Below are 110,190 nucleotides of genomic sequence, written 5' to 3'. Positions count from 1 at the left end.
AGCCTATGACCCGGCCCTTGCCCGCGCGATCAAGATCGCAGGCCCGCTGCCGCTGCGTCGTCGCCCGGACGGGTTTGCGGCACTCTTCAATGCGATCATCGGACAGCAGGTCAGCACCGCATCCGCGGCGGCGATCTGGGCGCGGCTTGAGGCGGGCGGGCTGACGTCTCCGGCCCCGGTGATCGCTGCCGGAGAGGATGGTTTGCGCGCTGCGGGCCTCAGCCGCCAAAAGATCGCCTATGCGCTGGCGCTGGCCGGGGCGGGCATTGATTATGACGCCCTGCGCGCAGCACCCGATGCTGACGTTATTAAGACCCTCACAGCCGTGAAGGGGATCGGGGTCTGGACGGCGGAGATCTATGCGATGTTCGCCCTCGGGCGCGCGGATGTGTTCGCACCGGGTGATCTGGCCCTGCAAGAGGCCGCGCGCCTGATCTATGATTTGCCCGCACGCCCCACCGAAAAGGCCTTGCGCGCCATGGCCGCCGACTGGAGCCCGTGGCGGGCGGTTGCCGCGCGCCTGTTCTTTACCTATTACCGGGTGGCCAAGGGCCGGGAAGGGATCGCATGACACGGGTGTTGCAAGCAGGGCGGGTCGAACCGCAATCGGGCGATCTGCGCTCGATCGTCGTATTTCTGCATGGCTACGGGGCCAACGGGGCCGATCTGCTCGGGCTAGCCGAGCCGCTGAAAGATCATCTGCCCGACACGCTTTTTGTGGCCCCCGACGCGCCCGAACAGATTCCGGGCTATGCGGGTGGGTATCAGTGGTTTCCGATCCCGTGGATTGACGGCAGCAGCGAGGAAGAGGCCGAGCGCGGGTTGAATGCGGCCAGCGAAGACCTGAACGCATTTCTGGACGCGCTGATGGTGGACGAGGATGTGCTGCCCGAACAGGTCGTGCTGTTCGGCTTTTCCCAAGGCACGATGATGTCACTGCATGTGGCTCCGCGCCGCGAAGACCCGGTGGCGGGGATCGTGGCCTTTTCAGGCCGCCTGCTGAATCCCGAGGTGCTGGCCGATGAGGTGGTGAGCCGCCCGCCGATCCTGCTGGTGCACGGCGATCAGGACGATGTGGTGCCGCCCCAATCACTGCCCCAGGCAGCCGAGGCCCTGCAAGAGGCGGGGTGGAAGGATGTCTATGCCCACGTCATGGAAGGCACCGCACACGGGATCGCGCAGGACGGCTTGAGCGTTGCGCTCGCCTTTATGCGTGACAAGCTGGGGCTGTGAGGATGGCAAACTTGCGCAAGGTGGCGTGGGTTCTGGCGTTGGCAGGGCTTGGTGCGACGGCGGGTCCGCACTGGATGGGCACGCCCGTATCCGCCCAGGACACCACCCAGGAACAGACGACACCCGAAACGCCCGCCACCCCCATGGTGCCGCTGGAAACCACGCTTGAGCGCCAATTCGTGTTGCTGCTGGAAGGGGTGCAATCGCCGCTGATCCTGCCCAACATGCTGCAACTTGATGCGGCAACAGGCGGGTGGAACTTTGCCGCAGCGCCGCAAAGCCTGCTGGATGTTGATGCCTATGTGCTGATGGCCGACAACTGGGATGCGGTGCGGGCCATGTCCTCGCACGTGCTGCACAACGTGATGGTGGCCAACCTTGAAGGGGTGAGCAACGATGTCGGCATGCGCTGGTTCTCGGTGACGCTGAACCTGTCGGACGGGTCGGGGCACCCGGTGCAGGTGGTGCTGGGCAACCGGTCCGGGTTGACCCAGATCACGCCGTTCTGCCTGTCGATGATGCTGCACGATATCGCACGGTTTTCGCACAATCAGGACCAGTTTTCGACCGCAACGAGGGGGCCGGGGACCGACTGGCGGTCCTGTGGGACACAAGGCTGGACCAGCGTGGCCGACATGACGGCGCGCCCGGTCGAATAAATCCGCGACCGCGTTAGCAGACTGCTCCGAAGGGAACACGGCGGGTGCTGCCCTCTTGCGATACCTGCGTCCGTTTCCACACCGCATAGATCACAAAACCGATCTGCGGTTCGGCGCGCATCAACCGCGCTGCCGTCTTGCCCGATATCCGTTTCAGCCCGAACAGCCCGGCCGAGGTCATCACTGCGCGAAACCCAAGCGGGCACATGGGGGCGTGGCGTGCATCCTCAAGGGTGACGTCAAACGCCTGCCGGCCCGCCAGCAAATCACGGGCGATGGCCTGAACCGAGTGCCACTGATCCATCAACTGGCGCTGCGCGCACTGCGCTTCGGAGGCTTGGGTCATCGCAACATAGGGATCATCGCATTGGGCGTGATAGACCGACGCCCCGTTTTCAAACACCACATGCCACAGCAAATCACCCCCCGTGGTGATCGCGCGGTAGGCGGTCATGGTGCCGAAATTGGACCGGATCGCATTGGCTGGATCATACCACAGGGTCACTGCATGTGTTCTGTCATGGACAAACTTGGTGCGGGCCGCACCCCGCTTGTCCGGCATGGGGCGTGCGGCGTGCAAGCGTTTGAACAGGCGGGCCGTGCGCTTGGCAGAGGCAGGCAATGACATGTGTGGGCTCCAGATCTGTGGCGGCGGTGGATCGATCACATTGACGATAATGACGTCGAAAGGGCATCCACCTTGAATTGCGCCTATCTTGCGCCGTGATGGCGTCGCAGGCGAGTGGTGTATTCCTTACCTTTGATACATGCGGCGCTTTTTCTTGGCCCAGGCCGCCAGAGGTCATGCGTCACTTGCCTGTTACGCAAGCGCCCTATCCAACATGCGACATGTCGTGGTGGACTGCGCTCTTGCAGATCGGTTTCCACAAGATATAGTCGCGATATAAGGCTGGGGCGGCTCCCCGCTCTGGTGTCAGTTTTGGCGGACCGGGCAAGGATGGAGTCACGCGAGATGGACGGCGATTTCAGAACAGATTTTGTGCGCAGTTCTGGCGCGCTCAGGCATCACCCGGCGCTGGTGCTGAATGCGGATTATCGACCGCTCAGTTACTACCCGCTGTCGCTATGGCCCTGGCAGGAGGCGATCAAGGCGGCCTGGCTCGACAGGGTGGATATCGTCGCCGAATATGATGAAGTGGTGCGAAGCCCGAGTACCGAAATCAGGATACCGTCGGTTGTCGTCCTCAAAGACTATGTCAAACCTCAAAAGCGCGTGGCCTTCACGCGCTTTAATTTATTTCTGAGGGACGAATTTCGCTGCCAGTATTGCGGGGCGCGGGGCGATCTGACCTTTGACCATGTGGTGCCGCGCGCCAGCGGGGGCGTGACAAGCTGGCAAAACGTGGTGGCGGCCTGTTCGCCCTGCAACTTGCGCAAAGGGTCCAAACCGCTGCATCGCACCGGCATGGGGCTGCGCAAGCCACCCCGCCAGCCCGCCGCCGAAGAGTTGCGCAATATGGGCCGCAAGTTCCCGCCCAACCACCTGCACGAAAGCTGGATGGATTTCCTCTATTGGGACGCTGAACTGGAGGCTTAGGCCGCCAGATCAATCCAGACCGGCACGTGATCGGAGGGTTTTTCCTCGGCGCGGACCTGTTTGTCGATCTGGCAGTCGGTCATCATGTCCGCGCAAGCAGGGGACATCAGGAAATGGTCGATACGGATGCCGTCATCGCGGTTCCAAGCGCCCGCCTGATAGTCCCAGAATGAATAGTGACCCGGCCCGAGGCTGCGTGCGCGAAAGGCTTCGGTCAGCCCGAGGTTGATCAGGCGACGATAGGCGGTGCGGCTCTCCAGCCGGAACAATGCGTCCTCGCGCCAGGCGTCGGGCCGTTTGGCATCTTCGGCTTGCGGGATGATGTTGTAATCGCCCGCCATCAGAAACGGTGTTTCTTCGGCCAGCAATTCCAGCGCGCGCAGGCGCAACCGCTCCATCCAGGCCAGTTTGTAGTCGTATTTTGGCCCCGGTGCCGGATTGCCGTTGGGCAGGTAGAGACCGCACAGGCGGACCGCTTGGCTTTCACCCATCACCGTGGCCTCTATATAGCGGGCCTGTTCGTCGCTCTCATCGCCGGGCAGGCCGCGGCTCATGTCTTCCAGCGGCAGTTTGGACAGAATGCCGACCCCGTTGAACGACTTTTGCCCATGGGTTTCGACGTTATATCCCCGGTCTTCGAACAACTCTCGGGGGAAATTTTCGTCTACGGATTTGATCTCCTGCATCAGCACCACGTCGGGCTGTGCCGCATCGAGCCAGCGCGGCAGCGCCTCGGCACGCGCTTTGATCCCGTTGATGTTGAACGTCGCGATTTTCATGGAGAGCCTCCGCTGCCTGATAATCCAGATGTGACCGATCCGTTCGGGGATCGCAAGCAGGCTGCGCCGCGCGGTCTGTGAACGCTTTTTCAAGGATCTGATTCGGGGTGCCTTGAGGCTGATTCTGGTCGAGCCGTTCTAGATCCATGAGAAATCGGGGCTGTGGGCAAATTTTTTTTGCCCCCAGTCGGCTGGCAACATCCGGCCTGACCTCAGCAACTTCCGAGGCGATCTTAATGTGGATAAGCTGCGGTAAAACACGCCTAAGGCGAATTTGTGTTTCGCAACACACTTTTAACGAGCAATGGTTGAAGGGTCACAACCAAGAGATGAAAAGGACCTCAACATGACTGCTCAACGTAAAGTTTCTTTCTCCACCATTATCACTGAAATCGACGGCCTGCACTGCGGCGATGCGACTGAAATGTTTTCCTCCGGTTCTGCGCCCACGGCGAGTGATGTGCTGATGGGGGATGCGATCTCGATGTTCTCTTCGGGGTCTGCGCCGATGGCCAGCGACGCCAGCTCAGGGGATGCGGTCGAGATGTTCTCTTCCGGCTCGACGGCGACAACGGCGCACACTGCCGCGGGCGACGCCGTGCACATGTTCTCGTCCGGTTCGGCCCCCATGGCCAGCGATGCCACGGCGGGGGATGCCACTGAAATGTTCTCCTCCGGGTCTGCGCCGACCGCTTCGGATGCGACGACGGGTGATGCGACGCACATGTTCTCGTCCGGCTCCGCCCCGACCACGTCGGATGCCAGTGCTGGGGATGCGACCGAGATGTTTTCCTCCGGCTCGGCCCCTGTCACGGGCACTGTAACGGACGGTGCGGTGACCGGTCTCTTCTCGTCGGGCTCGTAAACGTCGCTGCCGCGGCGGGACGCAATATTGCAAAGAAAAGGACAACCTACATGTCAAATGTCATTGCCCTCAACGTCCCGCCGCGCCGCCAGCGTCTGGCCGAGCGAACTGATGCCCTTATCGACGGGTTCGCGCGCCATCGCCGTATTCAGGATGATGTGTTCTGGCTGAAAGAGAACGCCGAACTGCTCAATATTCTGGAATGCACCGGCACGCGCGTGTCCCCAGAGGCGCTGACCCCGCATCTGGCCTTTTACGCCAGTCTGAGCGAGCGGCTGCAATTCTTTCCTCAATATTACCGCTTCCTGTTGTCTATTGGTCTCGACCTCGAAGACCTTGGCGTTGCCGGCGCGCAGATGGAACGGCTGTGTGGGTGGGTGGCCAAACAGGGCCTGCCCGAAGCCGAGCTGAGCGATCTGCAACGCGCCGAAGCGCGCCGCCTGCTGGCGCGGCGCGGCGTGCGCACGGCGGCGGCCGATCCGGCGCTGGATGAGCGTCTGCACGCCTTTATCAATCGCCCGGCCACCTTTGCACTGCCCAACAAAAAGGCGGCCTATGAGTTGACCCATATCGTGTTCTATCTGTCCGAATACGGGCGCAAGGACCCTGGCCTTGATGCCCGGGCGCTGGTCAGCCTGGAATATGCGGGCATTCTTGCGCATCTGGATCAGAACATGGATTTGCTGGCCGAAGTCTGTGTGGCCATGCGTCAGGCTGGCCAGGCCGCAAACCCGGTATGGGAAGCGGCGGTGCGCCAGACCGTTGATGGGTTTGACGTCAGGCAAGACGGCGATGCGCCGCTGTCAGATGATTATCACGAATATCTGGTGGCCAACTGGGCCTGCGCCACGGCGGGTCAGGACCAGATGGCCCGCGCCGTGCCCGGAGGGCGGACCTTGTTTCAACGCCCGGTTCCGGCGGCAGGGGCGCTGCGCCCGATGTCGGCCGCACTGCTGAGTTTCGCGGATGCACGAAGTGCCGATTGGGGTCAGATGCAGGCGGGCCTATATGACATGCTGGACCCGGATGCAGGAGCCACATTGCGGATCAGCGAGGCGTCCTCGCCCCATTTTGCCGCCTTCTTTGAACAATTCGCGCGGGCCGTGCCCGCCTGAGGCGTTACATCGAAAAGGATGTGCCACAGCCACATGAACTGGTCGCGTTGGGGTTTTCGATTACAAAACGCGCGCCGATCAGCTCTTCGGAAAAGTCGATAGTGGCGTTGGACAGGAAGGGTAGGCTGATCGCGTCCACCACGACCTTCTGGCCGGAGCCTTCGAGGATCAGATCATCCTCTTTGGGCTGATCCAGCGCAATCTCGTACTGAAAGCCGGAACATCCGCCCCCCTCAACCGCGATGCGCAGGGCCTGACCCTGATCTGCGGCCCCGATTTCAGCCAATCGTTCAAACGCACGGGATGTGACGGTGGGGGGCAATTGCATCTGTCGGCTCCGATCACTGATTGCAGGTGCGGCGGTTTCAATCGCGCTGCACGTGCAATATATGGATCATTGGAACAGGCGACAAGGATCAGCAACATGACTGCGCCCTTTGCCTCTGATCCTGCGCGTGCCCGGGGACGGCGTGTGCCGGAGACAGAGTTGCCCTTTCGCTCGTGTTTTCAGCGCGACCGGGACAGGATCATTCATGCCTCGGCCTTCCGGCGGCTCAAGCACAAGACGCAGGTCTTTGTCGAACATGAGGGCGATTATTATCGCACGCGCCTGACCCACTCGATCGAGGTGGCGCAGGTGGCGCGCACGATTGCAGGGGCGTTGGGGCTGCACGATTGCCTGACCGAAGCCATCGCACTGGCCCACGATCTGGGCCACCCGCCGTTCGGGCACACCGGCGAGGATGCGTTGCAGGCGTTGATGACCCCCTATGGCGGCTTTGACCACAACGCCCAGGCCATCAAGATCGTCACACAGCTTGAGTGTCACTATGCCGACTTTGACGGGCTGAACCTGACGTGGGAATGCCTTGAGGGCATCGCCAAACACAATGGCCCCGTCACCGGTGAACTGCCTTTTGCGCTGGCCGAATATAACGCGCTGTATGATCTGGAACTGGACACCCATGCCAGTGCCGAGGCGCAGGTGGCGGCCTTGTCCGACGATATCGCCTATAACAACCACGATCTGCATGACGGGCTGCGGGCTGGCCTGTTTGATGAGGATGATATCCTGCACCTGCCAATGATTGGCACGGCCTACGCCGAGGTGGATGCGCAATATGGGACCCTCGACCCCATGCGACGCCGCCACGAAGCCTTGCGCCGGGTCTTTGGGCAGATGGTCAGCGATGTGGTCGCAACCTCGGGCGATTTGCTGGCCACAAGCGGGGCGCAATCGGTCGAGGATATCCGCCATCTCGGTCGCCCCGTGATCCGGTTTTCCGACCGCCTTTGGGCGGACCTGCAAGACATCCGCGCATTCCTGTTCACCAATATGTACCGCGCCCCAAGCGTCATGGAAAAACGCGCCGAGGTCACCCAGGTGGTCGAAGATCTGTTCCCGTTGTTCATGGGGCAACCCGACCTGCTGCCCCCGGAATGGCGCCGCCACGCCACGGGGGGCGACAAAACGGCGCTCGCGCGGGCGGTGTCGGACTATATCTCGGGCATGACGGACCGCTACGCCTTGCAGGAACATGCGCGATTGATGGCCGATACAAGTTGAATTTTGTCAGTTTTTCATCATATATTAAGCAACAGTATGATCCGATATCCCAAAAGCTCGAAAGAGTTTTAAAGAGGTGCCATGAACAGAAAAACCACTGCATCACTGAGCACGGATGAACGTGTAGCGTCGAATGTGCGCAACTGGGCTATCTCCATGGACAAGAACGCATTTCGCATCCTTGCCATACTGATCGTTCTGGGTACCGTGACGGCTCTGGTCGGCTAGGGATCGGGTTCGACCCTCAGTGTCGCAAATGCGGCCGCTGCGAACAGCGCCAGATGAACATTGCCAAGAATTGCGCCAAACGAGGCGACGAACCGCGATTGACCCTCTTGAGGCTTGATATCGCCGAAGCCCAGGGTCGAAAACGTCACGGCAGAGAAATACATCGCCTCGTCACTGTAAACAGGACCTTCTTCAAACAGGACCTTCTTCGCGCGTGTGCACCAGTCCAAACACCACGAACATGCAGGCCGATCCCAGGATTATCAGGATCGCCGAAAGTGACACATGGCCGATATAGGCGGCCAGTGAAATCCTGCGCCGCCACCGCCCGAGCATCAAAAGGGCGACGAATGCCGCATAGCCGATCGACAGCATATAAAGGAACTGCGCGAAATATGTGTTTGTGTTCCAGTCATTCTTGAACTGAAAGCCCAGATACACCGACTGGACCAAAGCCGCACTCAGCCCAATCAGGAAGACACCCGCGAATTTCAGGCTCTGTTCGGCCTGTACTTCTTCGACGGGTAGTGAGCCGGGCGTACCCCGGGTTACATTCAGCGCCGACAGAATGCCGATACAGAACCCGAGCGAAACAAGCAGAATTGCGGTGAATGCGACTTCATAAGACATTTGTGACCGTAAATCTTGGCGTTGACCTTGCACTTATAGTTGATACACGCACTTCAACACCGTTCAAGATAAGAAGACTATGAACCTTTTCGCCGATATCCGCGCCCTTGTGCTGTCCGACCTTGCCGCCATGGTGGCAGAGGGCGTGCTGCCCGAGGGACTGTCGACTGACAACGTCGCAGTGGAGCCGCCGCGGGATGCGGCCCACGGCGATATGGCAACGAACGCGGCGATGGTTTTGGCCAAACCTGCGGGGATGAAGCCGCGCGATATTGCCGAAACCCTTGCCGCCCGGTTGGCAAATGATCCGCGCATCACCAGCGCCGAGGTGGCCGGGCCGGGGTTCCTGAATCTGCGGCTGGCACCAAGCGTCTGGCAGGGGGTCGTGGGGGCCATTTTGGCGAAGGGCACTGATTTTGGCCGCTCTGACATGGGCGCGGGCAAACGGGTGAATGTCGAATATGTCTCGGCCAACCCCACCGGGCCGCTGCATGTGGGGCATACGCGCGGTGCTGTGTTCGGCGATGCACTGGCCTCGCTGCTGGATTTTGCCGGCCACGATGTGACACGCGAATACTATATCAATGATGGCGGCGCTCAGGTCGATGTGCTCGCACGCTCCGTGTACCTGCGCTATCTTGAGGCGCACGGGCAGGAGGTCGCCTTTCCCGATGGCACCTACCCGGGTGACTACCTGATCGAGGTCGGCCAAGCACTGAAAGAGAAGGTCGGCGACAAGTTTGTCGACAAGGGTGAACAATTCTGGCTGGACGAGGTGCGCGACTACGCGACCGAAGCGATGATGGACCTGATCCGCGCCGACCTCAAAGCGCTTGGCGTCGAGATGGACGTGTTCTATTCCGAAAAGTCGCTCTATGGCACGGGCCGGATCGAAGCGGCGCTGGATGATCTGCGCGCCAAAGGGCTGATCTATGAAGGTGTGCTGGAACCGCCCAAGGGCAAGAAGCCCGAGGATTGGGAGCCACGCGAGCAGACGCTGTTCAAATCGACCGATCACGGCGACGATGTGGACCGGCCAGTGATGAAATCCGATGGGGCGTGGACCTATTTCGCGCCCGACATCGCCTACCACTATGACAAGATCACGCGGAAGAACCCGGATGGCACGACGGGCTTTGATGCGCTGATTGACGTGTTCGGGGCCGATCATGGCGGCTATGTCAAACGGATGAAGGCGGCTGTCAGCGCACTGTCGGGGGGCACGGTCCCGCTCGACATCAAGCTGACCCAACTGGTCAAGCTGTTCAAGAACGGCCAACCCTTCAAGATGTCCAAACGGGCAGGGACCTTTGTGACCCTGCGCGATGTGGTCGATCAGGTGGGGCCGGGCGTGACCCGCTTCCATATGCTGACCCGCAAGAACGACGCACCGTTGGATTTCGATTTCGACAAGGTGCTGGAACAAAGCCGCGAAAACCCGGTGTTCTACGTCCAATACGCCTTTGCCCGGGTGACGTCCGTTCTGGGCAAGGCCGAGGCTGCGGGGGTCGCGGTGGATGATGAAACGCTTGCGCAGGCCGACCTGTCCAAACTCGATCACGATGCGGAACTGGCGCTGGCGGCCAAGCTCGCCGAATGGCCCCGGCTGGTCGAAACGGCGGCGCGCAGCAATGAACCGCACCGGGTTGCCTTCTACCTTTATGACCTGGCGGGCACCTTCCACGGGCTGTGGAACCGGGGCAACGACGTGGCTTCGTTACGCTTCCTGCAGGAGGACGCGGCCACCTCGCAGGCAAAAATCGCCCTTGCGCGTGCCTGCGCCGTTGTAATTGCGGCTGGCCTTGATATTCTTGGCGTAGAACCAGCCAAAGAGCTGCGTTAGCCCCGCCAAAAGGGGCACAACAGGCACCGACTTCCCCTTGCGCCTCTTTCGGGCGCACCCACAATCAGATGATCTGCGCGGGCACGTATCGGCGCGGACAACGAGGCACAGATGGCAGATATGCAGTTCACCCACCATGTGGGTCACGTGGGATATACATCCCCCAATACAGCTTCAGAAACGCCCTCCAATCCACTGAAGAACCTGACTAATCTGGCCGGGGCCGCCGTGTCTCTGGCGCTGATCGCGGGCGTATCGGTCTGGGGGTACAAGCTGGTGATGCGCGATGTCTCGGGTATTCCGGTGGTGCGTGCGGCCGAGGGTGAAATGCGTATCCGTCCCAGTGAGCCGGGTGGACAACTGGCCCAGAACACCGGCCTTGCCGTGAATGAAGTGGCTGCTGTCGGTGAAGCATCCGGCCCCGTGGATCGGCTTGTTCTGGCACCGCGCCCCATGGATCTGAGCGACGAAGACTTGCCAATGACGGCTGAAACGGTGGCCCCTGTGCAACAGCCCGAACCGTTGAATGTGTCTGCCAGCCTTGAGGCCGCGCCAAGTGACGTTCTGGCGACGGACAGTGTTGAGGACCTGGTGAACCAGCTTACCGCCGGGGTCGATGCGATCGATACCGACCCGATTGAGGCGGACCCCATCGCGGCGGACCCGGCACGTGTTGCCGCCGCCGACATACCCGTTCCCACCGTGACAGCGCCCGCGCCGACCGTCACAGGCCCCGGGCCGTCCCAATCCAGACGTCCCCAATTGCGCCCCAAAACTGCCCCCGCCGTGGTTGTGCCTGTCGCGGCTATTGCCGAAGCGCAAGGCACGCAAGACCTTGATGCGACGACGATTCCCACGGGCACCCGTCTGGTCCAGCTTGGCGCGTTCGACAGCCCCGAGATTGCGCGCGAACAGTGGGACAAGATGCAAGGCCGCTTTGGCGACTACCTCAAGGGCAAGGACCGGATCGTGCAGCAGGCTCAATCGGGCGGGCGCACCTTTTACCGCCTGCGCGCCCATGGCTTTGCCGACCTCAGCGACGCGCGTCGGTTCTGTTCGGCACTTGTCGCCGAAGGCGCGGATTGCATCCCGGTCGTCACACGATGAATTTTGGCGCGACCATTCTCGACGCGGATGGGCTGACGCTCAGCATCGATGAAAAGGCGTTCTTTCGTGAAGCGGATCCGTTTGGGTTCATCCTGTTTGCCCGCAATATCGACACGCCTGATCAGGTCTATGGGTTGTGCTGTGAGATGCGCGATGCTGTGGGCCGTGACGCCCCGATCACCATTGATCAGGAAGGGGGGCGCGTACAGCGCCTGCGTGGACCCACCTGGACAGAACATCTGCCACCGCTCGACTTTGTGCAGCGGGCCGGAGACAACGCTGAACGCGCAATGTACTTGCGCCACAGACATATAGCGTACGAACTTAAAGCACTCAGCATCGACAGCAATTGCGCGCCAATGGTCGATATCATCGTCAAACAGACCCATGATTTCCTGCGCAACCGCTGCTATGGCACTTCGCCTGCTGACATTGCGCTTCTTGGGCGGGCCGCGGCCAACGGCATGCTGGATGGGGGCGTATTGCCGGTGCTCAAGCACATCCCGGGCCATGGACGTACCGATCTCGACAGCCACTATGATCTGCCGCGTGTGGATGTAAGCCTTGATACCCTGCGCGAGACTGATTTTGCCCCTTTCCGTGCACTCAACGACCTGCCGATGGGGATGACTGCCCATGTGGTCTACGAGGCCGTGGACGAGGTGCCCGCCACCCTGTCGCGCGACACGATGACCCTGATCCGCGACGAGATCGGCTTTGACGGGCTGATAATGACGGATGATATCGGGATGAAGGCGCTGCGTGGCACGGTTGATCAAATTGCGCGCCGGTCGTTGGAGGCGGGCTGCGATGTGATCCTGCATTGCAATGCGCCGCTTGCCAGCCGAATCACCTCTGCCAACGCAGCAGGGCCCATGAGTGACACCGCGCAACGCCGTGCCGAGGCCGCATTGGCCGCCCGGCGCACCCCTGATGACATTGACATTGTCGACCTGAACGCCGAACTTGAGGCGCTTTTGGGCGGGGACGTGTGACGATGAGCAGGCATGGCTGAAGACAGCTTTGAAGAAGACAGCGTGTCGGTTGCCGACCGCCTTGCTGCCGAGGCGCTGATCATTGACGTGGACGGGTACGAGGGGCCGCTGGACCTGCTCTTGACCCTATCGCGAACCCAAAAGGTCGATCTGCGCAAGATTTCGGTGCTGCAACTCGCCCATCAATACCTCGCCTTTGTCGAAAAAGCGAAGCAGTTGCGGCTCGAACTGGCCGCCGACTATCTGGTGATGGCGGCCTGGCTCGCCTTCCTCAAATCCCGCCTGCTTCTGCCGCCCGATCCGACCGAAGAGGGGCCATCGGGCGAAGAACTGGCCGCCCATCTGGCATTCCAACTTGAACGCTTGCAGGCGATGCGGGACGCCGCTGCGCGACTGATGGCGCGCGACCAATTGGGCCGTGATTTCTTTGCGCGCGGCCAGTCCGAGATGGTCACGCGGGTGCGCAAGGTGACCTATTCCGCGACTCTGCTTGATCTGATGCAAGGCTATGCGCGTATCCGCACCCGCGACGAATTCCGCCCCTTCGTGATGGACCGCGACGCGGTGTTCACGATGGAACAGGCGCTGGATCGGATGCGCGGTCTGATCGGCTATGCGGGGGAGTGGACTGATATCCTGTCCTATCTGCCCGAGGGCTGGGAGATAGACCCGGTCAAACGCCGTTCTGCTACTGCGGCCACTTTTGCCGCGTCGCTGGAGCTGGTCAAGGAAGGTCACCTTGAAATCCGCCAAACCGAGACCTTTGCCCCGATCCAATTGCGTAAAAGAGATGAGCCTCGTGACAGAAGCACTTGAAGAAAAAGAAGAAAGCCTGTTTGAAGCCCCCCCGATGGCGGAACAGGAACGCATGATCGAGGCGATCCTGTTTGCCACGGCGGAACCCATCACCGTGCGCGAACTTGAGGCGCGGATGCCTCATGGCTGCGACCCGGCGGAGGCGCTGGTTTACTTGCGCAAACGCTATGAGGGGCGCGGCGTGCAGGTGATGAAGATCGGTGATGCCTGGGCGATCCGCACGGCCGCCGACCTTGGGTTTCTGATGCAAAAGGAAACGGTCGAGACGCGCAAGTTGTCCCGTGCGGCCATCGAAACCCTTGCGATCATCGCCTACCACCAACCCGTTACCCGCGCCGAGATCGAGGAGATCCGCGGCGTGTCCGTCAGCCGCGGCACGGTGGACCAACTGCTTGAACTGGAATGGATCCGGTTTGGGCGGCGCAAGATGACCCCAGGGCGGCCTGTGACCTTTGTGGTCACGCAATCTTTCCTTGATCACTTTGGCCTTGAGAACGCGCGCGATTTGCCGGGCCTAAAGGAGTTGCGCGCCGCCGGATTGCTGGAAAACCGCCCACCACCCGGCACGATCCCCGGCCCCGAGACCGAAGAAGAGACCGAAGACACCGAAGGCCAATCCGAGCTTTTTGAGGATTAGAGCCCCCACGGGCCTGAAATTCGCCGCATTTGATGCTATATTGAATGCACAGGACGCCGAACAGGGCAGGAGCAGTGCCATGAATGCCAATCAGATCATCAACATGGTCATGCGCATCATCATGCGCAAAGCGATCAATTCAGGGATCAATGCGGGCGTGAACCGCATCGGACGGGGCCGGAAATCGGGACACCCCCCTGCACAAAACCGCGTCCGCCAGCCGCAAAACCAGATGGCTGAAAGCTTTGATATCGAGGATGATGCGCCGCCGACCCAAGCGGAAATCCGGCAGGTGCGCGCGGCCCGACGGGCTGCCAAACAGGCCCGTGCCCAGAACAATCGGAGCTGACCCGATCTCAACACGGTCAGGAAAACCCCCGTTGATCCACCACAGGTCGTGCCCTAGCGTAACCCCGTTGCTATAAAGTGGGGGATTTAAGCTATGGGCGATGACACGACAGGAAACCGTGTAGGCTCTCTTTCTTTGGGGGTGACGGTCGTTACCCTTTATGTGTTGTTTGTGATGCTCGTCACGCTTGGCTTTGGCAGCTATATTTATCGCACTGCATGGCAGAGCGAACCGATGCGCACCCAGATCGAAGGCGATACCGCGGCCGCCGGACAGGATGCGGATATCGACAACATGATCTTTATCCTGCGCCGCGAGCAGAACCTCGAATATGCCAAGCTGCAACTGGCCGGCAGCCTGCGCGACCTGCGCGAACAGGTGGCCGATTACGAGGCGCGGATCCTGTTGTCATACGGCCCGATCAACCGAGACCGCGAGACGCTGCGGGTGCAGGCGGACCTGATCGTGGCGGACCTGACCGAGTATCAATACGCCCTGCAAGCCCCGGCGCGCAGCAAATACGAGCTTGTGTTCAACCAGACCGGCCTTGGCCCGCATACCCGTGTCACCTCGTTGATCAGTGTGGTCGAGGAGGGGATCGGGGACGCCGACCTTGATGCGGACAGCCGCGATGCCTTCACCACGCTGGCCAATGCGTCACGGCTCAAGCTGGATGACTTGCTTGCCGCCCTTGAGCGCACGAACAAGGCCTCGCATGATCTGCAACAAGAACGCGATGTCGTCAAAAACCAGATTACGGCGCTTGAGGCGCAGCGGGGGCAGCATGACGAGCGCATCATGGCGCTGCGCCAGGTGCTGCCGATCGGGTCCGTGACCCGCGCCCGGCTGGCGGCTCTGTCGATGAACATCCCTCTGATCCCGGACGTGTTGATGCGGCTGGTCAGCTTTCCCACCATCTTCCTTACCCTGATTGTGACGATTGCGGCAGGGGGGCTGGGCACCGTGGTCGCGTTCTCGCGCCGATACTATTCTTCGGTGCACGCCGATACCCTGACCCTGTCGCGCCTGTTCGTGAATGTGGGCGAAGGGATTGCCGCCGCCATCGCGATCTTTCTGTTTTCGGGGGCGGGCATGCTGGCCCTGACCCAAGGCGGGGGAACAGCCAATGACGTTGAACTCAGCCCCTATACGGTTGCCTTTATCGCATTCCTGTCCGGGTTCATGGCCGAAGATGCCTTTGCCTCGATCCAGTCGGCGGGCAAGCGTATCTTCAAGCGGGACACGCCCAACGAAAGCGAGGTCAACGTGCCCCCCCCCGAGGCAGGCGACCCGGCCTAGCGCGGCGTGGCAAAGTGCTTGGAGAGCTTCAGGCCCTGACCCTGATAGTTTGAGGCGATCCCTGCACCATACATCTGGGCCGGGCGCGCCTTCATACGCTCGTAGATCAGCCGACCCACGATCTGGCCATGTTCCAGCACGAACGGGGCCTCATGGCAGCGCACCTCAAGCACACCGCGCGACCCGGCCCCACCCGCAGGGTCGTGCCCAAAGCCGGGGTCGAAAAAGCCTGCGTAATGGACCCGGAATTCACCCACCATGGCAAGGTAGGGGGCCATTTCAGCGGCATAATCGGGCGGGATGTGGACCGCCTCGCGGCTCACCAGAATATAGAAGGCACCGGGGTCCAGAATGATGTGACCATCGCCGCTGTGGACCTCTTCCCAGAATTCGGTGGGGTCATAATGTCCGATCCTGTCCAGATCGATGACGCCCGTGTGCGGCTTGGCGCGGTAACCAACCAGCGTGGTGTCGGGCAGACGCAGATCGACGGAAAAGCCGAGCCCCTCGTCGATCACCGCCGTGCCATCGACCAGCGGCATCTCGGCGTGCAGGACGTTCAGTTCGTCGTCACCCAACACCGCTTGGCCCGCGCGAAACCGGATCTGGTTCAGGCGCATGCCGGGCCGCACCAGCACAGAGAACGAGCGCGGGCAGATTTCAGCATAAAGCGGCCCCTGATAGCCCGGCGCAATCCGATCAAATTCGGCCCCGCCATCGGTGATCAGCCGGGTCAGCAGATCCAGCCGCCCGGTCGAGCTTTTGGCGTTGGCGACCGCCTGGATGCCGTCGGGCAGGTCCAGCCGCTCCATCAACGGGACGACATAGACACACCCTTTTTCAAGGACGGCCCCGTCTGACAGATCGACCCGGTGCATTTCGAATTCGGCCAGACGATCCGTGACGGTGCGCCCATGCCCGGCCAGAAACGAGGCGCGCACGCGATAGGCCACGTGGCCAAGGCGCAGATCAAGGCTCGCGGGCTGCACCTGTGCATCGGTGACCGCCACATCCGCCGTAATTTCGTCGTGCGCGATCATGGTCTTCAGATGTGTGTCTGCAAGTACGCCAGTCATCCCGTCCCCTCGATATCGTTGGCTTTCAGGGCGGTGATGCGTGGCCCCGTAGCGCGGAAGCCGTTGTAAATGGTCGGGCTAGCAGGACTCGAACCTGCGACCTTCCGTCCCCCAGACGGACGCGCTACCAGGCTGCGCCATAGCCCGACTTTGCCCGTGTCATAACCGAATTTTGGCCGGGGGCAAGGGGGAATTGGCACGGATGGGCGTTCTTGGCTTAGGGGGCGTCGGTGCGGGTGCCCACCATCTGATCGCGCAGTGCGGACAGCTGGGCGACAAGGGGGCGGATCGCGCTGATCTGATCGGGGCTGAGCCGATCAATCTGGCTCACACGGGTCAGCGCAGAGGGCGCAACCTCATAGCTGGCCGGGTCCGCATCGTCGGGCACATCCACGACACGCGCGAGCGGGCTTGTGGGCACGGGCGCAAGCGGTTCAGTCAGGAAAGAGGGCAGGGTGTGCGTTTCAGCAGGGGCAGGTCCGGAGGGAGCCTCTGGTGCCATCTGAGGGTCTGGCGCGGGCTCGGGGTCAACCTCGGGGACGACCACTGGGGCAGGTTCGGGTGCACTGGCCGCGATCGGTTCCGGCTGCGGGTCAAGCGGTACTGCTGGTGCCTCCGGTTCCATATCTGCGGGGATCGGGGTTGGCGGTACCGGGTCCATATCAGCGTCAGGGGCGGCGGGCTCGGGTGTTGGGTCCTCGGGCGGCGTGACAGGATCGGGCTGCGCAGGTGGCGCGACATCCGCTGCTGGTGCCGGATCGGCACGTGGGGTCGGCGCGGCCGGTGGCACGGGTTCGGCCAACACGTCGGGCATGGTTGGGGGCGGTGGCGTGTCCACTTTGGGTGGCTCCACCGGCGCGGGGGACAGCACGGTTTCGGACAGAAAGGCCGCGTTGGCCTCGGTCGGTTCGCGCGAGATCGGCGGCGGTGCGCTTGGGGCCGGGGCAGGGGGGATATCATCCTCCGCACGGGCCACAAGATCGCTGTCGAGCTGCGCCTCGGTTTCCTCGTCCAGGGCCTTGGACATGTCCGAGACATGGGCCATGCCCTCTTCGCGCAGGATTTTCTGGACGCCTTTGATGGTCAGCCCGTCATCATGCAGCAATTTGCGGATGCCGCCCAGAAGAAGCATATCGGCGGGGCGGTAATACCGCCGCCCACCAGCGCGTTTGACGGGTTTGACCTGGGTAAACTTGCTTTCCCAGAACCGCAGCACGTGGGTTTGCACACCCAACCAGTCAGCCACTTCAGAGATGGTGCGAAAGGCGTCTGCGGATTTTGACATCAGCTCAGGACTTGTTGCCGCTGGCCACACGATCTTTCATCAGATGCGAGGGGCGGAAGGTCAGAACCCGGCGGGGATTGATCGGCACCTCTTCGCCCGTTTTGGGGTTGCGACCGATACGGGCCGACTTGTCGCGTACCGAGAATGTGCCAAAGGATGAAATCTTGACCTGCTCGCCCTTCACCAGCGAATCAGACATGTGATCCAGCACGCTTTCAACCAATTGCGCGCTTTCGTTCCGCGACAAACCCACCTCGCGAAATACCGCTTCGCTCAGGTCCATTCGCGTCAAAGTCTTGTCAGTCATGTGAACTCCCCTTTGCTGAAGCATAAGTGGAGGGGAAATTCCGAGTCAATATCAATGGCTTGGGCAATCGACGAAATATGCAATCTCGGCGGGAATTTTGCGGAGATGCAGCATAATGCGCACCCCCCGGCTACCAGCGCAGGACCACCGCACCCCAGGCCAACCCCCCTCCGATCGCTTCGGTCACGATCAGATCGCCGTCCTTGATCTGTCCGCGTGCGCGCCCCACCGACAGCGCCAACGGGATCGAAGCCGCCGAGGTGTTGCCGTGATCCTGAACGGTGACCACGACGCGCTCCATCGGCACCTTCATCTTTTTGGCAGTGCCCTGGATGATGCGGATATTGGCTTGATGGGGCACGATCCATGTGACGTCATCTGCTGTAACGCCTGCGCGGTCCATGGCCGTATGGGCGGTGCTGGCCAATTTTTCGACCGCATGGCGGAACACCTGATTGCCCTGCATCCGCAGATAGCCGCTGGTGCCGGTGCTGACGCCCCCATCCACATATAAAAGGTCGCGGTGACGCCCGTCCGAATTGAGGTCGGTGGCCAGAATACCGCGATCCTGCGCGGTTCCGGCACCCTCTTGTGCCTCAAGCACCAGCGCGCCCGCGCCGTCGCCAAACAGCACGCAGGTGGCGCGGTCCGTCCAGTCCATGATTTTGGAGAATGTCTCGGCCCCGATGACCAACACCCGTTTGGCCTGACCGGACACGATCAGCGCGTTGGCATTGGTCAGCGCATAGACAAACCCGGCACAGACCGCCTGAATGTCAAAGGCAAAGCCGTGCGTCATGCCCAGTTGGGCCTGCACCATCGTGGCCGCCGAGGGGAATGTCAGATCGGGGGTCGAGGTTGCCAGAACGATGGCGTCAATATGATCCACATCCATGCCTGCATCGGCCAACGCGGCCTGAGCGGCGGCGGTTGCCATCGACGATGTGGTGTCGGTGTCAGTGGCGAAATGGCGCCGCTCAATGCCCGAGCGCGCCCGAATCCATTCATCCGTGGTCTCAAGCGTGGCCTCAAATTCGGAGTTTTCGACCACGCGCGCAGGCAGATAATGCCCGACACCGCGCACAACAGCACGCAAGGTCATGTTTCGCTCTCCTCGGTCTGCGGGGTCACTTTGGCGACGCGCGCGGCCAGTTTATCGTTAAAGCCGAGTTCGGCCAATTGGGCCGCAAGCTTGATGGCGGCCGACACACCCGTAGCATCTGCGCCCCCGTGCGATTTGACAACCGTGCCATTGAGGCCAAGGAACACGCCCCCATTGACCCGGCGCGGATCGATCCGCTTTTTGAGGCGGCGCAGCGAGGTAAAGGCCAGCAGTGAGGCGAGGCGCGACAGGGGCGAGAATTTGAAGGCTTCGCGCAACCGTTCGCCAATCAGGGTCGCGGTGCCTTCGCCGGTCTTGATGGCCACATTGCCGGTAAATCCGTCGGTGATGACAACATCCGCCATATCACCCGATATATCGCCGCCCTCGACAAAGCCGACAAACTCGAAATCGGCTGCGTCCGCGTGATCCTTGATCAGCTCGTATGCCTCTTTCAGCTCGGCGCGGCCCTTGTGTTCTTCGGTGCCCACATTCAGCAGCCCGATGCGGGGGCGCGGCAGGTCAAGGCCGTTGCGGGCATAGGACGCGCCCATGAGCGCGAACCGCAGCAGATCATCGGCATCGGCGCGCACGTCCGCACCCACATCCAGCATCACGTTGAAGCCTTGAGGGTTCGAGCTGGGGTACAAAACCGCGATGGCAGGGCGGTTCACGCCGGGCAGTTTACGCAGGCGGATCATCGACAAGGCCATCAGGGCCCCGGTGTTGCCGCAACTGACGGCCACGGTGGCCTCGCCTGCGCGCACCGATTCGATGGCCGACCACATGGAGGTGTCCTTGCCATTGCGCACAACGTGGCTGGGCTTGTCTTCCATGGTGACGACGTCTGTGGTGTCGCGAATCTCGCAACGATCGGCCAGACCCTTGCGGCGCGCCACCAGCCGTTCAAGCTCGACTTTGGGGCCGTGCAGGATAAAGCCGAGTTTAGGGTTGATCTGTGCAGATGTCGCACAGCCAGACACAACAACGGCGGGGCCCGCGTCCCCGCCCATTGCGTCAACAGAAAGTATGATCGGAAAAGCGAGCGCTGACCTCGTGTCGGCCGTATCGGATGGGGGGGCCGTCATTGAGCTGTGTTTTGCTGTGTCGCTTTCAATCCACTCAGGCCGCGTCGTCTTCCAGATCGATCTCTTCGGTCAGGGCGACGACTTCGTTATCGTCATAGTGACCGCAGGCAGCACAGATGTGGTGGGGGCGTTTCAGCTCGCCACAATTGGTGCATTCGTTGGGGTTTGCGGCGGTCAAGCTGTCGTGGGCGCGGCGGTTGTTGCGGCGCGATTTCGACACTTTATTCTGTTGCACAGCCATTGGAATGGGCCTTTGGATTTGGGCAGAGCCGCATCGCAAAGCGATGGGGATGCGAGATTGTCAGGTCGCCCGGCAAAGGGGCGCGGTTTAAATTGCCCGGCAAAGGGGCGCGGTTTGGGTTGCCCGGCAAAGGGGCGCGGTTTCGATCATCCTGATCAGGTGTGACGTGCGTTTAGGCAAGTGCCTAGCTTATGTCCAACCGAAAATTGCGTGAAGGGCGCAAAATACCCGATCCGTCCTTACGTGCAAGGGCAAATCAGTCCTCTGCGTCGTCCTCCATCTGCGCCTTGAGGCCCGCAAGCCCCGCAAAGGGGCGAATGGCCTCGTCCGTGAGGGGGGCCACACCCGGCTCGCTCAGAATCGTTTCGCCCAATGCAGCATCCGGCGCGCGCGGATATTCAGGCACCGAAAGGCTGAGCGCTTCGATCAGGATCGCCTCGGGGTCAATCCACTGGCCAAGGGGTTCGATGGTGTCATCCTCGGGTATTTCGACCTCGTCGCCCTCGGCCACATCCTCATCCGGGCGAAAGTCATGCACGAACAGGCGGCGCACGGGCACATCGAGCCGGGTGGTGACAGGCACCAGTGTCACGCCGCAGGGTTGGGTCACGGTGGCCCCCAATGTGCCGTCAAGTTGCCAGTCGCGCGCGCCGTGCCCCGAGATCGCCCCGCCAAAGCGCACCTTGCGCAGCCCGCTGAGCCCGAGCGCGTCAGCGATGGCGGCCATCGCGGCGGCGTCAGGGGTCACTTCGAAGGTGGTATCGCTGTTCTGGGACAGGTCGGCCACACGCAGGGCCGCCCGTGACGGAGGGGTCTTTGACATGCTGGACGCTTTCGTTTCTTGAACCGGGGGAAACCTTTTAGTAAGTCGGGATAAAAGCACTCCGCCTCCTGAGCAAGGGGCGGCGCAACAAAGGGGGGTCACGATGCGGACCTTTACACCACTTCTGGCCGCAGTTCTGGCCCTTTCGCTGGCGGGCTGTTCCTCCACCTTTCGCAACCATGGCTATGTTCCCAACGAAGAGGAGCTTCAGGAACTGGTGGTCGGGATCGATACCCGCGCCTCGGTCGAGGACCTGGTCGGACCCCCGACTGCGGGCGGCGTGCTCGAGGGTGGCAACTATTTCTATGTGCGCAGCCGGGTCAGGACTTTTGCCTTCACCCGCCCCCAGATTGTTGAACGTCAGGTGCTGGCCGTCAGCTTTGACAACGAGGGCGTGTTGTCCAACATCGAACGGTTCGGGCTTGAAGACGGGCGCGTCGTATCCCTGTCGCGCCGTGTGACCGAAAGTGGCGTGACCGATACCAACATCGTTCGCCAGCTCTTTGGCAATATCGGGCGCATCGGGGCAGGCGGCGTCTTTGGCGACAACTGATCTGGCCTGTCACCTTGGTGTCACGCGCGGTGTGGCATACGTCATGTGTCACCGCCCATGGCAGGAGATGTGAGACATGATCGGGCTGTCCAAGGGCCGTTATCTGGCAGAGCGGGCCTGTTCTGCGCATGACATGGCTGCCGCCCGGGCCCTGCGCGCCCGTTGCTTTGGGGTCGATCTGGATGGAGACGTCTTTGATGCCCGCTGCGTCCATATTCTGATCCGACGGGTGATGGACGGTGCGGTTGTGTGCTGTTTTCGGATGATGCCATTGACGGCCGGTGACATCTCTCAAAGCTATTCCGCGCAGTATTACGAACTGACAGCCTTGGAAGGGTATGCGGGCAATCTGGTTGAAATGGGCCGCTTTTGCGTGGCCCCCGAGGTGAGCGATCCTGACATCCTGCGCGTCGCGTGGGGGGCGATGGCAGCCTATGTCGATGCCAATGATGTGACGTTACTGTTTGGCTGTTCGTCCTTTGCAGGTACCGAGACGGCGGACTATCTGGACGCATTTGCGATGCTCAAGGCGCGCCATCTGGCCCCCAAGCACTGGCTGCCCCGCGTCAAGGCTCCCCATGTTTTCAGATACGCGGCCCACCTGCGCCGCAAGCCGGATGAAAAAAAGGCGATGCTGCGCATGCCACCCCTGTTGCGCACATATTTGATGATGGGCGGGTGGGTTAGCGATCACGCGGTTGTGGATGATCAACTCAACACCTTGCATGTGTTTACGGGCGTTGAAATTGGCGCGATCCCACCCGCGCGCAAACGGCTTTTGCGGGCTGTGCTTGGATAGGGCGGGACCGAGGGGCCAGCCCCTCGGGCTCCCCGCGGTATTTTTGGTCAAAAGAAGAGGCAAGGGCGGGCTGTGGTTGACCCTGAGGTCTTGACCCACTAGCTGCGCGTCATGGCACGTGTACCCCTTCTTCAGCTTTCCGATATCTCCCTCACATTTGGAGGTGACCCGGTGTTTGACGACCTGTCTCTGGTCGTTCAGCCCGGCGATCGTGTGGCCCTTGTGGGCCGTAATGGGTCGGGCAAGTCGACGCTGATGAAGGTGATGGGCGGTCTGGTCGAGCCCGACAAGGGCGAGATTGTCGCCGGTCCCGGCATCACCGTTGGCTATATGGAGCAGGACCCGGATATGTCCGGCTTTACCACTCTTGGTGATTTTGCGATGCACGGGCTGCATGCGTCGGATCTATACAAGGTGGAACGGGCCGGGGCGGGTTTGAAATTTGACCCCGCCCGCCCTGTGTCCACCGCCTCCGGGGGGGAGCGTCGCCGCGCGGCCCTGGCCCGGCTGATGGCCGAAGAGCCGGGCTTGATGCTGCTGGATGAGCCGACCAACCATCTGGATATCGAGGCGATTGCCTGGCTTGAAGGTGAGCTGAAAACCACCCGCGCCGGTTTCGTGCTGATCAGCCACGACCGCGCCTTTCTGCGTGCACTGACCCGCGCAACCCTTTGGATCGACAGAGGAATGGTGCGTCGTCAAGAGAAGGGTTTTGATGCGTTTGAGGCGTGGCGCGACACCACGTGGGAAGAGGAAGACACCCAACGTCACAAGCTCAACCGCAAGATCAAGGCCGAGGCCCGGTGGGCGGTCGAGGGCATCAGCGCGCGGCGCAAACGCAATCAGGGCCGGGTGCGCGCCTTGCAGGAATTGCGCGCCGAACGCGCCAGCCAGATCAAGCGGCAGGGCACGGCTGCGATGGCCTTTGGCGCGGGCCAAAAGTCGGGGCGCAAGGTGATCGAGGCCAAGGATATATCGAAAGCCTTTGGTGAAAAGGTGATCGCTGCGCCGTTTTCCCTGACCGTGCAGCGCGGCGACCGGATTGCCTTTGTTGGCCCCAACGGCGTGGGCAAAACCACCATTCTGAACATTCTGACGGGTCAGATGGAGCCGGATACGGGCACTGTGACCCTTGGCACGAACCTTGATATCGCGCTGTTTGATCAGGCGCGTGCAAAACTTGATGGCGACATGACCCTGTGGGACAGCCTGACGGGCGATCCGGACATGCGCGTCAGCGGCAAGGCCGATCAGGTCATGGTGCGCGGCACGCCCAAGCATGTGGTGGGCTATCTCAAGGAGTTTTTGTTTGACGATGCGCAGGCCCGCGCACCTGTCCGCTCGCTGTCGGGGGGCGAAAAGGCTCGGTTGCTGCTGGCCAAGATCATGGCGAAACCGTCGAACCTGCTGGTGCTCGACGAGCCGACCAATGATCTGGATGTGGAAACGCTCGACCTGTTGCAGGACTTGATTGATCAGTATGATGGCACCGTGATGCTGGTCAGCCACGACCGCGATTTTCTGGATCGGGTGGCTGTCACAACCATCGCGATGGAGGGGGACGGCAAGGCGGTTGTCTATGCGGGCGGCTGGTCGGATTATCGCAGCCAGCGCGGCGCAGATGAGCAGGTTGAAAACCATGCGAAATCAAAGACGTCCGGGGCGAGGTCAAAGCCGGAAAACGCACCCGCATCCGGTCTGACCTTTACCGAAAAGCACCGCCTTGAGAGCCTGCCTGCCGAGTTGGAGCGCCTTGAGGCGGAGATCAATAAAATTCAGGAATTGATGAGCGATCCCAACCTGTTCACTGAAAACCCGGTGAAGTTCCAGAAGGCCACAGATGCGCTGATCGAACGTCAGTCCAAACTTGATGCGGCAGAGGAGGAATGGCTGGCGCTTGAGGAGAAGGCGCAAGCCTAGCGGGTGCGGGCCGCGACCCCGATCACGGTTTCGTCTGCGCCGACATCCTTTGTCACCACGCTGCCTGCGCCGATGATTGCACGCGGCCCGACCGTGATACCCGGCAGGACAAGTGCGCCTGCGCCGATCCAGACGTCCGCCCCGATCCGCACAGGGCGTGCGATTTCGATACCTGCCCGCCGCTTCACCGGATCGCGGTGATGATCTGCACACAGGATATGCGCACCCGGCCCGATCATCGTTCCATCCCCGATATGCACGGGGGCGCTGTCGAGGATGACGCAGCCCACATTGATAAACACGTCGGCCCCCAGATGGATGTTGCGCCCGTAGGAACAGTGAAACTGCGCCTCGATCAGGCAGTTTGGTCCGTGGGCTCCGAACAGCTTGGACAGGGGCGCGCTGAGCGTACGCCGCTGCGAGGGGGGCAGCATGTTATGTGCATGCACCGCGTCAAGCGCAACCCGCCGCAGTTCTTCGAGTTCGTCATCAAGGCAGCTGTACCAGGCCCCCGCCTCCATCTTGTTCCGCTCGGATTGCATCACCGCATCCGCAATGCCCCGTCGAGCCGGATCACCTCGCCGTTGAGATAGCCCATTTCGACGATAAAGGCGGCGAGCCGCGCGTATTCGCTCGGATCACCCAAACGGGGCGGGTTGGGCACATCTGCGGCCAGTCCCGCCTGCACGTCCTCAGGCAGTCCGGCCAGCATGGGGGTCTTGAAGATACCCGGCGCGATGGCCATCACCCGCACGCCGCTGCTTGCCAGATCCCGCGCCATGGGCAGGGTCAGCCCGACAATCCCCCCTTTGGAGGCCGCATAGGCCGCTTGCCCCTTTTGCCCGTCAAAGGCCGCGATAGAGGCCGTGTTGATGATCACACCCCGCGCGCCGTCGGGTTCGGGTGTGTTGTCTGCCATCGCCGCCGCCGCCAGGCGGGCCACATTGAAGCTGCCCACCAGATTGATGTCGATGGTCTTTTGAAAGGCGGGCAGGGGGTGCGGACCGTCACGACCCACCGTCTTGATCCCAAGCGCGATGCCGGCACAATTTACCGCCGCTGTAATCCCGCCCATCTTGTCGCGCGCCAGATCGATGGCCGCCTGAACCGACGCCTCATCCGTGACATCGGTCTGTGCAAAGTGCCCGCCAATCTCGGCTGCGACCACCGGGCCCCGATTCGAATCGCGATCCAGCAGGGTGACTCGCGCACCCAAAGACGCAAAATGGCGCGCTGTTGCTTCGCCAAGCCCTGACGCGCCGCCCGTTACTACCGCTTGAGTTGTGTTGAGTTGCATCGACAGGACCTCCGGACAGATTTGAACACACGTTCAGTTAGCCGCATAGAGACGGGCGACGCAACCGCGCCGCCTAGCCTTTGTGGATCCACCCGCCGCCAAAGATCCGACTGCTGTCGCGGTCGTAAAACACGCAGGCTTGCCCGGGGGACACGCCTGCTTCGGCGGCGACCAGTTCGACGGTGGCTTCGGTCGTGCTGATGGGGCGAATCACGGCGTCTGTCGGGGGGCGGGTCGAGCGGACTTTGACCGCCACATGCCATTCCGATTGACTGTCGAGCGGAACATCGCCGAGCCAGTTGATCTCGCGCACAGGCACGGTGCGGGTCGCGAGCATCTCCTTGGGGCCGACGATGACCTGACGCGCATCCGCATCTAGCTTCACCACATAAAGCGGGTCCGAAAGGCCCCCGATCCCAAGGCCGCGCCGCTGCCCGATCGTATAGTTGATCACCCCGTCATGGGCCGCCAGAACGCGCCCATCGGTGTCCACGATATCGCCCGGTGCCGCCGCCTCGGGGCGCAGTTTGCGGATGACGGACGCATAGTCGCCATTGGGCACGAAACAGATGTCCTGACTGTCGGGTTTGTCGGCCACGCTCAGCCCGTATTTGGCCGCCAATGCGCGGGTGTCATCCTTGGACGGCAGGTGCCCGAGCGGGAAGCGCAAGTAGTCAAGCTGCTCGGGCGTGGTCGAAAACAGGAAGTAGCTTTGGTCGCGTGCGGCATCTGCGGCACTGTGCAATTCGGCACCGAAATCGCCCATTTTGCGCTGTATATAGTGACCTGTGGCCATGCAATCGGCCTCAAGATCCTTGGCCGTTTCCAGCAGGTCCTTGAATTTCACCCGCTCGTTGCAGCGGATGCAGGGCACCGGAGTGGCCCCGCCCAGATAACTGTCGGCAAACTCGTCTATCACCGCGTCCTTGAAGACGTTTTCGTAGTCGAGCACATAGTGGGGAAAGCCCATTTCCTCGGCCACGCGGCGCGCATCATGGATGTCACGGCCCGCACAGCAGGCCCCCTTTTTGGCCAACGCCGCCCCGTGATCATAAAGCTGCAAAGTGACGCCCACGACGTCATAGCCCTGCGTCTTGAGTTCGGCCGCCACGACCGAACTGTCCACGCCGCCCGACATCGCGACAACCACGCGGGTGTCGGCAGGGGACTTGGCAAAACCAAGCGAGTTGAGCGGACCGGATTGGTCAAGCATGGGGCATCTCCGGGAGGGGTTCGGCGCATATATATGAAAATGCGAAATAGTCTCAAGGGGCCGTTTAACGCTGCATTAAATGCCAGCGCCGATTGTGGGCAAAACCAAGACAAGAGCGGTGCAATGTATTTGAAAAAAGTCGATGGCCCACGGGCGGTCTCTCTGCCGGATGGCACGGTGTTAACACAGGCGGATTTGCCGCCCAAAACGACGCGGCGATGGGTCGCCTCGCGCAAGGCGGCTGTGGTGCGCGGTGTGGCCTTTGGACTGATCAGCCAAGAGGTCGCGCTTGAACGCTATGGCATCTCCGAAGAGGAGTTTGTGGAGTGGGTGCGCGCAGTCTCCGAACATGGCGAGGAGGCGTTGAAGGCGACTGCCCTTCAAAAGTATAGACAACCTTAGGTTGTTGTGCTATCTCTGCCTCAAGGGTAACGTGTGGTTAACCTTTTCAGTTCACGTTTAGTTCAACCCAAGACACCCCAAGTTTGGAGAGCCTAGAATGCGTGTGCTGCTTGTTGAAGATGATCCGACGACGTCCAAAAGCATTGAGTTGATGCTGACCCATGCCAACCTGAACGTCTATGCGACGGATCTGGGCGAAGAGGGGATCGATCTGGCCAAGCTTTATGATTATGACCTGATCCTGTTGGACCTCGATCTGCCCGACATGAACGGGCACGAGGTTTTGCGTCAATTGCGGCTGGCCCGTGTCGAAACGCCGATCCTGATCCTCTCAGGCGCGGACGATACCGAAAACAAGATCAAGGGCTTTGGCTTTGGTGCGGACGACTACCTGACCAAACCGTTCCACCGCGAAGAGCTGGTCGCCCGCATTCACGCCATCATCCGCCGCTCCAAAGGGCATTCGCAATCCGTGATCAATACGGGTGATGTGTCGGTGAACCTGGACGCCAAGACCGTCAGCGTTGACAGCAAGACGGTGCACCTGACCGGCAAAGAATACCAGATGCTTGAGCTGCTCTCGCTGCGCAAGGGCACGACGCTCACCAAGGAAATGTTCCTCAACCACCTGTATGGCGGCATGGATGAGCCTGAGTTGAAGATCATCGACGTCTTTATCTGCAAGCTGCGCAAGAAACTCAGCACCGCAACGGGCGGGCAGAATTATATCGAAACGGTTTGGGGCCGGGGCTATGTGCTGCGGGACCCGGAACCGGTGCAGGACACCGGGGATGAACGGCTCGCCATCGGCGCCTGATCCTATTTGGGTTTCTCTCGGCAGGCGGTCAGCGCAGTTCATGGGGGCGCTGGCCGTTTTCTTTTGCAGCTCCGAGGTGCAGGTCATCAATGACTGGACGCAGGGGCCCCACGCTTCTATCTCTTGGCCTGAACCGGGCGAGGGACACCGTGACAGCGCAGACCCCAGTAACAGATTTGGACGAGCAGACGGCCAGGGACGAACTTGCCCGTTTGGCAAAGGTGTTGGGCGGCGCGAATGCCGCGTACCATACGAGCGATGATCCGGTTATCTCGGACGCGGATTATGATGCGCTGAAACGGCGCAACTCTGAAATAGAGGCGCAATTTCCGGGGCTCAAACGCAAGGACAGCCCCTCCGAGCAAGTCGGCGCGACCCCGTCTGAGGGGTTTTCAAAAGTCACCCATGCCGTGCCGATGCTGTCATTGGCCAACGCATTTGATGACACTGATGTGGTCGAATTTGACGGGCGCATTCGCAAATACCTTGGGTTGGATGGTGCGGCAGCCCTGTCTTACACCGCCGAGCCAAAGATTGATGGGCTGTCGCTGTCACTGCGCTATGAAAAGGGCGAACTGGTACAGGCCGCGACCCGCGGCGATGGCACAGTGGGTGAAAACGTAACGGCCAACGCCCGCACAATTCATAATGTGCCACAGTCCTTGAATGGTGCGCCGGATGTTCTTGAGGTGCGCGGCGAAGTCTACATGTCTCATCCCGACTTTGAGGCGCTGAATGCACGCCAGGCGGAGGCGGGCCAAAAGCAGTTTGCAAACCCGCGCAATGCCGCCGCGGGATCGTTGCGCCAGCTTGATGCCACGATCACCCGCGCACGACCGCTGGAATTTTTCGCCTATGCGTGGGGGGCCTTGTCAGAGCCGTTGGCGGAAACACAAATGGGGGCGATTGAGCGACTGAATGCGCTTGGGTTTCAAACGAACCCGTTGACGATCATATGCGACAGTCCCGAAGCCATGGTCGCCCATTACCGGGATATCGAACAACAGCGCGCCAGCCTTGGCTATGATATCGACGGTGTTGTTTACAAAGTGAATGATCTTGGGTTGCAGGGCCGTCTCGGGTTCCGCTCCACCACGCCGCGATGGGCAATTGCGCATAAATTCCCCGCCGAATTGGCGTGGACGCGGTTGGACTCCATTGACATTCAAGTCGGACGGACGGGTGCGCTGTCGCCCGTCGCACGGCTTGCGCCGGTAACGGTGGGCGGCGTTGTCGTTTCGAACGCGACACTGCACAACGAAGATTACATCGCCGGGCGTGACAACAAGGGGGACGAAATCCGCGAGGGCAAGGACATCCGCGTGGGTGATTGGGTGCAAGTCTACCGGGCCGGCGACGTCATCCCGAAGGTCGCGGATGTCGACCTTTCAAAACGCTCCAAGGACGCCCCTGTTTTTGAGATGCCGCACAGCTGTCCTCAGTGCGGCAGCGATGCGGTGCGCGAGCCCGGTGATGCGGTCCGACGCTGTACGGGTGGGTTGATTTGTCCCGCGCAAGCTGTTGAAAAATTGAAACACTTTGTGAGCCGCTCCGCCTTTGACATCGACGGTCTGGGGGCCAAACAGGTCGAACAATTCTATGCTGATGGTTGGATCGCCGAACCCGCAGACATTTTTGAGTTGCGCGCGAAATACGGCTCCGGGGTCCAGCAGCTCAAGAACCGGGAAGGATGGGGCGACAAATCGGCATCCAACCTCTTTGATGCCATCGACGACCGCCGCAATATCCCTCTCAACCGGGTGATTTTTGCGCTTGGAATCCGACATGTGGGCGATGCAGCCGCGAACCTTCTGGCGCTGCATTACGCCACGTGGGATGCGTTCAGTGCTGCGATGCGCACCGCACAAGAGGGCAATCCGGCATGGAATGATCTGCTCAGCATCGACGGCGTTGGTGCGGTCATGGCGACATCGCTTGCAACCACCTTCAACCAGGCGGCCGAAATTGCCAGCATTGACCGGCTGGTCGCACATCTGGACATCCAGACCGCTGCGCGCCCTGATACGGCTGGCAGCCCCGTGGCAGGCAAAACCGTCGTGTTCACCGGCACGCTCGAAAAAATGACCCGCGCCGAGGCAAAGGCGCGCGCCGAGGCGTTGGGGGCCAAGGTGTCCGGCTCTGTCAGCGCCAAAACCGACATTCTGGTGGCTGGCCCGGGGGCCGGATCCAAGGCCAAGAAGGCCGTGGAATTGGGCATCGAAACGCTGGATGAAGACGCGTGGCTGGAGCTGATTGCCCCGTTATGAGCCGCCCCGAAGTCCTGTTTCCGCTGTTTGCCAATCTTGAAACACTCGACGGGGTGGGGCCGAAAACGGCGCAAAACCTGGGGCACATGGGCATTCTGGCCCCCCGCGATGTGCTGTTCACACTGCCCCATACCGGCATTGATCGCACCTTGCGCGACAGCGTTGAGGGTGCGCCGCTGCCCGGCACCTTCACGGTCAGGATCACGGTTGGCGCGCATCACCCGTCGCGCAATCGGGGCGGTGCGTACCGCATCCATGTGGAGGATGCGCAAACCAGCTTTCAATTGGTGTTTTTCCACGGGCGCAGCGACTACCTGAACAAAGTGTTGCCTGTTGGCAGTGAAAGGATCGTGTCGGGCAAGGTCGAGATGTTCGATGGCGTCGCCAATATGGTGCATCCGGACCACATCCTGCCGCCCGAGGATGCAGTGCAAATTCCGCAATTTGAACCGGTCTATCCCCTGACGGCGGGGGTGACGCAAAAGACGATGTTCAAGGCGTCACGTGCTGCGCTGACGCGGTTGCCGGACGTTGCCGAATGGGTTGATCCCGGCCAGATCGCGCATGCCAAATGGCCGGATTTCGCAAGCGCAATGCACGCCGCACACAGCCCCGAGGCGCAAGGTGATCTGTCGGCCACGTCGGCACCGCGCACCCGTCTGGCATATGATGAATTGTTTGCCCACCAACTGACACTCGCCCTGGCCCGGGCGTCTGAACGACAGGTTGCCGGGCGACCATCCGCGGGGACGCAAGTGCTGCAACAAAAGGTGCGCGCCGACTTGCCCTTTGCGCCAACCGGTGCGCAGGAACGGGCAATCGCGGGCATTGCGGATGACATGGCCAGTCCCTCCCGGATGAACCGGTTGCTGCAAGGTGACGTCGGTGCGGGCAAGACGCTGGTGGCGTTCATGGCGCTGTTGATCGCGGTCGAGGCGGGCGGGCAGGGCGTTATGATGGCCCCGACAGAAATCCTTGCGCGTCAACATCTTGAGGGGTTGCAACCCTTGGCCGAAAGCGCGGGTGTCGTGCTGGAAATCCTGACCGGACGGGACAAGGGCAGCGAACGGCGCGCCAAGCTGGCGGCCCTTGCGCGGGGCGACATACATATTCTGGTGGGCACGCATGCGGTGTTTCAGGATGATGTCCAGTTCGACGACTTGCGCCTTGCCATCGTGGACGAACAGCATCGGTTCGGGGTGCGCCAGCGGTTGGCCTTGGGCAAAAAGGGCGGCACGGCGGACGTTCTGGTGATGACTGCGACACCGATCCCACGGTCATTGGCGTTGGCGCAATACGGTGACATGGATGTTTCGGTGTTGGATGAAAAACCGCCCGGTCGCAAGCCGATCAAGACCGCACTGGTCAGCACGGGCCGCATCGACGAGGTGATCGCGCGCTTGCAGGCGGTCATGGCCGAAGGGCGGCAGTGTTACTGGGTGTGTCCCTTGGTCGAGGAAAGCGAAGCGCTGGATCTGACGGCCGCCGAGGAGCGGTTCAAAAGGTTGCGCGCGGTTTTGGGCGAGGGGCGTGTGGGGCTGGTACATGGACAAATGCCGCCCGCCGAAAAGGACGCGGCCATGGCGCGCTTTCAAGCGGGCGAAACCGGCGTTCTGGTCGCCACGACCGTGATCGAGGTTGGGGTGAACGTGCCAAATGCCACGATCATGGTGATCGAACGGGCGGAGACATTCGGTCTGGCCCAACTTCACCAATTGCGCGGCAGGGTCGGGCGGGGTGAGGCGGCGTCGACCTGCTTGCTGATGTATCAGGCACCGCTGTCGGAGGCGGGGCGCAAGCGGCTGGAAGTGTTGCGCGAAACCGAAGATGGGTTTCGCATCTCGGAAACCGACTTGCAGATGCGCGGATACGGAGACTTGATCGGAACCGCGCAATCGGGCGTCCCCCGGTTTCGGATTGCCGATCTGGAACGGCAGAGTGCGTTGATGGCGGTTGCCCAAAGCGATGCACGCAAATTGCTTGCCGATGATCCGACATTGCAAAGCGCGCGCGGACAGGCTGCGCGTGTTCTGTTGTGGTTGATGCGGCAGGACGAAGCGATCCGTTTAATATCAGTGGGTTAGCGCGTTTGTTCTAAAAAGTTCACAAATGTTCTTAAAAAGTTCTTTACGGATTGTTAAGAATATGAGAACAAAGAGGCAACTTCAGGAACGGAGACGCTGATATGACCACGCTGCACCACATCAAACAGATTGCCACCCGGGCCGAAGCGACATTGCTTCAGGATGCGCTTGGGGCGGCGGCATTGATGGTGATGCTGGTGGTGGGTCTGCATCTGCCTTCTTTGATCTGATTACTGCCTGCGTACTTGCCTTGATCCTCTTTGCGCCCGTCCCAAATTGGCGCTCTCCTTCGTAACCGGCTCTGCCTGTCGTTTACGGATCCCCCCAATTGCCTCGGGGGGTGACGGATCTGCCCCCCGCAAGACACGCTTTCCTTGCGCCGCCATCCTTACAGGATGTGCGGCGTTTTTTTTTGGGTAAAGAGGGCAACAGGTTAAAACATATAGGCTAGTCGCAAGCCCCCCCAATGCTGTCCCCGTACGGTGATCGGGGCCGATAGGTCCTTCATCATCATATATTGGCCGCCGCCCATATCGCGCCGATACACTTGCAACAGGAACGGTGCGGTGCTGCGCCCGGCCTTCAGGCCCACCCGATCATTGAAAATGCGCCGATTGCGGCAATGGGCGGTATTCCAGATGATATCGTCGCGCGGAGGTTGTGAGAATTTGCGATTGTGCGTCGGCAGATATCCATTCACATCGACCGCCGCACAAAACACCACCCTTGGATCGAAGGTGAGTGCCGGTTCCTGAATTGCGGGCAACACAGTATCGAGCAGGTCGACATAGGCAGTACGCACCTGTTCGGGGGCCGTGCCCGGAATGGGCACATAGGTGCGGTCAAACAGGGCCTGAACGCTGATTTTGCCCTGATCGATGGCACCTTCAAACACCTTTGTGATAGCTGCGGCCTGCGCGCGCACATGCTCAACAAAGGGCGCATCATCCGTCAGCCCACCAAGGTCAGCGGTGGATTGCACAATTTCTTCGGACGTGTCGATCAGCCGTTCAATCCGGGCATGGGCCTGTTTGATCCCATCGGTGGTGGCCACGATACTGCTGCCGATCTCTTTCATGTCGGGTGCGAATAATTCGACGGCGGCGCGCACTTTCCTTGTCTCAATATCGATGCGGTCGGCTTGAGATTTTGTGTCGCCAACGGATTGCTCCATCCGGCTGAGCGCCTGGTCGGTCTGGGTGCTGTGTTCCATCAGTTTTGAAGCACTTTCGGCCACATCCCGCGCTTCGATCCCAAGGGCCGAAATCCACCCGGTCAGTGTTTCGATATTGGTGGAAATTTGTGCGGCGGCCGCTTTGGTCTTTTGCGACAGCTCATTGATGGCCTCGGCGACCACGGCAAAGCCGCGCCCGCTTTTGCCCGCGCGGGCCGCTTCGATCTTGGCGTTGATAGCGAGGGTGTTCACCTGCATCGAGATCGCTGCAATTTGCGAGTTGTTGGATTTCACGGCCTTTAATGTCTCAGCCACTTCACCGCTGCGGTCGGACAGCCCCTGGACCCATGTCGCGACTTCGCGCGATTGGGTGCCAAACGCGCGGACTAAAGCGGCGGAGTGGCTGACATCTTCGGATGTGCGCGCCACGCTGTGCCCAAGATCGCTTGCCGCCTCTTGCGCGGCATCATTGGCGGTTTCGATCGCGCCGCTTTCCCGCTCAAGCGCGGAAAGGGCGGCGCGCTGATCGCGGGCCTGCGCCTCGACCATGTCGAGAAAGCCCGCGATATCAACAATTTCATACCCGAGTGCAGAAGCCGCCTGTGCAAGTGCATTCAATTGCGGCATATCGGGAAACTCAGGGTGGGCCGTCATCCAAGGTCTTTCGCAGTATAAAGGTTGACCACCCCTAGGCGCTAATCGTTCAGATTTGACTAAGATGGGTGTTCAGGCGCAGTCCGATTGCAACGCCTGTTCCATGGCTTCGACGGTGGCCTCGATGCTGAGGAGGATGGAGGCGTGGCGATTCTTGTACTCGCGGGCCGGTTCCAGCACCTCAAACCCTTCAAACGGCGCGGATGGGGCCGGGCCGCCCGACTTCAGCATCGCACGCAGACTGTCGCGCGCCACGATCAACTCGTCCAGGGTCCGCCCGATGATGGCGTCGCCGGCCACGGCCGCGGCCGCCTGACCCAACGCGCAGGCTTTGACGTCCTGACCAAAGTCCACGATCTTGTTGTCCGCCACATTCACATCCACCGTCACGGTCGATCCGCACAGGGGCGAGCGTTTCTTGACGCTGGCATCCGGGTCGGGCAGGCGGGTGTGATGCGGAATGTCGGCCGCCAGCGCGAGGATCCGGTTCGAGTAGAGTTTGATCAGGTCGGTATCGGCGGGCATATGCGTGGCGTCTCTGGTGTCGGTTGTGCTTTGTCCCTACATAAGCGGGTCTGATCCAGATGCAAAAAGGTTTTGCCATGAGTGATGTTTTTGACCCCGCCACGGTGCAGTTCGATGCACAAGGGTTGGTGCCTGCGATTGCGCAGGATGTGGGCAGTGGCGAGGTGCTGATGATGGCGTGGATGAATGTCGAAGCACTGCGCCGCACGCTTGAGACCCGGCGGGTGACCTATTGGTCGCGCTCGCGTCAGGCATTCTGGATCAAGGGCGAAACATCGGGCCATGTGCAGGAGCTTGTGTCACTGCGTATTGATTGTGACCGGGACTGTATCCTGATGCAGGTGAGGCAGGTCGGACCGGCCTGCCACACCGGGCGGCGCACTTGTTTTTATACAGATGTGACAAAAGGTTCCGAGGTGGAGCTGATGTCGCCGATGGTGTGACTGGGGCTGCGCGCCTGATTGGCCTTCACCCTGTCAGGTCTGAAGGAGACAACCCGATCATGGCGCGGATACCGTCGGGTGTTCTGCCCTCGGCGCGGTAGGTCGCAAGGCTGCGCGCATCATCGCGCTTGGCCAGTCGTTTGCCCGCCTCATCCCGGATCAATGCGTGGTGGTGATAGCGCGGCGTGGGCAACTCCAACAGCTGTTGCAAGATGACGTGGATCGCTGTGGCCGCGGCAAGATCGACGCCGCGCACCACATCCGTGATCTGTTGGGCTGCATCATCCACAACCACCGAAAGGTGATAGGACGTGCCCATGTCCCGGCGCGCCAAAACGATATCCCCGATGGTGCGCACGGGGTCGTCCGGGGCTATCTCGCCCGGTTTCAGCCCGGTTTCGACATAGGGTCTGAGTGTCATGGCAGACGTAGCCTCGCCCATATCGAGCCGCAGCGCGTGGTCCTGTGGACGGGGCCCGGTGCGGGGATGTTTGGTACGGCAGGTCCCAGGATAGATCAGCCCATCGGGGCCGTGCAACGGTGCCCCCTCCTGCGGCGCGCTGAGCGTTTCGGCAATATCGCGTCGATTGCAGTCACAGCGATAGAGCAACCCCGCCGCCCACAGGTGATCCAGCGCGTCGTGGTATGTCGCGAGTCGGTCTGATTGGCGCATCACTGGCATTGGCCAGGTCAGCCCCAGCCACCTCAGATCGTCGTAAATCTGCGCCTCCCAGGCGCGGCGGGCGCGGCTTTGATCAATGTCCTCAACCCGCAGCAGGAATTCACCACCGTGCCGTGCCGCCATCTGCTGCGCGAGCAAAGCGGAATAGGCGTGCCCCAAATGCAGTGGCCCGGTCGGAGACGGTGCAAAACGGGTTCGAAATGTCACGCTTTCTCAAGGATATAGACGGTGGAGTTGAGGTCGATTCCGGGCAGATGTGCGCCGGCCTCCTTGAACAGCAAACGGGCGGCACCGCAGTCGGTCCATTCCGACACGCCGGCCATGTTTGCCGGGTCTTCCAGAGCGTGATCGTTGAAGGAAAAGACCAGTTTGCCATCGTGTGGCAGGGCGCGCATCAATTGGTGCAGCACGCTGATCGGGGCTGCGCCTGCGCCGATGACGCCGATGGCGGCCATGGCTGTGTAGTCCGTGCGTGGCAGGTCTTGCCCGGCTTCGATCTGGTCCAGATGACGGTAAACACCTTTGTCGCGTGCACCGTTCAGCATTTCCTCGGACAGATCCACGCCGTCAATGGTGCTGAACCCGGCATGTTTGAGGGCAAGGCCGGAGAGCCCGGTGCCACATCCGAAATCGAGGACAGGGGCGGCCAGATCATCGACCCGCCGCGCCAGCGCATCCGCACAGCGCCCCGGTGTCGCATAGCCGTTTTCACAGACTTCCGCCTCATAGCTTGCGGCCCAGTCATCATAGAGCGTGCGGGTGGAGGCGGCATCGCGGGCCTTGTACGCTTTGTTCAGAAATTTTGTCATGGCGACAGTTTAGGCGGTGAGGCGTCCGGTGGCTAGGGTCAGCCTCAAAACCGGGACCTGGGGGCCAGCCCCCAGACCCCCGCGGTATTTTTGGTCAAAAGAAGTCAGGCCGCCTTGGCTTGGGGGGCGAGCCAGTCTTGCCAGTCGATTTTGGCGCGATCTGTATAGGCTTTGTAGCGGTCCTTGCGTCCTCTGCGCCCGCCTTTCAGGCCTTCGGCTGGCGGGAACAGTCCGAAATTGACGTTCATTGGCTGAAACGTCTTTGCATCCGCGCCGCCGGTGATGTGGGTGATCAATGCGCCCATGGCGGTTGTGTTGGGTGGGGTGGCAAGTGTGCCGCCCAGGATTTCGGTCGCGGCCATGCGCCCCGCCAGCAGACCCATTGCGGCGGATTCCACATAACCCTCTACGCCGGTGATCTGGCCGGCAAAGCGGATATTGGGGCGGGACTTGAGGCACATGTCCGCGCTCAGCAGCGTGGGGGCGTTCAGGAAGGTGTTGCGATGGATCCCGCCAAGGCGGGCAAAGCGCGCACTTTCGAGGCCCGGAATTTGTGTAAGAACATCAGTTTGCGCGCCGTACTTCATTTTGGTCTGGAACCCGACAATATTGTAGAGCGTGCCCAGTTTGTTGTCGCGGCGCAATTGGACAACGGCATAGGGTTTGATGTCGGGCGCGTGCGGATTGGTAAGACCAACAGGCTTCATCGGGCCAAAGCGCAAGGTCTCGCGGCCCCGTTCGGCCATCACTTCGATGGGCAGGCAGCCGTCAAAATACCCGGCCGTTTCGCCCTCGTGAAACTCGGTCTTGTCGGCGGCCAGCAGCGCGTCGATGAAGGCTTCGTATTGGTCACGATCCATTGGGCAGTTGAGGTAAGCGGTGCGCTCTTCCTCGGTTTCGCCCTTGTCATAGCGCGACTGCATCCACGCTTTGCTCATGTCGATGCTGTCATGGTAGATGATCGGGGCAATGGCGTCGAAAAACGCGAGTGCTTCGGTGCCCGTCTCGGCAGCGATGGCCTGACCCAGGGCAGAGGACGTCAGAGGCCCGGTCGCGATGATCCAGTGGCCGTCTTCGGGCAGGGTGGTGATTTCTTCATATTCAACGCGGATATTGGGATGCACCATCAACGCGTCTGTTACGGATTGGGCAAAGGGCTCGCGGTCCACCGCCAATGCACCACCCGCAGGCAGACGATGTTTGTCAGCTGTTTGCATGATCAACCCGTTGGCCGCCCGCATTTCCCAGTGCAGCAGGCCGACGGCATTTTGCTCACTGTCATCGGAGCGGAACGAATTTGAACACACCATTTCTCCAAGCAATCCGGTCTGGTGCGCAAAGGTGCCGACGGTGGGGCGCATTTCGTGGATCACCACGGAAATTCCCATATGCGCGGCCTGCCAGGCGGCTTCGGACCCGGCCATGCCGCCGCCAACGATATGCAATGTGTCTGTCATGGCGGGGATGTAGGGCATGGATCGCACACGCGCAACCGCGGGGTGGGTTCAGGTGCATGCTTATGTGGGGTGGTTTTGGGGTCGCCGCTGCGGGAATGGTCGATCAGTGAGAGGCTGATCTGGAGGGACCTTCCGCCGACGGCGACCCAAAAGTATGTCAGTTCCGATGAACTGTGTCCTATTTGTGCCGCATTTGTGCCCAAATTACTACGCTTGATTTGGAAATAATCCGGGCTTGATTTGGAAACAACCCTAAAGCGTGCGTAATTTCATTCAAATTCAATGGGTTATTGGTTCCATTCTGGCGTGCGCTTGGCGATGAAGGCGGCGATCCCTTCCTGCGTGTCGCCATCAGCAAGGTTTTTGACCATGACATCGCCCGTGTAGGCATAGGCATCTGCCGTGCTCATCTGGGCCTGAGCATAGAATGCCTCTTTGCCGATCTTGACGGCGCTGCCCAATTTGTCGGCGATTTTCCGGGCGAGGGTGGTTGTGGCGGTTTCCAGATCGTCGGGCGCAACAGCGTGGTTGATCAGGCCCAGCTCAGCTGCGCGCGCGGCCTCGACAAAGTCGCCGGTCGTAAGCATTTCAAACGCATGCTTGCGCGGGATGTTGCGTGACAGTGCGACCATCGGGGTTGAGCAGAACAGGCCGATATTGACCCCGTTGACCCCAAACCGGGTCCCATGGGCGGCGACGGCCAGGTCGCAGGTTGCAACCAACTGGCATCCGGCAGCAGTGGCGATGCCGTGGACCTGGGCGATCACGGGTTGGGGCAGGGACTGGATACGGGCCATCATCGCCGCACATCGATCAAACAGGTCCGCGAAATAGGCTGTGCCCCCATCCTCGGCCTGCCGCCCGGCTGTCATCTGTTTCAGGTCGTGGCCCGCGCAAAACGCCTTGCCCGCCCCCGACAGAACCACCGCGCGAATGCTGCGATCTTCGGCGATATCGTCCAGCGTGGTGTGCACCGCCGCTATCATCTCATCCGAGAGTGCGTTCAACCGCTCGGGCGCGTTCATGCGCAGATGCGCCACCGCACCGGTGACCTCACGTTCCAGAATTGCCATCTTGCCCTCCTCCCGGTTTCGGGCAAACCCTACGTCACGCCAGCAGTGAGGAAAAGTATGCAACCCGTGATGACCGCAACCGAGATGAACGCGTTTCTGCAAAAGGTGTTTCTGGAAGTGGCGGGCGAGTTCAATGTCGAAGAGGTGACGGAGACGGGCGTGACCTTGCGATTGTTGGTACAAGATCACCATTTGCGCCCCGGAGGGACAGTCTCGGGGCCTGCGATGTTCGGGCTGGCGGATGTGACCGCCTATATGGTGACGCTGGCCCAGATCGGGCCGCGCGCGCTGGCGGTCACCACGAACTGTTCGATTGATTTCATGCGCAAGCCCGCTGCGGGCGTGGATCTGATCGCGCAAGGTCGTCTGCTGAAACTTGGCAGGCAATTATCGGTGTCGGATGTGCTTATCTTTTCTCAAGGCATGGTCCAGCCCGTCGCGCGTGCCAGTCTGACCTATGCGATCCCGCCGCAAGGTGTCGACCTGCCTCAATAAAGTGCTCTTGGCATCTGTTAAATAATGAAAAGACGGCCGGGAGAAACCCGGCCGCAAGGAAGAGGTCTGGCGGGTGCCACGGGGATGTCACGCCCGCCAGAACACACGCTGTGCTTCGATTGAGGCGGCAGCGGGTGTCAGTCCCACATCGCGCAACTGCGCTGGCGTCAGCTGCGCCAAGGCCAGTCGTGACCGGCGGCGTGTGGCCCATTTCGACAGCACCACCGCACATTTGAGCGCGACAACCGAAGCCGCAGGAATGCGGGTTTGCGCCGTCAGATAGGTGAGGCTCGGATCGGCGTTCATCATGTGGTGTGTCATGGGAAATCTCCTGTAATTGTATTGACACAATATGGCAAGGCTGCCATAAATAAAGGTACAATAACGGCGCGTACTGAATCCACGGAAATATTGTAATGGATACAATTTGGCGACCTGACCTGCTTGAGACATCGGGGCCGAAATACAAGGCGGTGATGGAGGCCATTCGCGCCCGGATCGCCTCAAATCACTTGAAAAACGGTGAAAAGCTGCCTCCGGTGCGTGATCTGGCGTGGAAATTGGGCATAACACCGGGCACGGTGGCGCGCGCCTACACGCTGCTCACCGATGATGGCACGCTGCGCGCCGAGGTGGGGCGGGGCACGTTTGTGGCCACGCCTGATCCCAAAACGCCGCTGTGGACGGACATTCCGCTTGAGGTGGATTCGGCCACGCACAATTCGGAATACCAGCCCTATCAGGTCAATCTGTTCTCACCGCATTTACCGAGTGTGGGGCAGGCGACGCTCATCCGCGCCCTGTTGGGCGAGGTTGCCGCCGATCCGCCATCGGGGATGATGCACTACCCGACCCGCAGCGGGGCCGCGCCTGCGCGCGAGGCCGCAAAGGCGTGGTTGTCCTCCGCCCCTCTGGGATCTTTCAGCACGGATGACATCGTGTTGGCCCATGGGGGGCAAAACGCCATCATGTTGATCTTTCAGGCGCTTTTGCGGGGTCGCCGCCCTGCGGTGCTGGTCGAGGATCTGGCCTATCCCGGCTTTCGACGGGCCGCAGAGTTGCTGCGCGCGGATGTGATCCCGGTGGCCATGGACGAACACGGGGTGCTGCCCGACGCGCTTGAGGCGGCGATCAAGGCCCATGACGCGCAGGTTTTTTGTACATCGCCCGAGGTGCATAACCCGACCTGCGGCTTTACCCCGGAGGTGCGGCGTGCCGAGTTGGTCGAGGTGATCCGCCGCCATGACCTGAGCATTCTCGAGGACGACTGTTATCGCCTTGGGGCCGCGCAGGCCCCGAGTTACCGGATGCTTGCCCCCGAGCGCAGTTGGTACATTTCGTCGATCTCGAAATCGGTGACCCCGGCCTTGCGCCTTGGCATTGCGGTTGCGCCCAAAGGGCAGGCGGCGGTGTTGCGGCGCACGGCGGAGTATTCCTTTTTCGGGTTGGCCACGCCGATGACGGATCTGGCGGCAAAATTGCTGGTGCATCCCGAGCTTGCGCCGATGATGCAGCGCGCGCGCGATGAAATCGGGGCTTATGTTCACTGCGCGGTCAATGTGTTGGGCAGTTACGATCTGGAATGGCGCAGCGACGTGCCATTTTTGTGGCTGCGCCTGCCCGAAGGGTGGCGCGCGGGGGCCTTTGTGCAGGCGGCCGAGGCGCAGGGCGTGCGCATCCGCGCGGCCGAGGAATATGCCTGCCGCGATGCGCGCGCGCCCCATGCGGTGCGTTTTGCGGTCAACGCAGGCGTGGGCATCGAAAGCTACGAGCGTGCCTTGGTGCGCATGCGCGACCTGCTCGACAATCCGCCCGAATCCATCGGGGTCTAAAGCAGCCCCGCCGCCCCCCAGAACAACCCGAAGCCGACGGTGAGCGCCGACAGCGCCGCCGCATACCCCGCCAGTTTCCACGTTGAAAAGGGGCGCTCGCCAAAGGTGCGCCCTTGCATTCCGCACACGACCACCTTCTTGGCGTGCCCTTTGTAGGTATAGTGCAGGATCCAGACCGGCAGCAGGATACGCCGATAGTGGATGCCGGTTGTGGCCGTTTGATAGCCGATATTATGGACGCCGGATTTGTTGATATCGTCCTTGATGTGATTGCGGATCAGCAGGGCCTTGTCGCGCGCGTTCGCAGCCAGTCCTTCATGGACGGTCTGGTGGTGCTGTTCGGCGGCGAATCCGGCCAAATAGCCCGCACGGTAAGGGCGCAGCCGCGACGGGTAAAAGTCATGCAATATCCCGTCGCGGATCAGCGGCGTCACATGGGGCGAGGCAGGCACGAGCAGATCGTCAAAGCGGATGTTCATGCCGCCTTTGATCTTGTGGGTGCGTGTCTTCTTGTTGTGGCGCGTGGTGTACATCGCCCAATAAAGCACCGCTTCTTCGCTGTCGAAGGTCCAGAACGGAACATAGATGCCTGCCACGCGACCCTGCGCGACGATGTCCTTAAGATCATTGGGGGCGGCAAGCCGCTTCTTGACCCAGTCTTGCGCGAAAACCTGTGCATCGTGTTCGGGCACCCGAAATGGGATCAGCGCCATCGGGGCATAGCCAAGGTCCGCATGCTTGAGTACGACAGGCCCGTCGCAATAGGAACAGGCGGCGCTGAGCCCACGGGCAACAAAGGTGACAGTGCCGCCGCAGGTCTGGCAGGATTCCACGTAGCCGTTGAATGTGATCGGGGTCTCGGGCGGCGCAGTGTCGGGATCAAACGGGAACTCCATAGCCGCATTCGCGTCTTCGCCCGCATCAAACCTTTGCACGTTACCGCAACTGGAACAGACGAGCGCCTGCTGTGCCGGATCGTAAAGGCACTGCCCGGCGCAGGACGGGCATTGCAGTTCTGACTGAATGGCAACTGTATCGCTCATCCGTCAGACTCCATCAGCGCGACGGCAATCTCCAGCAAGATGCGCAGGCGCAACCACGAGCGATCAATGGCACCTTCAAGGTCTCCGCTGACGCCCCAATCACCAATGATGGTGGCGATGAACCAGGTGCTCATCAGCCAAAAGGCGATGATGGACCAGCCCCCGATGCTGCGGAACCACCCGGCAGAGCCTTGGCGCAACTCATGCTTGGCCTCGTAAACGGTGATCAGCTTGCGGACCGTTGGAATGCCCACGAGGGTGGCCACGGCGATCAAGGCCAGAGCGGCCAGCGCCGGAACAATCACGAGGTCGGATATCACGTCGAAAGGGGCCTTTGGGTTGTCAAAACCGTCATGGTCCCTTGTTGCAGATGTGGGGTGTGTTGCAAGGGTTGAAAATCGTCAAATATATGGGGTACTATAGTACCGTATTTGTAAGGCATTGATTATACGTAATTTTAACTGACTTCACGTCATTGACGCGCCTTGTCACCCCCCATATAACGCCCCAATCTGAAATTCGACCCTTTAGGGATGCGACACATGAAAACCTTTACCGCAACACCTGCGGACATCGACAAAAAGTGGATCATCATTGATGCCGAAGGTATCGTGCTGGGCCGCCTTGCCTCGATCGTCGCCATGCGCCTGCGTGGCAAGCACAAACCGTCCTTCACGCCTCACATGGATTGTGGTGACAATGTCATCATCATCAATGCCGAGAAAATCCAGCTGACCGGCAACAAGCGTCAGGAAAGCCACTACTGGCACACCGGCCATCCCGGCGGGATCAAATCGCGCACCAAAGAGCAGATGCTTGAGGGCAAGTACCCCGAGCGCGTCGTGACCCTGGCCGTCAAGCGGATGCTGCCCGGCAACCGCCTGAGCCGTCAGATCATGACCAACCTGCGCGTCTATGCCGGGGCGGATCACCCCCACGAGGCGCAAAGCCCCGAAGTTCTGGATGTTGCATCCATGAACGCCAAAAACACGCGGAGCGCATGAGCATGGCTGACGAAATCAACACACTCGAAGACCTGCAAGCCGTCGCAGGCGACGCCGCCCCCGAAGCGGTTGAGGTCATCCACCGTGAGCCCGTTCGCGACGAGCTGGGTCGCTCTTATGCCACAGGCAAGCGCAAGGACGCGGTCGCCCGTGTCTGGATCAAGCCCGGTTCGGGCAAGGTCACCGTCAATGGCAAGGAAATGAACACCTATTTTGCACGCCCCGTGCTGCAAATGATCCTCGCCCAGCCCTTCACGGTTGCAGGCGTGGAAGGTCAGTTCGACGTGGTTGCCACGGTCAAAGGTGGCGGGCTCTCTGGTCAGGCCGGTGCGGTCAAGCACGGCGTGTCCAAAGCGTTGCAGCTTTATGACCCCTCATTGCGTGGCGCACTGAAAGCCGCAGGCTTCCTGACCCGCGACAGCCGCGTTGTGGAACGTAAGAAATACGGTAAGGCCAAAGCGCGTAAGAGCTTCCAGTTCTCCAAGCGCTAAACCCTTCGATATCACGATCAAAAGCCCGCTTTTCAGTGGGCTTTTTTTCTGGCCGTTGCCTGTTGCGGCCCTTAATTTTGCCCTTGAGGGGCAGGGCGGGCAAGAACACCGGGATGGGGCCATGGACGCGACCGATATCATTGATCTGGATCAGGCAGAGCTGATCGCCCAAGGCGAGAACAGGTTGGTGTATCAGCATCCCGGTCAAGATAACGTGCTGATCAAACTGCCAAAATCAACCAGCAAGGACTTGCGCAAGCTGAAAACCCGCTGGATCAACCGACCCGCTTTGATCCGCTTTGGCAGTCTGCGCACCATGCAACGCGAACAGGACGAATATGTCGCGCTGTTGTGGCGCAACGGTGCGTTGCCCTCGTTCCTGCCGCGTCTGATGGGGTATTGCGAAACCAGCCGAGGACCTGGTGCGTTGGTTGAAAAGATCGTGGATGTGGACGGTGCGCTGGCCCCCACGGTCAAGGCGTTTTGCCAGGGTGGTCACGCCACGACGGCCTTTGCCGACAAACTGGCGGCATTTTTCGATGACATGGCCGATCAGGGCTGCATCGCCAGTGGGATCCACTGGGGCAACATTGTCGTCATTGATGGCGGCGCGCGGTTTTATCTGGTCGATGGACTGGGCGAGATCGTGTTGATCAAGACCCAGTGGCTGTCAGAGCGGCTGCGCCGCCGCAATCTGGAAAAGCAGAAACAGGCGATGCTGGTGCAGGTCCGCAAACGTCTCCCCTAGGTCGGGGGTCAGTCGTCGGGCCGGATCAGCCCCAAGCCCCGCAAATAAATCCCGATGCCCGACTCCAGCAGGTCTTCGGGCGGAAAGGGCGAGGCGCGGCCCGGTGAATTGCGCGCAAACAGCTCGACCACACCGTGGCTCATCGCCCAGATATGGGCCGAAAACATGGAGGCCGGGGGGCGTTTGTCTGCGGGGATGTGCTGGCTCAGATCACCGGCGGCCTTTTCCAGCACCCCATTGGCCCGCGCGGCCACATCCGCCAGTTCGGGGGTGCGGTTGACCGAAATGCCCGCCTCGAACATCGCGATATAGTGGCCGGGAAAGCGACGGGCGAAGGCGAGATAGGCGCGCCCCGTTGCCTCGAACGCAGCCAGCGCCGAGGGCTGACCGGATTGATAGGCATGCTCCATGAGGTCGGCAAAGATACCATAACCCTGCCGCGCGCACTCGGCGATCAGATCCGCGCGTCCTTCGTAGTGGCGATAGACGGCTGCCGGGGTCACGCCGGCCTTCTTGGCGGCCTCGGACAGGGTAAACCCGGTTGGTCCTTTCTCCTCGATCAGAACGAGGGCGGCATCAATCAGGGCTTGCCGCAGATTGCCGTGGTGGTAGCCGCGTTTAGGCATCCCAAATGTCCGGGGCACCGCAAATGCCTTTGTCAACCTTTCCAATGGCTTGGGAGTCTTTATTCGTGTAATCAAGCCCATGCAGAACGGTGCGGATCGCTGCGAGGCGGGCCCGTTTCTTGTCGTCTGAACGCACGATGGTCCAGGGCGCGGTTTCGGTGTGGGTCAAATCCAGCGTTTCGCGGATGGCTGCCGAATAGGCATCCCATTTCTTGAGACCCTCGACATCGATCCAGCTGAGCTTCCACTGCTTGAGCCGATCCCGTTCGCGCGCGCGGATGCGGCGCAGCTGCTCGGCGCGGCCCACGTTCAGCCAGAACTTGAACAGGTGGATGCCGTCCTCGACCATCATCTGCTCAACCGGGTTTACCTGCTTGAAGAACTGCGCGCGCTGTTCGGACGTGCAAAAGCCAAAGACCCGTTCGACCACGCCCCGATTGTACCAGCTGCGATCAAAAAAGCTGATCTGCCCACCTGCGGGTAACTGTTTGATATAGCGTTGGAAATACCACTGGCTCGCTTCGGTTTCGGTCGGTTTGGACAAGGCAACGACACGCGCACCACGCGGGTTGAGGTTCTCGCGGAACCGCTTGATCGTGCCGCCTTTGCCCGCCGCATCGCGCCCCTCAAACACGCAGGCTACCCGCGCACCGCTGGCCGAGGCCCACGCCTGCATCTTGACCAGCTCGATCTGCAATGTCTCCATTTCGGCCTCATAGGCCTTGCGCTTCATGCGCCGAGGATGGGGGTAGGAGGGGGCGAGGATATCATCCTCGTCCGCGTCCTTGATCGCCGCGCGAATGTCGTCCGGCGCGCCATTTTCGTAAAAATCGGAGATCGCCCCGTCAAAGGGAAGGGTCATGGCATGGTCCAAGTTACTGCTCTTAACATGCAATATGGGGGAGGGCGGCGGTTAACGCAAACCCGCACGCGCAGCGACCCGGTCGATGGCCTCGATCACGGCCTCGGGGTGGGTGTGCTGGGGCATGTGGCCAGCCCCTTCAAGGACGGTAACATTGGCACCCTTAATCTGGGCGGGCAGCTTGGCGGAGTGTACCTCAAGCGGCACGATGGTGTCCGCGTCGCCGTGCACCACCTCGACAGGGATGTCGATCCCACCATATTCTGATGACATCTCAACCACATAAGGGCGCAGCCAATTCACCTGCCGCGCATTGGCCCGCATCGAATGGCGCCGCAGGATCAGGGTGGGGCCGACATGGTCCACATAGCCCTCGGGCGCGCTGTGCGGCGTAAAGATATTGGCCACGGTGGCATCCACGTAAGCCTGTGGGACAAAGGCTGACAGGACCGGCACCACCAGGGCGCTGCCCCATGCCGAACCGTTGACCGTATATGTCCACCCCAGATCGCCGGGCCATGGGTTTGCGACCCCGGCCACGGATACGACCCCCGCCAGATCATCAAATTCGAGCGCCCATGCCAGCGCCACGATCCCGCCAAACGAGTGGCCAAGCACGATCGGGTTTTCGACTCCAAGCTGGTCGGTTGCCGCCTTGAGCAGTCGCGCCTGATCGCGCGGGTTGGCATGAGCGGTGGACCATGCGCGCTTGTGTTCGGGTTCGATCTGGTCAGTCCAGCCCAGACCGGGACGATCCAGGATGGTGATGCGATAGCGGTCCTGCAACCCTTGGGCAAAGCCAAGCGTGAAGTCGCGTGTGTTGCCCGACGCCCCATGGATCAGCACCAGATCCGGGCCCGTTCCCATCTGTTCGGCATGTACGGTGACCCCGTTTACATCCAGAAGCTGGCCTGCGGGGGGATAGGCGGCAGCCGCGTCGCGGTCGCGCTTGAACGCGAAGAACTGCACCAGACCGACGCACAGGACGACAACCGCCAAAAGCAGCCAGAACGCTGTTTTCATGTGCTTATCCTCGCAAATCCGTGCGATCCTGTCCGATCCGTTCCATCTCGTATGGAGTGGTTAGATAGATCTCGGACAGCCAGTTGCCATAAAGTAGATGCGCATGGCTGCGCCAGCGGTTCGCGGGGGCCTGCGCGGGGTCGTTTTCGGGGAAATAGCCCACCGGCAGCGCGATATCCGCGCCTTCGACCTGTACCGAGTCCAGATCGCGGTCATATTCCTGTTTCAGCGTGTCGCTGTCATATTCAAAGTGGTTCAGGATATAGAGCGCGCGGTGCGCCGGATCTTCGATCAGGCAGGGCCCGGTTACGTCGGAACCCAACAGGATCGGCAGGCCTGCGGCTTCGACCTCGGGGCGGCGCACTTCGGTCCAACGGCTGACGGGGATCACGCAATCATCCGAGAATCCGCGCAAATAGGGTGAGGCGGGTGCCAGGTTGGCATGCCGATAGGTCCCGAACAGCTTTGAGCCAAGCAGGTGTTTGGGCACCTTGTGGAAGTGGTGCAGCATCGCCATCCCACCCCAGCACACCCCAAAGGTCGAGTGCACGTTGGTCTGGGTCCAGTCCATGATCTGTTCCAACTCGCCCCAGTAATCCACATCCTCAAAGTCGAGATGTTCGATGGGTGCGCCGGTGATGATCAGCCCGTCAAATTTCTGGTCGCGGATGTCCGAGAAGGGTTTGTAGAAACTCTCCATATGTTCGGCGGCGGTATGTTTGCTTTCGCGGTCGGACATGCGGATCAGCGTCAACTCGATTTGCAGCGGGGTTGCCCCGATCAGGCGCGCAAACTGGGTTTCGGTCTGGATCTTCTTGGGCATCAGGTTGAGCAGCCCGATCTTGAGGGGTCGGATGTCCTGATGGGCCGCCAGCTCTTCGTCCATCACCATCACGCCCTCGTTCGTCAGAACGTCATAGGCGGGCAGGGTGGAGGGGAGCTTTATGGGCATGAGTGTGGTCCTGATGGCGCACGGGGAGAGGTGCATATTTATGGAACAATGAAGCGAAAGGTGCAGATAGCCCTAGGGCGCACGCCGCTCAAGGGCATCCGCGACCAGATCGACAAAATCCGCTTCACCTTTGAGCGAGGCGACCTCGTCCGCGGTCACGGTCACGCCCCACCGCGACATCGCCTCATAGCGGGGCTGGCGGTGGGCAAGTGCGCGTGCGTAGGTCCAGCGTACAAAGGCGTCCGGGTCCACCCTGTCCTCGCCGAGGCCCGTTTCAGCCAGATAGCTGTCCCAGCACTGGAGCAGAAAGGCGGGCTGATAGGCCATGGGTTTGGGAGCCTTGTCAAAGCGCGCGATCAGGGCGGCGGTGTGTGCCGTGTCCCCTTTGATCCAGATCGGGAGGCAGGCCGTGCTGAGGGCTTGCATAAGAGGGTCAGTGTCATCGTCCGGGTCTATCCATTCGCAGATCGACCCGCCCGTGTCGCAGATAAAGTGCGGATAACCATAAAGGTCATGTGCCCGGTCCGCGAAATAGGCGGTGTCGTTCAGTGCTGCGATTTCGGAGGTGCGGAATTGCTCTTGCCGCCGCTGGTATTCATCGATGGGCAGCCCGCCTTTGTCCGCATCCCCAGGTTTGCCCAGATAGGTGGACACTGGGCTGAGATTGTCAAAGGTGATGTTGGACCCGATATAGATGCTGTCGCTGAGCAGAAGCGCGCGCAGGAACGGCACCTTCATCGCTTCGGCCTTGGCGTTGTCGGCGATCAGCTCGCCCATGTAGCGCGTGCCGATCCGGTAATCGATCGAATAGTGAAACCAGTTGCCCGATGCGCGCACGGTTGTCGACATATGCGTCTTGCCAAGCCCGGACATCCCATAGACCAGCACCCGTTTTTGCGCAGCGGCGCGCCAATGGTCGGCATCGCGGTAAAGCATGTGCGTGGTTCCTGTCCCCGTGGTCGTGCGCGCTGTCCTAGCCGGGGGGACGGGGGCGGTCAACGGCTCTGCCCCGGATCAGGGTCCAGATGCGCCCATCAAGGATCATCAGCCCGAGCGCCAGCAGGGCAAAGCCTGCAAAGGCGTTGGCGCTGAGCGTCTCGCCCCGCACCACCGCGCCGAGCGTGATGGCGACGGGTGCGATCAGCAATGTGACCAGCATCAGGTTGCCTGATCCGGCCATGGCCAGCACGCGATAATACAGCAGATATGCACCTGCCGTTGCGATCAGGGCATAGTATCCAATGGCCAGCATCGTGTCGGTTTGCAGCGCGAGGGTGATCGGTCCGTCAATGATCCACGCCATCGGCAGGGTGATCAGGGTCGACCCGCTCAGCATGCCCGCCGCCGCAACCTGTGGCGCAAGCCCGCCCAGCATCCTGCGCGCCCAGACCCCGGCCAGCGCGTAACTGATCGTACCTGCGATGATCGCCAGTTGCGCCAGACTGCGCAGATCGAAACTGCGGAAGTTTTCCAACCCGATGGCGGTGGCGACCCCGAAAAAGCCCAAAGCGACGCCGATCCCCTTGCGCGGGGTGATCCGCTCATCCGCAAAGAAGAGGGCCGCCGCGATCACTCCGAAGATCGCTGTCGCAGCGTTCAGGATCGAGGTCAGCCCGGTTTCGATGTGCAATTGCCCCCATGCCATCAACCCGAAGGGAATGACGTTGTTGAGCAGCCCCATGCCCAGAAACCCGACCCAGATCTGCGGATTGCGCGGGATTGGTAGCCGCATCGCAATCACCACGGCCCACAGCACCAGCATCGCCCACCCGGTGCGGTGCGCCACGGAGGTGAGCGGGGCCACTTCGTCCAGCGCAATGCGGATCGACAGGAATGAACCACCCCAGATCAGGGCCAGCAGCAGCATCTCGGCCCACGCCCGGCCCGTCATGGTTTTCTGGAGTGTCATGGGGGCCATCAATGGCAGAGCGGCAGGCAGGTCACCACCCGAATCCTGCGCAAAGAAAAACCCCGCCCAGATCTGGACGGGGTCGATGCTGTGCAATCTGCGAGTGGGCGCAGATCAGAAGTTAAAGCCGACGCGGAAACCAATAGCGATGGCGTCGTTGTCGTCAAAGTCTGCAATGCCGCTGGCCGAGTTCACCAACTGATCACCGGGTTCGATATAGCTGATGCCGCCGGAGATTGTGGCAAGGTCACCTACATAGCGTGCGCCGATTGCGATGCCGCGCGACCCCGTTGTGGGGGCCAGTGCGGTTGTCGAAGGTGTCACGCCGTCGCTTTCATAGCTGATGGAGACCGAGGCCGACCAACGCTCCGAGAACTGGCGCCCGACACCGATGTTGTATGTTGTGGTGTTGTCGGCGAAGTTGACGAAGTTGATACCGTCCACGTCTGCGGTAAACGGGGTGCCGGCCACGGCTGCGGTCGTCGCAGGTGTTGTCAGGTTGAACCCGTCATATCTGGCGTGCCGGATTGACCCGAACAGCAGGGTGCCTTCGGCGATCCCTGTCTGGAATTCGAGGTTGATGCTTTCGGGGAAGGAGACCCCGAATTGAACCTCTTTCTGATCCAGGATCGCGGTGCGGGCGACATCGGTAAAGAAGGTTTGCGTGCCGTCGAACTCGGCCTCGATGGCTTCATTATAGGACAACGCGATCCGCAATGCGATCTCGGGAATTTCGTAGGCGACACCGACCACGGCACCAAAGTCGTAGTCGCTGTCCGCTTCAAGCGAGATTGGCAGCGATGTTGCCGCACCAAGCGGGCCGAGGAACGCATTGCCGTTGAACGGGTTGGCTGCAAACGTGTCGATGAACCCGTCAAGCTTGAGGGCGCGTGCGCCCAGGATACCCGACCAGTTGTCGTTGAACTTGTAGCGCCCGATCAGCGAGATCTGGTCCGAATTGACGCCCGCACCACCACCCAGAAACGGCGAACTCTCCTCATAGCGGATGTCCGCGCCATAAGGTTCTTCAAGGATCAGGGCGACGCTGATCTTGTCTGTCAGGTCGGTTTTGAACGCAAGCCCGGGTGTGTTGTACCCTGTCAGCGGGTCGGAAATGCCGTCAGCTCGTGCGTTCGGTTCGATGCGGCCAAAGCTGAATTGAACATATGAGCCGGTCTCCCCCCCCTTTTCAAACAGGGGCCCCAGAAACTGGGATGAGCGGTCGATGCCGCCAGCCTGTGCCGTGAACGCAGAGGCCGTGAGTGCGGCGGCTGCGAGTACGCGAGTTTTCATTTTTAGTCCTCCCAAAAATGCGCATTCGTGTTCCCCCACAATGCGCGTTGGGGTGGAACTAGCATTTTTCAACCCCTGTCGGTCAATAATGACCCTAGGGCACAACGGAGCGTCGTGACGAAGCGTCATTTATTTGTGACTTTCGGGTCACAGCCTGTTTTTTGGGCGCGTTTCGACCCAGATATTAAGGTAATTGCCCCCGAAAATGATCAACGCGCCGACAAAGACCCAGATATCAACCACTTCGCCGTAGACCAGCATTCCGATCACCGCGATGGTCGGCAACCGGATGAAATCAATGGGCACCACGACCGTTGCGGGCGCGATCGACAGCGCATTTGTCAGGCAGTAATGCGCCAGCAGTCCTGCGCACCCGATCAGTACGACCCAAGGCCCGGTTTGACCGTCCGGCAGCGCAATATCCCCATCATAGCCCGCCATCAGGACCCCCATCACCAACTGCATCGCGGTCAGCCAGAACAGGATTGACCCGATCCCCTCGTGACGCGTCAGTTTTTTGGTGAGCATGATCGTGAGCGCAAAGAAGATCGCAGAGGAGGCAGCGGTGATCACGCCCGCATTGAGTCCTGCCATGTCGGGGCGCGCCACGATCAGAATGCCGATGAACCCAAGCGCGGCGGCAAGGGCGCGCACCGGGGTAAGTCTCTCACCCAGGATCAGCGGGCTTAGAACGATCACCCAGATCGGGGAGGTAAACTCAAGAGCGAACACCTGGGCCAGCGGTATGACGGTCACCGCATAGAACCACAGGTTCTGGCCCGTGAAATGCGCCAGATTGCGCAGCAGGTGCGTGCCGATCCGCTGTGTCTGAACCGTGGGCCAGTTGCTTCTGGCGCTCAGCAGCACACACACGATCACAACCCCGACCACACTGCGGTACATCAGAATCTCGAACGTATCGAGGTGGTGGGACACTTCGCGCCCCGCCACCGCCATGACCGAAAAGGATGCAATTGATCCCGACATCCACAGGGCGGCCTTCAGCACCGGGTTCATGGCAGGCCCGTGATCTTGTAGTCGCGCGTGATGCCCTTGGTCTGGATCGCCCAATCCGAGGCCGCGGCGCGGGTGGCATGGGCGTTGAAGGCTTCGGGCGTCGTGAACTCTTCGGCCACATCCCAGATCAGCGGGTCCCCGGTTGGGGTGACATCAAAGGACACGCAGCCCGCCTCGGCCCGTGTCAGGCGGATATGTTCGGGCAGTGCTGCGCGCACGTGGGCGGCCTCGTCCGCGTCTGCACAGCGCAACGTGCCGGTCAGGATCACTCCCATTCAATGGTGCCCGGAGGTTTCGAGGTGATGTCATAGGTGACCCGGTTGATCCCCGGCACCTCGTTGATGATCCGTGTGGCCGTTTCGCCAAGAAACTCGTGCGTGAAAGGGTAATAGTCTGCCGTCATCCCATCGACGGATGTGACCGCGCGCAAGGCGCAGGCATAATCATAGGTCCGCCCGTCGCCCATCACGCCCACGGTGCGCACAGGCAGGATCGCAACAAAGGCCTGCCAGATCTCGTCATAAAGCCCGTGCTTGCGAATCTGGTCGATATAGACGGCGTCGGCTTCGCGCAGGATTTCCAGCTTGGGCCGCGTGATCTCACCAGGACACCGGATCGCAAGGCCGGGGCCGGGGAAGGGGTGACGCCCGATAAAGCTGGCGGGCAGGCCGAGCTCACGGCCCAGAGCCCGCACCTCGTCCTTGAACAATTCGCGCAGCGGTTCGACCAGTTTGAGACCCATCTTTTCTGGCAAGCCACCCACATTGTGGTGGGATTTGATCGTGACCGAGGGACCGCCGCTGAACGAGACCGATTCGATCACGTCCGGATAAAGCGTGCCCTGTGCGAGGAACTCTGCCCCCTCGACCTGATCCGCGTATTTCTGGAACACGTCGATGAACAGCCGCCCGATAATCTTGCGCTTGGTTTCAGGATCGGACTGGCCGTCGAGTTCGCCCAGAAACAGGTCCGCCTCGTCCGCATGGATCAGCGGGATGTTGTAATTGTCGCGGAACATGGCCACGACCTCGTCCGCCTCGTTCTTGCGCAGCAGACCGTGATCGACAAAGACGCAGGTCAGTTGATCGCCGATGGCCTCGTGGATCAGCACGGCGGCCACAGACGAATCGACCCCACCCGAGAGGCCACAGATCACCCGTTTGTCGCCCACCTGATCGCGGATCGCCTGGATCGCCTGTTCGCGGTATGCGCCCATCGTCCAGTCGCCGGTAAACCCCGCCAGCTTCACGAAGTTCTCATAGAGTTTCGCGCCCATTGGGGTGTGGTGCACTTCGGGATGGAACTGCACCGCATAGAAGTGGCGGCTGGTGTCGGCAGTGATCGCATAGGGCGCGTTGGGTGAGGTGCCAAAGACTTCAAAACCCGGCGCAAGTTTGCTGACGTGATCCCCGTGGCTCATCCAGACCTGCTCGCGACCGTCGGCAAACCAGCCCTCGACCAGATCAAGCGGGCTTGCAGGTGTGACAAAGGCGCGCCCGAATTCGGCTGTGCCGCCACCGCCCGAGATTTTGCCGCCCGTCACAGTGCCGCCAAGCTGCTGCATCATCACCTGTTGCCCATAACAGATGCCAAGGACGGGCACGCCCATGGTGAAAAGGGCTTCGGGCGCACGGGGGCTGCCATCGCGGGTGACGCTGTCGGGGCCTCCCGACAGGATCACCGCACGCGGTGCCATATCGTGCAGGAACGCATCTGTGACGTTCTGATAGGGATGAATTTCGCAATAGACATTCAACTCGCGCAGGCGGCGCGCGATCAACTGCGTCACCTGGCTGCCGAAGTCGATGATGAGGAGGCGGTCATGGGTCTGATCTGTCATGTGTGTGCAATAGGCGGGCACCCTGCTGGTGGCAAGGTCAGCTGCGGGCCAGCGGCCTTGCCTGCCGTGATTTTTTTGGGAACAGGGATGGGAAGTGTCGCTTTTTTCCCGGTTGCGGCGCTATCTGCGCGCGGCGCGCATCCCGATAGGGTAATCAGCACTCCACCAGTTGGGTTGAAGGGGATCAGCGATGACCGAGGCGGCAACACGCAGACGAGGGCGCGGGGGCGGAGGTGCGGCCCGCCGGGCAGAGCGCACGGCGGTGTCCTTTGAGACGGCCAAATACATCGAGCGGAACATCCCCAATTTCGAAGTGCTGACCGAAGAGGCGCTCGACATCATCGAAACCAACGCCGAGACGATCCTCCAAGAGGTTGGCGTGAACTTTCCCGACAATCCGGCGGCCTTGAAGCGCTGGGCGGATGCGGGGGCCGATATCGATGGCGAGCGGGTGCGTATTCCCAAGGGGCTGGCGCGCAAACTCTGTGCGACGGCCCCTGCGTCCTATACCCAACATGCCCGCAACCCCGAGCGTTCGGTCGTGGTGGGGGGCAACAACCTTGTGCTGGCCCCTGTTTATGGGCCGCCGTTCGTGCGTGATGCCACCGGAGGGCGCCGCTATGCCACGATGGAGGATTTCCGCAACTTCGTGAAGCTGGGCTACATGTCCAAGTGGCTGCACCATTCGGGCGGGACCGTCTGTGAGCCGACGGATGTGGCGGTGAACAAGCGCCACCTCGATATGCTGCACGCCCATATGACACTGTCGGACAAGCCGTTCATGGGATCGGTGACCGAGCCAAGCCGGGCGCGCGATTCGGTCGAGATGGCTGAGATTCTGTTTGGTAAGGACTTTGTCGCCGACAACACGGTGATGACGTCCCTGATCAACATCAACTCACCCATGACCTTTGATGATGTGATGATGGGCGCGCTTGAGGTCTATGCCCAGGCCAACCAAGCCTGCATCATCTCGCCCTTCATTGTGGGCGGGGCCATGGCCCCTGTGTCTGTTGCGGGCACGTTGACTCAGGTCTTTGCCGAAGTGCTGGCAGGCATTGCCTATTCCCAACTGTGCCGCGCCGGGGCACCGGTTGTGATGGGGGCCTTTGTGACCTCGATCGACATGAACTCGGGTGCGCCCACCTTCGGCACGCCAGAGGCGGCGCACATCACATATGGGGCAGGGCAGTTGGCGCGACGCATGGGCCTGCCATATCGGTCGGCCGGGTCATTTTGCGGCTCGAAACTGCCGGACGCGCAGGCGGCTTACGAGACGTCCAATTCGCTCAACATGGGGCTGCTCGCGGGTGTGAACTTCATGCTGCACTCCTGCGGATGGCTTGAGGGCGGGCTGGTCAGTTCCTACGAGAAATTCGTGATGGATGCGGATCAGCTTGGTGCGTTGCATCATCTGGCGGCGGGGGTGTCGATGGATGCCAATGCCCAGGCGATGGATGCGATTCGAGAAGTTGGCCCCGGCGGGCATTATCTTGGCTGCGCGCACACGCAGGAAAACTTCAAATCGGCGTTCTGGAAGTCCGATCTGCTGGACTACAAACCGTTTGAGACATGGGAAGACGAAGGTGCGCGCGATACCGCGCAACTGGCCTCCCTGCGGGTTCAGAAGATGCTGGGCGACTACCAGCAACCCGCGCTTGATCCAGCGATCCGCGAGGCCCTGGATACCTATGTCGCCGAGAAAAAGGCCGCAGAGCCCGACAGCTTTATGTAGTCGGGCCTGCCGGATGTAGTCGGGCCTGCCGGGTCGATCAGGACGCCACCGGATCGGCCTGAGCGGCGCGCAGAATGCGGGCCTCGCCCACAATGGCGATCAGAATGTCGATGTGACGCAACAGGCTGTAGGACGAATCATCACCGATGCGCATCGTGTTGAGATCACCTTCGATCTCCATCAGGCGCATTAGGGCTGCCCCGTGGCGCGGCAGGCTGCCATATCCCAACAGGCGGGGCAGATGGGCCGTGCGGCGGTAATCTTCGGCCCCGATACGCGCAGCGCGCATCAACAGGCGTGGACGGTGCAGGGCGTTCAACATGGATAGGATATCTTGCATTTCCGGTGCTCCTTCTGGTGTGTGTCACACCGATCCCCACCGGCCGTGACTTCCTCACCTTGGCACAACCTGAACGGGTGTTGCGTGCAGCGCGGTGCACCCGTTCGTTCGTTTATCAACTGTTTATCTTTTAGAAACAATGCTGGGCATCTCGACGAATGTTAACGAACAAGTAACCAATGCACCCTTAGGTTGTGTGGATAAGCTGTGGAAAACCGAAGCGTCTCGCAATGACTTTGGGCCCGGTAGGAAGAGGACGGACACGACATCATGTACCAGACTGACAGGCCACATCCTGTGCTGTCGGGGATGCCCCCATGGGTGCCCGACGCCGCCTTGCACTACCTTGCGCATACCGAGGCCGGTTTGCCGATCCGTGAATTGGCGCGCAAGTCCGGCTGCCATGCCTCTACCGTTTTGCGCCAGATTCGCCGGTTCGAGACCCGGCGCGATGATCCGCTGATTGATGCGGTGCTGCGCAAGCTGGGATCACGGGTTACCCGCAAAGGTTCGTCGACTGCACCTGCGCAACAAAAGGAATGCTCTGATATGCATGCTGTCGCACTTGATCAAAGCCCCGATACACCGACCCTGACCCGCGATGCCCAACGTATCCTGCGCCGCCTGTGCGAGACCGGCGCGGTGCTGGCTGTCGCGGTCGATATGGAAAAGGCCGTTGTTGTGCGTGATGGCGCAACGGGGGCCAGCACCCGCACCGCGGTGGTCGATCGCAAGGTGGCCGAGGCCATGGCCCTGCAGGACTGGATTGTCGCAGATACCGCCGGGCGCATCACCCGCTACAAGATCACGCCAGCGGGACGCACCGCTTTGGCCGACATGATGGGCGAGGCCGGGCAGGACCTGCACGGTATGGCCGAAGCGCCAGCCGAATTTGCCGATCAGCACCGCGTGTGGGGCGAACGCACGGTGCGCGACAACGAGACGGGTCAGCCGCGCAAGGTCCGCTACAATCTGGCCGAGTCGCCGCTGACCGCCCTTGCGCGGCGACGCGACAAGGGGGGCGCACCCTTTCTGACGGATGATCTTGTGAGCGCCGGCGAGCGTCTGCGCGAAGATTTTGAACTGGCGCAGATGGGGCCGCGCGTGGCTCAAAACTGGGATCGGTTTTTGACAGGGGGCGGACGTGGCGGTTTTGCTCAGGACAGTGGGGTGGGCAATGGGCCCGAAGGCGCGCGGCGTCGTGTGGGCCATGCGCTCAAGGATCTTGGGCCGGGTCTGTCGGATGTGGTGTTGCGCTGTTGTTGTTACCTTGAAGGGCTTGAGTCGGCGGAAAAGCGGCTGGGTTGGTCAGCCCGGTCCGGCAAGATCGTGCTGCGCATCGCACTGATGCGCCTGAAACAGCATTATGACGAGACGACGGGACCGGGGGGCGGCATGATTGGCTGACCTGATCTGATCCTGATTGAAATGGCGCTGCGATCCCTCCCTTGCAGCGCCATTTTTTTGTCTGACGCAATCTGATTGGCGCTGCGCGACGCGATATTTCAGGGGGCTCTGCCCCCGGCCTTGCGGCCTCCCCCGGAGTTTACTTGGCAAGATGAAGTTGGATCGGCATTAGGGGACGGATGTAGGTTTTGTCGCGGGGGGTGTGATGTCGGAACAAAATAGAGAGGGGCTGGCGCTGTTGGTTCTGCGCCTTGGTCTGGCGTGGTTCATTTTTTTGTGGGCGGCGCACAAGGTCATCACGCCCAAGCAATATCAGGGGCTTGCCCGGCATTTTGACGGTATCGATCTGGAATTTACCACCATCTATGCGGTGGCGGGCGTGCAAGTCCTGATCTGTGTGTTGGTTGCGGTTGGTGCGGTGCGCTGGATCAGCTATCCGGCCCTTGCGCTGATGCATCTGTTCACGGTTTTGCGCCGGTGGGAGGGGTTTTTCGATCCCTTTACCCTCAATGATCGCGGCTTTCCCATTCATCGCAATCAGGTCATCGATCTGGCCGTGCTGGGGGCGATGATCGCTTTGATCCTGTTGATCCATCGCGATCGTTGGAGCGTGGGTGCATGGTGGAAAAGGCGCGGTGCATAGCGGCCATGCGCCGCGTGGTATTCTTTTGCCCCCGCCTTGTGTTAGAAGCAGTTTAACGCTGAACTATTCCGAGGCTCTGCCCATGCGCGATTTGAAAATTCCCGAACAGCGCCATCCTGAAAAGGCGCGCCGTCCTGACAATCCGCAGCCCAAGAAGCCCGACTGGATCAGGGTCAAGGCCCCCGGTGGCCAAGGCTATACCGACACTGCCAAGATCATGCGCGACAACAACCTTGTGACGGTCTGCGAAGAGGCGGGGTGTCCCAATGTGGGCGAATGCTGGTCCCAAGGCCACGCGACGATGATGATCATGGGTGAGGTCTGTACCCGTGCCTGCACGTTCTGCAACATCGCCACCGGAAAACCGCCCGAAGATCTGGATGCGTTCGAGCCGGGCCGTGTGGCCCATGCGGTTGAGAAGCTGGGCTTGAACCATGTGGTCATCACGTCCGTGGACCGCGATGACATCAAGGATGGTGGGGCGGATCACTTTGCACAGACCATTCGCGCCATTCGCCATCGCAGCCCCGATACGACCATCGAAATCCTGACACCAGATTTTATTCGCTGTGATCCCAGTGTGCTGGAGGTCGTTGTTGATGCGCGCCCCGATGTGTTCAACCACAACCTCGAAACCGTACCGGGCCTTTATCCCGAGGTGCGACCGGGCGCGCGCTACTTCCATTCCCTGCGCCTGCTGCAACGGGTCAAGGAACTGGACCCGTCCATGTTCACCAAATCGGGCATCATGGTCGGCCTTGGTGAGGATCGCCAATCGGTCATGCAGGTCATGGAGGACATGCGCGCCGCCGACATCGATTTCCTGACTATCGGTCAGTATTTGCAGCCAACCCCCAAACACCACCGGGTGGATCGCTTTGTGCATCCGGACGAATTTGCAGCCTATGAAAAGGCGGCCTATGGCAAGGGGTTCTTGATGGTTTCGGCCACGCCGCTGACCCGTTCGTCCTATCATGCGGGTGACGATTTTGCGCGGTTGCGGGCCGCCCGGCAGAAAAAGCTGAACCTCGCCTGAACAGGTCAGGGAATGGCGGGCAGGGCCTTGATATAGGCGGCGATGGCGGCACGGTCCGCCTCGGGCAGTTGTGACAGGTTTTCAACCACCTCTGCCATTTTGCCACCTGCGCTGTCATAGTCGGGCGTGAAGCCGGATGTGAAGTAGGCGATCAGATCGTTCTCGCTCCAGTCAAGGACAGCAGGTGTGATATTGGGGATTGTGCCCTTGCCCGAAGGGTTCGGCGCACCGGCCATCCAGCGCGCGCGATCAAGCCCGCCAAGGGCGTTCCGGCTTGTATGGCACTCGGTGCAATGGCTCAGCCCTTCGGCCAGATAGCGGCCGCGTTGCAGGATGGGATCGTCCGTTGCCACTACAAAATCCTTGGCCACAAACAACCGCTTCCACAGGCCCAGGCCGCGCCGGATGTTGAAGGGAAAGCCGACATCATGGGGTCGGTTCACCGCATCACTGGGCGGTAGCGTCTGAATATAGGCAAACAGGTCGGCCACATCGCCGGGGGTGGCGTGTTGGTAGGCGGCATAGGGGAAGGCCGGGTAGTAATGTTGCCCTTGGGGTGAGACGCCCAACGTGACCGCCCGCGCGAATCCCTGTGCAGACCACGCGCCGATGCCATGGTCGGGATGGGGTGAGATGTTGGGGGCATAGAAGGTGCCAAACTCGGTCACAAAGGGCAGACCGCCCGCCAGAACAGGCGGGGCTGCGCCGTCGGTCTCGGCCTCTGGGGCGGTGTGACAGGACGCGCATCCTCCTGCATGAAACACCAGCGCACCGTTTTCAGGGTCAGGAATGTGATCCGCCGCGAAATTGTCGGGCAGGGATGCGGGCCGGGTCAGGACCCAGCCCAAGCCGATTGCCAAAGCCACCAGCACGACGCCAGCCCGCAACGCCCATCCCATGGCGCGCGCTTAGTTCTTTGGCCCGCGATAGGGTTTGTGACAGGCCCCGCAGGCATCACCCACACCTTTCATCGCGCCGCGCAGGGCCTCAAGGTCCGTACCGGCGGCCGTGACCATCGCCGCTGCTGCCGTTTCCAGACCGACAGCCTTTTCCTCGAACCCGGCAGCGTCACTCCAGATTTCAGCCTTGGCGCGCGATCCTGCGACAGCACCCTGTTCGGTGCCCTCGACCCACAAGACCGCACGGTTCATTTCAGCTGCGGCAGCCAGATTTTCGGCGGCGGCGGTGGCCGTTGCGGTATCATATGGCGTTTCACCCTTTGCCATGCTGCCAAGCAGGCCGGTGTGATAGGAAATCATGCCCATCTGCGCGTTGCGCGCTTTGACGGGCCCCTCAAGAGCGGGGTTGGCGTGACTGGCGGCGAAGGCCGCGACGGTCATGGCTGTGATCCCGAAGGTGGCCAGGGCGAGACTGGAAAGGCGCATCGTTTGAAACTCCGTTTTTCGTTGCTATGCCACAGTGTTAGCGCAAAAAGCGCGCGCGCCATAATCACAACTGCCCGGCGACGCAAAAATAGCGGGAGAGCAGGGCGATGGCCCATCTGCACCCGGCCCCATTTGGCCCGTCATGTGACATGGTGACGTTCGCGTAAGTCACGGATTAAGCGGGAAGAAATCGAAGGGTTAACAACCTTTGCGTGTGGTGGTTTTGCTTGACAGATCCGCATGTTCAACCGACGATAGAATTTAGGGGAGCTGGGCACAATGGGGGGCCATATGAGCGACAAATCATTGATTGTCAGAACGCTGAAGGGGATCATCAGCCGCTTGGATCCCAAGCAATCCGACGTGGCGATTTGCCATTTGCGCGACGCGATTGCCGCAATTGAAGCGGTGAGTGCGGGGCGTGCGACGGAATATGCACGCGATGACACCATTCGCAACGGTGTCGTGGGGCGGGTTACCCCGTTTCGGTGAACCGCACCTTGCCGATATAGGGCAGGTTCCGGTTGCGTTGGGCAAAGTCGATCCCGTAGCCCACGACAAATTCATCCGGTATTTCAAAGCCTGTCCAGTTGGCTTTGACGTCGACCTCGCGGCGGCTTGGCTTGTCGAGCAGCGCAATGGTGCGCAGCTTGGCAGGCTTGCGCCCTTTCAGCAGCCGGATCACGTGGTGCATCGTATATCCGGTGTCCACGATATCTTCGACGACCAGCACGTCACGCCCTTCAATTGCGCCACGCAAGTCTTTGAGAATACGGACTTCCCGGCTGCTTTCCATGCCATCACCATAGGATGAGGCCTCAAGGAAATCGACCTCGATCGGCAGGTCCAACTCGCGCACAAGATCCGCGATGAACACGAAACTGCCGCGCAACAGGCCCACCACGATCAGCTTGTCGGTGCCTTCGAACTCGGACTGGATTTCGCGGCACAAGGCCTCGATCCGGGCCGCGATGGCCTTGGCCGAGATCATCTGGTCTATGACATATGGCCGCTGTGGCATGGTCGTCCCCTTGATTTCGTGGATCTTTCGCGACACATCCATGCGCAACCGTTCCTGCAAGGCCTTGTCTAACCCAATGCCCACCCATTCCGAAACCCGCTTCCTGCCTTACAGTGCTCAACAGATGTATGATCTGGTCGCGGATGTCGCCTCGTACCCTCAATTCCTGCCCTGGTGTGCGGCGGCGCGGGTGCGCAAAGTGATCCCAAAGGGCGATCACGAGGTGATGGAGGCGGATCTGGTGATCAGCTTCAAAGTGTTTCGCGAACGCTTTACCAGCCGGGTGGTTTTGTACCCCGAGGCCCACAAGATCGACACCGAATATCTGGATGGCCCGTTTCGCTATATGAAGTCGAACTGGGCCTTTTCAGAGGCTGAGGGCGGCTGTGAAGTGTCGTTTTTTGTGGACTTCGAGTTCAGGAATGCGATCCTGCAAGGCATCATCGGGGTGGTCTTCAACGAGGCGATGCAGCGCATCGTGCGCGCGTTCGAGCGGCGCGCCGCAGCACTTTACAGCTGAGCACGACCCGGCCGGGAGGATGTTTTGCGACGGGGTAGTGGTGAGATCACCGACGTGCTGCTGGACTATGCGCAGGCTACGCCCCCACCCGAGGTGCGCGATGTCATGGCGCTGTCTCTGCTGGATTGGGCGGCTTGCGGGATTGCGGGCCATGCCGAAGGCGCGTTTGCGCAGTGGAGTGCCACGCTGAGGACACCCGGACCGTGCGTGCGCTTTGACGGTGCCCACTCCGGTGCGGCTGAGGCGGCGCTTGTGAACGGCACCTTGTCTCATGCGCTCGACTACGACGACACCCACTTTGCCCATATCGGGCACCCGTCCGTGGTGACGTGTTCGGTGGCGCTGGCCGTGGCCGAGGGGCAGGGCGCGCCCCTGTCCCTGATGCTTGATGCAGCCCTTGTGGGGGCCGAGGCATCGGTGGCTGTGGGCCTGTGGATGGGCCGCGATCACTATCAGGTCGGGTATCACCAGACCGCTACGGCCGGTGCCTTTGGCGCGACGGTGGCGGCGGGCCGTCTGATGGGCCTGACCGGCGCGCAGATGCGCCACGCCTTGGGCCTGTGCGCCAGCATGGCCTCGGGGCTCAAGGCGCAGTTCGGCACGATGGGCAAACCGCTTAACGCCGGGTTGGCCGCGCGCGCAGGCGTCGAGGCTGCGCAGTGGGCGCAGACGGGCATGACTGCCGCGCCCGACGGGCTGGCAGGCCCGCTCGGGTTTGGAGAGACGCACCACGGCACCGATGCCCCGGTTCCGTTTGACTGGCGCATGGGCAGTGTCAGCCACAAGTTTCATGCCTGTTGCCACGGGCTGCATGCCGCGCTGGAGGCGGTGCGCGGTGTCGATATGGAGGGCGCAAAGGCAGTGACAGTCCACACCCACCCCCGCTGGCTGTCGGTCTGCAACCACCCCGCCCCGGAGACAGGGTTGGGGGCCAAGTTTTCATACGCGCATGTCCTGGCGATGGCGGCGCATAGGATGGATACAGGCGATATTGGGTTGTTCAGCGATGCCTGCGCGCAGGCCCCCGATCTTGTGTCCTTTCGCCAGAAAGTGTGCGTCGTGGGCGACGAAAGCCTGTCAGAGATGCAGGCGCGGATCGACATCGACGGACAGACCTACGCCCACGATCTGGACGCGCCCCTGCCGCTTGAGGCGCGCCGCGCCCGCATTCAGGAAAAAGCCCGTGCGCTGGCGGGCGCACGGGCGGATGATTTGTGGAACGCCATCGGGGCAGCTGATCTGCCCCGTTTCGCTCAGCTGCTGACGTCGTAGGCCCGTTCGCCGTGTACGATAAGGTCGAGGCCGTTGACCTCGGTTTCCTCATCCACACGCAGCGGTGTGATGATCCGCACCACGAACACCAACACGACCGTGACGACCAACGTGTAAACGCCCACGATCACCAGCGATCCAAGCTGTGCTGCCCAGGCACCCGCCCCAAAGACCGCGATCATAACGGTGCCAAAGATGCCGCCGACTCCGTGCACCGCAAACACATCAAGCGTGTCGTCGATCTTCAGGGTGTTGCGGATCAGGTTCACCGCCTCTTGGCACAAGACGCCTGCAATGGCACCGATGATCAACGCTTCAACCGGGCCAACAAAGCCGGAGGCGGGCGTGATCGAGGCAAGGCCCGCAATCGTACCTGTGACCATGCCCACGAGGCTGGCCTTGCCGAACTTGACCTTTTCCCACAGCGCCCACGTAAGCGATGCGGTGGCCGCCGAGATATGGGTGACGGTCAGCGCCATGGCCGCGCCGCCGTCTGCGGCCAGTTGCGAGCCACCGTTGAAACCGAACCAGCCGACCCAAAGCAGCGCCGCGCCCATCATTACCATACCGGGATTGTGCGGCGGGGTGGTGGCGTTCTTGCGCGCCCCAAGGAACACGGCCAGCACAAGGGCGGCGATGCCTGCGGTTTCGTGCACCACAATGCCGCCTGCGAAATCGCGCACGCCTGTTTCGCCAAAGATACCGCCATCGGCCAGCATGCCGCCGCCCCAGACCCAGTGGACCACGGGTGCGTAGCACAAGAGCATCCACAGCCCCGAGAACAGCAACACAAAACCAAAGCCGATACGTTCGACATAAGCGCCCACAATCAGGGCCGGTGTGATGATCGCGAAGGTCATCTGAAAGGCAAAGAACAGGATCTCAGGCAACGTGCCGCTGAGCGACTCCGCTGTCACACCGCTCAGCAGCAGCTTGTCCAGCCCGCCCCAATACCCGCTGTCCCCGCCACCAAAGGCGATGGAATAGCCCGCAACGAACCAAAGGATGCTCATCAGACAGGCAATGGCATAGCAGTGCATGAAAACGCTCAGCACATTGCGCGCCCGCACCAGCCCGCCGTAAAAAAGTGCAAGGCCCGGCAATGTCATCATCAGCACCAAGGCCGTGGCCACGATGATCCACGCGGTGTCAGCTCCGTTCATGTTGTCCCCTCCGACAGATGTGTTTTCAGCGGCCATGGCGGAGGGCGCGTGCGGAAAAAAGAGGCGACAGGCCACAAAGGTGGCGCGAGAACGGGCAAAACGCGAATTGCATAAAAAAGAGGCGGAAATCCCCCGAGTATGATCAATATACAGGCATTTGGTGAAGCGGTGGCGCTAGCAGTCATCCAGGCGATCTTTGAGCAGCCCCAAGGCATGGTCGCGGGCCGCCGCGCGCACCTTCGCGCGCCCTATGGCTCCGAACTCGATCGTTTCGCTCCGTGTTCCCGATCCATCCGCGACCGCGAAACAGACCCGCCCTTCGGGCTTGAACTCGGACCCGCCCGGACCTGCAATCCCGGTGATCGAGACGGCTAGCTGCACGGGGGCGTGCGCCAGAGCCCCGGCTGCCATCTCGGCGGCAACCTCTTCGCTGACGGCCCCATGCGCCTCAAGCGTGGCCGTGGACACCCCCAGCATTTCGGTCTTGGCGGCGTTCGTGTAGGTGACAAAGCCCCGCTCGACCACGGCGGATGAACCCGGGATGTCCGTCAGGGCTGCTGCGACCATGCCCCCAGTGCAGCTTTCGGCGGTGGCGATCATCACGCCCCTGGCTTTGGCCCGCTCAAGGATGGTGGCGGCAGGATTCATGGTGTCGGCACCCCATGGGCGAGGGTCGCAAGAGCCAGCATGCCAATGGCTGCGAAGACACCTGCGATCACATCATCCAGCATCACGCCAAGCGCGTCACCACGCCGATCCGCCCAGCCCACCAGCCAGGGCTTCCAGATGTCGAACAGGCGAAAGAGGATAAAGGCAGCGATCCAACCGGGCCACATCACAAGAAGATCAAGATCCCGATCCCATGCCGCATAGAATAACGGGGCCAGCGCGATCCACTGGCCGACTACCTCATCTGCGACGATCTCCGAGGGGTCGTGATCTGTCGCACCGGCTGTCATTTGTGCCGTCGCCCACCATCCGGCCGCAAAATACAGGGCCGTTGCGGCGACCAGCAGGGGAAAGCCGCCGATCTGGTGCAGCACCCAACCCAAAGGCAGTGCCACAGCCGAGCCCCATGTGCCGGGGGCCGGGCGCAGATATCCGACGCCACCCACCGTCGCCACCATGCGCGCGATCACGGGCGCACCAAAGCGGCGGTGGCGATGCAGGCGATGCCCTCACCACGCCCTGTAAATCCAAGCCGTTCAGAGGTTGTCGCCTTGACCGACACCCGCGCCACATCCAGCCCCATGACATCGGCCATGACCTCGCGCATCCGCGCCGCATGTGGTCCGATTTTTGGAAACTCACAGATCAGGGTGCAGTCCACATTGGAAATCGCAAACCTCATCTCGGTCGCCAGATTGACGGCATGGCGCAGGAAAATATGGCTTTGTGCTCCTTTCCACTGCGGATCAGAGGGGGGAAAATGTTGCCCGATATCGCCCTTCGCCAACGCGCCATAGATGGCGTCCGTCACCGTGTGCATCCCCACATCCGCGTCCGAATGGCCCACCAGCCCCGCGTCATGGGGCACGTTCACGCCGCACAGGGTCACATGGGTTCCGGGGCCAAAGGCGTGCACGTCGAACCCGTTGCCTAGTCTAATGTCCATCGCGTCCTCGCATGATCCGCTCGGCCCGCGCAAAGTCCGCGGGGTGGGTGATTTTCAGGTTGTCTTCGTCGCCGGGCACGATGGCGACATCAAGTCCAAAGGCGCGCGCCACTTCCACATCATCCGCCGCATCGCCAGGGTGGGCCGCATGCGCGGTGGTGATCGCGTCGGCATGAAACCCCTGGGGGGTCTGGGCGCGGTAGAGGCTGGTGCGATCCTGTGTCCCGGTCACATGACCGTCCTGCGCGGTCCACAGCGCATCCGTGACGGGCAGGGCGGGGGCCGCACCGGGTGCATGTGCGAGTGCGACCAGAACCGCGCTGACGGTTTGGGGCAGGACCAGCGGGCGGGCGACATCGTGGATCAGCACATGATCCGCAGCGCAGGCAGCAAGCCCATTCCGGACGGAGGCTGCGCGCGTGGCCCCGCCGTGGACGTGGATCACCTTGTCGCTGAGGTAGGGAGCCGCGCGATCAATATCATCGGGATGCAGGACCAGCACGATCCGGTCAATTTGTGGATGGCTCTCGAACACCTGCAAGGTATGCGCCAAGATCGGCACGCCCATCAGCATTTGCCATTGTTTGGGCAGGTCTCCGCCCGCGCGCAGGCCCCGGCCAGCGGCCACGATGATGGCAGCGTTTACAGGCATATATCGGGCGTTTGCAACATGGCCAAATCTTTATGCGCTTGGTTTGTGGCTGTCCATGCCTTGTCCTGCGCGTGGAATATGCACAAAAAACAGGCAATCGTGCTAAACCAGTGCCACGAAACCCTTTGCCCTGATTGAGTACGCCTTGGGGCTGGGGTAGCTGAGGGAGACCGCACAAGGATTAGGCACATTTCCATGGCCACCGGACCACTCAATATGACCACACCCGTGATGCTGGCCCCGATGGCCGGGATCACGGATCTGCCGTTCCGCAACCTCGTGGCACGGTTCGGGGCGGGCATGGTCGTGTCGGAAATGGTGGCGAGCCACGATATGCTGAACGCACGCCCCGGCAGCCGTGAAAAGGCAGAACTGGGGCTGGATGCAGCGGCCACCGCCGTGCAGCTTGCGGGCCGCGAGGCCGCACCCATGGCCGAAGCCGCCAAGATGGTGGCCGGGCAAGGCGCGCGGGTCATCGATATCAACATGGGTTGTCCGGCAAAGAAGGTGACGCAGGGCTATTCCGGGTCGGCCCTGATGCGCGACCCTGATCATGCGCTGACGCTGATCGAGGCGGTGGTGCGCGCGGTGGACATTCCGGTGACGCTGAAAACCCGGCTTGGGTGGGATGATGCGCTGATGAACGCACCCGAGATTGCGGCGCGCGCCGAGGCGGCGGGCATCCAGCAGATCGTGATCCACGGGCGCACACGCTGCCAGTTTTACAAAGGGCAGGCGGATTGGGCCGCGATCCGCCGCGTCAAGGATGCGGTGTCGATCCCGGTGATTGCGAATGGTGACATTGTGGATGTGGCCTCGGCCCGCACGGCGCTGGCGCAATCGGGTGCGGACGGCGTGATGATCGGGCGCGGGGCGCAGGGGCGCCCCTGGCTTCTGGCCGAGATTTCCCATGCGCTTTATGGCACCGACGCGCCGGAGGTCCCCGAGGGTGCGGATTTTGTCGAGATGGTGCTGGCGCATTATGCCGAAATGCTGCACTTTTACGGTGATGTGCTGGGCTTGCGCGTCGCGCGCAAACATCTGGGCTGGTTCATGGACGCAGCAGACACGCCCGCTGACCTGCGCCGCGCTGTTCTGACAGCCAGAACCCCCGCCGAGACGCTCACCATCCTGCCTCGCGCCCTTGCGCCCGGTACTGACGTGGTGGCGGCATGACCTTGGTGGGGGACCTCTGGGCGTCGCTGCCCGTGCCTGCCATCGTGATCGGGCCGGGGGATGAGATTGTCGACATCAATTCCGCCGCCGAAGGGTTCTTCAACTCCTCCGTCAAGACCATGCGGGGGTTGCCGGTATGGGATCAACTGGCTGTGGATGCGCCACTGGAGGACAGTCTGGCGCGCGCGCGCAAGAACGGCACACCGCTGTTCGTGAATGATGTGGATGTGGGCAACGGTCAGCGCGCCCCGCTGCAATGCGCGTTGCAGATCGCACCGCTTGTAGGTGCGCCTGAACACATGGTGATGATGATCTCGCCCCGCGAACTGGCCGGGCGGATGACGCAGAACCATTCCGCCAAATCTGCGGCCAAGTCCGCGATTGGCATGGCCGAAATGCTCGCCCACGAGATCAAGAACCCGCTGGCGGGCATTACGGGTGCCGCACAACTGCTCAGCATGAGCCTTGAGCCGCAAGACCTTGAACTCACCGACCTTATTGTCGAGGAAAGCAGACGGATCGTGAAGCTGCTGGAGCAGGTCGAACAGTTTGGCAACCTCTCGCCTCCTGATCTGAAACCGGTCAACATCCACGATGTGCTGGACCGCGCCCGCCGCTCGGCGCTGCTTGGGTTCGGGGCGCAGATGACCATTATCGAGGATTACGACCCCTCGTTGCCGCTGGCTTACGGCGATCCGGATCAGCTGTTGCAGGTGGTTCTGAACCTGCTCAAGAACGCATCCGAAGCCGCCGGAGACAATGGCGGCACGATCCGGCTGCACAGCTATTTCGAACACTCCTTCCGGCTGCGCCGCGCGGATGGGTCGGGCACCTCGCTGCCGTTGCAGATCGAGATTATCGACGATGGCCCCGGTCTGCCGGACACTATTGCGGCGGATATTTTCGATCCCTTCGTGTCGGGCAAGGAAAACGGGACGGGGCTGGGCCTCGCCCTCGTCAGCAAGATCATATCGGACCACACAGGCTGGATTTCGGTCACGTCCGTGCCCGGACGCACCGTGTTCCGCCTGTCCCTGCCGCGGGCACCCAAACCTGAAACCGCATATACTGCATCTGACCCACACGAGGATTAACCGATGGATGGCACCGTTCTGGTCGCGGATGACGACCGCACAATCCGAACCGTTTTGACCCAGGCGCTGACGCGTGCGGGCTGCAAGGTCCACGCCACATCCAGCCTGACCACGCTGATGCGATGGGTGGGTGAGGGCAAGGGCGATGTGGTCATTTCGGATGTGATGATGCCGGATGGCAATGGGCTTGAGATGTTGCCCAAGATCAATCAGGACCGCCCCGGCCTGCCGGTTATCGTGATCTCGGCGCAGAACACCATTATGACGGCCATTCAGGCGGCCGAGGCCGAAGCCTATGATTACCTGCCCAAACCTTTTGATCTGCCGGATCTGATGAAACGCACCGCAAGGGCGCTTGAGATGAAGGCGCACAGCCCGATACGTGCGGACAGCGACGAGCGTCCGGACGAGTTGCCGCTTGTGGGGCGCACCGCCGTCATGCAGGCGCTTTACCGGGTGGTGGCGCGGGTGATGAACACGGATCTGCCTGTGCTGATCTGGGGCGAAAGCGGAACGGGCAAGTCCCTGATCGCGCGGGCCATCCACGACTTTTCAGATCGGCGCACATTGCCGTTCGTGACCATCACCGCCGCCGAGTTGCAGGACCTTGAGGGCCCCGCCCGCGTGCTGGCCCGCGTCAAGGGCGGTACGCTGTTGATCGACGAGATTGGCGACATCCCCGAAGAATTGCAGGCCCGGATCGTGCGCATGATGGACACGCCCGGCGAATATGTGCCGCGCTTTCTCGCCACCTCGCAAAGTGATCTGACAGCTGCGATGGAGGCGGGGATGGTGCGCAAGGATCTCTATTATCGCCTGTCGGGGGCGACGCTCAAGGTGCCCAGCTTGCGCGAACGGGTCGATGATATTCCGCTGCTTGGCGAACATTTTCTGGGCCGGGTCGAAAAGGTGGGGCAGGCCCGGCGCGTGCTGTCCGAAGATGCCGCAGAGATTTTCCGCACCTACAGTTGGCCCGGTAACGTGCGCCAGTTGGAAAACGCCGTGCGCCGCCTTGGGCTGACCAGTCGCGCGGTCGAGATTTCGGCCTCTGAGGTCGAACAGGTCCTTGGCAGCCAGCCCGAACTGGACCCGATCCGCAGCGCGGGTGATACTGAAAAACTGGGGGCGTCGGTGGCGCGCCACCTCAAGCGGTATTTTGATCTGCATGGCAATATGCTGCCCCCCCCCGGCCTCTACCAACGGATTCTGCGCGAGGTCGAGGCCCCGCTGATCGAGATTGCGCTGGATGCAACCGGCGGAAATCAGGCGAAATGTGCGGATTTGCTGGGAATCAACCGCAATACCCTGCGGAAGAAGATCACAGACCTGGATATAGAGGTGACACGGCGTCGTAAGTTGATGTAATACTGCCACACACCCGTGGCTGTTGGGGCGCACCGCCCCTCTGACCACTGGATATGGCGGTAATGGCGCGCAGGTGCCACATCATCGAGGACATGCCACGTGGCATCTGGGACACGCACCACTTGGTGGATGACGCTCGCACGCTTGCGCCGACGCAGGCGTGTGCGCAACGCCGCGACCCTTGGGCTGGTGGTTTTGGGCCCGGTTCTGGCGATGACCACCTTCCTTGTGCTTGGCCCTCTTGATCAGGGATCAAGCGCGCCGTCCTTGCGGCTGATCCTGCTGGCCGATCTGGTTTATGTGCTGGTCGTTGCAGCCCTTGTTCTGTCCCAGATCGGACGGCTGATTGCTGCGCGGCGGGCCAAATCCGCAGGGTCACGGCTGCACATGCGGCTGACGGGCGCTTTCGCGCTGTTGGCGTTGATCCCGACGGTAACTGTGGCCGTGTTCGCGGGGCTGACCGTCAATATCGGGCTTGAGGGTTGGTTTTCGGATCGGGTCAGCCAGGTGGTCGGCAACTCGCTGGCCGCCGCCGAAGCCTATGAAACCGAACAGCGCGAGGACCTGATCACCGACGCGCGCGCCTTGGCCCGCTATATCGATCAGGTGCGGGCCGCCCAAAGCGTGGCGGACCGCGAAGTGCTGGCGGATGGTCAGCTACAGGTGCAGCGGGGACTGCGCGAGGCGTTCCTGATAGATGGGACAGGCACGTTGCGCACGCGCGGCGACCGATCCTACCTGTTCGATTTCGAGATGCCGACGCAGGACCACATCACCCAAGCGATAGAAACGGGCGGGCTGGTGATCGAGGACTGGCCCAACAACGAATTCCGCGCGCTTGTCCCACTGGCCAGCTACGTGGACCGGTTCCTTTATATCAGCCGCGCGGTGGACGGTGAAATCCTGTCGCTGCTGGATGAAACGCAAGAGACCGTCCGGCTTTATCAACAGCTTGAGGCGGACCGGGGCCGGGTGCTGTTTGACTTTGGGGTGCTGTATCTGGGCTTTGCGGTGGTGCTGATTCTGGCGGCAATCTGGCTGGGGTTCTGGTTTGCCGAACGTCTGTCCGGGCCTGTGGGGCGGCTGACAGGCGCGGCACAGCGTGTGGGTGCGGGCGATCTGGACGTGCAGGTCCGCGAAGAAGAGGGCGACGACGAAATTGCGATGCTGGGCCGCTATTTCAACCAGATGACGAAACAGCTCAAAGGGCAACGGCAAAGCCTGCTGGACACGACCGAACAGATTGAACGGCGGCGTCGCCTGTTTGACTCCGTGCTCTCCTCCGTCACCTCCGGCGTTGTGGGGGTCGATCCCGAGGGCAAGGTGACCTTTGTGAACCGATCCGCCGCGCGTCTGCTGGAATGGGGCGAGGATCGCGAGTCCGTGCCCCTGGCGGTTGCGATCCCCGAATTGGCGGCGCTGTTTGCGTTGCTCAAGGCCGGGCCACAGGAGACGACCCAAGGTGAGGTCAAGGTGACGCGTGAGGGTCGCCTCGAAAATCTGCTGGTGCGCATGGCGACCCGGCGCAGTGATGAGGGGCGGCTTGAGGGGTATGTGATCGCGTTTGAGGACGTGACCGACCTTGTGAGTGCGCAACGCATGGCCGCCTGGGGTGATGTGGCCCGCCGTATCGCGCACGAGATCAAGAACCCGCTGACCCCCATCCAGCTGAGTGCCGAGCGGATCAAACGCAAGTTTGCCCCCAAACTGGGCGAGGACAGTGACAGCCTTGAGCAGATGACGGATGTGATCGTGCGCCAGACTGGCGATTTGCGCCGCATCGTGGACGAGTTTTCCAAGTTCGCACGGATGCCCGAGCCGGATCGTCAATCCCATGACATTGCACTGATCGTGCGCGATGCGATCCTGCTGCAACGTGCAGGGCAGCCGGATGTTACCTTTGCCGACGATCTACCGGGCGCGCCTGTGATGGGCGATGTGGATGCGACCATGATCTCGCAGGCCCTGACGAACTTGATCAAGAACGCGGGCGAAGCCATTGTAACCTTGCAGGAAAAGGGACTTGCGCCAGACGGGCACGTGCCCCGCGTCGAGGTCACGATGACGACCGACCCGCATGGCGCTCATATTATCATTTCCGACAATGGGATCGGTCTGCCCGAAGATCGCGCGCGCCTGTTTGAACCCTATGTCACCACCCGAAATGAGGGCACAGGCCTTGGCCTGCCCATTGTGAAAAAGATCATCGAAGAACACGGGGGGACACTCACCCTCGAAGATGCGGCCCCCTTTGAAGGCCAGACACATGCCGGGGCGATGGCGGTCATCATGCTGCCCATCACAACCCCGGTCCAAGTTGAGCAGGAGCATGCGGTATGAGCGACATTTTGATCGTGGATGATGAGCGCGATATTCGGGAACTGATCTCGGATATTCTTGAGGACGAGGGCTATGCCACGCGATTGGCGGGCAATTCGGACGATGCAATGGCGTCGATCAACACGGCCGCGCCCGCGCTGATGATCCTCGACATCTGGCTCAAGGACAGCCGGATGGACGGGATCGACATCCTCAAGACGGTCAAACGCGATAACCCGGACGTGCCGGTGGTCATCATTTCGGGCCATGGCAATATCGAAATTGCGGTCGCCGCGATCAAGCAGGGGGCCTATGACTTCATCGAAAAGCCCTTCAACATCGATCAGTTGCTGGTGGTCATCCGCCGCGCCATGGAAACCTCGCGCCTGCGCCGCGAGAATCAAAGCCTGCGCCGCCCCGAGGTCGCGCAATCTGCAATCGTCGGATCCTCGGCCAGCTTCCGCGGCTTGATTTCGCAACTTGACAAGGTCACCAAATCCAATGGCCGCGTGATGCTGACCGGCCCTGCGGGGTCGGGCAAAGAGGTCGCCGCCCGCTATATTCACGCCAAATCCAACCGCGCGGATGCCCCCTTCGTCACCGTCAATTGCGCGGGGGTTGCGCCTGAAAACATGGAAGAAGTCCTGTTTGGTCGCGAAACGCCCGAGCGCGGCATCGAAAAGGGGCTGCTGGAGCAGGCTCATGGCGGAGTGATCTATTTCGATGAGGTGGCCGATATGCCCATCGGCACACAATCCAAGATCCTGCGGGTGCTGGTTGATCAACAATTTCAACGGGTTGGCGGCACCGACAAGGTGCGCGTCGATCTGCGTGTGATTTCCTCGACCAACCGCGATCTGGAACAGGCGATTGCGGCTGAAACCTTCCGTCAGGAGCTGTATCACCGCCTGAATGTGGTGCCGATCCCGGTGCCCAGCCTTGAGGAACGGCGCGAGGATATTCCCGTTCTGGCCGCCCATTTCATCGAGGAATTCAACACCGCCCAGGGTCTGCCCAAGCGTGACTTAAGCGAAGATGCCTCGGCCCTGCTGCAAACGATGGTGTGGCCCGGCAACGTGCGCCAACTCAAGAACATGGTCGAACGGGTGCTGATCCTTGGCGAGGGCACTGGACCCATCGAGGCGCGTGAATTGCCCGGTTCCGACGAGCCAACGGGCGAAGAGGGACGGGTGGTGCTGTCGGGGGCGCTGGCGACTTTGCCGCTGCGCGAGGCACGCGAGGCGTTCGAGCGTGAATACCTGCTGACCCAGATCAACCGTTTTGGCGGCAACATCAGCCGCACCGCGAATTTCGTCGGCATGGAACGCTCGGCCCTGCACCGCAAGCTGAAATCGCTCGGCGTCGTGACCTCGTCCAAGGCGGGCGCGCGGGTGGCGCATCTGGACGAGGCTGACAGCGAGGCGGGCTAGCGCGCCCGCGTCCCAAGCTGCGCCAGCACGTCCAGCCCCTGCATGTTCAGAAAGTGCAGGATGTCGATGAACACCCAGTTCTCGGCCAGCTTGTCGCCGTCGCGCCGATAGATGTCGACCACGCGCATATCTGCCTTTCGCCCGGACGGAGGCAGGCCCAGAAACGGCCCCGTGCAGTCCATCGTCAGGTTCGGCCAGCCGAAAAACCCGCCATAGCGGCCTTCGGCCATGCGGCAGATGTGTCCGTTGAAAATGCGCGCACCCAGTTGGGTGCGGAACGGGCGCTGATGCTGCTCGATATAGCGATCAATCGTGTAGGTGGCCCCGATCCCGGTCGGCCCCCACCAGATCATGTCGTCATTCCAGTCGCGCGCCAGTTCTTGCTGCGGGGTGAGGGGCGGCGCGCCTGCATTGGCCTGATCAATGGCGTGCATCATCGCGTGGATGCGGTCGAGGGTCTTTTGCCCTTCGGCGGGGTCCTGATCTTCGAACAAGAGCCCGTCATGGGTCGCCGGCCCCGGTTGCACCAGTTGGGCGGCTGTCATGTCGGGCAGGGGGTACTGGCCCGCCTGCGCCATCAGGTGCAGCAGGTCCACGAACAGTGCCTGTTCCACGATCCGGTCGTTCTCGACCCGCGAGAACTCGGCATAGCGGATCATCACGATCTTGCGGGTTGGCTGGATGCCCAGAAACGGGGCATCAAACAGCGCCATCAGATGCCCCATGGAGGCAACCCATGTGGCACCACCCTCATCCAGATGGTTCTGCCCGGCAAAGAAGATATCCTGACGCCGCTGTATCCGTGACATGGCCTGCAACAAAGGAGCCCAGAACGCTTCGGCAATGGCCGCAGGGCCGGTCTGGACATGAAACGGGTGCATCCCGCGCCACGTCGCATCTGTGCTCAGATGCTCGGCAAGCGCGGCCCCCACATTGCCCGTATCGGCGCGCGCAAGGGCGGCGTGGTGGGCCTGCACGCAGGCCTTTGCACGGTGTAGATCAGTCATGTTTATCCTTGGGTGACGATCCGAAATCCACCACCTTCGGTGCGGATGGCACAGCTGGCGGAGTTGAGACGGGGCAGCACGGGCGAGGGGCCAAGCGGCGCGGCCTCGGCCACACCGCGCGGGCAGACGGGTACCTCGACAGGGCGATAGCCGCGATCCCCCATACACAGCGATTTGACGCGGGCACGCAGGTCGGCGTTCACATCGACCGTGTAAATCTCGCCCGGAACCCAATATCCGCCCCGATTGTAGCAGTGCCCTTTGTGATCGCAGACCCGGCGCGAGATATAGCGTGGGGGGTACTGCCGGGTTTGGGTCGCAACCGGCGCATCGCGCAAGGCGGCCACATCGCAGCGCGTGTTGTCCCGTTCAAGCTGCGCAAAACTGACGCCTTCCGCATAATAGGTGGACACAGGCGCGCATCCGCCCAACCCCATCAGCACCAAAAGTGAAACAACAACCCGCATAAAGCCAAGAGTGACCCAAGCCCCGCGTTTTGACAATTGCCATTTGCGTCATTGAGTTCACTTTGAACGAAACCCGCCATTGGGCCAAAGCGTTGACCGGGGCCGCCCGGTCTGTCATGCCATGTGGCTGAAATGGCGGCGCATGCGCGCGCCCCAACACGGGAACAACGATGAAAGTCATCATCTGTGGGGCAGGTCAGGTCGGCTGGCAGATTGCCCGCCACCTTTCGGGTGAACGCAACGACGTCACCGTGGTCGACAACGACCCTGAACTGGTGCGTCGTGCGACGGATACGCTTGATGTTCAAGGGGTTGCGGGTTTCGCGAGCTACCCGGACGTTCTGGACCGGGCGGGCGCGCGCGATGCGGACATGATCATTGCGGCCACCCATTCGGACGAGGTCAACATGGTGACCTGTCAGGTGGCCCACTCGGTCTTTGGCATCAACCGCAAGATCGCGCGGCTGCGCAGCCAATCCTATCTGACCGCGATCTATTCCGACCTGTATCGGCGCGATCACATGCCCATCGACGTGGTGATCTCGCCCGAGCGCGAAGTCGCGGCCGCGGCGCTGCAACGCCTCAGCGCGCCTGCGGCCTTTGATACAGAGCTGTTCATTGACGGGCAGGCCCAGCTTCTGGGCATTGCGCTGGATGCCGATTGCCCGGTCCTCAACACGCCGCTGCGCCAGTTGACCGACCTGTTTTCCACCTTGCGCGTGGTGGTCGTGGGCGTGCGCCGCGACGGCACCCTGTTTGCCCCCGAAGCCAGCGATCAGTTGTTCGAGGGGGACGAGGCCTATGTCTTTTCCCATGTGGACGATGTGCCGCGCACCATGGAAGTGTTTGGCAAGACCATGGCCAAGCAGGAACGTGTGGTGCTTGTGGGCGGGGGCAATGTCGGCCTGACGGTTGCCCGCGCGCTGGAAAAACGCGCCAAGCGGGTGCGCGTCAAGGTGATCGAACGCGCACGGCGCTGCGCCGAACTGGCGGCTGAGGCGCTGGAACGCACCATCGTGCTGAATGGCGACGGGCTGGACGTGACCCTGCTGGCCGAGGCGGGGATTTCGCGGGCGGATGCGATGCTGGCGGTGACGGATGATGACAAGACGAACATGCTGGCCGCGGTGCGCGCCAAGTCCGAGGGCTGCCCTTACGCCATTGCGCTGATCAACGATCCGACCCTTGTGCCGATGATGGGCCCTCTTGGCATTGACGCCTATATCAACCCGCGCGCCACCACCGTGTCCTCGATCCTGCGCCATATTCGGCACGGGCGCGTGCGTTCTGTCTATTCCATCGGGGATGCGGATGCCGAGGTGATTGAGGCCGAAGTGCTGTCGACCTCGCCGCTGGCGGGCAAGAAGATCAACGAGATCGACTTTCCCGAGGGCGTGCTGATCGGGGCCGTGCGCAAGGGCGTGGATGTGATCCGACCTTTCGGCCACACCCGCATTGATGAGGGCGATGTGATCGCGATCTTTGCGCTGGCCAAAGACGTGCCCGAGGTGGAGCGCCTGATGCAGGTGTCCATCGACTTTTTCTGATGTCGGATCGCGCCCACCAGCGCCCCGGATTGTGGGCCAGCATCGCGCAATTGCCGCTGTTTCTGCTGTTGGTCGGGCTTTTTTCCGCAGCCATGCTGGTGCCTGCCGTTTATGGGGGCGTCGTGCGCGAACTGGCCGCTGCACGGGCGTTTTTATACAGCGGATTGCTGGGATTGGCGGCCTTTGCACTGATCGGGCTGGCCCATGCGGGCCGCGAGACGCGCTATGGCACGCTTGGTCCCTTGTTGTCGTTGCTATGTGCGTTTGTGTTTCTACCGGCGATCCTGGCCGTCCCGTTCTATGAGGGGCTGCGCACCACCACCTTTCTGAACGCCTATGTCGAAATGGTCAGTGCGATCACCACCACGGGGGCCACGCTGTTTGAGGATCCCGGTCGCCTGAATGGGCCGCTGCATCTGTGGCGTGCCATTGTGGGCTGGATGGGTGGGCTGATGATGTGGGTGGCGGCCTCGGCCATTCTGGCCCCTCTGAACCTTGGGGGGTTCGAAGTTACGGCACGGGCTGAACGGGGGCGCAAGTCCTCGCGTGATTTCGGGATGACCGCCCCCGAGGTGCGCAAGCGGATTGCCAAGGTGGCGGTGGTGCTGGTGCCGATCTATCTGGCGCTGACGCTGCTGCTGTGGGTGTTGCTGGCGATCGGCGGTGATCCGGCCCTGACGGCGGTGTGTCACGCGATGGCGATCATGGCGACCTCCGGCATCTCGCCGGTGGGTGGGCTGACGGGCGCAGGGGCAGGGATCGCGGGCGAAGCGGTCATGTTGCTGTTTATGCTGTTTGCGCTGTCGCGGCTGACCTTTTCGACCGATACGGTCACCGCCGATGCTGGTGGGCTGCGGCGGGACCCTGAATTTCGGATCGGGATTGCGCTGATGATCGTGGTGCCGCTTGTCCTGTTCTTTCGCCATTTCATCGGGGCATTCGATGTCGCCGCCGAAGACGAGTTGCGCGATGCGGGCCGCGCGCTGTGGGGCAGTGCGTTCACGGTGCTTTCTTTCCTGACGACCACCGGTTTTGCATCGGCCAACTGGGTGGACGCGCAGGCGTGGTCCGGCCTGCAAACGCCTGGGCTGTTGCTGATGGGGTTGGCTCTTGTGGGGGGCGGGGTCGCCACCACGGCGGGCGGGGTGAAGTTGTTGCGGGTCTATGCGCTTTACAAGAACGGCCTGCGCGAGATGGAGCGGTTGGTGCATCCGTCCTCTGTTGGGGGGGCAGCCACGATGAGCGGGCGCCTGCAAAAGGGCGGGGCTTTCATCGCGTGGATCTTTTTCATGCTGTTCGCGCTGACGCTGGCGCTGGTGTCGATCCTGCTGTCGCTGGCGGGGGTCGATTTTGACACGGCCCTGATCATCGCGATTGCGGGCCTGTCCACCACCGGTCCCTTGCTGGATGTGGCCGCTGACATGCCCATTCAACTGATCGAAATGAGTGGTGCGGCCAAAAGCATCTTTGTCGCAGCCATGGTGCTGGGTCGCCTTGAGACACTGGCGATCATCGCTCTTTTCACGCCGGATTTGTGGCGCGGCTAGGCGGGTGTACGCACTAGGTCCGTAACGGACTGTTTTTTGGGGTGGAATCTTCGCAACCCCCGCGACATACTCTGCGCCGAGGGAGGGCCTGATCCGCAGGCCAAAGCAAGAAAAAAAGGGTTTACCGACATGGCTTCGGACAGACAGAATTTACAAGATGCATTTCTAAACCACGTACGCAAAACCAAGGTGCCCGTGACAATTTTCCTGATCAACGGCGTGAAGTTGCAGGGTGTTATCACGTGGTTTGACAACTTTTGTGTGCTTTTGCGCCGGGATGGGCAAAGCCAGCTGGTCTACAAACACGCGATCTCGACGATCATGCCAAGCCAGCCCATCAGCCTCTATGAGGGCGAAGACGCTTCTTGATGGGTGAGCAGCCGGAATTTACCCGCGCCTGGGTTCTCCACCCCGATATCAAAGCCGACAAGGACCGGCGCGAGCCCAAGTTCGCGCTGGCCGAAGCTGTGTCTCTGGCCCATGCGCTACCTGAATTGCAGGTTGTGGGCGAAACGATCGTCCCACTGCCTAAAGTTCGGGCAGGTTTGCTGTTTGGCTCGGGCAAGATTGAGGAATTGGGCAAGCTGATCCACGACGCCGAGGTCGAACTGGTCCTGATCGACGGCCCCGTGACGCCTGTGCAGCAGCGCAATCTTGAAAAGGCGTGGAAGGTCAAACTGCTCGACCGCACCGGGTTGATCCTCGAAATCTTCTCGGACCGCGCCGCGACCCGCGAGGGTGTTTTGCAGGTCGAAATGGCTGCACTCAGCTATCAGCGCACGCGGCTGGTGCGCGCCTGGACCCACCTTGAGCGACAACGGGGGGGGCTGGGCTTTGTGGGCGGGCCGGGCGAGACCCAGATCGAAGCGGACCGTCGCGCCATCGACACCCAACTTGTGCGCTTGCGCCGTCAACTCGACAAGGTGGTCAAGACCCGCACCCTGCACCGTGCCGCGCGCGCCAAGGTACCTTATCCGATTGTGGCTCTGGTGGGATATACCAACGCGGGTAAATCCACTTTGTTCAACCGCCTGACGGGGGCGGATGTGATGGCCAAGGACATGCTTTTTGCCACGCTCGATCCGACCATGCGCCGGGTCGAACTGGAGGATGGCCCCGAGGTGATCCTGTCCGACACGGTGGGTTTCATCTCGGATCTGCCCACGGAACTGGTTGCGTCCTTCCGCGCCACCCTCGAAGAGGTGCTGGCCGCTGACATCGTGCTGCATGTGCGCGACATCTCGCATCCCGAAACCGAGGCGCAGGCCGAGGATGTGCAGACAATCCTTGGTGATCTCGGTGTCGGCGATGAGCGCACCCAATTCGAAGTCTGGAACAAGATCGACCTGTTGCCCGCCGAAGAAGCCGACGCCGTGCGCGCCCGCGCCGCGCGCGAAGACGGGGTGTTTGCCATGTCCGCGATCACCGGTGAGGGGATTGACGCACTCCTGACCCATGTGGCCGAGACCCTGCAAGGCACCGTCATCACGGAAACGGTTGTGCTGCCATATGCCGAGGGCCGCAAACGCGCGTGGTTGTTCGAACAGGACGTGGTTGAAGCCGAACGGCAGGACGAGAATGGCTTTGCCTTCGACGTCCGCTGGAGTGCCATTCAAAAGGCGCGCTTTGACGGGCTCTGACGCCCTTTGCGACCTTATTCCAAAGGGCAGCCCTGACAGGATGCGTGGTCAGATCGCCCGCCACTCGCCGGGGGCTAGCCCGTCTACAGACCACTCCCCAATTTGCGCCCGGATCAACCGCAGGGTGGGAAATCCCACATGCGCCGTCATCCGCCGCACCTGCCGGTTGCGCCCCTCGCGCAAGGTCAATGACAGCCAGCTGTCGGGCACCGATTTGCGCACCCTGATTGGCGGGTTGCGCGGCCACAGGTCCGGGGGTGCATCCATGCGGATGGCCGTCGCGGGCTTGGTCGGCCCGTCCTTCAGCGTGACACCCGAGGCCAGCGCCCGCAGCGCATCGTCGTCAGCCTTGCCCTCGACCTGCACCCAATAGGTCTTGGGGGCCTTGAACTTGGGGTGTGCGATCCGGGCCTGCAATGCGCCATCGCTGGTCAGCATCATCAGCCCTTCGCTGTCGCGATCGAGCCGCCCGGCCGGATAGACACCTGGCACGTCAATGAACGCTGACAGGGTGGGGCGAGGCGATCCTTCCGTACCCTTGTCGGTGAATTGCGACAACACTCCAAAGGGCTTGTTGAACAGGATCGTGGTCATTGCAGCGGTTCGAGCCGGGTGATGCCGACCGCCGCTGCCCGTGCCAGCCCTTCATCCAGCGACATCGGGATATATTCGCCCCGCCGCCACAGTTGCGCCAGATCGTCATAGTGGCGCGACAGGAAGTGGCCCGACTGTCCGGTCGAAATCACGAAGACCGAAGAGTTGGGATCGGCAAAATCATAGACGCCGCGATAGCCCGCCCCGTGCACATTCTCAAACGGGTCAGGACCGGTGCCACGGGTCAGCCCGCGTTGCAGGGTATTGTCACCGCCCGAGGTCGATTGGCGGATGTTGACGAAATAGCGCAGGATCGGCACTTCGCCCAAGACCGCATGGTCGTGCGTTGCCTGATGCGCGTCCCCCCATCGCAGGGATTCCAGCTGTGTGCCCCAGTTTTCCGCAATCCAGACCAGCGCATCATCCAGCGACAGGCGCGCCATGTCCGCGCAGGTCTCGACGGGGGCGGATTGGCGCACGTCGCACCACACCGCCGCCCCGTCCACATCGCGAAAGGCACGTTCGATGAACAGCGGCTCCACATGGGTCAGCGCATCGGCCAGCGGCCCCAGATCATCACGCGCCATCCGGTCCTGCAATGCGCGCAACCACGCGGCATAGATCAACGGCTCGGGCCAGTGTTCGTTCATCTCGCCGTTCCATTCGGCCAGCAGGGCCAGTGCACGCTGGCGTTGCCGTTCGGCGGTGCCATCGGGGGCGGCTTCGCCCGTGAACCATAGCTCTGCCCCGATCAGCGGCAACAGCGAGCGCGCGGTGAAGCTGACGGTGTCCAGCTGCGCCTCGATGAAACTGTCGCGGGTGTGCACCTCGCGCGCCTGCATCAGCCGTTTCCAGCGTTGCACCCGCTGCGTGTCCCCCCAGTGAAAGCTCACGTGGTTGGGAAAGGGGCGGTCGACCGTCTTGTTGTTGGTGTTGCCCAGGATCCCGCCAATGGGCGACACAAAGCCGGGATTCGAGGTGTAGGGCATCCGGCCCTGCCAGCGGTTTTCGGGACGCCAGCCAAGGGCGGGCATGCGCCCCTGACTTTGGTGATTGGCATCCCGGCGCGGGATCGCACCGACTGTCTTCATCGCGATGCTGCCCCGATCCACGAGGGTGAGGTTCTGGGCGGGCGCGATATGCGCCTCGGAGGCGGTGATCGCCTCGGCCACGGTCTGGGCCTGCATGATCCCCAAACCGCCGCTGACGGAGGTGTCATTGGGGCTGAGCACCGTCCAGGCGAGTGCTGCCACATGGCCGGGCGGGGTGATGGTGCCAAGGTTGCGGAAACTGCCGGGCAGGACGGGGCCGTTGTCAGACCAACGCAGGGTGAGGGTGATGGGATCGGCCCCCTTGATCTCGATGATCGAGGCGCGGGAGTCGAATGCTTTGAACCCGTCCGGTGTGCGGTATTCTTCGGGGTTGTCGGGGTTCAGCTCTTCGATCATCACGTCTTGGTCATCGACGTAAGCCGTCGTCAGCCCCCACCCAAGGCGATCCGAGCGCCCCGTCAGGATCAGTGGCAGGCCCGGAATGCTGCCCCCGATGACACCGCCTGTGCGCAACTCGAGCCGCGCCAGATACCAGATCGCGGGGGCGGAAAAGCCCAGATGCGGGTCATTGGCCAAAAGCGTGCCGCCTGAGGCCGAGCGTGAGGCGGCGGCGGCCCACGCGTTGGATGCCCCTGCAAAGCCCCGGGTTTTGAAGGGCGACAGCGGATGTGTGGGCGGTTCAGCGGCGGCGGCATGGGACGGCGCGGCACCGGGCACAAGCTGGGCGTATGCGGGCAGGCTTGCGATGCCGGCACCGGGGGTGTCAGGGAGAATGTCGGCAAGGCGGGCATCATCCTCAAGCGCCAGTGAGATACGGGCGCGCAGGACCTCTTCGGTCAGATGGCCCGAAAGTTGCAGCCCCATCAGTTTGGCAATTGCAAGGCTGTCGGCGGGCCGCCACGGGGCAAGGGGGGTGGAAAACAGGAACATCTCGGGGGCACCGCGCCCCAGAGCTTCGGCGTTGATCTGATCGAGACGCGCATTGACTCCGGCGGCATAGGCGGTGAGTGCGGCGGTGGTGGCTGCATCCTGCGCGGCCACCGACTCGACCGACAGGCGGTAAAGATCGAGCCGCCGCACAAAGCTGTCGATGTCGACCGTGGCCGTGCCGAACACTTCGCTGAGGCGACCTTGCGCCGTGCGCCGCAGCATCATCATCTGCCACAGGCGATCCTGCGCGTGCGCGAATCCAAGCCCGTGGAACACATCCGCGTCTGTTTCACCAAAGATGTGGGGCACATTGGCATTGTCACGCACAATCTCGACCGGGGCCGAGATCGCGGGCACCCGCACGGTCGTGTCATAGTTCGGCAATGAGCGTGCGGCGAGGTAATAGACCATGCCCACCCCGATCACACCGAGCACAATCAGTGCCGCCGTGATCCGCACCAGCCATTGAAAAACCACTGCCATATGTTTGCCGCCATGTCCTGTTGCTGCGTTGACCCTTGGGCCGTGACTGTTAGGTAGGCAAGGGCAGAAGCGCAAGCCACGGGCGGCGCAAAATTGGAAAGGATCGGCATGGCGAAACTGGCATTCTTGGGGATGGGCGTGATGGGCGCCCCGATGGCGGGGCATCTGCAAAATGCGGGGCATGACGTCACCGTCTATAACCGCACTGCATCGCGCGCGCAGGATTGGGTCACCACCCATGGAGGGGCCATGGCCAAGACCCCACGCGAGGCGGCGCAGGGTGCAGATTTCGTGATGGCCTGCGTGGGCAATGACGATGATCTGCGCAGTGTGTGTCTGGGCGAAGACGGTGCCTTTGCCGGGATGGGGTCGGGCACTGTGTTTGTTGATCACACCACGGTGTCTGCGGTTGTGACGGCCGAACTATACGGGGCGGCGGATGCCATGCAGATCAGTTTTGTCGACGCCCCGATTTCAGGCGGGCAGGCGGGGGCCGAGAATGGCGCGCTGTCGATCATGTGCGGTGGGGACGCGGGGGCCTATGCGCGCGCCGAGTCGATCATGCAGTCCTATGCCAAGCTGTGCCGCCGGATCGGTGACAGTGGCGCAGGTCAGATCACCAAGATGTGCAATCAGATTGCCATTGCAGGTCTGGTGCAGGGCCTGTCCGAGGCGCTGCATTTTGCCGACAAGGCCGGGCTGGATGGCCGCGCGGTGGTCGAGGTGATCAGCCAAGGCGCGGCGGGGTCGTGGCAGATGAACAATCGCTATGAGACGATGCTGGAGGATCAGTTCGAGCATGGTTTTGCGGTGGACTGGATGCGCAAGGATCTGGGCATCTGCCTTGATACGGCCAATGAGAACGGCGCGAGCCTGCCGGTGACGGCTTTGGTCGACCAGTTCTACAAGGATGTCCAGAAGATGGGTGGCGGACGGTGGGACACCTCCAGCCTGTTCAAACGCCTCAAGGCAGGCGGTTGAGGTCCGGTCGGGGGACGGGACTGTTTTGACCCTGTGTGGTCAAAATGCGCCCGCCCGCCGACCCCTGATCAGGGAATGATGCGCGTGTATTTCGTGCCTTCCAGCGTTGCCCCAAGCCGCAGACCGGCCCGTGCAAACACGGCCGCCAGAACGGGTGAAAGCGCTGTGGTTGTGTCGGCGGCAACCCCGTCGCCTTGATCGGAGACCACATATTCGATGTCCGCCCCTGCGGCCCATCCCGGTGAGCGGCGGAATTTCAGCAATGCGTCTTCGGTCATAAAGAACAGCACATGCGCAAATTGCTGTGCACCGATTTGCAAGCCGCCCGAGCCCTTGACGACCGAGTAGTAGTCGACGGTGATATCATTGATCAAAAGCGCGCCGCGCCCGTAGGCCCCGCCCAGACCCAGGCCCGCTTCGGTCACAAGTGGCATCACGAGGACGCCGCTCGCCTTCTGGGCAAGGTTCCGGGTGTTGGGATAGGTGCGATACATCTCGTCCAGCGTGGCAGAGACGCGCGCGTCAATGGTTGCCCCGCCCCGTCCGCCGATGCCGTTGCCACATGCGGCAAGCACACCTGTGCCCGCCAATGCACCGGCCGAAAATGCGCGCCGCGACAGTGAAGTGTTGGTCATGTTGAACCGCCTGTACTGCTTCGTGTTGCTGCGTGATTTGCCCACGCTTGGCGTAACTATATGCTGGTTTGTAGGGGCTGTCACCATGGGTTGGGCTCTGCGCGGCTTTCTGCCGGGGTTCTTACGCCTCTGGCCCCCGCCAAAGGCACGGATTTTTGATTTAGGGGGCTCTGCCCCGTCCTTGCGGACTCCCCGCGGTATTTTTGGTCAAAAGAAGGGTGAGGTGTCTGTAAGGCGGAGGTGTCCTCCGCCCCGCTCAGCCGTTGTTCAGCAGCCGTGCGGCGGCGGGCGCGAAATAGGTCAGGATACCATCGCAGCCCGCCCGTTTGAACGCCATCAGGCTTTCCATCATCACGTGGTCGTGGTCCACCCATCCGTTACCGCTGGCTGCCTTGATCATCGCGTATTCACCTGACACCTGATAGGCGAAGGTCGGTGCCCCGAATTCCGTTTTGACCCGGCGGCAAATGTCGAGATAGGGCAGGCCGGGTTTGACCATCACCATATCCGCGCCTTCGCTGAGGTCCCGTTCGATCAGCCGCATCGCCTCATCCGAGTTGCCGGGATCCATCTGGTAGGTCTTCTTGTCCCCTGTGAGTGCGCCGGATGCCCCGACCGCGTCCCGGAACGGGCCGTAGAAGGCTGAGGCATATTTGGCCGCATAGCTCAGGATCATCACGTTTTGATGGCCCGCGCCCTCAAGTGCTGTGCGGATTGCTCCGATCCGTCCGTCCATCATGTCGGACGGGCCGATGATGTCGGCCCCGGCTTCGGCCTGGGAGAGCGCCATTTTCACCAGTGCCCCGATCGTGCGGTCATTCACGATTTCGCCGTTTTCGACAAACCCGTCATGGCCGTTGATGTTGTAGGTATCAAGCGCCACGTCTGTCATAATCGCGATCTCGGGCACCGCGTCCTTGATGGCCCGGATCGCCCGGTTGGCGTGGTTGTCCGGATCCCAGGCACCTGCGCAATCCTCGGTGCGTTCTTCCAGCCCTGTATAGGGAAAGATACAGATGGCGGGGATGCCCAGATCGTGGGCTTCGCGTGCGGCCTCGACCACCTTGTCGACAGATCGGCGCATCACGCCGGGCATGGAGGGGATCGGTTCTTCGATCCCGTCGCCGGACCGCACGAAGACGGGCCAGATGAAGTCATCGACCGTCAGGGTATTCTGGCGCACAAGCCCCCGGATCGCGGCACTTTGGCGGGTACGCCGCAGGCGGGTGGCGGGATAGGGGGCGGTTGTGGGGCGCATCGCATCTGTCCAGTTTGAGTGACACCTCATGGGTGCCATGGATTTTTGCGCGCAGCAACCCTTGGCCACGCGGTGCGCGCGCGCTAAGAGAGGCGACAAATACCCAGACGCTGTGTGTCGGCGTGAGAGGGACGGGGGCGACAGGGCAGGCCGTGGACTGGTACGACAACATCTTGGAACTGATCGACATGCGCTCGTTCTCGAACCTGTGGTTCTGGATCGCCCTGGCGGTCGTGTGGTCGACGGCAAGCCATTGGGTCTTGGGCGTGCCCTTCGACATGGTGGCCCGCGCGCGCCGCTATGGGGGCCAATCGGCGGAGGATCTTGAGGACCTTGTGCGCATCAACACCCACCGTCTGCTCTTTATCGGGCAGGTGTCGGGACTTTGGGCTCTGGGCTTCGTGTGTTTCAGCCTGACAGCCCTTGGCTTGCTCGGGTTTGTCTACAAGGTCGAATTTGCCCAAGCCTTGTTCCTGCTCGGTTTTCCGCTGTCCATTGTGGGCGCGCTCAACCTGTCCACCGCCCGGCTGATCCAGGCCGAAGGGGCGCAGGGCGAGGCATTGTGGCGCCGTTTGACCCGCCATCGCACATGGGTGCAGGCCGTGGGCATGATGTCGATTTTCGTCACCGCGCTCTGGGGGATGTTCCAAAACCTGTCCGTTGGCCCCTTCAGCGGTTGACAGCACGGCCCATTGCCCCAATTGAAGCGTCCTGTTTCCCCCGTAGGCGTTAGTCCATGAACCATGTCACCGTATCCGGCGCGCCCGAGGGGTTTGATGCCAGACTGATCCTCGAAGAGGTCGCTGCGCGCGGCCCCGTTGTGCATGTGGCGCGCGACGACAAGCGGCTTGCGGCGATGCGGGCGGCCTTGCGCTTCTTTGCGCCTGACATGCCGGTGCTGGTGTTTCCGGGCTGGGATTGCCTGCCTTACGACCGGGTGTCACCCAATGCCGATATTTCGGCGCAGCGTATGGCAACGCTCGCCGCGCTGGTGCATGGGATGCCAGAACAATTCATCCTTCTCACCACGCTTAATGCCGCGACGCAGCGGGTGCCCGCGCGCGGGCTGTTGGCCGAGGCCACCTTTACCGCAACCGTGGGCAACCGCGTGGATGAGGAGGCCTTGCGTGCGTTTTTAGTGCGTATGGGCTTTGTGCAAAGCCCGACCGTGATGGAGCCGGGGGACTATGCCATTCGCGGCGGCATCATCGACATCTATCCGCCCGGCGATCTGGGGCCTGTGCGCCTTGATCTGTTTGGCGATGTGCTGGACGGCGCACGCCGGTTCGATCCCGCCACGCAGCGCACGACCGAAAAGCTGGACATGATCGAACTGGCCCCGGTATCCGAGGTCATTCTGGACGATGCCGCCATCACCCGCTTTCGCCAGAATTACCGGCTGGAATTCGGGGCTGCGGGCACTGACGATCCGCTTTATGAAGCGGTCAGTGCCGGGCGCAAGGCGCAAGGGGCCGAACATTGGATGGCGTTCTTTCACGACCATCTCGACACGCTGTTTGACTACCTGCCGGGGGCCACGATTTCGCTGGACGAACAGGTGACCCCGTCCCGGCTGGCCCGCTGGGAGAGCATTGAGGATCAGTACGAGACACGGCGCCTGGCGATGGCGAACCGCTCCAAAATGGACTCGGTTTACAAACCTGCGCCGCCCGGTGGGCTTTATCTGGATGACGCAGCCTGGGAGACGGTGATGGCCGAGGCCCGGGTCTTGCAATTCGGCCAGCTTGTGCAAGCGACCGGCCCTGGTGTGACGGATGCAGGCGGGCGGATCGGGCGTAATTTTGCGCCCGAGCGCCAACAAGAAAACATAAGCCTTTTCGGTGCACTGGCATCCCATATTAAAGCGAAACTTCAAGATGGCCCCGTGGTCATTGCCAGCTATTCGGATGGTGCACGCGAGCGTTTGACGGGACTGATCGAAGACGAGGGCGTGGCCGAAGCTGTGCCCATTACCGACGCCACCCGCATCGGCAAACGGGGCCTGCATCTGGCTGTCTGGGCGCTGGAACATGGGTTTGAGGCACCGGGTCTTACCGTTATTTCCGAACAGGATGTGCTGGGCGATCGCTTGATCCGCCGTCCGGGGCGCAAACGGCGGGCTGAGAATTTCCTGACCGAGACACAAAGCCTCACGCCCGGCGATCTGGTGGTGCATGTGGACCACGGGATCGGGCGCTATCAGGGGATGGAGGTGGTGACCGCCGCTGGCGCTGCCCACGAATGTCTGCTGCTGGAATATGCAGAAAGATCAAAGCTGTACCTGCCGGTCGAGAACATCGAACTGCTGTCCAAATACGGGCACGAGGAAGGGTTGCTCGACAAGTTGGGCGGGGGCGCATGGCAGGCCAAGAAGGCGCGCCTGAAAGAGCGTATTCGCGAGATGGCGGATCGACTGATCCGCATCGCAGCTGAGCGCGCCTTGCGCAAAGCGCCTGTGCTGGAGCCGCCACCGGGCATGTGGGATGCGTTTTCGGCCCGCTTTCCCTATCAGGAGACGGATGATCAGTTGGCGGCCATCGGCGCAGTGATCGACGATCTGACCAGCGGCGCGCCGATGGATCGGCTGATTTGCGGCGATGTGGGCTTTGGCAAGACCGAGGTGGCGATGCGCGCCGCCTTCGTTGCGGCCATGTCGGGTGTACAGGTGGCGGTGATTGCGCCCACGACCTTGCTTGCACGGCAACATTACAAAAGCTTTGCCGAACGCTTCCGTGGCTTTCCCATCGAGGTGCGCCAACTCAGCCGCTTTGTCAGTGCCAAGGATGCCAGCGCCACCCGCGAGGCCATGTCGCGCGGTACCGCCGACATCGTGATCGGCACCCACGCGCTGCTGGCAAAGGGTGTGCGGTTTATGAACCTCGGCCTGTTGGTCATTGATGAAGAACAGAAATTTGGGGTGACGCACAAGGAGCGGCTCAAGCAGATGCGCAGCGATGTGCATGTTCTGACCCTGACGGCCACGCCGATCCCGCGCACGCTGCAACTGAGCCTGACGGGCGTGCGTGACCTCAGCATCATCGGCACCCCGCCCGTGGATCGCCTTGCAATCCGCACCTATGTTTCGGAGTTCGACGCGGTGACGATCCGCGAGGCGCTGCTGCGCGAACATTATCGCGGCGGACAGTCCTTTTATGTGGTGCCGCGCGTCAGTGACCTGCCCGAGATCGAGGAGTTTCTGAAAGATCAGCTGCCCGAACTGACCTATGTGGTCGCCCACGGGCAGATGGCGGCGGGCGAGCTCGATGATCGCATGAACGCGTTTTATGATGGCAAATTCGATGTGCTGCTGGCCACGACGATTGTGGAATCCGGCCTCGACATTCCGACCGCCAATACAATGGTTGTGCACCGCGCGGATATGTTTGGGCTTGCACAACTCTATCAGATCCGGGGGCGGGTGGGGCGTTCGAAAACACGCGCCTATGCCTACCTCACCACCAAACCGCGCGCGAAACTTACGGCGACGGCGGAAAAACGGCTGCGCGTGCTTGGCAGCCTCGACACGCTTGGGGCCGGGTTCACGCTGGCCTCGCAGGACCTCGATATTCGCGGGGCCGGGAACCTCTTGGGCGAGGAACAGTCGGGCCAGATGCGCGACGTGGGCTTTGAGCTTTATCAATCCATGCTCGAAGAGGCGATTGCCAAGATCAAGTCGGGTGAGACCGAAGGTATAATGGAGGGTGACGAGCAATGGGCCCCGCAGATCAATCTGGGTGTGCCCGTGCTGATCCCCGAAGCCTATGTGCCCGATCTGGATGTGCGTCTGGGGCTTTATCGGCGCCTGTCGGGTCTTGGCACCAAGGTGGAGTTGGAAGGGTTCGCCGCCGAGTTGATCGACCGCTTTGGCCCGCTGCCAAAGGAGGTGAACACGTTGATGCTGGTCGTGCGCATCAAGGCGATGTGCAAGCGCGCGGGCATCGCCAAGCTGGACGGAGGGCCGAAAGGGGCTACGATCCAGTTCCACAACGACAAGTTCGCCTCGCCCCAGGGTTTGGTCGAATTCATCAATGATCAGCGGGGCTTGGCCAAGGTCAAGGACAACAAGATCGTGGTGCGCCGCGACTGGAAATCGGACGCGGACAAGATCAAGGGCGGGTTCGCCATCGCTCGCGATCTGGCTGAAAAGGTGATCGACGCCAAGAAGAAAAAGAAGAAGGCCAAAGCCTAGGCCATCAGGGCCTTTTCCGCCCGGCGCATGTACTGCATCATCACCGAAGCAAGGATGCAAGCAGTCAGGACGGTCGCCACAAGTGCCATGGGTGTGCCGTCAAAGAGCATGCCAACGGGGGATGCCAGCGCCGCCCCGAGCACGGTCGAGACCGCGCCGATCACGGATGCGGCCATGCCTGCGATATGGCCCATAGGCTCCATCGCGATGGCGTTGAGATTGGCCACCGTAAGCCCACCCTGAAACATCACACCCCATTGCCAGAAGATGTAGAATGCGAACAGGCCCGGCATATCCGCTATCATCCACAGCACGAACACGCCTGAAATCACCACCTGTGCCGCCAGCGCCCATGTCACAAGGCGGCGCATGCCAAAGCGGCCCACAATGGCGGCGTTCAGCAGGCTGGACACGCCCGAGGCCAGGGCTACCGCGCCAAACCACAGCGGGAAACTTTCGGCCCGATCAAACGTCACCTCAAAGATGGGCTGCACCATGGTCAGGATCGAAAACAGGATCATCAGCATCAGTGTTTGCACGAAAATCGACAGCCGCACGGTCGGATGCGCAAACATCTGACGCACCGCATCCACCATCAGGGGCAAGCGCATGGGGCGGCGGTTTTCGGGGGGCAATGTCTCGGACATGCGGGTGCCGAACCAGACCAGAATGATCAGCGCAAACAGCACAAAGGACGGAAAAATGGCACGCCATCCAAAGGCTCCGGCGATCCACGATCCGACCAGGGGCGCGGCGGCGGGCACCAGCAAAAACACCATCATCGTCAGGGACAGAATGCTCGCCATGCCTCGCCCGCTGTAAAGGTCGCGGATGATGGCCGCCGACACGACGCGCGGACCCGCGGCCCCAAGCCCTTGCAGGACGCGGGCCGCCAACATCAGCTCAAGCGTGGGCGCAATCCACGCCAGCACCGCCCCAAGCGCATAGATCGCAAGCCCGATATAGACCACCGGCTTGCGCCCGATCGCATCCGAAATCGGCCCCGTGATGAACGTCCCGAGCCCCATGCCCACCAGAAACATCGTCATAATAAGCGCGGCCTGTTCGACCCCACCCGGCGCGATATCCGCCGCAATCGCTGGCAGTGCCGTCAGCATCGCGTCGATGGAGAACGCAATTGTCGCAAACATCATTGCCATCAGCGCAATGAATTCCGGCTTGCTAACCCTTTGGCCGGGGGGGGTGTTCATGGCGAATGACATCCTCGATGCAAGAAAGCGGCGACGCGCGTTGGCGTCACATTGGGTCTCTATACACCGGTTGGCAACGATCAGAGGTTGAAATTTGCCTGATTGGTCAAATTTTAGGCGCTTTACGTGAGGTCAGTCGGCGGTTTCTCGCAAATCAGCGATCACCTTGGCCCAAAGTTCGGGGGGCTGTGCGCCGGGAACCGCGTGTTTGCCACCCACGATGAAGGTCGGCACCGAATTCACACCCATCTGCCGGCTATGGGCGTCGCGGGCAGCGATATCGGCCCGGTCCGCGTCCGAGCCGAGCAATCTGGACACAACGGCCGCGTCCATTTCGATGCTATCCGCGATATCGGCCAGCACTTCGTGATCCCCGATGTCGCGGGTATCGACGAAATATGCCTTGAACAGGGCCGAGACGGCAGCGGTCTGTTTGCCCTCGATCCCGGCCCAGTGGATCAGGCGGTGGGCATTAAGCGTGTTGGGCGTGCGCTTCATCCCTTCAAAGTCGATCTTGAGCCCTGCCTTTTCAGCATGTTCGACAACGGGTGCATAGGCACGCACCGCACCTTCCTTGCCGCCGAACTTGCCCTCAAGATAGGCACGCCGGTCCATGCCTTCTGCCGCCATATCGGGGTTCAGCTGGAATGGATGCCATTCGATCACGAAAGGGTGGTCGGGATGGGCGGCCAAGGCCCGGTCCAGATGCGCCTTGCCGATATAGCACCATGGGCAGATTGGGTCGGACATGATGTCGAGTTTGATGGAATCAGCCATATCAGGTTGCTTTCGTTGGAGGCCAGAACAGGTGCAGGCGACGGCGCAGCAATTTGCCATTGGCCCCTGTGGGCAGGGATTGCAGATGAACATAGGCGCGCGGGTGTTTGTAGGGCGCCAGCTTGGCTTGCACATAAGCGCGCAGGTCCGCTTCGTCCAGTGGGTGAGGGCCGGTATAGAAGGCGGCGATGATGCGGGTGCCGGGTTTCACCTCGACCTGGGTGACGCCAACTGCCCCAAGCCCGGGCGCGCCGGCCAGTGCGGCCTCGACCTCAAGCGGGGACACCCGGTAGCCCCCCGCGTTCATCAGATCGTCGTTGCGCCCCAGATAGGTGATCTGCCCCTCGCGGTCCATTTCGCCGATATCGCCGGTCAGAAACCAGTCACCCTGAAACTTGGCTGCTGTCTCATCCGGCTGGCCCACATAACCCAGCATCAGCCCCGGATCAGAGCGGTGTATGGCGATCACGCCGGGCATGTCGCGCGGCACTGGGCCTGCGTCATCCACGATGGCCACGCGCCGCCCCGGCTGCGGCCGCCCCAGGGTCTCGGGCGTGCCAGGATGGGTGGGCGAGGCCGAGACGAAGGTCGAACATTCCGACATCCCATAGGCCTCAAAGAGCGGTGTGCCTGTCGCCTCTGCCCATGCGGTGTGGGTCGTGGGCGGCAGCTTTTCCCCCGCGCTCAGCCCGTGGCGCAGCGCGGGCATGAGGGGCAGGGTGCTGCGTGCCAGCATCTGACGGTAGACGCCGGGGGCGGCGGCAAAGATCGTGGCGCGGTGTCGGGCCAGCAAGCCGCCGAGCATTTCGGGTGTCGTGTCGGGGCCGGGGATCAGTGCTGTTGCCCCCACAGACCACGGATCCATCAGTCCGGTCCCAAGCGTGTAGGTCCAGTTGAAGGCACCTGCATGCATCATCACGTCCGATTGGGTCAGCCCATACCACCCCTCGTGCATCATTCGGCGCGCCCAGATGGCCCGGTGCGCATGGCCCACAGCGCGCGAGGTGCCCGAGGTGCCGGAGGTGTAAATCACATAGCCAAGCCGATCCGGGTCGCCCATATGCCACGCGGCGGGCGGATGGTGACGCATGGCGCGCAGGCTGGCCAAGCCGATTTCGGGTGGGCCGGGGGCCGAGGCCACATGCGGGTCGCGCAGCACCACGCGCGGGTTCATATCCGCGATGATCGTGGCGACCTCGGGCGATGTCAGGGTGGCGGATGTCGGGATCGGCACCAGCCCGACCGCCAGCGCGCTGAGATACGCGACGGGAAAGTCGACCGTATTGCCAAGGCGCATCAGGACCTTGTCACCCGGAGCGAAACCAGCCCTCTGAAACCCGGCCCCCGTGCCAAGCACAGCCGCTTTCAGCGCCCCATATGTCAGCGACTGCACCTCCTCGGGCAGCAGCACCGCCACCGCCACCTTATCGGCCAGTGCATCCGCGTGGGTCAGCACATGCGCGGCCATGTTGAACGGGTCGGGGCAGGGGGCCGCAGGGCCCGTGTCGTAAAGGCTGCTCATTCCATAGGGCTAGTGCGCGGGGGCGGACGTTGCAAGCCTGCGGGCGGCGTCCTATAGAGTTGGTATGCAAGGAAAAGACCCCAAATCCCTGATCCAGATCGCCCGCGCCACGGGCCATGAGGACGTGGCCGAACCACTTGATCTGGGCGCACGGGTGCGCGAATTGCGCAAGGCCCGTGACTGGACACTGGAACAGGCGGCGGGGCAGGCGGGACTTGCCCGCTCGACCCTGTCTAAGATCGAGAACGGGCAGATGTCGCCGACCTATGAGGCGTTGAAAAAGCTGGCTGTGGGGCTTGAGATTTCGGTGCCCCAACTCTTTACGCCGCCCGAGAGCGGGCAGATCAACGGGCGCATGGCGGTGACCAAGTCGGGCGAAGGCAACGCACAGGCCACCGTGACTTATGAACATGAGCTGCTGGCCGAAACGCTCACCAAAAAGCAGATGTTACCCTATCGCGCTCGTGTGCGCGCACGGTCGATGGACGAATTTGATGGCTGGGTCCGCCATGACGGCGAAGAGTTTCTATACGTTCTCACGGGGGTCGTGCGCCTGTTCACCGAGTTCTACGAACCCGTGGAAATGCGGCGCGGCGACAGTGCCTATTATGACGCGACCATGGGGCACAATGTGGTCTCGACCAGTGATGAGGACGCGCTGATCCTGTGGGTCACGTCGCTGGCATAACCGTTCAGGTGGTTCGCAGGGCGGCCACCCGATCAAGGTAGGCATCAAACGCGCGTTGCGTGTCTTTCAGCGCCACGTCATGCGTGGCGGCCTGATAGCTTTCGAACCGATCCTGATCGGCTTTGAGAAACGGCATCGCGTTTAGCTCAAGATGTGGAAATTCGGTGCAAAGCGCGCGGTCACCTGCCGCCCAATCGCGGGTCAGGTCACTTCAGGTCATTGTCGTCCCCCGCCAGATCCTTGGTCCGGCCCATGGCAAGGCGCGTGTTGGGCTGCACGGTTCCGGATATGCAGCAACCTCAGGTTTGGACGAACACTACGTCGAATTCCGGTCGGGTCCACCTTTGCCACCAAGGAGTTTGCCCAATGTCAGATGTGCAATGCCCACAGCCACAAATTGAAATGCAATGAACCCAAAGACATGGCCCGGGTAAATGCCTGCGAACGTGTCGGAAAGACTGCGCGCGATGGTCACTGCGGGATTGGCAAAACTGGTGGAGGACGTGAACCAGTATGCGCCCGTGATGTAGAGTGCGACAAGGGTGGGCACCGCGTCGGGGCGTGATCTGAGCCCGCCAAAGATCACGAACAGAAGCCCCCATGTCGCCACCACCTCCGACCACCACTGCGCGGGGCCGGTGCGGTGCAGCGTTTCGGAGGTTTGCAGGATCGGCAGGTCGAACATCGCATGGGTGGCCCAGACCCCGAGGATGCCCCCGATAACCTGCACCGCCGCATATAACAGCGCAGGCCGCATCGTGATCTCACCCCTGAGCCAGAAGGCCAGCGTCACGGCCGGGTTGAAATGCGCCCCCGAAATCGGGCCCAGCACAGTGATTATGACATAAAGCACGCAGCCCGTCGCAATCGCGTTGGCGAGCAGCGCAAGGCCCATGTTTCCACCCGCCAATGCCGCGCCCATGATACCCGAGCCGACCACGCCGACCAGCAGCAAGGCGGTACCGACCGCCTCGGCCCACAGCTTGTGGATCATGGTCGCTTACTCTTGATACCACCAGAATTGCGGCATCCAGTCCGGCCCGTCGCCATAGATGGGCAGAACGTCAGGATGCTTCATTTCCGTGATATGCGCGATGCGGCCCGTGGTGAATTGCCAGAAGGGCACCACATAGCGCCCCGCCGTCAGCAACCGATCCAGTGCGCGCGTGGCGGCGATCGACTCTTCGCGGCTGGTTGCGGCCAGCATCGTCTCGATCATCGCATCAATGGCCTGGTCCTTCGCCCCCATCAGGTTGGGCGTGCCCTCCTGATCGGCAGCATCCGATCCCCAATAGAAGAATTGCTCGTTGCCGGGGCTGAGCGACATCGCACGGCGATGATAGGTCATGTCAAAATCAAAGGCGGCGGTGCGCGCGGTAAATTGCGCCCCGTCCACCAGATCGGTGTCCACGGTGATCCCCATCTGGGTAAGGGCCTGCGTGTAAAGGTCTGCAATGGCACGATCTTCGGTGCGTTGCTGATCAAGAAGAATGGTGAAGGTCAGCGGGTTGCCGTCCGCATCGGCCAGCTTGCCGTTCTGGGTGGTCCATCCGGCCTCTTCCATCAGCGCCAGAGCGCGGCGCAGACCCGCGCGGTTGCGCAATGTGCCGTCGCTTTCGGGCAGGGCGTAGCCCTCCATCACGCCCGGCAACAGGTTGCCATTGAAAGGGGCAAGCAATTCGGCGACGCGGCCCTTGGCGGGGCCGGGGTCCATCGCGAGCGATGAGTTCGAGAAATAGGAGGTGATACGCGGCTGCGCGCCCCCCGTCAGCGTGTCGTTGATGTATTCAAAGTTGAAGGCGGTGATCAGCGCCTCGCGCACACGCCAGTCGTCAAAGGGCGCGCGGCGGGTGTTCATCACAAAGCCGGTGATGCCCGAGGGTTTCTGGTGCGCGATCTCGGTTTTGACCACCTGCCCGGACTGGGCGCGGGGAAAGTTGTATTGGCTGGCCCATGTTTCGGCGTTGAATTCGCGGATGGCCGACACGTCACCGGCCTTGAACGCCTCGAACACCACATCACCGTCCCCATAAAAGTCGATGGTGATTTCGTCGAAATTGAAGGTGCCGCGCATGAAATTGATGTTGGCCCCCCAATAGTCGGGGTTGCGGGTCAGAGTGACGCTGCGCGCCGCCTCGAAATCGCTGACCACATAGGCACCCGACCCGATGGGGATGTCATTGATCGTGGCGGCGGCGAAATCCTTGCCCTCCCACTGCGCCTTTTGCAGGATCGGGCGCATGCCCGCCAGCAGGGCCAGTTCGCGGTTGTCGGTATTGAAGATGAACTTCACCTTACGCTCGCCGGTTTGTTCAAGGCTTTCGATCTGCCCCCACAGGCTGCGATAGCGACCATGGCCTTGCGTCCCGAGCGTCTCGTAGGACCAGATCACATCCTCGACGGTGACCGGACTGCCATCCGAGAATCTGGCCTCGGGGCGGAGCGTAAACTCGACCCAACTGCGGGCCTCGTCCGTCTCAATCGATTCGGCCAGCAGGCCATAAAGCGCGAACGGCTCGCCCCGGTTCCGGCCCATCAGGCTTTCATGCGTTAAGAAACGCAACTGCCACGGCACGTTGCCCTTCTGGATGTAGGGATTGAGCGAATCAAAGCTGCCGGTGTTGGCAAGCGTGATCGACCCGCCCTTGGGGGCATCGCGATTCGCATGGGGAAGAGATACAAAATCCGGTGGTAGCAGCGGCGCGCCATACATAGCTATGCCATGGCTTGGCTCTGCTAGTATGTGTCCGGGGGTGGCAATCAGCCCGGCCAGAATCGCGCTCCGAGTGTATTTCTTGACCCGCTCAAAGTGGAAAAAATCCAGTGCCATTTCGTCAACAATCCCTGTCTGCCCTTGTTTTGTTAACAATAGCGATGCGCGGACCTTTACGCATTATCAAACTTTTAGCTTGGACTCTTTGCGCGGCTTTGCGTATAACAAGGGCACTGCTCGATAGGTTTCTTGCCTGTATGAAACCTGCCTCAATAACTTAACGCCAGCTTCGTGCTGGCGTTTTTTTTGGCCTCATGGCAACGCAGATCGCCCCGCCATTCCGCTCACGCCCTGCCCATTACATGCTGCGCCCAACAGCAGCAAAAGGGGGCGCGCCAGGGCCTTTGAGATTTCACTCAGCGGTAAGACGGCTGTCATCACAGGTTCCAATTCGGGCATCGATCTTGGCATGGCGCGGGAATTGGCGCGGTCGGGTGCGGATGTGGTGCTGACCAAGACCACAGCACTTGAAACAGCCAAAGAGCCGATCACCGCCAACGCGCTCTGTCCGGGCTATGTGCTGACGCCCATCGTTGAAAAGCAGATCCCCGATACGATGCGCGAATATGACATGAGCCGCGAGGACGTAACCCAGAACGTCATGCTGAACGCCAACCCTCCAAGGAATTCGCGACAACTGGGCAAATGGGTGGAACGGTCGTTTTTCTGTGCTCACGCGCGGCGGATCAGATCACGGGAAAAAATGATCAGTGTCGATGGGAGGTGGACAGCGCTTTAGGCGTAGGCCCATCTCTTCTCAGGTGCAAAAACCGTCGGCAGCACCCGCACCAAGGTCACTGGGGCGGCGTCGTTGGATCCTTGCCATTGGGGTAAACCAGCCCTGCCGAAATCACCAGTTTCGCCGCGTCCTCCACGCTCATATCCAGCTCGATCACGTCTTCGGCGGGAAAAAACAGCAAAAAGCCGGAGGTCGGGTTGGGCGTTGTGGGCACAAAGATGCTCAGCAAATTTCCACTGCTGCCTGCGCGCGCGCTCACTTCACCCTTGGCGGTGGTCGAGACAAAGCCGATGGCCCAGATCCCCTGCCGCGGATATTCGATCAGGCACGCCTTTTCGAAAGATCGTTCGGATTGGGCGAACACCGTCTCTGAAATCTGCTTGATCCCGGAATAGATGGAGCGGACGACGGGCGTGCGTTCCACCAGACTTTCGGCATAGCGGATGAGTGAGCGGCCAATATAACCCTTGGCGATCCACCCGATAAAGATCGTGAACGTCAGAAAGACGATCACACCCACACCGCGCACATTGACGTGAATCCAGTCGGGGTTCTCGATGCGCACGCCGTTGACCTCGACAAAGCGCGGATTGCCCAGCCAATAGTTCACAAGGGCGTCGGGCTGCCATACACCGGGCACCAGCGGCCAGACAAAGCCGTCAATCCAGCCAATCACCGTCCAGATCAGCCAGATGGTCAGCCCCACGGGCGCGATGACCACCAACCCGGTCAGGAAAGACGCGCGCAGCCGCGAAAACAGGCTGGGACGGCGTGGTTCTGGGTCAAAGGGGGTGTTCATACAGATTCCGCGTTAAACTCTGGGGGATAGGTAGGCCAACGGGCAAGCCTCTACAATGGCTTGTGATGGGGGCTTGCGATGGGGGCTTGCGATGGGGACTGCGCATGGAAGTCAGGTGCGCGGACCCTGATGGCTCAAATGCGTCGCGATTTCGGCGGCCAGCCGGGCGTTGTTGCGCACCAGCGCGATGTTGGCCGTAAGCGAGGTGCCCTCGGTCAGCTCGAAGATGCGTTGTAGCAGGTAGGGGGTGACGCCCTTGCCGGTGATCCCGTGGGTCTGGGCATCCATGGTGGCGGTTGCAATGATAGGGGCAAGCACATCGCGCGCGATTTCTGCCTCGACCGGAATGGGGTTGGCCACAAGCTGACCCCCCGGAATGCCAAGGGCGGCGCGCTGCACATGGGCGGCCGCAATGCTGGCAGGATCATCCATGCGCAGCGGGGCCTTGATCCCGGCACTGCGCGACCAGAAGGCGGGCATGTGGTCCTGACCATAGGCAATGACCGGCACCCCTTGGGTTTCCAGCACCTCAAGCGTTTTGGGGATGTCGAGGATTGCCTTGGCCCCCGCAGCCACCACCGTCACCGGTGTCTGGGCCAGTTCCATCAGGTCGGCAGAAATGTCAAACGACCCCTCGGCCCCTTTGTGCACGCCGCCAATGCCACCTGTGGCAAAGACTTTGATACCCGCCAGATGTGCGGTGATCATGGTCGCGGCCACCGTCGTGGCCCCCGTGCCACCGCTTGCCATGCAGGCAGCCATGTCCGCCCGGCTGAGCTTGGCGACATTGCGCGCTTTGGCCAGCGCCTCAAGCTGGTCATCGGTCAGCCCCACATGCAGCGTGCCTTTGATCACGGCCATCGTGGCAGGCTCTGCACCCGCAGCCCGGATATCTGCTTCGACCTGGCGTGCGACCTCAAGGTTTTGCGGATAGGGCATCCCATGGGTGATGATCGTGCTTTCGAGGGCCACGACAGGGGTACCGGCCTCAAGGGCCGCGGCAACAGAGGGGGAGGGGGTAAACAGGCTCATCCGGGGGTCTTTCCTGAAACATAGATTGCAGCGGCGGTCAGGGCGTCGGACAGGGCCGTTTCGCGGTCTGCCCCGCGCCCTTCAGCGGCGATATGGGCCGCCATGAATGTGTCACCCGCGCCCGTGACGCGCGTGACCAGCACCTGTGGCGGGGTCTGGGTGATCAGCCCGTCCTTGGTCCCCTCGGCGGCCATATCGCCCCCATCGGTGACCAGAACCCGGGCCGCACCGCGCTCGATCAACCCATGGGCGGCGTCCGGCGCGCTGTCAAAACTGCGCTGGCACAGCAATCCGGCCTCTTCGAGGTTCACATAGAGCGTCCCGCGGCTTTCGTTCAGAAACGGGGCGAGCCGCTCGGCCTTGCCGGGCGAGGCGGGGGCGACGCGCAAATCGGCCTGTGCCAGCACCGGGCTGGTTGCAATCTCGCGCAGCAACTCAAGGGTGAGGTTGCCGTCGAGTGCGGCGAGGCCGCGATAAGGGGCGTCCGTGGTTGCCAACGTGCCATCGACAAGCGGGCGCAGGATCTTGGCCCCCGCGTTTTCCAGCGAATGCGCATCTGCAATGGCGGCGATCAGCCCGTTGGCCCCTTCGACGGCCATGTAACGATCCGTCGGCAGGTCTTCGGAGCGGTAGACGGTGTCGGTGATCAGACCGCGCGCCGCACAGGCGGCGATCAGTTCGTCCCCTTCTGCGTCGCGCCCGATGGCGCTCAGCAGCGCGGGGGTGAGCCCAAAGCGCGCCAGCGTCATCGCGATGTTCATCGCAACCCCGCCGGGTAGGCGTGTGATGTGCCCCGGCACGTCCGAGCCTTGCCGCATCGCCCGCGAGGATCGCCCGATCACGTCCCACAGGACCGATCCGATACACAAAATGTCAGGTCTGGTGTTCATGGGCTTGTTGTGACCGGGCACGGCCCAAGGTGCAAGGCTTAGGGTCAAGACGTTAGGGGGCCGGAACCCCAAAGGTGAGCGCGGCCCAGAACGTGTCCCACACCGCATCCCCGCTGTCAGAGATCGGTTCGATCACAACCGTATCGAACAGATAGTCATATCCGGGAGTGACGGGGATGCGCGCGATGCCGGCCTCGTCCGTGCGGTGCAGCGTGATGGCAACCGTCTCATCAGGCGCGCGGGCAAACACCTCGACCTGTGCGTCAGCGCGCGGATCGCCCTGATAGAGAACCTGCACCTGCATGGTGCCGTCAAAGTCGTCCGCATAGGGGTTGGTGATCGCGACGAATTCGGTCTTGAGGCCAAGTGCGCGGTCCGCGCCAAGCGCCTCGCCAACACCGATCAGGGCTTTGGCGTGGCGGGTGTAACGTTCCTTGAATGGCGGCTCGGGAAAGCCGTTATCGGCATGGCGTACCTTGATGTTTGTGAAATCCTTGTGATCGGCGAATTTCTGGAATTTGGCCCATTCCATGTAGGTGACAAAGGACGGGGTTGTTTCATGCACCACCACCGCCAGCCCATCGGGCGGGGCAGGTGCATTCAGCGCGGGGCGGTCGCCCAGTCGTCCTTCAACGGGGCGGGCCGTGTCGCCCACCACCACATCAAAGCGGGTGAAGTTGTCCGGGAAGTAGGACAGGGACGTGCCCACAAATTCCTGTCCGTTATTCAGATCTGCCACAATTTCACCCCCCGAGGGGATTTGATATGCCTGCGCTTCAATCCAGAACTCATGAGCGGTTGCAACACTTGCGCAAATCACGCACCACAGCGTCAGGACAAAACGGGACAGGGTCATGGAAAACACCTCTTTCATTCAATTCCACAAGCTGCGGCTTTGGGCGGCGATGTCAAGCATCTGGCTCATGCTTTGGGCGGGGGCGGGGCTGGCACACGAAGTTGTGCCCGCGATTGCGGATATCACGGTGGCGGATGGTGCGGTCAGCATCGAGATGCAAGTCAACATCGAGGCCCAACTGTCGGGCATTGATCTGGATGTGATCGAGGATACAGACAATGCCGACAATGCGGCGGCCTATGACGACCTGCGGGCGCTGAGCACGGAAGAGGTCGCCGCACGTCTGGACGATCTGGTGGCCACATGGAATGCGCTGCCTTTGGTCAGCGTCGATGGCGCGCCCGTGCCGCTCACTTTGCAGGCGGCTGCGGTGCCTGTGGTGCCCGACCTTGAATTGCCCCGCATTTCGACGGTGACCCTGTCAGCTGCGGCGGCAAGCGCGAACACAGTGCAAGTGGCCTGGCCAGAGGGTGCGGGTGCTTTGGTGCTGCGCCAGCAGGGGGTGACCGACCCCTTCACCGGGCTGATCTCGGGCGGTGACGCCAGTGGACCGATTGCGGTTGCAGGTGGGGGCGAGGCCGGTGGATGGGCCACGTTCGCAGGTTACATCCCTGTCGGTTTTGACCACATCCTGCCCAAGGGCCTTGACCACATCCTGTTTGTCTTGGGGCTGTTCTTTCTGTCCACGCAGTTGGGGCCGCTCTTGTGGCAGGTCAGTGCCTTCACCCTGGCGCACACCGTGACGCTCGCCCTTGGGGCTTTGGGTCTGGTCAACGTGCCCGGCAGCATCGTCGAGCCGCTGATTGCGGCCTCGATTGTCTATGTCGCCATCGAGAATATCTTTGCCCGCGGGTTGAACAAGGGGCGCACGTTGATCGTGTTCGGCTTTGGGCTGCTGCACGGATTGGGTTTTGCATCGGTGTTGGGCGAGTTCGGTCTGCCCGAGGCGCAGTTCATTCCCGCCCTGATCGGGTTCAACGTCGGCGTTGAACTGGGGCAGTTGACGGTCATCGCGATGGCCGCGATTGCCCTGTGGCTGGGTTGTCAGGCGGCCGCGCGCGCCAAGTTCGAGGGCGTGCAGGAATTGGTGGCCGAATACCCCGTCATGTTCCGCGCATGGTCGGTCACGGGGTCGCTGATCATTGCGGTTATTGCGATGTACTGGGTGATCGAGCGGACGCTACTTTAGCGCCACTGTCAGGGTGGTCAGGGCCGCGGCGGGATCGTCTGCGGTCCAGATTTCCTCTCCGATCCCGAAAAAGTCGGTCATGGGGGCAAGACGGGCGATGCTTTCCGCCGTCAGCCCCCCTTCGGCCACACAAGGCACTTCGATCATCTCGGACCACCATTGGAGCAGATCGTCACTGGCTGTGGCCTCATCCGCGATGCCGCTTATGGGGCCGAACGAGATATAGTCGGCACCCGCTTCGCCCGCCGACATGCCCGCATGGCGGGAGATGCCGCAATTGCTGCCCACGATGGCATCCGGCCCCAGCAGTTTACGCGCGTCGCGCACCGATTTGGCCGCGTCCATCAGGTGCACGCCATCAAGGCCAAGCCGTTCGGCAAGGCTGACGTGATCGGTCACCACGATCGCCACGTCGCGCGCATGGGCGACTTCGCGGCAGGCATCAGCAGCGCGCGCGATGGTGTCTTCATCCCGGCTTGCAAGGGTCAGCCGGATGCAGGCGATGGCGTGGGCGTCCAGCACCCGCGCCAACTGATCGGGAAAGCGCGACAGCTCGATCATTGGCGGGCTCAGCAGATAGAGTTGGGGTTGTTCGGGGGGCTGCTCGGTCTCGGTCATGGCGCATCCTTTGTGTTGGTCGTGGCTCTAGCGGATGTTGGGAGAGAAAGACAACTTTTATGCCTCCGGCGGGCATATTTTTCAGAACAATGAAGGGATTGGCGTTTGTGGATTGGATGGGGTAGACGCCGCCCATGACACCGACATTTGTTCTGACACGGCCCCAGATGGGTGAGAATATCGGCATGGCCGCGCGCGCGATGCTGAACTTTGGCGTGGACCGGATGCGTATCGTGGACCCGCGCGATGGCTGGCCCAATCAGGCCGCTGTGGCATTGGCCAGCGGCGCAGGCCGCGTGCTGGACGGGGCAACAGTGCATGATGATCTGGCCGGGGCGCTGGCTGATTGCACTTATGTTTATGCCACCACGGCCCGTCAGCGTGATTTGACCAAGGATGTGTTCAGTCCCGAGGCCGCCATGCGCGACGCCGCGGCGCGGATCGCGGCGGGGGGTCATGTGGCGGTGATGTTCGGCCCCGAACGCGCAGGGCTCGAAAACGAGGACATCGCGCAGGCCAATGCGCTGATTTCGGTGCCTGTGAACCCGGAGTTTCCATCGCTCAACCTTGCGCAATGCGTGCTGCTGGTGGGCTATGAGTGGATGCGGGTGTCGGGCGAGGTCACCGCGCAGACGACGGAACTGGCGGGTGGGCAGTGGGCCACGCAGGATGAAATCCACCATCTGTCGCGCCATTTCGAGGATCGGCTGGAGGCGGCGGGTTTCTTCTTTCCCGAGCATAAGTCGGAGTCCATGCGCCTGAACCTGCGCAACATGTGGAGCCGGATGCCGCTGACCCGCGCCGATGTGCAGACCCTGCACGGTATGCTGCGTCAGATGGTCCGTTGGGCAACACGCCGCTGATGCTGGACCTATGTGATGCGCGGGCCTAGGTTGCCCGGCGACACAGACGACGAGGCACGCATGGCAAAGAACCGCAGCATTTTCGAAGAGGTGGACAGCGCCCAAAAACCGGTGGCCCAGGCCGGGGTGATCGACGCCGGCCGGGGTGGCGCGCGCGGCGCGATCCGGGTGTGGCTGTGGATGCTGTTCACGCTGGTGGTGGCGATGATCGCGGTGGGCGGGCTGACCCGGCTGACCGACAGCGGGTTGTCGATCACCGAATGGCGTCCCTTTACCGGGGCGATCCCGCCGCTCAATGGTGCCGACTGGGCCAGCGAGTTCGCAAAATATCAGGCCATTGACGAGTTCCGCCTGCAAAACGCGTGGATGGAACTTTCGGATTTCAAGGTCATCTATTGGTGGGAATGGGGTCACCGCCAACTGGGCCGGGTGGTCGGCGTGGTCTGGGCCATCGGGTTCTTCTGGTTCCTGCTGCGCCGCCAGATCCCAATGGGCTGGACATGGCCACTGCTCGGGATCGGGCTGCTTGGTGGGCTACAAGGCGCGATTGGCTGGTGGATGGTGTCCAGCGGCGTGACCTCCGGGCAAAGCGTTGTGGATGTGGCAAGCTACCGCCTTGCAACGCATCTGGGCCTCGCCTTTGTCATTCTGGGGTTCATCGCCTGGTACATCTATCACATGGGCCGGAGCGAGCGGGAGTTGATGCAGGCCCGTCGAAGCCGCGAGACCAAGCTGTTCGGGATGTCGACCGGCCTCATGCACTTTGCCTTCCTGCAAATCCTGATCGGGGCGCTGGTGGCAGGCATCGATGCGGGCCGCACCTATACCGACTGGCCGCTGATGGGCGGGCAAGTGTTCCCGGCGACCGCCTTCGTGTTCGAGCCGTGGTGGCGCAACCTGTTCGAAAGCCCGGGCCTCGTGCAATTCGTGCACCGGGTGTCTGGCTATCTGCTGCTTGCCTTCGCCGTGGTTGTCTGGCTGCGCGGGCGCAGGTCGGCCCATGCGCGCACGCGGTTTGCCTTCAACGCGGTGATGGCGGCGATGGCGGTGCAGATTGCAGTGGGCATTGTGACCGTCCTTTATGGCGCACCATGGCAGATCGCGATTGTGCACCAGTTCCTCGCCGTGATCCTGTGGGCGCTGATCCTGCGCGCACGGTTTCTGGCCGCCTATCCCATATCCACATCCATCCGGGGGAGTGTCTGAGATGACCGCCTATGACGATTTGATGGCCTTCAGCCATGATACCCAAGCCTTGTCCCAAGTTGCGGGTCGCCTGGGCTGGGATCAGGAAACGATCATGCCGCGCGGGGCCGCGCCCCAACGCGCCGAAGAGATGGCGGCGATGGAGGGTGTGCTGCAAGCCCGCCGCACCGATCCGCGTGTGGGCGAGTGGTTGGCGGCGATTGACGTCAGCGCCCTTGACCCGGTGGGGGCGGCCAATGTGCGCGAGATCAAACGCAGCTTTGAGCGCGCCATGAAGGTGCCTGCCGATCTGGCCGCGACGCTGGCGCGGGTCACCTCGACCGCCCAAGGGAAATGGGCCGAGGCGCGGGCCGCTGATGATGTGGCCGCTTTCCTGCCTGTGCTGGCAGAGGTCGTGGACCTCAAGCGCCAAGAAGGGTCTGCGCTGGCGGCGGGGGGCGACATCTACGATGCCATGCTCGCCGATTACGAACCGGGCACCACGGCGGCGGATCTGGATGCGATGTTCGGGGCGCTGCGCCCCGCCTTGACCGCCTTGCGGGCTGCGATTCTGGATCAACCCGCACCCCAGACTGTGTCCGGCACATTTGACGAAGCGGCGCAGTTGAAACTGAGCGCGCTGCTGGCCCAGACCTTCGGCTATGACACCCATCACGGGCGGATCGACAAGGCGGTGCATCCGTTCTCGTCCGGCTCGGGCCTTGATGTGCGCATCACCACGCGCACCAATCCGACCGATCCCTTCAATTGTTTTTATTCGACGATCCACGAGGTCGGGCATGCCTGCTATGAACAGAACATCGATGCGGCCTATCTGCTGACCCCGCTTGGGGCCGGCGTGTCGATGGGCGTGCACGAAAGCCAAAGCCGCATCTACGAGAACCAGATCGGGCGCAGCCGGGCGTTTACCGGCTGGCTTTATGGGCAGATGCGTGATGCGTTCGGCGATTTCGGGATCGACGGTGAGGACGCGTTCTATGCCACGGTCAACCGGGTCAGCGACGGCTATATCCGCACCGAAGCGGATGAGGTGCAGTATAATCTGCATGTGCTGCTGCGCTTTGATCTGGAACGCGCGCTGATGACGGGCGACTTGCAGGTCGGTGATCTCGAGGCGGCCTGGAATGACCGGTTCAAGGCGGATTTCGGATACGCGGTCGACAAACCCTCGAACGGGGTGTTGCAGGATGTGCACTGGTCCGTGGGGCTGTTCGGATATTTCCCGACATACTCGCTTGGCAATGTCTATGCGGGTTGCCTGAACGAGGCGATGCGGGCGGCGCTGCCCAATCTCGACGCGCAGTTGGGGCAGGGGAACACCTCGGCGGCGACAGGCTGGTTGCGCGATAGTCTTCAGACCCATGGCGGACTTTATGCGCCGCGTGAGGTGATCGAGCGGGCCAGCGGAATGGCACCGGGGCCTGCGCCGCTGCTGGCCTATCTTGAGGCGAAGTTTGGCGACATCTACGGGCTCTGACCGTCACAATTTCGGCGCGGTTTCACCCTGCCAAGCATATATCCACCGCGTACCCCTGATCCAATCTGAGGTTGTGAAAGGGGCGGGATATGCTGCGCGCGCTGATCATAGGGCTGGTATTGGCGGTGACGCCTGCGGTGGCCGAAGATTTTGACCATGACACCTTGATCGGGCCAGTGTGGATGCGTTTCTGAACGAGGCGCACGAGGCCGTCGGTCAAGGCACGCTCAGCGCCGATGGCATCCGCGATCTGTTTATCACCCTGTCACGGACGCACCCACAGACCGCACGTTTTGTGCGCAATTGGGCCGAGCGTGCTCCTGACAACGCGAATGCCCAGATCGCGCGCGCCTGGAGCATCTGGCACGAGGCCTATCAGATCGAATAGCTCGACAACCAAGGTGAGGCGGACCGGCTGATTACGATGCGCAATGCCGCCGTGGATCACGCCCTGCGCGCACGGGCGGTCAAACCGACACTGATCCCGGTATCGGATGCGGTCCTGCGCATGTTCCCCCATGATCCCCGCATCGGAGATCCGGCGCAGGAACTGCATACCGTGATGATGCGCGATCCGAATTGGGGATCGTTGCTGCGCGCCATGCCATTGCTCGGGCGGCGCGGAGACGAGGTCCTCTCGGCGCTGTGCAAGATATACGGGCCTTTGGTCAAACACGATATCACCGCCAAATGCGAAATCTATACACAGGCTTATTATGGTACAGGGTATGGGGTCGATTACGCGGTCAGGCCCGGTTACGACCCGGATGACCTGACACTGGTCATCGCGCGGGCCCATGCCTTGGTGAACGCCTATCCAGCGGCGCGGCTGACGACCGCACAAGTGGACTGGCTCGAAGAGACGCTGCTGACATTTGACGGCGACGTGTACCAGTTCATGCAGATGTTCGACATCGCCGGACGGTTTTCGCAAAAGATCAGCCACGTGCACAGCCGCCACGCAATCACGCGGCGGTTCAAGAAGGCGCATCTGGCCGAGGCCGAGGTGTTTCTGGAGAAGGATCCCTACAATGCCAAGCTGATGCATATCGTCCAAGGCGTCGCCTTTCAGCCCGATTTCGAGGTTGTGCATGACTCGAATGTCGGCGTGCGCGTCGTGGACAAGAAACCGGAAGTGCGCGACCTTGCAGAAGAGCGGGCGCGGGAACTCGGCAGGCAACTGCAACTGTTGGAATTTATGGGCCGCCGTCTGATCCTGACCCCATTGGCGGGTTCGGCTTGTGCGGACTATGCCATCCAGATGAGTTATGCGGATGACAATCGCTACATCTTCGAGGTCGAGGCCGCTTTTGAGAACGCGATCGCTTACGCCGACAGGCCCAGCATCATGTTGGATATGTATCTGGGACACAAAGAGGGGCAGGCCGAATTCTACGCCTTCCGCGATCACGAAGACCTGCAAGAGACGTGGGATCAGATCGGCGAGATCAATTATGCGAGCCACGTGTTGTGCCCGACCTTGCGCGCCTACCTGCTGCGCCAGGCCATCTGCCCGAAAGACGACCGGGTGCAACACTTGTGCCCGGCGGGTCCGTCCTATGATGAGGAGAGAGTGGCCGCGATGCTGGACGAAGCACGCGCGACGCCTCAGTGCAAAAGGATCGTGAGCGCGGACCCGGTGGATTTGATGTACTTTCCGGTGCCCGTGCGCCAGGCGATTATCGGTTGGGAGTAATCAGCCCTCGGCCGCGTCCTCTTCGTCGCCCTGATCCGCGATCCAGGCGACGCTCACGACCTCTTCGTTCTTCCCGGTGTCGAATACCTTGACCCCACCCGCGCTGCGCGAGCGGAAGCTGATGCCCTCGATGGGCACCCGGATTGACTGCCCCTTGGAGGTGGCAAGCATGATCTGGTCATCCATCTCGACCGGGAAGGAGGCGACGATCTGACCGCCGCGCATTGCCTTGTCCATTGCCGTGACGCCAAGCCCGCCGCGTCCGCGCACAGGGTAGTCGTGGCTCGATGACAGCTTGCCTGCGCCCTTGGCCGTGATCGTCAGGATCAGGTTTTCGGACGCCGACATCTCGGCATAGCGGGTCTGGTCGATGGTAGCGTTGGCGTCGGTTTCCTCTTCATCCGATACATCAACATCGTCGGCCAAGCCTGCGACAGCCCTGCGC

Annotated in this window: 116 protein-coding genes, 1 tRNA gene and 1 pseudogene (2 of these 118 only partly in view); 56 read left to right on the top strand and 62 right to left on the bottom strand. The window is 61.7% G+C overall.

Going from position 1 to position 110,190, the window contains the following annotated elements; genetic code table 11:
- The 3 genes in view from Q0859_RS05440 to Q0859_RS05430 are tightly spaced (at most 2 nt apart) and all read left to right on the top strand, a layout consistent with a single transcriptional unit that may run on beyond the window.
- On the top strand, positions 1 to 571 hold the 3' portion of the coding sequence (locus Q0859_RS05440) for a DNA-3-methyladenine glycosylase 2 family protein (RefSeq protein ID WP_299148367.1). Its footprint begins 59 nt before the window's first position; 571 of the gene's 630 nt are visible here — the last part of the coding sequence; its start codon lies off the left edge, out of view; its stop codon occupies positions 569 to 571.
- Positions 568 to 1,233, top strand: a complete 666-nt coding sequence (locus Q0859_RS05435; protein WP_299148365.1) for an alpha/beta fold hydrolase — start codon at positions 568 to 570, stop codon at positions 1,231 to 1,233. Before Q0859_RS05440 ends, Q0859_RS05435 begins: the two co-directional genes overlap by 4 nt.
- Before the next feature lie 2 nt (positions 1,234 to 1,235).
- Positions 1,236 to 1,892, top strand: a complete 657-nt coding sequence (locus Q0859_RS05430; RefSeq protein WP_299148363.1) for a hypothetical protein — start codon at positions 1,236 to 1,238, stop codon at positions 1,890 to 1,892.
- Between the two features lie 13 nt (positions 1,893 to 1,905).
- On the opposite strand, the gene Q0859_RS05425 is transcribed toward Q0859_RS05430, so the two are convergent.
- On the bottom strand, positions 1,906 to 2,520 hold the full coding sequence (locus Q0859_RS05425) for a hypothetical protein (protein ID WP_299148361.1): 615 nt from the start codon (positions 2,518 to 2,520) through the stop codon (positions 1,906 to 1,908).
- A gap of 345 nt (positions 2,521 to 2,865) precedes the next feature.
- Here Q0859_RS05425 and Q0859_RS05420 point away from each other — a divergent pair, with 345 nt between their 5' ends.
- Positions 2,866 to 3,450 carry an HNH endonuclease gene (locus tag Q0859_RS05420; protein ID WP_299148932.1) on the top strand — a complete coding sequence of 195 codons (585 nt, stop codon included), beginning with the start codon at positions 2,866 to 2,868 and terminating at the stop codon, positions 3,448 to 3,450.
- Here Q0859_RS05420 and xth read toward each other — a convergent pair.
- On the bottom strand, positions 3,447 to 4,229 hold the full coding sequence (gene xth / locus Q0859_RS05415) for an exodeoxyribonuclease III (protein WP_299148359.1): 783 nt from the start codon (positions 4,227 to 4,229) through the stop codon (positions 3,447 to 3,449). The genes Q0859_RS05420 and xth overlap by 4 nt on opposite strands.
- A gap of 346 nt (positions 4,230 to 4,575) precedes the next feature.
- Between xth and Q0859_RS05410 the strand changes: the two genes are divergently transcribed.
- Together Q0859_RS05410 and Q0859_RS05405 are read left to right on the top strand one after the other, a co-directional pair.
- Complete coding sequence (locus Q0859_RS05410) at positions 4,576 to 5,094, top strand: DUF6749 domain-containing protein (RefSeq protein ID WP_299148358.1); 519 nt, start codon at positions 4,576 to 4,578, stop codon at positions 5,092 to 5,094.
- Between the two features lie 50 nt (positions 5,095 to 5,144).
- A complete protein-coding gene (locus tag Q0859_RS05405; RefSeq protein WP_299148356.1) occupies positions 5,145 to 6,209 on the top strand; it encodes a hypothetical protein in 1,065 nt (354 codons plus the stop codon).
- Between the two features lie 4 nt (positions 6,210 to 6,213).
- Here Q0859_RS05405 and Q0859_RS05400 read toward each other — a convergent pair whose 3' ends face one another.
- Complete coding sequence (locus Q0859_RS05400) at positions 6,214 to 6,537, bottom strand: iron-sulfur cluster assembly accessory protein (protein ID WP_299148354.1); 324 nt, start codon at positions 6,535 to 6,537, stop codon at positions 6,214 to 6,216.
- A 96-nt stretch (positions 6,538 to 6,633) separates the two neighbouring features.
- Between Q0859_RS05400 and Q0859_RS05395 the strand changes: the two genes are divergently transcribed.
- Together Q0859_RS05395 and Q0859_RS05390 are read left to right on the top strand one after the other, a co-directional pair.
- Entirely contained in the window at positions 6,634 to 7,776 is a 1,143-nt protein-coding gene (locus tag Q0859_RS05395; protein WP_299148352.1) for a deoxyguanosinetriphosphate triphosphohydrolase, read from the top strand.
- An 81-nt stretch (positions 7,777 to 7,857) separates the two neighbouring features.
- Entirely contained in the window at positions 7,858 to 8,004 is a 147-nt protein-coding gene (locus tag Q0859_RS05390; protein WP_299148350.1) for a hypothetical protein, read from the top strand.
- Here the strand turns inward: Q0859_RS05390 and Q0859_RS05385 are convergent.
- Both Q0859_RS05385 and Q0859_RS05380 read right to left on the bottom strand, forming a co-directional pair.
- Complete coding sequence (locus Q0859_RS05385; protein ID WP_299148348.1) at positions 8,001 to 8,234, bottom strand: potassium channel family protein; 234 nt, start codon at positions 8,232 to 8,234, stop codon at positions 8,001 to 8,003. The two genes, Q0859_RS05390 and Q0859_RS05385, sit on opposite strands and share 4 nt — an antisense overlap.
- Complete coding sequence (locus Q0859_RS05380) at positions 8,197 to 8,634, bottom strand: hypothetical protein (protein WP_299148346.1); 438 nt, start codon at positions 8,632 to 8,634, stop codon at positions 8,197 to 8,199. Before Q0859_RS05380 ends, Q0859_RS05385 begins: the two co-directional genes overlap by 38 nt.
- Positions 8,635 to 8,713: 79 nt before the next feature.
- Here Q0859_RS05380 and argS point away from each other — a divergent pair, with 79 nt between their 5' ends.
- The 7 genes from argS to Q0859_RS05345 all read left to right on the top strand — a co-directional run bounded on the left by argS (position 8,714) and on the right by Q0859_RS05345 (position 15,680).
- Complete coding sequence (argS, locus tag Q0859_RS05375) at positions 8,714 to 10,477, top strand: arginine--tRNA ligase (protein ID WP_299148344.1); 1,764 nt, start codon at positions 8,714 to 8,716, stop codon at positions 10,475 to 10,477.
- 111 nt (positions 10,478 to 10,588) lie between these two features.
- Positions 10,589 to 11,584, top strand: coding sequence for an SPOR domain-containing protein (locus Q0859_RS05370; RefSeq protein WP_299148342.1), 996 nt, complete (start codon positions 10,589 to 10,591; stop codon positions 11,582 to 11,584).
- Positions 11,581 to 12,579: a beta-N-acetylhexosaminidase gene (gene nagZ, locus Q0859_RS05365; RefSeq protein ID WP_299148341.1), complete on the top strand. Its 999-nt coding sequence runs from the start codon at positions 11,581 to 11,583 to the stop codon at positions 12,577 to 12,579. Before Q0859_RS05370 ends, nagZ begins: the two co-directional genes overlap by 4 nt.
- A gap of 12 nt (positions 12,580 to 12,591) precedes the next feature.
- Positions 12,592 to 13,395, top strand: a complete 804-nt coding sequence (locus tag Q0859_RS05360; RefSeq protein ID WP_299148339.1) for a ScpA family protein — start codon at positions 12,592 to 12,594, stop codon at positions 13,393 to 13,395.
- Positions 13,379 to 14,032 (top strand): SMC-Scp complex subunit ScpB, encoded by a 654-nt coding sequence (scpB, locus tag Q0859_RS05355; protein ID WP_299148929.1) that lies wholly within the window; start codon positions 13,379 to 13,381, stop codon positions 14,030 to 14,032. Before Q0859_RS05360 ends, scpB begins: the two co-directional genes overlap by 17 nt.
- A 79-nt stretch (positions 14,033 to 14,111) precedes the next feature.
- Positions 14,112 to 14,381, top strand: a complete 270-nt coding sequence (locus tag Q0859_RS05350; RefSeq protein ID WP_299148337.1) for a hypothetical protein — start codon at positions 14,112 to 14,114, stop codon at positions 14,379 to 14,381.
- A 93-nt stretch (positions 14,382 to 14,474) separates the two neighbouring features.
- On the top strand, positions 14,475 to 15,680 hold the full coding sequence (locus Q0859_RS05345) for a hypothetical protein (RefSeq protein ID WP_299148335.1): 1,206 nt from the start codon (positions 14,475 to 14,477) through the stop codon (positions 15,678 to 15,680).
- Here Q0859_RS05345 and Q0859_RS05340 read toward each other — a convergent pair.
- From Q0859_RS05340 to Q0859_RS05305, 8 genes are all read right to left on the bottom strand, one after another.
- On the bottom strand, positions 15,677 to 16,756 hold the full coding sequence (locus Q0859_RS05340) for a 2'-deoxycytidine 5'-triphosphate deaminase (protein ID WP_299148332.1): 1,080 nt from the start codon (positions 16,754 to 16,756) through the stop codon (positions 15,677 to 15,679). The genes Q0859_RS05345 and Q0859_RS05340 overlap by 4 nt on opposite strands.
- Positions 16,757 to 16,826: 70 nt before the next feature.
- Positions 16,827 to 16,903 (bottom strand) — tRNA-Pro (locus tag Q0859_RS05335).
- Between the two features lie 70 nt (positions 16,904 to 16,973).
- Positions 16,974 to 18,041, bottom strand: a complete 1,068-nt coding sequence (locus tag Q0859_RS05330; RefSeq protein ID WP_299148331.1) for a MerR family transcriptional regulator — start codon at positions 18,039 to 18,041, stop codon at positions 16,974 to 16,976.
- A 4-nt stretch (positions 18,042 to 18,045) separates the two neighbouring features.
- A complete protein-coding gene (ihfA, locus tag Q0859_RS05325; RefSeq protein WP_299148329.1) occupies positions 18,046 to 18,348 on the bottom strand; it encodes an integration host factor subunit alpha in 303 nt (100 codons plus the stop codon).
- A gap of 130 nt (positions 18,349 to 18,478) precedes the next feature.
- On the bottom strand, positions 18,479 to 19,450 hold the full coding sequence (locus Q0859_RS05320) for a beta-ketoacyl-ACP synthase III (protein ID WP_299148327.1): 972 nt from the start codon (positions 19,448 to 19,450) through the stop codon (positions 18,479 to 18,481).
- Positions 19,447 to 20,538, bottom strand: coding sequence for a phosphate acyltransferase PlsX (gene plsX / locus Q0859_RS05315; RefSeq protein WP_299148325.1), 1,092 nt, complete (start codon positions 20,536 to 20,538; stop codon positions 19,447 to 19,449). Before plsX ends, Q0859_RS05320 begins: the two co-directional genes overlap by 4 nt.
- A gap of 34 nt (positions 20,539 to 20,572) precedes the next feature.
- Complete coding sequence (rpmF, locus tag Q0859_RS05310; protein ID WP_299148323.1) at positions 20,573 to 20,779, bottom strand: 50S ribosomal protein L32; 207 nt, start codon at positions 20,777 to 20,779, stop codon at positions 20,573 to 20,575.
- Between the two features lie 256 nt (positions 20,780 to 21,035).
- Complete coding sequence (locus tag Q0859_RS05305; RefSeq protein ID WP_299148321.1) at positions 21,036 to 21,602, bottom strand: DUF177 domain-containing protein; 567 nt, start codon at positions 21,600 to 21,602, stop codon at positions 21,036 to 21,038.
- Between the two features lie 103 nt (positions 21,603 to 21,705).
- On the opposite strand from Q0859_RS05305, the gene Q0859_RS05300 reads away from it, so the two are divergent.
- The 3 genes from Q0859_RS05300 (at position 21,706) to Q0859_RS05290 (ending at position 24,874) form a co-directional block, all read left to right on the top strand.
- On the top strand, positions 21,706 to 22,155 hold the full coding sequence (locus Q0859_RS05300) for an outer membrane protein assembly factor BamE (RefSeq protein WP_299148319.1): 450 nt from the start codon (positions 21,706 to 21,708) through the stop codon (positions 22,153 to 22,155).
- 76 nt (positions 22,156 to 22,231) lie between these two features.
- A complete protein-coding gene (locus Q0859_RS05295; protein ID WP_299148317.1) occupies positions 22,232 to 22,954 on the top strand; it encodes a GNAT family N-acyltransferase in 723 nt (240 codons plus the stop codon).
- A gap of 111 nt (positions 22,955 to 23,065) precedes the next feature.
- Positions 23,066 to 24,874: an ATP-binding cassette domain-containing protein gene (locus Q0859_RS05290; protein WP_299148315.1), complete on the top strand. Its 1,809-nt coding sequence runs from the start codon at positions 23,066 to 23,068 to the stop codon at positions 24,872 to 24,874.
- On the opposite strand, the gene Q0859_RS05285 is transcribed toward Q0859_RS05290, so the two are convergent.
- From Q0859_RS05285 to mnmA, 3 genes are all read right to left on the bottom strand, one after another.
- The gene (locus Q0859_RS05285; protein ID WP_366523177.1) at positions 24,871 to 25,416 is read right to left on the bottom strand and encodes a sugar O-acetyltransferase; all 546 of its coding nucleotides are present in this window, start codon (positions 25,414 to 25,416) and stop codon (positions 24,871 to 24,873) included. The genes Q0859_RS05290 and Q0859_RS05285 overlap by 4 nt on opposite strands.
- A complete protein-coding gene (locus Q0859_RS05280) occupies positions 25,416 to 26,171 on the bottom strand; it encodes an SDR family NAD(P)-dependent oxidoreductase (RefSeq protein ID WP_299148311.1) in 756 nt (251 codons plus the stop codon). The genes Q0859_RS05285 and Q0859_RS05280 overlap by 1 nt, the downstream gene beginning before the upstream one ends.
- A gap of 73 nt (positions 26,172 to 26,244) precedes the next feature.
- On the bottom strand, positions 26,245 to 27,384 hold the full coding sequence (gene mnmA, locus Q0859_RS05275) for a tRNA 2-thiouridine(34) synthase MnmA (RefSeq protein ID WP_299148309.1): 1,140 nt from the start codon (positions 27,382 to 27,384) through the stop codon (positions 26,245 to 26,247).
- A 123-nt stretch (positions 27,385 to 27,507) separates the two neighbouring features.
- On the opposite strand from mnmA, the gene Q0859_RS05270 reads away from it, so the two are divergent.
- The 5 genes from Q0859_RS05270 to Q0859_RS05250 all read left to right on the top strand — a co-directional run bounded on the left by Q0859_RS05270 (position 27,508) and on the right by Q0859_RS05250 (position 33,184).
- Positions 27,508 to 27,786: a DUF1153 domain-containing protein gene (locus Q0859_RS05270; protein ID WP_299148307.1), complete on the top strand. Its 279-nt coding sequence runs from the start codon at positions 27,508 to 27,510 to the stop codon at positions 27,784 to 27,786.
- Positions 27,787 to 27,883: 97 nt separating this feature from the next.
- Positions 27,884 to 28,603 (top strand): response regulator transcription factor CtrA, encoded by a 720-nt coding sequence (gene ctrA / locus Q0859_RS05265; protein ID WP_299148305.1) that lies wholly within the window; start codon positions 27,884 to 27,886, stop codon positions 28,601 to 28,603.
- A gap of 89 nt (positions 28,604 to 28,692) precedes the next feature.
- Positions 28,693 to 30,870, top strand: a complete 2,178-nt coding sequence (ligA, locus tag Q0859_RS05260) for an NAD-dependent DNA ligase LigA (RefSeq protein WP_299148304.1) — start codon at positions 28,693 to 28,695, stop codon at positions 30,868 to 30,870.
- Positions 30,867 to 32,954: an ATP-dependent DNA helicase RecG gene (recG, locus tag Q0859_RS05255; protein WP_299148303.1), complete on the top strand. Its 2,088-nt coding sequence runs from the start codon at positions 30,867 to 30,869 to the stop codon at positions 32,952 to 32,954. The genes ligA and recG overlap by 4 nt, the downstream gene beginning before the upstream one ends.
- A gap of 101 nt (positions 32,955 to 33,055) precedes the next feature.
- Entirely contained in the window at positions 33,056 to 33,184 is a 129-nt protein-coding gene (locus Q0859_RS05250; RefSeq protein WP_299148301.1) for a hypothetical protein, read from the top strand.
- 203 nt (positions 33,185 to 33,387) lie between these two features.
- Here the strand turns inward: Q0859_RS05250 and Q0859_RS05245 are convergent, their stop codons facing one another.
- Both Q0859_RS05245 and Q0859_RS05240 read right to left on the bottom strand, forming a co-directional pair.
- Positions 33,388 to 34,782: a methyl-accepting chemotaxis protein gene (locus tag Q0859_RS05245; protein WP_299148298.1), complete on the bottom strand. Its 1,395-nt coding sequence runs from the start codon at positions 34,780 to 34,782 to the stop codon at positions 33,388 to 33,390.
- Between the two features lie 72 nt (positions 34,783 to 34,854).
- Positions 34,855 to 35,307 (bottom strand): iron-sulfur cluster assembly scaffold protein, encoded by a 453-nt coding sequence (locus tag Q0859_RS05240; protein WP_299148296.1) that lies wholly within the window; start codon positions 35,305 to 35,307, stop codon positions 34,855 to 34,857.
- A 59-nt stretch (positions 35,308 to 35,366) separates the two neighbouring features.
- Between Q0859_RS05240 and hisI the strand changes: the two genes are divergently transcribed.
- The gene (gene hisI, locus Q0859_RS05235; protein WP_299148294.1) at positions 35,367 to 35,750 is read left to right on the top strand and encodes a phosphoribosyl-AMP cyclohydrolase; all 384 of its coding nucleotides are present in this window, start codon (positions 35,367 to 35,369) and stop codon (positions 35,748 to 35,750) included.
- Positions 35,751 to 35,775: 25 nt separating this feature from the next.
- On the opposite strand, the gene gluQRS is transcribed toward hisI, so the two are convergent.
- The 4 genes from gluQRS to Q0859_RS05215 all read right to left on the bottom strand — a co-directional run bounded on the left by gluQRS (position 35,776) and on the right by Q0859_RS05215 (position 39,834).
- Entirely contained in the window at positions 35,776 to 36,639 is an 864-nt protein-coding gene (gene gluQRS, locus Q0859_RS05230) for a tRNA glutamyl-Q(34) synthetase GluQRS (protein ID WP_299148292.1), read from the bottom strand.
- Positions 36,636 to 37,241, bottom strand: coding sequence for a methyltransferase domain-containing protein (locus tag Q0859_RS05225; RefSeq protein WP_299148290.1), 606 nt, complete (start codon positions 37,239 to 37,241; stop codon positions 36,636 to 36,638). Before Q0859_RS05225 ends, gluQRS begins: the two co-directional genes overlap by 4 nt.
- A 104-nt stretch (positions 37,242 to 37,345) precedes the next feature.
- Positions 37,346 to 38,698 carry a methylenetetrahydrofolate--tRNA-(uracil(54)-C(5))-methyltransferase (FADH(2)-oxidizing) TrmFO gene (gene trmFO, locus Q0859_RS05220; RefSeq protein WP_299148288.1) on the bottom strand — a complete coding sequence of 451 codons (1,353 nt, stop codon included), beginning with the start codon at positions 38,696 to 38,698 and terminating at the stop codon, positions 37,346 to 37,348.
- A 287-nt stretch (positions 38,699 to 38,985) separates the two neighbouring features.
- Positions 38,986 to 39,834 carry an enoyl-CoA hydratase gene (locus Q0859_RS05215; protein ID WP_299148286.1) on the bottom strand — a complete coding sequence of 283 codons (849 nt, stop codon included), beginning with the start codon at positions 39,832 to 39,834 and terminating at the stop codon, positions 38,986 to 38,988.
- Here Q0859_RS05215 and Q0859_RS05210 point away from each other — a divergent pair.
- Positions 39,829 to 40,266 carry a PaaI family thioesterase gene (locus Q0859_RS05210; RefSeq protein ID WP_299148285.1) on the top strand — a complete coding sequence of 146 codons (438 nt, stop codon included), beginning with the start codon at positions 39,829 to 39,831 and terminating at the stop codon, positions 40,264 to 40,266. The genes Q0859_RS05215 and Q0859_RS05210 overlap by 6 nt on opposite strands.
- An 87-nt stretch (positions 40,267 to 40,353) precedes the next feature.
- On the opposite strand, the gene Q0859_RS05205 is transcribed toward Q0859_RS05210, so the two are convergent.
- Complete coding sequence (locus Q0859_RS05205; protein ID WP_299148283.1) at positions 40,354 to 40,587, bottom strand: DUF1127 domain-containing protein; 234 nt, start codon at positions 40,585 to 40,587, stop codon at positions 40,354 to 40,356.
- Positions 40,588 to 40,682: 95 nt separating this feature from the next.
- Here Q0859_RS05205 and Q0859_RS05200 point away from each other — a divergent pair, with 95 nt between their 5' ends.
- On the top strand, positions 40,683 to 42,098 hold the full coding sequence (locus tag Q0859_RS05200; protein ID WP_299148281.1) for a PLP-dependent aminotransferase family protein: 1,416 nt from the start codon (positions 40,683 to 40,685) through the stop codon (positions 42,096 to 42,098).
- Here the strand turns inward: Q0859_RS05200 and Q0859_RS05195 are convergent.
- Complete coding sequence (locus Q0859_RS05195) at positions 42,095 to 43,141, bottom strand: hypothetical protein (RefSeq protein WP_299148280.1); 1,047 nt, start codon at positions 43,139 to 43,141, stop codon at positions 42,095 to 42,097. The two genes, Q0859_RS05200 and Q0859_RS05195, sit on opposite strands and share 4 nt — an antisense overlap.
- On the bottom strand, positions 43,138 to 43,461 hold the full coding sequence (locus Q0859_RS05190; RefSeq protein ID WP_299148278.1) for a hypothetical protein: 324 nt from the start codon (positions 43,459 to 43,461) through the stop codon (positions 43,138 to 43,140). The genes Q0859_RS05195 and Q0859_RS05190 overlap by 4 nt, the downstream gene beginning before the upstream one ends.
- A gap of 222 nt (positions 43,462 to 43,683) precedes the next feature.
- Between Q0859_RS05190 and rplM the strand changes: the two genes are divergently transcribed.
- The 3 genes from rplM (at position 43,684) to Q0859_RS05175 (ending at position 45,384) form a co-directional block, all read left to right on the top strand.
- Positions 43,684 to 44,145, top strand: a complete 462-nt coding sequence (gene rplM / locus Q0859_RS05185) for a 50S ribosomal protein L13 (RefSeq protein ID WP_299148276.1) — start codon at positions 43,684 to 43,686, stop codon at positions 44,143 to 44,145.
- Between the two features lie 2 nt (positions 44,146 to 44,147).
- A complete protein-coding gene (rpsI, locus tag Q0859_RS05180) occupies positions 44,148 to 44,636 on the top strand; it encodes a 30S ribosomal protein S9 (RefSeq protein WP_299148274.1) in 489 nt (162 codons plus the stop codon).
- A 121-nt stretch (positions 44,637 to 44,757) separates the two neighbouring features.
- Positions 44,758 to 45,384 (top strand): YrbL family protein, encoded by a 627-nt coding sequence (locus tag Q0859_RS05175; protein ID WP_299148272.1) that lies wholly within the window; start codon positions 44,758 to 44,760, stop codon positions 45,382 to 45,384.
- 8 nt (positions 45,385 to 45,392) lie between these two features.
- On the opposite strand, the gene Q0859_RS05170 is transcribed toward Q0859_RS05175, so the two are convergent.
- The 10 genes from Q0859_RS05170 to guaA form a co-directional block, all read right to left on the bottom strand.
- Positions 45,393 to 46,010, bottom strand: coding sequence for a TetR/AcrR family transcriptional regulator (locus tag Q0859_RS05170; RefSeq protein WP_299148270.1), 618 nt, complete (start codon positions 46,008 to 46,010; stop codon positions 45,393 to 45,395).
- Positions 46,003 to 46,872, bottom strand: a complete 870-nt coding sequence (gene ppk2 / locus Q0859_RS05165) for a polyphosphate kinase 2 (protein WP_299148269.1) — start codon at positions 46,870 to 46,872, stop codon at positions 46,003 to 46,005. The genes Q0859_RS05170 and ppk2 overlap by 8 nt, the downstream gene beginning before the upstream one ends.
- A gap of 51 nt (positions 46,873 to 46,923) precedes the next feature.
- Positions 46,924 to 47,895, bottom strand: a complete 972-nt coding sequence (locus Q0859_RS05160; protein WP_299148268.1) for an alpha/beta hydrolase — start codon at positions 47,893 to 47,895, stop codon at positions 46,924 to 46,926.
- Positions 47,896 to 47,899: 4 nt separating this feature from the next.
- On the bottom strand, positions 47,900 to 48,847 hold the full coding sequence (gene metA / locus Q0859_RS05155) for a homoserine O-succinyltransferase (RefSeq protein WP_299148266.1): 948 nt from the start codon (positions 48,845 to 48,847) through the stop codon (positions 47,900 to 47,902).
- Positions 48,848 to 48,919: 72 nt separating this feature from the next.
- Positions 48,920 to 49,783 (bottom strand): ATPase, encoded by an 864-nt coding sequence (locus Q0859_RS05150; RefSeq protein ID WP_299148264.1) that lies wholly within the window; start codon positions 49,781 to 49,783, stop codon positions 48,920 to 48,922.
- A 37-nt stretch (positions 49,784 to 49,820) separates the two neighbouring features.
- Positions 49,821 to 50,756, bottom strand: coding sequence for a DMT family transporter (locus Q0859_RS05145; protein ID WP_299148926.1), 936 nt, complete (start codon positions 50,754 to 50,756; stop codon positions 49,821 to 49,823).
- Positions 50,757 to 50,870: 114 nt separating this feature from the next.
- Positions 50,871 to 52,049 carry a hypothetical protein gene (locus Q0859_RS05140; protein WP_299148262.1) on the bottom strand — a complete coding sequence of 393 codons (1,179 nt, stop codon included), beginning with the start codon at positions 52,047 to 52,049 and terminating at the stop codon, positions 50,871 to 50,873.
- A gap of 147 nt (positions 52,050 to 52,196) precedes the next feature.
- On the bottom strand, positions 52,197 to 53,066 hold the full coding sequence (locus Q0859_RS05135) for a DMT family transporter (RefSeq protein ID WP_299148260.1): 870 nt from the start codon (positions 53,064 to 53,066) through the stop codon (positions 52,197 to 52,199).
- Positions 53,063 to 53,341, bottom strand: a complete 279-nt coding sequence (locus tag Q0859_RS05130; RefSeq protein ID WP_299148257.1) for an antibiotic biosynthesis monooxygenase — start codon at positions 53,339 to 53,341, stop codon at positions 53,063 to 53,065. Before Q0859_RS05130 ends, Q0859_RS05135 begins: the two co-directional genes overlap by 4 nt.
- Positions 53,332 to 54,906, bottom strand: coding sequence for a glutamine-hydrolyzing GMP synthase (gene guaA, locus Q0859_RS05125; RefSeq protein ID WP_299148255.1), 1,575 nt, complete (start codon positions 54,904 to 54,906; stop codon positions 53,332 to 53,334). The genes Q0859_RS05130 and guaA overlap by 10 nt, the downstream gene beginning before the upstream one ends.
- A gap of 190 nt (positions 54,907 to 55,096) precedes the next feature.
- Here guaA and Q0859_RS05120 point away from each other — a divergent pair, with 190 nt between their 5' ends.
- Entirely contained in the window at positions 55,097 to 56,641 is a 1,545-nt protein-coding gene (locus tag Q0859_RS05120; RefSeq protein WP_299148253.1) for a trimethylamine methyltransferase family protein, read from the top strand.
- 37 nt (positions 56,642 to 56,678) lie between these two features.
- On the opposite strand, the gene Q0859_RS05115 is transcribed toward Q0859_RS05120, so the two are convergent.
- The gene (locus Q0859_RS05115) at positions 56,679 to 56,981 is read right to left on the bottom strand and encodes a DUF6477 family protein (RefSeq protein WP_299148251.1); all 303 of its coding nucleotides are present in this window, start codon (positions 56,979 to 56,981) and stop codon (positions 56,679 to 56,681) included.
- Positions 56,982 to 57,251: 270 nt separating this feature from the next.
- On the opposite strand from Q0859_RS05115, the gene Q0859_RS05110 reads away from it, so the two are divergent.
- The 3 genes from Q0859_RS05110 (at position 57,252) to lipA (ending at position 60,067) form a co-directional block, all read left to right on the top strand.
- Entirely contained in the window at positions 57,252 to 58,388 is a 1,137-nt protein-coding gene (locus Q0859_RS05110) for a DUF6456 domain-containing protein (protein WP_299148248.1), read from the top strand.
- 205 nt (positions 58,389 to 58,593) lie between these two features.
- Positions 58,594 to 59,031: a hypothetical protein gene (locus Q0859_RS05105; protein WP_299148246.1), complete on the top strand. Its 438-nt coding sequence runs from the start codon at positions 58,594 to 58,596 to the stop codon at positions 59,029 to 59,031.
- Between the two features lie 82 nt (positions 59,032 to 59,113).
- On the top strand, positions 59,114 to 60,067 hold the full coding sequence (gene lipA, locus Q0859_RS05100; protein ID WP_299148244.1) for a lipoyl synthase: 954 nt from the start codon (positions 59,114 to 59,116) through the stop codon (positions 60,065 to 60,067).
- Between the two features lie 5 nt (positions 60,068 to 60,072).
- Here the strand turns inward: lipA and Q0859_RS05095 are convergent, their stop codons facing one another.
- Positions 60,073 to 60,966: a cytochrome c gene (locus Q0859_RS05095; RefSeq protein ID WP_299148242.1), complete on the bottom strand. Its 894-nt coding sequence runs from the start codon at positions 60,964 to 60,966 to the stop codon at positions 60,073 to 60,075.
- Positions 60,967 to 60,975: 9 nt separating this feature from the next.
- Positions 60,976 to 61,452 carry a cytochrome c gene (locus Q0859_RS05090; RefSeq protein ID WP_299148238.1) on the bottom strand — a complete coding sequence of 159 codons (477 nt, stop codon included), beginning with the start codon at positions 61,450 to 61,452 and terminating at the stop codon, positions 60,976 to 60,978.
- 291 nt (positions 61,453 to 61,743) lie between these two features.
- Here Q0859_RS05090 and Q0859_RS05085 point away from each other — a divergent pair, with 291 nt between their 5' ends.
- Positions 61,744 to 61,944 carry a hypothetical protein gene (locus Q0859_RS05085; protein ID WP_299148236.1) on the top strand — a complete coding sequence of 67 codons (201 nt, stop codon included), beginning with the start codon at positions 61,744 to 61,746 and terminating at the stop codon, positions 61,942 to 61,944.
- Here the strand turns inward: Q0859_RS05085 and hpt are convergent.
- Positions 61,928 to 62,473: a hypoxanthine phosphoribosyltransferase gene (hpt, locus tag Q0859_RS05080; protein ID WP_299148234.1), complete on the bottom strand. Its 546-nt coding sequence runs from the start codon at positions 62,471 to 62,473 to the stop codon at positions 61,928 to 61,930. The genes Q0859_RS05085 and hpt overlap by 17 nt on opposite strands.
- A gap of 76 nt (positions 62,474 to 62,549) precedes the next feature.
- Here hpt and Q0859_RS05075 point away from each other — a divergent pair, with 76 nt between their 5' ends.
- Both Q0859_RS05075 and Q0859_RS05070 read left to right on the top strand, forming a co-directional pair.
- On the top strand, positions 62,550 to 62,993 hold the full coding sequence (locus Q0859_RS05075; protein ID WP_299148232.1) for a type II toxin-antitoxin system RatA family toxin: 444 nt from the start codon (positions 62,550 to 62,552) through the stop codon (positions 62,991 to 62,993).
- Between the two features lie 24 nt (positions 62,994 to 63,017).
- Entirely contained in the window at positions 63,018 to 64,265 is a 1,248-nt protein-coding gene (locus Q0859_RS05070; RefSeq protein WP_299148230.1) for an MmgE/PrpD family protein, read from the top strand.
- On the opposite strand, the gene Q0859_RS05065 is transcribed toward Q0859_RS05070, so the two are convergent.
- The 5 genes from Q0859_RS05065 to ispD all read right to left on the bottom strand — a co-directional run bounded on the left by Q0859_RS05065 (position 64,247) and on the right by ispD (position 67,695).
- Positions 64,247 to 65,428 (bottom strand): ammonium transporter, encoded by a 1,182-nt coding sequence (locus tag Q0859_RS05065; RefSeq protein ID WP_299148228.1) that lies wholly within the window; start codon positions 65,426 to 65,428, stop codon positions 64,247 to 64,249. The two genes, Q0859_RS05070 and Q0859_RS05065, sit on opposite strands and share 19 nt — an antisense overlap.
- 174 nt (positions 65,429 to 65,602) lie before the next feature.
- Complete coding sequence (locus tag Q0859_RS05060) at positions 65,603 to 66,076, bottom strand: CinA family protein (RefSeq protein ID WP_299148225.1); 474 nt, start codon at positions 66,074 to 66,076, stop codon at positions 65,603 to 65,605.
- Complete coding sequence (locus Q0859_RS05055; protein WP_299148924.1) at positions 66,073 to 66,555, bottom strand: phosphatidylglycerophosphatase A; 483 nt, start codon at positions 66,553 to 66,555, stop codon at positions 66,073 to 66,075. The genes Q0859_RS05060 and Q0859_RS05055 overlap by 4 nt, the downstream gene beginning before the upstream one ends.
- A gap of 8 nt (positions 66,556 to 66,563) precedes the next feature.
- Positions 66,564 to 67,043 carry a 2-C-methyl-D-erythritol 2,4-cyclodiphosphate synthase gene (gene ispF / locus Q0859_RS05050; RefSeq protein WP_299148222.1) on the bottom strand — a complete coding sequence of 160 codons (480 nt, stop codon included), beginning with the start codon at positions 67,041 to 67,043 and terminating at the stop codon, positions 66,564 to 66,566.
- A complete protein-coding gene (gene ispD, locus Q0859_RS05045; RefSeq protein ID WP_299148220.1) occupies positions 67,033 to 67,695 on the bottom strand; it encodes a 2-C-methyl-D-erythritol 4-phosphate cytidylyltransferase in 663 nt (220 codons plus the stop codon). Before ispD ends, ispF begins: the two co-directional genes overlap by 11 nt.
- A gap of 195 nt (positions 67,696 to 67,890) precedes the next feature.
- On the opposite strand from ispD, the gene dusB reads away from it, so the two are divergent.
- From dusB to Q0859_RS05020, 5 genes are all read left to right on the top strand, one after another.
- Positions 67,891 to 68,871 carry a tRNA dihydrouridine synthase DusB gene (dusB, locus tag Q0859_RS05040; protein ID WP_299148217.1) on the top strand — a complete coding sequence of 327 codons (981 nt, stop codon included), beginning with the start codon at positions 67,891 to 67,893 and terminating at the stop codon, positions 68,869 to 68,871.
- Positions 68,868 to 69,965, top strand: a complete 1,098-nt coding sequence (locus tag Q0859_RS05035; RefSeq protein ID WP_299148214.1) for an ATP-binding protein — start codon at positions 68,868 to 68,870, stop codon at positions 69,963 to 69,965. Before dusB ends, Q0859_RS05035 begins: the two co-directional genes overlap by 4 nt.
- A gap of 3 nt (positions 69,966 to 69,968) precedes the next feature.
- Positions 69,969 to 71,330, top strand: a complete 1,362-nt coding sequence (locus Q0859_RS05030; RefSeq protein WP_299148211.1) for a response regulator — start codon at positions 69,969 to 69,971, stop codon at positions 71,328 to 71,330.
- 129 nt (positions 71,331 to 71,459) lie between these two features.
- Positions 71,460 to 73,670, top strand: coding sequence for a PAS domain-containing sensor histidine kinase (locus tag Q0859_RS05025; RefSeq protein ID WP_299148208.1), 2,211 nt, complete (start codon positions 71,460 to 71,462; stop codon positions 73,668 to 73,670).
- Positions 73,667 to 75,079: a sigma-54 dependent transcriptional regulator gene (locus Q0859_RS05020; RefSeq protein ID WP_299148206.1), complete on the top strand. Its 1,413-nt coding sequence runs from the start codon at positions 73,667 to 73,669 to the stop codon at positions 75,077 to 75,079. Before Q0859_RS05025 ends, Q0859_RS05020 begins: the two co-directional genes overlap by 4 nt.
- Here Q0859_RS05020 and Q0859_RS05015 read toward each other — a convergent pair.
- Both Q0859_RS05015 and Q0859_RS05010 read right to left on the bottom strand, forming a co-directional pair.
- Positions 75,076 to 76,086 (bottom strand): ester cyclase, encoded by a 1,011-nt coding sequence (locus Q0859_RS05015; RefSeq protein ID WP_299148203.1) that lies wholly within the window; start codon positions 76,084 to 76,086, stop codon positions 75,076 to 75,078. The genes Q0859_RS05020 and Q0859_RS05015 overlap by 4 nt on opposite strands.
- A gap of 2 nt (positions 76,087 to 76,088) precedes the next feature.
- Complete coding sequence (locus tag Q0859_RS05010; protein ID WP_299148200.1) at positions 76,089 to 76,553, bottom strand: hypothetical protein; 465 nt, start codon at positions 76,551 to 76,553, stop codon at positions 76,089 to 76,091.
- A 170-nt stretch (positions 76,554 to 76,723) separates the two neighbouring features.
- Here Q0859_RS05010 and trkA point away from each other — a divergent pair, with 170 nt between their 5' ends.
- From trkA to hflX, 4 genes are all read left to right on the top strand, one after another.
- Positions 76,724 to 78,100: a Trk system potassium transporter TrkA gene (gene trkA / locus Q0859_RS05005; protein WP_299148198.1), complete on the top strand. Its 1,377-nt coding sequence runs from the start codon at positions 76,724 to 76,726 to the stop codon at positions 78,098 to 78,100.
- Entirely contained in the window at positions 78,100 to 79,647 is a 1,548-nt protein-coding gene (locus Q0859_RS05000; protein WP_299148196.1) for a potassium transporter TrkG, read from the top strand. Before trkA ends, Q0859_RS05000 begins: the two co-directional genes overlap by 1 nt.
- 129 nt (positions 79,648 to 79,776) lie before the next feature.
- Positions 79,777 to 80,016: an RNA chaperone Hfq gene (gene hfq / locus Q0859_RS04995; RefSeq protein ID WP_007119530.1), complete on the top strand. Its 240-nt coding sequence runs from the start codon at positions 79,777 to 79,779 to the stop codon at positions 80,014 to 80,016.
- Positions 80,016 to 81,287 (top strand): GTPase HflX, encoded by a 1,272-nt coding sequence (hflX, locus tag Q0859_RS04990; RefSeq protein ID WP_299148194.1) that lies wholly within the window; start codon positions 80,016 to 80,018, stop codon positions 81,285 to 81,287. Before hfq ends, hflX begins: the two co-directional genes overlap by 1 nt.
- A gap of 48 nt (positions 81,288 to 81,335) precedes the next feature.
- Here hflX and Q0859_RS04985 read toward each other — a convergent pair whose 3' ends face one another.
- Both Q0859_RS04985 and Q0859_RS04980 read right to left on the bottom strand, forming a co-directional pair.
- On the bottom strand, positions 81,336 to 81,881 hold the full coding sequence (locus Q0859_RS04985) for an rRNA large subunit pseudouridine synthase E (RefSeq protein ID WP_299148191.1): 546 nt from the start codon (positions 81,879 to 81,881) through the stop codon (positions 81,336 to 81,338).
- Positions 81,878 to 84,346, bottom strand: coding sequence for a penicillin acylase family protein (locus Q0859_RS04980; RefSeq protein ID WP_299148189.1), 2,469 nt, complete (start codon positions 84,344 to 84,346; stop codon positions 81,878 to 81,880). The genes Q0859_RS04985 and Q0859_RS04980 overlap by 4 nt, the downstream gene beginning before the upstream one ends.
- 93 nt (positions 84,347 to 84,439) lie before the next feature.
- Here Q0859_RS04980 and Q0859_RS04975 point away from each other — a divergent pair, with 93 nt between their 5' ends.
- On the top strand, positions 84,440 to 85,327 hold the full coding sequence (locus Q0859_RS04975; RefSeq protein ID WP_299148186.1) for an NAD(P)-dependent oxidoreductase: 888 nt from the start codon (positions 84,440 to 84,442) through the stop codon (positions 85,325 to 85,327).
- Between the two features lie 68 nt (positions 85,328 to 85,395).
- Here the strand turns inward: Q0859_RS04975 and Q0859_RS04970 are convergent, their stop codons facing one another.
- Together Q0859_RS04970 and hemB are read right to left on the bottom strand one after the other, a co-directional pair.
- Positions 85,396 to 85,962 (bottom strand): YSC84-related protein, encoded by a 567-nt coding sequence (locus Q0859_RS04970; RefSeq protein ID WP_299148183.1) that lies wholly within the window; start codon positions 85,960 to 85,962, stop codon positions 85,396 to 85,398.
- A gap of 256 nt (positions 85,963 to 86,218) precedes the next feature.
- The gene (hemB, locus tag Q0859_RS04965; protein ID WP_299148181.1) at positions 86,219 to 87,220 is read right to left on the bottom strand and encodes a porphobilinogen synthase; all 1,002 of its coding nucleotides are present in this window, start codon (positions 87,218 to 87,220) and stop codon (positions 86,219 to 86,221) included.
- Between the two features lie 152 nt (positions 87,221 to 87,372).
- On the opposite strand from hemB, the gene Q0859_RS04960 reads away from it, so the two are divergent.
- Together Q0859_RS04960 and mfd are read left to right on the top strand one after the other, a co-directional pair.
- Positions 87,373 to 87,900 carry a component of SufBCD complex gene (locus Q0859_RS04960; protein WP_299148179.1) on the top strand — a complete coding sequence of 176 codons (528 nt, stop codon included), beginning with the start codon at positions 87,373 to 87,375 and terminating at the stop codon, positions 87,898 to 87,900.
- Positions 87,901 to 87,956: 56 nt separating this feature from the next.
- On the top strand, positions 87,957 to 91,409 hold the full coding sequence (gene mfd / locus Q0859_RS04955; RefSeq protein ID WP_299148177.1) for a transcription-repair coupling factor: 3,453 nt from the start codon (positions 87,957 to 87,959) through the stop codon (positions 91,407 to 91,409).
- Here mfd and Q0859_RS04950 read toward each other — a convergent pair.
- The 3 genes from Q0859_RS04950 to Q0859_RS04940 all read right to left on the bottom strand — a co-directional run bounded on the left by Q0859_RS04950 (position 91,406) and on the right by Q0859_RS04940 (position 94,919).
- Positions 91,406 to 92,683 (bottom strand): multidrug effflux MFS transporter, encoded by a 1,278-nt coding sequence (locus Q0859_RS04950; protein ID WP_299148921.1) that lies wholly within the window; start codon positions 92,681 to 92,683, stop codon positions 91,406 to 91,408. The genes mfd and Q0859_RS04950 overlap by 4 nt on opposite strands.
- A gap of 69 nt (positions 92,684 to 92,752) precedes the next feature.
- On the bottom strand, positions 92,753 to 93,397 hold the full coding sequence (locus Q0859_RS04945) for a DsbA family oxidoreductase (RefSeq protein WP_299148175.1): 645 nt from the start codon (positions 93,395 to 93,397) through the stop codon (positions 92,753 to 92,755).
- Position 93,398: 1 nt separating this feature from the next.
- Entirely contained in the window at positions 93,399 to 94,919 is a 1,521-nt protein-coding gene (locus Q0859_RS04940) for a class I adenylate-forming enzyme family protein (RefSeq protein ID WP_299148173.1), read from the bottom strand.
- Positions 94,920 to 94,983: 64 nt separating this feature from the next.
- On the opposite strand from Q0859_RS04940, the gene Q0859_RS04935 reads away from it, so the two are divergent.
- Positions 94,984 to 95,607, top strand: a complete 624-nt coding sequence (locus tag Q0859_RS04935) for an XRE family transcriptional regulator (protein ID WP_299148171.1) — start codon at positions 94,984 to 94,986, stop codon at positions 95,605 to 95,607.
- A 4-nt stretch (positions 95,608 to 95,611) separates the two neighbouring features.
- On the opposite strand, the gene Q0859_RS04930 is transcribed toward Q0859_RS04935, so the two are convergent.
- The 3 genes from Q0859_RS04930 to Q0859_RS04920 form a co-directional block, all read right to left on the bottom strand.
- Positions 95,612 to 95,743 carry a hypothetical protein gene (locus Q0859_RS04930; protein ID WP_299148169.1) on the bottom strand — a complete coding sequence of 44 codons (132 nt, stop codon included), beginning with the start codon at positions 95,741 to 95,743 and terminating at the stop codon, positions 95,612 to 95,614.
- 180 nt (positions 95,744 to 95,923) lie between these two features.
- Positions 95,924 to 96,601 carry an MIP/aquaporin family protein gene (locus tag Q0859_RS04925; protein WP_299148167.1) on the bottom strand — a complete coding sequence of 226 codons (678 nt, stop codon included), beginning with the start codon at positions 96,599 to 96,601 and terminating at the stop codon, positions 95,924 to 95,926.
- A 6-nt stretch (positions 96,602 to 96,607) separates the two neighbouring features.
- Complete coding sequence (locus Q0859_RS04920; RefSeq protein WP_299148919.1) at positions 96,608 to 98,320, bottom strand: extracellular solute-binding protein; 1,713 nt, start codon at positions 98,318 to 98,320, stop codon at positions 96,608 to 96,610.
- 409 nt (positions 98,321 to 98,729) lie between these two features.
- Here Q0859_RS04920 and Q0859_RS04915 point away from each other — a divergent pair.
- Positions 98,730 to 99,119: pseudogene (locus Q0859_RS04915) on the top strand (SDR family oxidoreductase).
- 55 nt (positions 99,120 to 99,174) lie between these two features.
- Here Q0859_RS04915 and Q0859_RS04910 read toward each other — a convergent pair.
- The 4 genes from Q0859_RS04910 to Q0859_RS04895 all read right to left on the bottom strand — a co-directional run bounded on the left by Q0859_RS04910 (position 99,175) and on the right by Q0859_RS04895 (position 102,714).
- The gene (locus tag Q0859_RS04910; protein ID WP_299148165.1) at positions 99,175 to 99,918 is read right to left on the bottom strand and encodes a DUF502 domain-containing protein; all 744 of its coding nucleotides are present in this window, start codon (positions 99,916 to 99,918) and stop codon (positions 99,175 to 99,177) included.
- 111 nt (positions 99,919 to 100,029) lie between these two features.
- Positions 100,030 to 100,950, bottom strand: a complete 921-nt coding sequence (locus tag Q0859_RS04905) for a pseudouridine-5'-phosphate glycosidase (RefSeq protein ID WP_299148163.1) — start codon at positions 100,948 to 100,950, stop codon at positions 100,030 to 100,032.
- Positions 100,947 to 101,840 carry a PfkB family carbohydrate kinase gene (locus Q0859_RS04900; protein WP_299148160.1) on the bottom strand — a complete coding sequence of 298 codons (894 nt, stop codon included), beginning with the start codon at positions 101,838 to 101,840 and terminating at the stop codon, positions 100,947 to 100,949. Before Q0859_RS04900 ends, Q0859_RS04905 begins: the two co-directional genes overlap by 4 nt.
- A gap of 52 nt (positions 101,841 to 101,892) precedes the next feature.
- Positions 101,893 to 102,714, bottom strand: coding sequence for a DUF4198 domain-containing protein (locus Q0859_RS04895; protein ID WP_299148158.1), 822 nt, complete (start codon positions 102,712 to 102,714; stop codon positions 101,893 to 101,895).
- Here Q0859_RS04895 and Q0859_RS04890 point away from each other — a divergent pair.
- On the top strand, positions 102,695 to 103,885 hold the full coding sequence (locus tag Q0859_RS04890) for a HupE/UreJ family protein (protein ID WP_299148156.1): 1,191 nt from the start codon (positions 102,695 to 102,697) through the stop codon (positions 103,883 to 103,885). The two genes, Q0859_RS04895 and Q0859_RS04890, sit on opposite strands and share 20 nt — an antisense overlap.
- On the opposite strand, the gene Q0859_RS04885 is transcribed toward Q0859_RS04890, so the two are convergent.
- Entirely contained in the window at positions 103,877 to 104,503 is a 627-nt protein-coding gene (locus Q0859_RS04885; RefSeq protein ID WP_299148155.1) for a thiamine phosphate synthase, read from the bottom strand. The two genes, Q0859_RS04890 and Q0859_RS04885, sit on opposite strands and share 9 nt — an antisense overlap.
- 134 nt (positions 104,504 to 104,637) lie before the next feature.
- Between Q0859_RS04885 and Q0859_RS04880 the strand changes: the two genes are divergently transcribed.
- The 5 genes from Q0859_RS04880 to Q0859_RS04860 all read left to right on the top strand — a co-directional run bounded on the left by Q0859_RS04880 (position 104,638) and on the right by Q0859_RS04860 (position 109,745).
- Positions 104,638 to 105,366 (top strand): RNA methyltransferase, encoded by a 729-nt coding sequence (locus Q0859_RS04880; RefSeq protein ID WP_299148153.1) that lies wholly within the window; start codon positions 104,638 to 104,640, stop codon positions 105,364 to 105,366.
- Between the two features lie 60 nt (positions 105,367 to 105,426).
- Positions 105,427 to 106,572, top strand: coding sequence for a heme A synthase (gene ctaA, locus Q0859_RS04875; RefSeq protein WP_299148151.1), 1,146 nt, complete (start codon positions 105,427 to 105,429; stop codon positions 106,570 to 106,572).
- Between the two features lies 1 nt (position 106,573).
- Positions 106,574 to 108,049 (top strand): carboxypeptidase M32, encoded by a 1,476-nt coding sequence (locus Q0859_RS04870; protein WP_299148149.1) that lies wholly within the window; start codon positions 106,574 to 106,576, stop codon positions 108,047 to 108,049.
- Positions 108,050 to 108,227: 178 nt separating this feature from the next.
- Entirely contained in the window at positions 108,228 to 108,437 is a 210-nt protein-coding gene (locus Q0859_RS04865) for a hypothetical protein (protein WP_299148147.1), read from the top strand.
- 36 nt (positions 108,438 to 108,473) lie between these two features.
- Positions 108,474 to 109,745, top strand: a complete 1,272-nt coding sequence (locus tag Q0859_RS04860; protein WP_299148145.1) for a hypothetical protein — start codon at positions 108,474 to 108,476, stop codon at positions 109,743 to 109,745.
- Here the strand turns inward: Q0859_RS04860 and gyrA are convergent, their stop codons facing one another.
- Positions 109,746 to 110,190, bottom strand: the 3' end of a protein-coding gene (gene gyrA, locus Q0859_RS04855; RefSeq protein WP_299148143.1) for a DNA gyrase subunit A. Its footprint extends 2,300 nt past the window's final position; only the last 445 of its 2,745 coding nucleotides appear in the window; the start codon falls outside the window, past its right edge — the gene reads right to left on this strand; its stop codon occupies positions 109,746 to 109,748.

Source organism: uncultured Tateyamaria sp., assembly GCF_947497045.1.
Taxonomy (GTDB): domain Bacteria; phylum Pseudomonadota; class Alphaproteobacteria; order Rhodobacterales; family Rhodobacteraceae; genus Tateyamaria.
Note: the sequence above shows the minus strand (reverse complement) of the source record. Positions and strands in the feature narration are given on the sequence as shown.

Bases quoted from the DNA above. Each gene is read 5' to 3' on its own strand.
- Q0859_RS04890 (WP_299148156.1), top strand. From the start codon at position 102,695: ATGGAAAACACCTCTTTCATTCAATTCCACAAGCTGCGGCTTTGGGCG.
- Q0859_RS05060 (WP_299148225.1), bottom strand. From the start codon at position 66,076: ATGAATCCTGCCGCCACCATCCTTGAGCGGGCCAAAGCCAGGGGCGTG.
- Q0859_RS05345 (WP_299148335.1), top strand. From the start codon at position 14,475: ATGGGCGATGACACGACAGGAAACCGTGTAGGCTCTCTTTCTTTGGGG.
- Q0859_RS05435 (WP_299148365.1), top strand. From the start codon at position 568: ATGACACGGGTGTTGCAAGCAGGGCGGGTCGAACCGCAATCGGGCGAT.
- Q0859_RS05270 (WP_299148307.1), top strand. From the start codon at position 27,508: ATGTATTTGAAAAAAGTCGATGGCCCACGGGCGGTCTCTCTGCCGGAT.
- ppk2 (WP_299148269.1), bottom strand. From the start codon at position 46,872: ATGACCCTTCCCTTTGACGGGGCGATCTCCGATTTTTACGAAAATGGC.
- ligA (WP_299148304.1), top strand. From the start codon at position 28,693: ATGACTGGACGCAGGGGCCCCACGCTTCTATCTCTTGGCCTGAACCGG.
- Q0859_RS05320 (WP_299148327.1), bottom strand. From the start codon at position 19,450: ATGACCTTGCGTGCTGTTGTGCGCGGTGTCGGGCATTATCTGCCTGCG.
- Q0859_RS05380 (WP_299148346.1), bottom strand. From the start codon at position 8,634: ATGTCTTATGAAGTCGCATTCACCGCAATTCTGCTTGTTTCGCTCGGG.
- Q0859_RS05010 (WP_299148200.1), bottom strand. From the start codon at position 76,553: ATGCGGGTTGTTGTTTCACTTTTGGTGCTGATGGGGTTGGGCGGATGC.
- ispD (WP_299148220.1), bottom strand. From the start codon at position 67,695: ATGCCTGTAAACGCTGCCATCATCGTGGCCGCTGGCCGGGGCCTGCGC.
- Q0859_RS04945 (WP_299148175.1), bottom strand. From the start codon at position 93,397: ATGGCTGATTCCATCAAACTCGACATCATGTCCGACCCAATCTGCCCA.
- argS (WP_299148344.1), top strand. From the start codon at position 8,714: ATGAACCTTTTCGCCGATATCCGCGCCCTTGTGCTGTCCGACCTTGCC.
- Q0859_RS05400 (WP_299148354.1), bottom strand. From the start codon at position 6,537: ATGCAATTGCCCCCCACCGTCACATCCCGTGCGTTTGAACGATTGGCT.
- Q0859_RS05200 (WP_299148281.1), top strand. From the start codon at position 40,683: ATGGATACAATTTGGCGACCTGACCTGCTTGAGACATCGGGGCCGAAA.
- Q0859_RS04895 (WP_299148158.1), bottom strand. From the start codon at position 102,714: ATGAAAGAGGTGTTTTCCATGACCCTGTCCCGTTTTGTCCTGACGCTG.
- Q0859_RS04900 (WP_299148160.1), bottom strand. From the start codon at position 101,840: ATGAACACCAGACCTGACATTTTGTGTATCGGATCGGTCCTGTGGGAC.
- Q0859_RS04920 (WP_299148919.1), bottom strand. From the start codon at position 98,320: ATGTATGGCGCGCCGCTGCTACCACCGGATTTTGTATCTCTTCCCCAT.
- Q0859_RS05160 (WP_299148268.1), bottom strand. From the start codon at position 47,895: ATGAAAACAGCGTTCTGGCTGCTTTTGGCGGTTGTCGTCCTGTGCGTC.
- Q0859_RS04930 (WP_299148169.1), bottom strand. From the start codon at position 95,743: ATGCCGTTTCTCAAAGCCGATCAGGATCGGTTCGAAAGCTATCAGGCC.
- Q0859_RS05240 (WP_299148296.1), bottom strand. From the start codon at position 35,307: ATGCCCGCCGATACCGACCTGATCAAACTCTACTCGAACCGGATCCTC.
- Q0859_RS05360 (WP_299148339.1), top strand. From the start codon at position 12,592: ATGGCTGAAGACAGCTTTGAAGAAGACAGCGTGTCGGTTGCCGACCGC.
- Q0859_RS05425 (WP_299148361.1), bottom strand. From the start codon at position 2,520: ATGTCATTGCCTGCCTCTGCCAAGCGCACGGCCCGCCTGTTCAAACGC.
- hemB (WP_299148181.1), bottom strand. From the start codon at position 87,220: ATGCGCCCCACAACCGCCCCCTATCCCGCCACCCGCCTGCGGCGTACC.
- Q0859_RS05145 (WP_299148926.1), bottom strand. From the start codon at position 50,756: ATGACACTCCAGAAAACCATGACGGGCCGGGCGTGGGCCGAGATGCTG.
- guaA (WP_299148255.1), bottom strand. From the start codon at position 54,906: ATGACAGATCAGACCCATGACCGCCTCCTCATCATCGACTTCGGCAGC.
- Q0859_RS05110 (WP_299148248.1), top strand. From the start codon at position 57,252: ATGTACCAGACTGACAGGCCACATCCTGTGCTGTCGGGGATGCCCCCA.
- hflX (WP_299148194.1), top strand. From the start codon at position 80,016: ATGGGTGAGCAGCCGGAATTTACCCGCGCCTGGGTTCTCCACCCCGAT.
- Q0859_RS05035 (WP_299148214.1), top strand. From the start codon at position 68,868: ATGACCTTGGTGGGGGACCTCTGGGCGTCGCTGCCCGTGCCTGCCATC.
- dusB (WP_299148217.1), top strand. From the start codon at position 67,891: ATGGCCACCGGACCACTCAATATGACCACACCCGTGATGCTGGCCCCG.
- Q0859_RS05250 (WP_299148301.1), top strand. From the start codon at position 33,056: ATGACCACGCTGCACCACATCAAACAGATTGCCACCCGGGCCGAAGCG.
- Q0859_RS05290 (WP_299148315.1), top strand. From the start codon at position 23,066: ATGGCACGTGTACCCCTTCTTCAGCTTTCCGATATCTCCCTCACATTT.
- Q0859_RS04940 (WP_299148173.1), bottom strand. From the start codon at position 94,919: ATGAGCAGCCTTTACGACACGGGCCCTGCGGCCCCCTGCCCCGACCCG.
- Q0859_RS05025 (WP_299148208.1), top strand. From the start codon at position 71,460: ATGACGCTCGCACGCTTGCGCCGACGCAGGCGTGTGCGCAACGCCGCG.
- lipA (WP_299148244.1), top strand. From the start codon at position 59,114: ATGCGCGATTTGAAAATTCCCGAACAGCGCCATCCTGAAAAGGCGCGC.
- ispF (WP_299148222.1), bottom strand. From the start codon at position 67,043: ATGGACATTAGACTAGGCAACGGGTTCGACGTGCACGCCTTTGGCCCC.
- Q0859_RS05370 (WP_299148342.1), top strand. From the start codon at position 10,589: ATGGCAGATATGCAGTTCACCCACCATGTGGGTCACGTGGGATATACA.
- Q0859_RS04860 (WP_299148145.1), top strand. From the start codon at position 108,474: ATGCGCAATGCCGCCGTGGATCACGCCCTGCGCGCACGGGCGGTCAAA.
- mfd (WP_299148177.1), top strand. From the start codon at position 87,957: ATGAACCATGTCACCGTATCCGGCGCGCCCGAGGGGTTTGATGCCAGA.
- Q0859_RS05020 (WP_299148206.1), top strand. From the start codon at position 73,667: ATGAGCGACATTTTGATCGTGGATGATGAGCGCGATATTCGGGAACTG.
- Q0859_RS05245 (WP_299148298.1), bottom strand. From the start codon at position 34,782: ATGACGGCCCACCCTGAGTTTCCCGATATGCCGCAATTGAATGCACTT.
- ctrA (WP_299148305.1), top strand. From the start codon at position 27,884: ATGCGTGTGCTGCTTGTTGAAGATGATCCGACGACGTCCAAAAGCATT.
- recG (WP_299148303.1), top strand. From the start codon at position 30,867: ATGAGCCGCCCCGAAGTCCTGTTTCCGCTGTTTGCCAATCTTGAAACA.
- Q0859_RS05030 (WP_299148211.1), top strand. From the start codon at position 69,969: ATGGATGGCACCGTTCTGGTCGCGGATGACGACCGCACAATCCGAACC.
- hfq (WP_007119530.1), top strand. From the start codon at position 79,777: ATGGCTTCGGACAGACAGAATTTACAAGATGCATTTCTAAACCACGTA.
- rplM (WP_299148276.1), top strand. From the start codon at position 43,684: ATGAAAACCTTTACCGCAACACCTGCGGACATCGACAAAAAGTGGATC.
- hpt (WP_299148234.1), bottom strand. From the start codon at position 62,473: ATGCCACAGCGGCCATATGTCATAGACCAGATGATCTCGGCCAAGGCC.
- Q0859_RS05405 (WP_299148356.1), top strand. From the start codon at position 5,145: ATGTCAAATGTCATTGCCCTCAACGTCCCGCCGCGCCGCCAGCGTCTG.
- Q0859_RS05210 (WP_299148285.1), top strand. From the start codon at position 39,829: ATGCAACCCGTGATGACCGCAACCGAGATGAACGCGTTTCTGCAAAAG.
- Q0859_RS05285 (WP_366523177.1), bottom strand. From the start codon at position 25,416: ATGCAATCCGAGCGGAACAAGATGGAGGCGGGGGCCTGGTACAGCTGC.
- Q0859_RS05000 (WP_299148196.1), top strand. From the start codon at position 78,100: ATGTCGGATCGCGCCCACCAGCGCCCCGGATTGTGGGCCAGCATCGCG.
- Q0859_RS04880 (WP_299148153.1), top strand. From the start codon at position 104,638: ATGACACCGACATTTGTTCTGACACGGCCCCAGATGGGTGAGAATATC.
- Q0859_RS05295 (WP_299148317.1), top strand. From the start codon at position 22,232: ATGATCGGGCTGTCCAAGGGCCGTTATCTGGCAGAGCGGGCCTGTTCT.
- trmFO (WP_299148288.1), bottom strand. From the start codon at position 38,698: ATGACAGACACATTGCATATCGTTGGCGGCGGCATGGCCGGGTCCGAA.
- Q0859_RS05170 (WP_299148270.1), bottom strand. From the start codon at position 46,010: ATGCCTAAACGCGGCTACCACCACGGCAATCTGCGGCAAGCCCTGATT.
- xth (WP_299148359.1), bottom strand. From the start codon at position 4,229: ATGAAAATCGCGACGTTCAACATCAACGGGATCAAAGCGCGTGCCGAG.
- Q0859_RS05150 (WP_299148264.1), bottom strand. From the start codon at position 49,783: ATGCTTTACCGCGATGCCGACCATTGGCGCGCCGCTGCGCAAAAACGG.
- Q0859_RS05205 (WP_299148283.1), bottom strand. From the start codon at position 40,587: ATGACACACCACATGATGAACGCCGATCCGAGCCTCACCTATCTGACG.
- Q0859_RS05195 (WP_299148280.1), bottom strand. From the start codon at position 43,141: ATGAGCGATACAGTTGCCATTCAGTCAGAACTGCAATGCCCGTCCTGC.
- Q0859_RS04910 (WP_299148165.1), bottom strand. From the start codon at position 99,918: ATGAACACCCCCTTTGACCCAGAACCACGCCGTCCCAGCCTGTTTTCG.
- rpmF (WP_299148323.1), bottom strand. From the start codon at position 20,779: ATGGCTGTGCAACAGAATAAAGTGTCGAAATCGCGCCGCAACAACCGC.
- Q0859_RS05120 (WP_299148253.1), top strand. From the start codon at position 55,097: ATGACCGAGGCGGCAACACGCAGACGAGGGCGCGGGGGCGGAGGTGCG.
- Q0859_RS05330 (WP_299148331.1), bottom strand. From the start codon at position 18,041: ATGTCAAAATCCGCAGACGCCTTTCGCACCATCTCTGAAGTGGCTGAC.
- Q0859_RS05390 (WP_299148350.1), top strand. From the start codon at position 7,858: ATGAACAGAAAAACCACTGCATCACTGAGCACGGATGAACGTGTAGCG.
- ihfA (WP_299148329.1), bottom strand. From the start codon at position 18,348: ATGACTGACAAGACTTTGACGCGAATGGACCTGAGCGAAGCGGTATTT.
- Q0859_RS04905 (WP_299148163.1), bottom strand. From the start codon at position 100,950: ATGAGCCTGTTTACCCCCTCCCCCTCTGTTGCCGCGGCCCTTGAGGCC.
- Q0859_RS05105 (WP_299148246.1), top strand. From the start codon at position 58,594: ATGTCGGAACAAAATAGAGAGGGGCTGGCGCTGTTGGTTCTGCGCCTT.
- Q0859_RS05410 (WP_299148358.1), top strand. From the start codon at position 4,576: ATGACTGCTCAACGTAAAGTTTCTTTCTCCACCATTATCACTGAAATC.
- nagZ (WP_299148341.1), top strand. From the start codon at position 11,581: ATGAATTTTGGCGCGACCATTCTCGACGCGGATGGGCTGACGCTCAGC.
- Q0859_RS04935 (WP_299148171.1), top strand. From the start codon at position 94,984: ATGCAAGGAAAAGACCCCAAATCCCTGATCCAGATCGCCCGCGCCACG.
- Q0859_RS04985 (WP_299148191.1), bottom strand. From the start codon at position 81,881: ATGACCACGATCCTGTTCAACAAGCCCTTTGGAGTGTTGTCGCAATTC.
- Q0859_RS04870 (WP_299148149.1), top strand. From the start codon at position 106,574: ATGACCGCCTATGACGATTTGATGGCCTTCAGCCATGATACCCAAGCC.
- Q0859_RS04925 (WP_299148167.1), bottom strand. From the start codon at position 96,601: ATGATCCACAAGCTGTGGGCCGAGGCGGTCGGTACCGCCTTGCTGCTG.
- Q0859_RS05175 (WP_299148272.1), top strand. From the start codon at position 44,758: ATGGACGCGACCGATATCATTGATCTGGATCAGGCAGAGCTGATCGCC.
- Q0859_RS05420 (WP_299148932.1), top strand. From the start codon at position 2,866: ATGGACGGCGATTTCAGAACAGATTTTGTGCGCAGTTCTGGCGCGCTC.
- Q0859_RS05300 (WP_299148319.1), top strand. From the start codon at position 21,706: ATGCGGACCTTTACACCACTTCTGGCCGCAGTTCTGGCCCTTTCGCTG.
- Q0859_RS05085 (WP_299148236.1), top strand. From the start codon at position 61,744: ATGAGCGACAAATCATTGATTGTCAGAACGCTGAAGGGGATCATCAGC.
- Q0859_RS05140 (WP_299148262.1), bottom strand. From the start codon at position 52,049: ATGAAAACTCGCGTACTCGCAGCCGCCGCACTCACGGCCTCTGCGTTC.
- Q0859_RS05135 (WP_299148260.1), bottom strand. From the start codon at position 53,066: ATGAACCCGGTGCTGAAGGCCGCCCTGTGGATGTCGGGATCAATTGCA.
- Q0859_RS05395 (WP_299148352.1), top strand. From the start codon at position 6,634: ATGACTGCGCCCTTTGCCTCTGATCCTGCGCGTGCCCGGGGACGGCGT.
- trkA (WP_299148198.1), top strand. From the start codon at position 76,724: ATGAAAGTCATCATCTGTGGGGCAGGTCAGGTCGGCTGGCAGATTGCC.
- Q0859_RS05015 (WP_299148203.1), bottom strand. From the start codon at position 76,086: ATGACTGATCTACACCGTGCAAAGGCCTGCGTGCAGGCCCACCACGCC.
- Q0859_RS05280 (WP_299148311.1), bottom strand. From the start codon at position 26,171: ATGCAACTCAACACAACTCAAGCGGTAGTAACGGGCGGCGCGTCAGGG.
- Q0859_RS05350 (WP_299148337.1), top strand. From the start codon at position 14,112: ATGAATGCCAATCAGATCATCAACATGGTCATGCGCATCATCATGCGC.
- Q0859_RS05115 (WP_299148251.1), bottom strand. From the start codon at position 56,981: ATGCAAGATATCCTATCCATGTTGAACGCCCTGCACCGTCCACGCCTG.
- Q0859_RS05065 (WP_299148228.1), bottom strand. From the start codon at position 65,428: ATGAACGGAGCTGACACCGCGTGGATCATCGTGGCCACGGCCTTGGTG.
- metA (WP_299148266.1), bottom strand. From the start codon at position 48,847: ATGCCCATAAAGCTCCCCTCCACCCTGCCCGCCTATGACGTTCTGACG.
- Q0859_RS05055 (WP_299148924.1), bottom strand. From the start codon at position 66,555: ATGGTGGCGACGGTGGGTGGCGTCGGATATCTGCGCCCGGCCCCCGGC.
- Q0859_RS05090 (WP_299148238.1), bottom strand. From the start codon at position 61,452: ATGCGCCTTTCCAGTCTCGCCCTGGCCACCTTCGGGATCACAGCCATG.
- ctaA (WP_299148151.1), top strand. From the start codon at position 105,427: ATGGCAAAGAACCGCAGCATTTTCGAAGAGGTGGACAGCGCCCAAAAA.
- Q0859_RS05095 (WP_299148242.1), bottom strand. From the start codon at position 60,966: ATGGGATGGGCGTTGCGGGCTGGCGTCGTGCTGGTGGCTTTGGCAATC.
- mnmA (WP_299148309.1), bottom strand. From the start codon at position 27,384: ATGCTTGACCAATCCGGTCCGCTCAACTCGCTTGGTTTTGCCAAGTCC.
- Q0859_RS05225 (WP_299148290.1), bottom strand. From the start codon at position 37,241: ATGACAAAATTTCTGAACAAAGCGTACAAGGCCCGCGATGCCGCCTCC.
- Q0859_RS05075 (WP_299148232.1), top strand. From the start codon at position 62,550: ATGCCCACCCATTCCGAAACCCGCTTCCTGCCTTACAGTGCTCAACAG.
- plsX (WP_299148325.1), bottom strand. From the start codon at position 20,538: ATGACGGCCCCCCCATCCGATACGGCCGACACGAGGTCAGCGCTCGCT.
- Q0859_RS04970 (WP_299148183.1), bottom strand. From the start codon at position 85,962: ATGACCAACACTTCACTGTCGCGGCGCGCATTTTCGGCCGGTGCATTG.
- hisI (WP_299148294.1), top strand. From the start codon at position 35,367: ATGCAAAAAGGTTTTGCCATGAGTGATGTTTTTGACCCCGCCACGGTG.
- Q0859_RS04980 (WP_299148189.1), bottom strand. From the start codon at position 84,346: ATGGCAGTGGTTTTTCAATGGCTGGTGCGGATCACGGCGGCACTGATT.
- Q0859_RS05130 (WP_299148257.1), bottom strand. From the start codon at position 53,341: ATGGGAGTGATCCTGACCGGCACGTTGCGCTGTGCAGACGCGGACGAG.
- Q0859_RS04885 (WP_299148155.1), bottom strand. From the start codon at position 104,503: ATGACCGAGACCGAGCAGCCCCCCGAACAACCCCAACTCTATCTGCTG.
- Q0859_RS05305 (WP_299148321.1), bottom strand. From the start codon at position 21,602: ATGTCAAAGACCCCTCCGTCACGGGCGGCCCTGCGTGTGGCCGACCTG.
- Q0859_RS05430 (WP_299148363.1), top strand. From the start codon at position 1,236: ATGGCAAACTTGCGCAAGGTGGCGTGGGTTCTGGCGTTGGCAGGGCTT.
- rpsI (WP_299148274.1), top strand. From the start codon at position 44,148: ATGGCTGACGAAATCAACACACTCGAAGACCTGCAAGCCGTCGCAGGC.
- Q0859_RS05340 (WP_299148332.1), bottom strand. From the start codon at position 16,756: ATGACTGGCGTACTTGCAGACACACATCTGAAGACCATGATCGCGCAC.